The organism is Pseudomonas sp. B10 (assembly GCF_900156235.1).
GTDB classification, from domain to species: Bacteria; Pseudomonadota; Gammaproteobacteria; order Pseudomonadales; family Pseudomonadaceae; genus Aquipseudomonas; species Aquipseudomonas siliginis.
In genome coordinates this window covers 3,121,691-3,234,004 of record NZ_LT707063.1, presented here as the reverse complement: position 1 = coordinate 3,234,004, position 112,314 = coordinate 3,121,691, and the positions used below count along the sequence as shown (strand labels likewise).

Sequence of the window (112,314 nt, the reverse complement as noted above, 5' to 3'; positions counted from 1 at the left end):
GGTTTTCTTGTCCAGCTCGGCCAGTGCCTCGGGCCAGCATTCGCCGTCGAGTTTCTTTACGTCGAGCTTGGCTTTCGGCAGTTTCCAGTCGTACTCGTTACGCTCGGACAGACCGGCGACGCTTTGGCCACGGGTCTTGAGGGTCTGAATCACTTCGTCACCGTCCTTGCGCAGGCGCAGGGCGACCTTGGCTTGGGCGAGGTCGCGCTCGGGGGTGTCGAAATACTGGTTCATCAACTCACGGCGTTCCCAGCCACTTTTGTTGCGTTTCTTCAGCAGCGGGTGCTCGCGCAGGGCAGCGAGGGTTTCGCGGCTGACGCGGAGTTTGATTTCAGTTTCTTTTTGCATGGCCGGAACATCCAGAATCGGGAGCGCAGCCGGGGGAATGGGTGGCTGCCAAGGCCGTGCAGTGTACAGGAGTCAAACTTCCTACGCCCTGCGACGGTTTATTCCGCGCGCCGGATGGTTCTATAGTGGGCCTCAATCCGGGACCTGGAGTCAGTGATGCCATTGCCGTCCATGCAAGACCAGTTCGCCGCGCTGATTGCCGCGCCATCGGTCAGCTGTACCCAACCGAACCTGGACCAGTCCAACCGCGCCGTCATCGATCTGCTGGCGGGCTGGCTCGGTGACCTGGGTTTCAGCTGCGATATCCAGCAGGTCAGCCCCGGCAAATTCAATCTGCTTGCCAGTATCGGCAGCGGCCCCGGCGGCCTGGTGCTGGCCGGGCACAGCGACACCGTACCTTATGACGACGCGTTGTGGCAGACCGACCCGCTGAAGCTCACCGAAGTCGACGGTCGCTGGGTCGGGCTGGGCAGCTGCGACATGAAGGGTTTCTTCGCGCTGATCATCGAAGCCGTGCGGCCGCTGCTCGATCAGCCGTTCAAGCAACCGCTGCTGATCCTCGCCACCTGCGACGAAGAAAGCTCGATGTCCGGCGCCCGCGCGCTGGCCGAGGCCGGGCAACCGCTGGGCCGCGCGGCGGTGATCGGCGAGCCGACCGGGCTCAAGCCGATTCGCATGCACAAAGGCATCATGATGGAGCGCATCGACATCCTCGGGCAGAGCGGCCACTCGTCTGATCCGCGCCTGGGCCACAGCGCCCTTGAAGCGATGCACGATGCCATCGGCGAACTGCGCGGCCTGCGCCTGTTGTGGCAGCGTGAATTCAGCAATCCACAGTTCAGCGTGCCGCAACCGACGATGAACTTCGGCTGCATCCATGGTGGCGACAACCCCAATCGCATCTGCGGCCAGTGTTCGCTGGAGTTTGACCTGCGGCCGCTGCCGGGCATGGACCCGAGCGTGCTGCGCGCGGAAATACTGCGCAAGCTCAACCCGGTGGCCGAGCGGCATAAGGTGAAAATCGATTACAAACCGCTGTTCCCGGAAGTGCCGCCGTTCGAACAGTCCGAGGATGCCGAACTGGTGCGCATCGCCGAAAAGCTCACCGGCCATCGCGCCGAAGCAGTAGCGTTCGGCACCGAAGCGCCTTATCTTCAGCGCCTCGGCTGCGAAACCATCGTCCTCGGCCCCGGCGACATTGCCTGCGCGCATCAACCCGGCGAGTACCTTGAAATGTCACGTTTGCAGCCTACCGTGCATCTGATTCGGCAGTTGATTGAACATTACTGCCTGACGACAGACGAACGATGACGGCCCTGTGTGGGAGCGAGCCTGCTCGCGAAAGCGTTCCGTCAGTCGCCATTGATGAACCTGATCCACCGTTTTCGCGAGCAGGCTCGCTCCCACAGGGTTAAATGTCTTGCATCAACCCGGTAAATTGCCTGCACTACAACCCGTATTCATGAGGAGAGCGCGCGTGTCGCCAAGCCTGTTCCGACGATAACCATCAGCCCGCTGTGCGTTTTTCGTTTCGCCCCTTTTTTCGGCTGCTCTTTATTACAGGCCCAGGTTCATGCCCGAATACGTCAATTGGCTTCGCCACGCGTCCCCTTACATCAATGCCCACCGCGATTGCACCTTCGTCGTCATGCTGCCCGGCGACGGCGTCGAGCATCCGAATTTCGGCAATATCGTCCACGACCTGGTCTTGCTGCACAGTCTTGGCGTGCGTCTGGTGCTGGTGCACGGCTCGCGCCCGCAGATCGAAACCCGCCTCGCCGCCCGTGGCCTGACCCCGCATTACCATCACGGCATGCGCATCACCGATGCCGCGACCCTGGAGTGTGTGATCGACGCGGTCGGCCAGTTGCGCATCGCCATCGAAGCACGGCTGTCGATGGACATGGCCTCGTCGCCGATGCAGGGCTCGCGCCTGCGCGTGGCCAGCGGCAACCTGGTCACCGCGCGGCCGATCGGTGTGCTGGAAGGTGTCGACTATCACCACACCGGTGAAGTGCGTCGGGTTGACCGCAAGGGCATCAATCGCCTGCTCGATGAACGCTCGATCGTATTGCTGTCGCCGCTGGGCTATTCGCCGACCGGCGAGATCTTCAACCTTGCCTGCGAAGACGTCGCCACCCGCGCCGCGATTGATCTGGGCGCGGACAAGCTGCTGTTGTTCGGCGCCGAGCTCGGCCTGATCGACGAGAACGGCAAACTGGTGCGCGAACTGCGCCCTCAGCAAGTGCCGGCACATTTGCAGCGTCTGGGCATGAGCAACTATCAAGCGGAGTTGCTTGATGCCGCCGCCGAAGCCTGTCGAGGCGGCGTTGCGCGCAGTCATATCGTCAGTTACGCCGAAGATGGCGCGCTGCTGACGGAGCTGTTCACCCGTGACGGTGGCGGTACGCTGGTGGCGCAGGAGCAGTTCGAACTGGTGCGCGAAGCGGCGATTGAAGACGTCGGCGGTTTGCTCGACCTGATCAGTCCGCTGGAAGAGCAGGGCATTCTGGTGCGCCGCTCGCGGGAAGTGCTGGAGCGCGAGATCGAGCAGTTCAGCGTGGTCGAGCGCGAAGGCATGATCATCGCCTGTGCGGCGTTGTATCAGATTGCCGATTCCGATGCCGGCGAACTGGCGTGTCTGGCGGTGAATCCCGAGTATCGCCATGGCGGTCGCGGCGACGAATTGCTCGAGCGCATCGAAACCCGCGCGCGGGCGCAGGGTCTGAAAACCCTGTTCGTACTCACCACGCGCACCGCGCACTGGTTCCGCGAGCGCGGGTTCGAGCCAAGCAGCGTGGAACGCCTGCCAGCGGCACGGGCGTCGCTGTACAACTACCAGCGTAATTCGAAGATCTTCGAAAAGACCCTTTGATCGCTACCTGATAACCGCGGCCCGGCCAGCATTGCCGGCAGGGCCGGGTTTTTATTCAGCCGTGCGCTGATGGCGCGGTTGCAAGACGTATCTCCTCGCAAACCATCCACCAATCCAGACCCTGTCTGCCTGATGCTTATGCTCATGGCTGGGTAAAACCGTGGCTGTGGAAAAAGTTTTGCAGTAATGCGAACGATACACAAACTGTAACAATTGAATTGGATAGTGCGCGCTTGATCGCGCGGGATGAGAAGGAATCACTTCGATTTTGTGACAGTGCAGATCGGTTGACTGGGATGCCTGAGTGCTTTTAGGAATTTTTTGGGCACTGGCGCGGTGAAAGCGAAAGGCGCGCCAGGTCGGCGAAATTCCTAAAGGGTATTAGAAAAGAAGCATTCATTCTTTTCAGAGTCATGACGAAATCGTGACTTTGCATGGACGAAAAAAAACCACCTTAGACCTTGGTCGTAGACACACATAGTTACGATTGACTTGTGGGTCACGCTCTGGTGCTAATCGTGAACCTTCGGCACCACGGCATCAATCCGGGGCCAGGCATACAAAAATTAGAAATAAGAGAGGAGCTAGATAATGAACAAGTCCACCTTGGCCGTGGCTGTGGCCATAGGGGTTATGGCGCAGCAGGCAGGCGCCGCCGGTTTCATCGAAGACAGTAAGGCTACCGTCAGTTCGCGCACCATGTATTTCAACAACGATAACCGTGACGGTGGTGCGGATCAAAGAGAAACTGCCGAGGGACTGAAGTTCGATTATCTGTCGGGCTTTACACAAGGTACCGTCGGTTTTGGTTTCGATGCGCAGGCATTGGTGGGTATTCACCTTGATGGCGGCAAGGGGCATCACCCGGACTCCAACACATTCTTCCCAAGCGACAGCGACGGTTCAGCCGTTGACGAGTGGAGCCGAGTGGCAGGCAACGTCAAAGCGCGTTTCTCGAAGACAGAGGCCCACTACGGTGGTGCCTTGCAGCCAAACATGCCGATTCTCGTTGCCAACGACAGCCGTCTGTTGCCACAGACTTTCGAAGGCGGGACCATCACTTCGAAGGAAATCGACAACGTCACCTTCAACGCGGGTCAACTGGAACACGCCGCAGGTCGGGCTTCTTCCAATACCACCGGCCTGGCGGTAGCGGGTGGTACCGAGGACAGCAACCAGTTCCGCTATGCCGGTGCCGACTGGAAGGTCACCAAAGACCTGACCCTGCAGTACTACCACTCGAATCTGCAGGACTATTACAAGCAGAACTTCTTCGGTTTGGTACATGTGTTTCCAATCAGCACCAACCAATCGTTCAAGACCGACATCCGCTATTTCGACAGCAGCTCCGATGGCAAGAACGGGGACGCAGGCTACCGCTTCAATAACAACGGTGGTTATGCCAAGAACCCGGGCGAGGTCGATAACAAGACCTGGAGCGCCATGTTCACTTACACCCTGGGTGGCAATGCATTCTTGCTCGGTCATCAACGCGTCAACGATGACGGCGGCTTCGTCTACCTGAACCAAGGCAACGTGGTCGATGGCAACGGTCGCCCTGAAGGTGCCGGTGGTGCCAGTTTCTACCTGTTCACCGATTCCATGATCAACGGTTTCGTTCGGGCCGGTGAAAACACCACCTTCGGTCAGTACTCCTACGACTTCGCGGGTCTGGGTGTACCGGGCCTCAAAGCCTCGATCGCTTATCTGCATGGCGACAACATCAAGGCAACCAATGGCACCGGCAGCGATATGTCCGAGTGGGAGCGGGACATGCGCATCGATTACACCGTGCAGCAGGGTGCTCTTAAAGGTTTTGGTGTGACATTGCGCAATGGTGTTTATCGCGGCAGCGAAATCAATATTGCCGATCAGGATCAGACACGCTTGATCTTCAACTACACCTATAGCTTCCTGTAACAAGTCCTGAAAAAACCTTGCCGTTCGGCAAGGTTTTTTTTGGGCATTTTTCTATATTCCAAAATCAAAGCAATATGAATTTTTTTATTCTTTTTATGTTCTCCAGCGAAAGCCTAAAGTAGGCCAGTCCGGCGTTCAAAGACGCTGCGGTGTTTTGGCATTTTTGTCGCTCGACAACTTGAAGGGTTCAGGAATCGGTATTGAAGCCGATACCTCCAGTCTGCGTTGCTTTTATATATGCCTGGATGCTCTGAAAAAGAGCGAAGAAATTCTTTTCTGGACTATGCCGGGGTATTCTTTCGCGGCGTTGACTGGGGGGGAAACGGTCCACCGCGAGCAAGCATTGAGGATTTCGGGCAATAGATCCGAAACCGACAGTAAAAAAGCGGAAATTAGAAACGAGAGGAGCGATACATGAACAAGTCCACCTTGGCCCTGGCTGTGGCCGTAGGGGTTATGGCGCAGCAGGCAGGCGCCGCCGGTTTCATCGAAGACAGCAAGGCTACTCTGGGGCTGCGTAACTTCTATATCAACACTGATAACCGTAGCGGTACTGGGGCTAACAAGAACGAAGAGTGGGGCCAAGGTTTCGATCTGCGTTTCATCTCCGGTTACACCCAAGGCACCGTCGGCTTCGGTATTGATGCCATTGGCCTGATGGGCATTCGCCTGGATTCGGGTGGCGGTACCAACGGCAACAGCGGCACCGCTTACGGCGGCACCGTGTTCCCGAGCGAGTCCAACGGTAAAGCCGTGGACAACTTCTCTAGCCTGGGTCTGACTGCCAAAGCCAAGATCTCTCAGACTGAGCTGAAGCTGGGTACCTTGCAGCCGAAGAACCCGGTCATCGTCACCAACGATGGTCGTCTGCTGCCACAAACCTGGCAAGGTGGGCAGATTACGTCCGGCGAGATCAAGGACCTGACGTTGGTTGGTGGTCAGATCGAGCACGTCAAAGGTCGTAACTCCAGCAACAATGAACAGCTGAGCATTGGCGGTGCCAACTCTCGCGGTCCGAACTTCCGCGATAGCAACAAGTTCATTTATGCGGGTGGTGATTACAAGATCACTAAAGATCTGACTGCCCAGTACTACTACGGCAACCTCGAAGATTTCTACAAACAACACTTTCTTGGCCTGGTTCATAACTGGTCCATCGGTCCGGGCGTGCTGAAGTCTGACTTCCGTTACTTCAACAGTTCGGACGACGGCGCAAATGGCCACGACCCAGCGTACTTCAGTTCTGGCGCCTACAGCCACGCGGCAAGCGGCAAAGGTAAAGTCGACAACAACCTGTACAGCGGCCTGTTCCTGTACACCGTTGCTGGTCACACATTTGGTGGCGGTTATCAGGTCAGCAATGGCAGCAGCGACTTCCCGTGGCTGAACCAAGGCGACGGTTCGTCGAACTACACCATCACCGACATGCAGATCCAGAAGTTCAACCGTGCCGGCGAGCGCACTTGGCAAGCGCGCTACTCGTATGATTTCGCCAAGGTTGGCGTGCCTGGCCTGACTGCTGGCATGGTTTACCTGCGTGGCGACAACGTCGATACGTACAACGCCGGTCGCGTCCAGACTTCGAATGGCGCTTCCGAGTGGGAACGCGATCTGACCGTCGCCTATGTTGTTCCGGAAGGCCCGTTGAAGAACGTGGGCTTCATGTGGAAAAACGCTTCGTGGCGCACCGATATCGCCGGTCAACGTGACCAGGACGAAAACCGCCTGATCCTCAGCTACTCGATCCCACTGCTGTAATAGCGCCCGAGCAACTGAAGCAAAAAAAGCCCCGTCCGGCATCGCGCCGGACGGGGCTTTTGCGTTTCGAGTCAGGCTCACCCCCGTAAGCCTTTCTCGATTTCCCTCTTTGCTGCAACTCAAGGCCTTCTCGAACCTTGCGTTGGATGTTCGTCGCGATGCGGGTCGGTGTCCAATGAACAGATGTTTAATATTCACTAATGATCTAGATAACTAGTTATTTATTCTTTTTCACGCTGATCGATCACGAGCTACAGTTGTTGTCTCCCATCCCTCATCAGGAGCAGCATCATGAGCCTCAGACTCGGCGACATCGCCCCCGATTTCGAACAGGACTCCAGCGCCGGCAAGATTCGTTTCCACGAATGGCTGGGCGATAGCTGGGGCGTGCTGTTTTCCCATCCGGCGGATTTCACTCCGGTGTGCACCACCGAGCTGGGTTTCACCGCCAAGCTCAAGGATGAATTCAGCCAGCGTGGCGTCAAGGCCATCGCGCTGTCGGTCGACCCGGTGGACTCGCACCACAAGTGGATCGAGGACATCAACGAAACCCAGAACACCATCGTCAATTTCCCGATCCTGGCCGATGCCGATCGCAAGGTCTCCGATCTCTACGACCTGATCCACCCGAACGCCAATGACACGCTGACCGTGCGTTCGCTGTTCGTCATCGACCCGAACAAGAAGATCCGCCTGACCATCACCTACCCGGCGAGCACCGGGCGCAACTTTCACGAGATCCTGCGGGTGATCGACTCGCTGCAGCTCACCGACAACTACAAGGTCGCCACCCCGGCCAACTGGCAGGACGGTGAAGAAGTGGTGATCGTGCCGTCGCTCAAGGATGAGGACGAGATCAAGCAGCGCTTCCCGAAAGGCTATCGCGCGGTGAAACCGTACCTGCGCCTGACGCCGCAGCCGAACAAATGAGATTTGCGGTGTAGTCACCGCCGCTTTCGCGAGCAGGCTCGCTCCCACATTTGCAATGCATTCCCCTGTGGGAGCGAGCCTGCTCGCGAAGGCGTCAGCCCAGGCACTTGAGAATCCAGAATCACAACGCAGGGGAATTTCGGCCGTTTCGACGGCCTTTTTTTTCGCCTGGATTCTGCTTATCTTCATATTTCTTAAACGCATAACCAAATGAATAAATATGATTTATGGATATATAAATCAGCTGGTAAGGTCACTGCCAATGAAGCGAGATCGCAGCCTGCGAATCGCCCGTAACGCTTAAAGGAATCTGCAATGCTGGTCGTCTCACTCGGTGGCAGCCCCAGCCTGCGCTCCCGTTCCGGGGTGCTGCTGGAGCGCTCGCAACGCTGGTTGCAACAGCAAGGGGTGGAAGTGGTGAGTTATCAGGTGCGGGACTTCCCGGCCGAGGATCTGCTCCACGCGCGCTTCGACAGTCCGAAGGTCCTCGACCTGCTGCAACAGATCGCAAACTCCGATGGCCTGCTGATCGCCACGCCGGTGTACAAGGCCTCGTTTTCCGGAGCGCTGAAGACCCTGTTGGATCTGCTGCCGGAGCGTGCCTTGAATCACAAGGTTGTCTTGCCGATGGCTACCGGCGGCAGCATCGCCCACATGCTGGTGGTCGATTACGCCCTCAAGCCCGTGCTGTCGGCACTCAAAGCGCAGGAAATGCTTCAGGGCATTTTCGCCGAGGACAGCCAGATCGCTTACGGCGAAGGCAGTGCCGCCGCGCAACTGGCGCCGGCCCTGGAGCAACGGTTACACGAGGCCCTGGACCAGTTCATCGGCGCCATGGCGCGCCGGCCGAAACCGCTGGAGCCAGGCCTGCTGAACGAACGTTTGTTGAGTGCTCGCTGGAGCATTTAAGCCTCATCGAAATTTGAAGTACTGGCCTTACTCGCCCGCCAACGGGCAAGCAGGTGCAGCCACAACCCAACAGCAAAAAGGAGAGCGCTATGCGCACTGTATTTTTGCGTCGTGGTCTGGTCGCTCTGTTTGCTGCGGCTGTCACCTTCGGCGCCATCACCCAAGCTCAAGCCGAGACATTGCGGATCGGTTATCAGAAGTACGGCACGCTGGTGCTGCTCAAAGCCAAAGGCACGCTGGAAAAACGCCTCGCCGCGCAAGGCGTCGACGTGCAATGGACCGAGTTTCCCGGCGGCCCGCAGCTGCTCGAAGGCCTCAACGTTGGCTCGATCGATTTCGGCGTGACCGGCGAAACCCCGCCGGTTTTCGCTCAAGCTGCTGGCGCGGATCTGCTCTACGTTGCCTACGAACCGCCAGCACCGAACAGCGAAGCGATCCTCGTGCCGAAGGACTCGCCGATCAAATCGGTGGCCGATCTCAAGGGCAAGAAAGTCGCCCTGAACAAAGGCTCCAACGTCCACTACCTGCTGGTGCGTGCACTGGAAGACGCCGGCCTCAAGTACAGGGATATTCAGACCGTGTTCCTGCCACCGGCCGATGCCCGCGCTGCGTTCGAGCGTGGCAGTGTCGACGCCTGGGTCATCTGGGATCCGTACCAAGCCGCTGCCGAGAAACAACTGCAAGCGCACACCCTGCGTGACGGCAAAGGCATCGTCGACAACCACCAGTTCTACCTCGCGACCAAACCTTACGCGCAGAAAAATCCCGAGGTGATCAAGACCCTCGTCGAAGAGGTGCGCGCGGTGGGTGAATGGTCGAAAGCCAATCCCGAAGACGTGACGCAACAGGTCGCGCCACTGCTTGGCTTGCCGGCGGACATCACCCTGACCTCGGTGAAACGCCAAGGCTACGGCGCGCTGTTCCTGACCCCGGAAGTGGTCGCCGCGCAACAGAAAATCGCCGACACGTTCTTCCAGCTCAAGCTGATTCCCAAGCCGTTGAGCATCAAGGATGTGATCTGGACCCCGCCGGCCGCTGTGGCCCAAAGCTCCCAAGCCCAGTAATTCGAATCCACAAGGAGACCACTCCATGAGCCTCAACATCTTCTGGTTCCTGCCGACCCACGGCGACGGCCATTACCTTGGCACCGCCGAAGGCGCCCGCGCGGTTGATCACGGCTACCTGCAACAGGTCGCGCAAGCGGCGGATCGTCTGGGTTTTGGCGGGGTGCTGATTCCGACCGGGCGCTCCTGCGAAGACTCGTGGCTGGTCGCGGCCTCACTGATTCCAGTGACCCAGCGTTTGAAATTCCTCGTCGCCCTGCGCCCCGGGATCATTTCCCCGACGGTCGCGGCGCGCCAGGCAGCGACGCTGGATCGTTTGTCCGGCGGGCGTGCGCTGTTCAATCTGGTCACCGGTGGCGATCCGGAAGAACTGGCCGGCGACGGTCTGTTCCTCAACCATGAGGAACGCTATCAAGCCTCGGTGGAATTCACCCGCATCTGGCGCCGTGTGCTGGAAGGCGAAACCGTCGATTACGACGGCGAGCACATCAGCGTGAAGGGCGCGAAGCTGCTGTATCCGCCGATCCAGCAACCGCGTCCGCCGCTATATTTCGGTGGCTCCTCCGAAGCGGCGCAGGATCTGGCGGCCGAGCAAGTCGAGATGGTCCTGACCTGGGGCGAGCCGCCGGCAGCGGTGGCCGAGAAGATCGCACAAGTGCGTGCCAAAGCTGCCAAGCTCGGCCGCACCGTACGCTTTGGCATTCGCCTGCATGTGATCGTCCGTGAAACCAACGCCGAAGCCTGGCAGGCAGCGGACCGGCTGATCTCGCATCTGGACGACGACACCATCCAGCGTGCCCAGGCTTCGCTGGCGCGCTTCGATTCGGTCGGCCAGCAGCGCATGGCCGCGCTGCACGGCGGCAGCCGCGACAACCTTGAAGTCAGCCCGAACCTCTGGGCCGGCGTCGGTCTGGTGCGCGGCGGTGCCGGTACCGCGCTGGTCGGCGATGGCGCGACCGTGGCCGCGCGGGTCAAGGAATATGCCGATCTTGGCATCGACACTTTCATCTTCTCCGGTTATCCACACCTTGAAGAGTCGTATCGGGTGGCGGAGCTGCTGTTCCCGCACCTCGACGTTGAACGCCCGGAACTGCCGAAGAGCGCCGGTTATGTCAGTCCGTTCGGCGAAATGGTCGCCAACGACATCCTGCCCAAAGCCGCGTCGCAGAGCTGAGGCGCGGCCATGAACAAATTTATCCACAGCCTCGCGCCCTGGGCGTTGCCGGTGTTGCTGCTGGCGGTGTGGCAGTTGTCGGTGTCGGCCGGTTGGTTGTCGACGCGGATTCTGCCGGCACCGGTGGCAGTGATCGAAGCCGGCGTCAGTCTGGTGCGCAGCGGCGAGATCTGGACGCACCTGGCGATCAGCGGCTGGCGCGCGGCACTCGGTTTTACCATCGGCGGCAGCATTGGTCTGGTGCTGGGTTTCATCACCGGCCTGTCGAAGTGGGGCGAGCGCCTGCTCGACAGCTCGGTGCAGATGATCCGAAACGTGCCGCATCTGGCGCTGATTCCGCTGGTGATCCTGTGGTTCGGCATCGACGAGTCAGCGAAGATTTTCCTTGTGGCGCTGGGCACCTTGTTTCCGATTTACCTGAACACTTATCACGGCATCCGCAACGTCGACCCGGCGCTGGTGGAGATGGCGCGCAGTTATGGCTTGAGCGGCTTCAGCCTGTTCTGGCAGGTGATTCTGCCGGGTGCGTTGCCGTCGATTCTGGTCGGCGTGCGCTTCGCCCTGGGCTTTATGTGGCTGACGCTGATCGTCGCTGAAACCATCTCGGCCAGCTCCGGCATCGGCTATCTGGCGATGAACGCTCGAGAGTTCTTGCAGACCGACGTGGTGGTGCTGGCGATCCTGCTTTACGCGGTGCTCGGCAAACTCGCCGACCTCGCCGCCCGTGGACTTGAACGTGTGTGGCTGCGCTGGCACCCGGCCTATCAGGTTGCCAAGGGAGGTGCGGCATGACCGCTCAACAACCTCCACGCCTGTTGCGCGGGATTCCGCTGGCGGTGCGCAACCTGCAGAAAACCTTCGGCGCGCGCCAGGTGCTGCGCGACATCGATCTGCACATTCCGGCGGGGCAGTTTGTCGCCGTGGTCGGGCGCAGCGGTTGTGGCAAGAGCACATTCTTGCGCTTGCTCGCCGGCCTCGATCAACCGACTGGCGGCGAGCTTCTCGCCGGCTCTGCACCGCTCAGCCAGGCGCGCGACGACACGCGATTGATGTTCCAGGAAGCGCGGCTGCTGCCGTGGAAAAGGATCATCGACAACGTCGGTCTCGGCCTCAAGGGCAACTGGCGCCAGCAAGCGCTGGATGCACTGGAAGCAGTGGGTCTGGCTGATCGCGCCAATGAGTGGCCGGCAGCATTGTCCGGTGGCCAGAAGCAGCGCGTCGCGCTGGCCCGGGCGCTGATTCACCAGCCGCGTCTGCTGCTGCTCGACGAACCGCTCGGCGCACTGGATGCCCTGACCCGCATCGAGATGCAGCAGCTGATCGAACGGCTCTGGCAGCAACACGGCTTTACCGTGCTGCTGGTTACCCATGACGTTAGTGAAGCGGTGACGATTGCCGATCGGGTGATCCTGATTGAGGACGGCGAAGTCGGCCTCGACCTGCACGTCGAACTGCCTCGCCCCAGGGTGCGTGGCTCGCATCGCCTCGCCGCGCTGGAAACCGAAGTGCTCAACCGTGTTCTGTCCCTGCCCGGCGAACCGCCGGCGCCGGAACCCGTTTCACCCCTGCCTACGCAACTGCGTTGGGCGCAATGAAGCAGCTGCAAGCTTCAAGCTACAAGCCGCAAGAACAAGCCTGGTGCTTTTACTTGCAGCTTATAGCTTGCCGCTTGCAGCTCATTTCGATCCTAGGAGAAATGCCATGACTATCAAAGCCATCAACGTGCGCAACCAGTTCAAAGGCTCGATCAAGGAAATCGTCCTCGGCGACGTGCTGTCGGAAATCGACGTGCAGACAGCTTCGGGCATCGTCACTTCGGTGATCACCACCCGTTCTGTGAAAGAGTTGGAGCTGGTGGTCGGCAGTGAGGTGATCGCCTTTGTGAAATCCACCGAGGTGTCGATCGCCAAGTTGTAAGCCGGTGAACAACAAACAACCCCGGAGGGTGTGAGCCCTTCGGGGTTTTTTGTGCCTGTCGATCGTTCCCATGCTCCGCGTGGGAATGCCTCTAGGGACGCTCCGCGTCCAGTGACGCGGAGCGTCACGGGCTGCATTCCCACGCAGAGCGTGGGAACGATCATGTCTCAGCGCTTGGGTAAATATGGCGGAAGGTACAACCCGATATAGGCATCAAACACGCGCATCCCTTCTTCGGCCATGCGTGGGGTGATCTGCCCGTGCTGCTGCACCGAACGTGCATAAACCCGGTCGCCCAGTTCCATCGCCAGGGCAAACACATCGACATCGTCGGGCAGCCTCGGCAACTCGAAATGCTGGTCGAACAGCTTGTGCATCAGGTCGCCCAGTTCCAGATCGTGCTGGCGGTCAGCCTGGGTGACTTCGGTCAGGCCGTGTTGCGCCAGAATCAATTGCCGCGCGGCTGCGTCTTCGTCGTAGATCTCCAGCATGCGCTGTTCGACCAGTCGCGACAGATCACGCCAGTCGCGCAAAGCATCGTGATCGATCGGCGCTTGCAGGCAGGCGCGGAAGGCTGCGTGGACATCGGCGGTCAGCGCTTCGAGCAGTGCCGGGACGCTGGCGAAGAAGTGATACACGGAGGAGGGCGGAATCTGCGCGCGCTCGGCGACGCTGTAGATCGACAGACTGGCCACGCCCTCGGCCGCCAGCAGGGTGCGCGCGGCATCGAGGATCGAATCGATCCGCGCCTGACTGCGGGCACGGGGTTTGCGGACGGTGGCGGGACGCGTCATGGAAGTCTCCTGCGGGGCAGCGGGCATTGTACGAGGCGGTTCAGGTGTTGTCTGCCAGTACCCTGTGGCGAAGGGATTTAGCGAAACGTCGCACCGCCCCGTTCGGCTGCGCAGCAGTCGTAAACCCTGAGAGCCGGGTATTCCTGACACACCGAGTGGGATGGATTTGGGGCTGCTTCGCAACCCAGCGGGGATAAATCCCCTCGCCACAGGTTTTGTGTTCGGCCATAAAAAAACGCCGCTGGCTGAATCAGCCAACGGCGTTTTTTTGAAGCTGCAACCGCTTAAACGGTATGCAGATACCAGTTGTACTCAAGGTCGGAGATGGAGTGTTCGAACTCCTCCAGCTCGCTTTCCTTGCAGGCGACGAAGATATCGATGTACTTCGGATCGATGTACTTGGCCATCACCTCGCTGTCGTCCAGCTCGCGCAGGGCATCGCGCAAGTTGTTCGGCAGGCTCTGCTCGTTTTGTTCGTAGCTGTTGCCTTCGACAGGCGCGCCCGGTTCGATCTTGTTGACCAGACCGTGGTGCACGCCGGCCAGTACCGAAGCCATCAGCAGGTACGGGTTGGCGTCGGCGCCGGCCACGCGGTGCTCGATACGTACGGCATCGGCAGAACCGGTCGGTACGCGGATCGCCACGGTGCGGTTGTCCAGGCCCCAGCACGGCGAGTTCGGTACGTAGAACTGCGCGCCGAAGCGACGGTAGGAGTTGACGTTCGGGCAGAGGAAAGCCATCTGCGCCGGCAGGGTCTCGAGCACACCGCCGATCGCGTGACGCAGCGCGGCGTTCTGCTCGGGATCCTCGCTGGCAAAAATGTTTTTGCCGGCTTTGTCCAGAATCGAAATGTGTACGTGCAGACCATTGCCCGCCTGGCCCGGATACGGCTTGGCCATGAAGGTGGTGTCCATTTCATGGTCGTAGGCGATGTTCTTGATCAGACGCTTGAGCAGGACGGCGTAGTCGCAGGCCTTGATCGGGTCGGCGACGTGGTGCAGGTTCACTTCGAACTGCGCCGGGGCACTTTCCTTGACGATCGCATCGGCCGGGATGCCTTGCTCTTTGGCACCTTCCAGAATGTCCTGGAGGCAGTCGACGTATTCGTCGAGGTCGTCGATCAGGTAGACCTGCGTCGAGTGCGGGCGTTTGCCGGAGATCGGCGAGCGTGGCGGCTGCGGACGGCCGTTCACGTTTTCCTGGTCGATCAGGTAGAACTCGAGTTCGAAGGCGGCGCAGATGGTCAGGCCGAGCTCGTCGAACTTGGTCACCACCTGGCGCAGCACTTCACGGGGATCGGCGAAAAACGGATCGCCTTCGAGTTCGTGCATCGTCATCAACAGCTGCGCGGTCGGGCGCTTCTGCCATGGCTCGTTGCACAGGGTATCGGGGATCGGATAGCAGATGCGATCGGCGTCGCCGATGTCCAGGCCCAGACCGGTGCTTTCCACCGTGGAGCCATTGATATCCAGAGCAAATAGAGAGGCCGGCAGGTTGATGCCTTTCTCGTAAACCTTGTGGAGGCTGGTGCGTTCGATGCGCTTGCCGCGCACCACACCATTCATATCCGCAATCAGAAGGTCAACGTACAGAACCTCAGGATGTTCCTTAAGGAACGCGTTCGCTTCGTTAAGCTGAACGGCACGCGGGGGTACCGACATGATGCAACACCTTTGTTGTTAAAAATATCAATCATTGATCTTTTCTGGTTTCAGTCAACCCGAACGGCCTGCCGAAGTCAAGCGAGGCCTTTTTTGCCCCGAAAAAGCGCTTGGAGGGCATTTATGGGGCACTTTGGGGCGTTTTTTCAAACCTTGAACGTTGCTCAGCTGCGGGCTTGAGCAGGCCGTGTTGTATTTTTTACGGGGGTGTTGTGTAAAAAAATGAACAAGGCTAAGCTCCGGTCAAACCCATAACAGCAATAATACCGGGGTGCTTCATGTCTCGCCTGCCGTTAATCGGCATCACCGACTGCTCGCAACAGTCCGGTCTGCATGCTCATCACATCAGTGGCGATCAATCCGTCCGTAGCGCAGCCAGCAAGGCGCGCAGCCTGTCGACGAGACTCTCGTCAACATCCGGCAAAACGGCAGCGTCCGATATTCTGGACGTCGGGCACAGCATCCGCTTTATGGCGTCTCCTTTCACTATAGAACTCTTTCCCTCTCAAAGCCCGTGCCGCACTCAGCGTCATGCTTGTGATTCTGCACGTTCGCAAAGTGCACGGGAAATGCAACGCCAGCGTCAAGGGCAGGTAAGCTCCTCTTTCATTGTCTATGCGCGGTGCCAGGCGTAAGCCGGCACTGCGCGAGCAAGCCCCCTTTAACGCGACGCCGCAAGCGTCAAAATTGCCTGACATCGCGTCAGGAGACTCAGCCCAGAGGCATTTATGAGTAACAACCTCGACCAGCTCACCGATTGGTTGAAAGACCGCAAGATCACAGAAGTCGAATGCATGATCGGCGACTTGACCGGCATTACCCGGGGCAAGATTTCGCCGACCAACAAGTTCATCGCCGAGAAAGGCATGCGTCTGCCGGAGAGCGTGCTGCTGCAGACCGTGACCGGCGACTACGTCGAAGACGACATCTATTACGAACTGCTCGACCCGGCCGACATCGACATGATCTGCCGCCCCGACCAGAACGCCGTGTACCTGGTGCCGTGGGCGATCGAGCCGACCGCGCAGGTGATCCACGACACCTACGACAAGCAAGGCAACCCGATCGAGCTGTCGCCGCGCAACGTCCTCAAGAAAGTCTTGAAGCTGTATGCCGACAAGGGCTGGCAGCCAATCGTGGCGCCGGAAATGGAGTTCTACCTGACCAAGCGCAGCGACGACCCCGACTATCCGTTGCAGCCGCCGATCGGCCGCTCGGGCCGTCCGGAAATCGGCCGGCAGTCGTTCTCCATTGAAGCGGCCAACGAATTCGACCCGCTGTTCGAAGACGTCTACGACTGGTGCGAATTGCAGGAGCTGGACCTCGATACGCTGATCCACGAAGACGGCACGGCGCAGATGGAAATCAACTTCCGTCACGGTGACGCCCTGTCGCTGGCCGATCAGATTCTGGTGTTCAAGCGCACCATGCGCGAAGCCGCGCTCAAGCACGACGTAGCGGCGACCTTCATGGCCAAGCCGATGACCGGCGAGCCGGGCAGCGCCATGCACCTGCACCAGAGCATCATCGACATTCAGACCGGCAAGAACGTCTTCTCCAATGAAGACGGGACGATGAGCCAACTGTTCCTGCACCACATCGGTGGTCTGCAAAAACTGATTCCCGAGCTGTTGCCGCTGTTCGCGCCGAACGTCAACTCGTTCCGCCGCTTCCTCCCGGACACTTCGGCACCGGTAAACGTGGAGTGGGGCGAAGAGAACCGTACCGTCGGCCTGCGCGTACCGGATGCCGGCCCGCAGAACCGCCGCGTGGAAAACCGCCTGCCGGGCGCCGACGCCAACCCGTACCTGGCGATCGCCGCGAGCCTGCTCTGCGGCTACATCGGCATGGTCGAGGGCCTGAACCCGAGCGCGCCAGTGGTCGGCCGTGGTTACGAGCGCCGCAACCTGCGCCTGCCGCTGACCATCGAGGACGCGCTGGAGCGCATGGAAAACAGCGCGACCATCGAGAAGTATCTCGGCAAGACCTTCATCACCGGCTACGTCGCGGTCAAGCGCGCCGAGCATGAAAACTTCAAGCGCGTGATCAGTTCCTGGGAGCGTGAGTACCTGCTCTTCGCCGTCTGATACGCCGGGCGCGGCGGCCAGCCGTCGCGCCTTCACCGATAACAAGGAGAATTGGCATGACCAGCAACAACCCGCAAACCCGCGAGTGGCAAGCGCTGAGCAGCGATCACCACCTGGCCCCGTTCAGTGATTTCAAGCAACTGAAAGAGAAGGGCCCGCGGATCATCACCAACGCCAAGGGCGTTTATCTGTGGGACAGCGAAGGCAACAAGATCCTCGACGGCATGGCCGGCCTCTGGTGCGTAGCGATCGGTTACGGTCGCGATGAGCTGGCCGATGCCGCCGCGAAACAGATGCGCGAACTGCCTTACTACAACCTGTTCTTCCAGACCGCACACCCGCCGGCGCTGGAACTGGCCAAGGCGATTGCCGACGTGGCGCCGGAAGGCATGAACCACGTGTTCTTCACCGGTTCCGGCTCCGAAGGCAACGACACCATGCTGCGCATGGTCCGTCATTACTGGGCGATCAAAGGCCAGCCGAACAAGAAAGTCATCATCAGCCGCAAGAACGGTTATCACGGTTCTACCGTGGCCGGCGCGAGCCTCGGCGGCATGACCTATATGCACGAGCAGGGCGACCTGCCGATTCCGGGCATCGTCCACATCGCGCAGCCGTACTGGTTCGCCGAAGGCGGTGACATGTCGCCGGAAGAGTTCGGCATCTGGGCGGCCAACCAGCTCGAAGAAAAGATTCTCGAAGTTGGCGTCGACAACGTCGGTGCCTTTATTGCCGAGCCGATCCAAGGTGCCGGCGGCGTGATCATTCCGCCCGACACCTACTGGCCGCGCATCAAGGAAATCCTCGCCAAGTACGACATCCTCTTCGTCGCCGATGAAGTGATCTGCGGTTTCGGCCGTACCGGTGAGTGGTTCGGTAGCGATTTCTACGACCTCAAACCCGACATGATGACCATCGCCAAGGGCCTGACCTCCGGCTACATCCCGATGGGCGGGTTGATCGTGCGTGACTCGGTGGTGGCCGTGCTCAACGAAGGCGGCGATTTCAACCACGGCTTCACTTACTCCGGGCACCCGGTGGCAGCCGCGGTGGGCTTGGAAAACATCCGCATCCTGCGCGATGAAAAAATTATCGAGAACGCCCACAACGAAACGGCACCGTATTTGCAGAAACGTCTGCGCGAGCTGAACGATCACCCGTTGGTGGGTGAAGTTCGCGGCGTCGGTCTGCTGGGGGCGATCGAGCTGGTGCAGGACAAGGCCACGCGCAAGCGTTACGAAGGCAAGGGTGTGGGCATGATCTGCCGGCAGTTCTGCTTCGACAACGGCCTGATCATGCGCGCGGTGGGCGACACCATGATCATCGCGCCGCCGCTGGTGATCAGCAAAGCCGAGATCGATGAGCTGGTTACAAAAGCACGCAAGTGTCTGGACCTGACCCTCGGTGCGCTACAGGCCTAGGTGCTAGGCTTTGGGCGGGGGAGCTGCGGCGCACTCGTTCAAAGCTGTCAGAAAGGCTGGTCTTTTGTTGAAAGACCGCCTCGGATCTTGCCAGACTAGCCGCGGTTCCAGTTGTCCGGGTTCGGCCGCTGAACAAAGTGGTTCAAAAAAGAAAAATTTGGAGCATGACGCATGAAGGCATTAGGTAAAAAGCTAGCTGGCAAGACTCTGCTCGCGCTGTCCATGGCGGGCATGATGGCAGGTGCGGTGCACGCGGACGACAAGGTGCTGCACGTCTACAACTGGTCCGACTATATCGCGCCGGACACCGTGGCCAACTTCGAAAAAGCCACCGGGATCAAAGTCGTCTACGACGTCTTCGACAGTAACGAAACCCTGGAAGCCAAGCTGCTGGCCGGCAAGTCCGGTTACGACATCGTGGTGCCTTCCAACAATTTCCTCGCCAAGCAAATCAAGGCCGGCGTTTACCAGGAGCTGGACAAGTCCAAGCTGCCGAACTGGAAAAACCTCGACGAAGACCTGCTCAAGGCCGTTGGCGATGCCAGCGACCAGGGCAACAAACACGCCTTCCCATACATGTGGGGCTCGATCGGCATCGGCTACAACCCGGCCAAGGTCAAGGCTGCGCTGGGCATCGACAAGATTGATTCGTGGGACGTGGTGTTCAAGCCGGAAAATATCGAGAAACTCAAAAGCTGCGGCGTGAGCTTCCTCGATGCCCCGACCGAAATGATTCCGGCGGCATTGCACTATCTGGGCAAGCCGACCAACAGCAAGGACAAGGCTGATCTGAAAGCCGCCGAAGACCTGTTCCTGAAGATCCGTCCTTCGGTCGCCTACTTCCACTCTTCCAAGTACATCTCCGACCTGGCCAACGGCAACATCTGCGTCGCCGTCGGTTACTCGGGTGACCTCGAGCAATCCAAGACCCGCGCTCAGGAAGCCGGTGACAAGGTCAAACTGGCCTACACCATTCCAAAAGAAGGCGCCGGTACTTTCTACGACATGGTCGCCATTCCCAAGGATGCCGAAAACGTCGAAGCCGCCTACAAGTTCATGAACTACCTGATGGAGCCGCAAGTGATGGCCGGCATTACCAACGCCGTGCGTTTCCCGAACGGCAACAAGGCGGCGACGCCTATGGTGGACAAGGACATCACCAGCGACCCGAGCATCTATCCTTCGGCTGAAGTGAAGAAGCAACTCTATGCGATCAGCGATCTGGACGCCGCCACACTGCGTCTGATCACCCGCAGCTGGACCAAGATCAAATCGGGCAAATAAGCCGGTTTGTCGCCACAACCACTGGCCGTCGTCGTCGCGACGGCGGCCAGCGGCTAATTAAATGACAGAAAGTTTTGCTGGATCGGTTTTTCGAGGGTAAGTTGCGCGCCGGTTTTGTTGTCGGGCAGCCATGGCTGTCATGCAGCGCGGGGCAACTTGGGCCCAATCAATTTAGAGGACCTCCACTTGCCTGTATTTTCTTCTTTGCGCAAAGCCCTGCTGGCCGCTGCCGGCCTGACAATCGCTGTCGGAGCCCAGGCCGCCGGTACGGTGCATATTTATAACTGGTCCGATTACATCGGCGAATCGACCCTGGCCGACTTCGAGAAAGAGACCGGGATCAAACCGGTCTACGACGTTTTCGACTCCAACGAAACCCTGGAAGGCAAGCTGCTCGCCGGGCGCACCGGTTATGACGTGGTCGTGCCGTCGAACCACTTCCTTGGCAAGCAGATCAAGGCAGGCGCGTTCCAGAAGCTCGACAAGGCGCAGCTGCCGAATTATTCCAACCTCGACCCGGTGCTGCTCAAGCGCCTGGAACAGAACGACCCCGGCAACCTCTACGCCGTACCGTATCTGTGGGGCACCAACGGCATCGGCTACAACGTCGACAAGGTCAAGGCCGTGCTCGGTATCGACAAGATCGATTCCTGGGCCGTGCTGTTCGAGCCGGAAAACATCAAGAAGCTGCACAGCTGCGGTGTCGCGTTCCTCGATTCGGCTGACGAAATGATGCCGACCATGCTCAATTACCTGGGCCTGAACGCCAACAGCACCAACACCAAGGACTACGAAAAGGCCACCGCCAAGCTGCTCGCGGTGCGTCCTTACGTGACCTATTTCCATTCCTCGAAGTACATCGGCGATCTGGCTAACGGCGACATCTGCGTGGCCATCGGTTTCTCCGGCGACATCTTCCAGGCGAAGAACCGTGCCGAGGAAGCCAAAAAGGGCGTCAACATCGCCTATTCGATCCCGAAAGAGGGCGGTGCGCTGTGGTTCGACATGCTGGCGATCCCCAAGGATTCGTCCAACGTCAAAGAGGCCCACGCCTTCATCAATTATTTGCTGAAACCTGAGGTGATCGCCCAGGTCAGTGATTACGTCGGTTACGCCAACCCCAACCCGGGTTCGGACAAGCTGATGGAGCAATCCATTCGCACCGATGAAGCGGTTTACCCACCGCAAGCAGTCCTCGACAAGACCTACGTGTCGACCGAGTTGCCAGCCAATATTCAGCGTTTGATGACCCGTAGCTGGACCAAGGTCAAGTCGGGCAAATAACGCACAAACTATCCAGGGTTCGTCTTGCGGGGCGAACTGCTGCTTCTGTTGGGAGTTTCGTAAATGGCAGTTGCCTCCGGCGCCTACAAGAAAGCCCTCGAGGGCGACCAGACACCGAAACAGGTGCTGGTCAAAATCGACCGGGTCACGAAGAAGTTCGACGAGACGATTGCCGTGGACGACGTGTCCCTGGAAATCAAGAAGGGCGAAATTTTTGCTCTGCTCGGCGGTTCGGGATCGGGCAAATCCACCTTGCTACGGATGCTTGCAGGCTTCGAACGGCCCACGGAAGGGCGGATTTTCCTCGACGGCGTCGACATCACCGACATGCCGCCGTACGACCGTCCGATCAACATGATGTTCCAGTCTTACGCTTTGTTCCCGCACATGACCGTGGCGCAGAACATCGCCTTCGGCCTGCAGCAGGACAAGATTCCCAAGGCTGAAATCGACGCCCGCGTGGCCGAGATGCTCAAGCTGGTGCAGATGAGCCAGTACGCCAAGCGCAAGCCGCATCAACTGTCCGGCGGCCAGCGTCAACGCGTGGCCCTGGCCCGTTCGCTGGCCAAGCGGCCGAAGCTGTTGCTGCTCGACGAGCCGATGGGCGCTCTGGACAAAAAGCTGCGCTCGCAGATGCAGCTGGAACTGGTGGAAATCATCGAGCGCGTTGGCGTGACCTGCGTCATGGTCACCCACGACCAGGAAGAAGCCATGACCATGGCCGAGCGCATCGCGATCATGCACCTCGGTTGGATCGCGCAGATCGGCAGCCCGATCGACATCTACGAAACCCCGACCAGCCGTCTGGTCTGCGAATTCATCGGCAACGTCAACATCTTCGAAGGCGAAGTGATCGACGATGCCGAAGGCCACGCGACCATCACCTGCAAGGACCTCGACCGGCAGATCTACGTCGGCCACGGCATCAGCACCTCGGTGCAGGACAAGTCGGTCACCTACGCGATTCGCCCGGAAAAACTGCTGGTCACCGCCGACATGCCGACCTGCGAGTACAACTGGTCGAGCGGCAAGGTCCACGACATCGCTTATCTGGGCGGACACTCGGTGTTCTACGTCGAATTGCCGAGCGGCAAACTGGTGCAGTCGTTCGTCGCCAACGCCGAACGTCGCGGCGCGCGTCCGACCTGGGGCGATCAGGTCTACGTGTGGTGGGAAGACGATAGCGGCGTGGTACTTCGCTCATGAACATGCGCAAATTCAAACGCCGTATAAACCGAATCATCCCCAATGGCCGGCAGCTGGTCATCGGGGTGCCGTTCATCTGGCTGTTCCTGTTCTTCATGCTGCCGTTCTTCATCGTTCTGAAGATCAGCTTCGCCGAAGCCGACGTGGCGATCCCGCCGTACACCGAGATCTACACCTACGCCGAGCAGAAGCTGCAGCTGCTGTTGAACCTGGGCAACTACGCGTTGCTGGCCGGCGACGAGTTGTACATCGCGGCGTACCTCGGTTCGCTGAAAATGGCCTTTATCAGCACCGTGCTCTGCCTGCTGATCGGTTACCCGATGGCCTATGCCATCGCCACTGCCCGGAAAGAGCTGCAAACGGTGCTGGTACTGCTGATCATGATGCCGACCTGGACGGCGATCCTGATCCGCGTCTACGCGTGGATGGGCATCCTCAGCAACAACGGCCTGCTCAACGGGTTCCTGATGAGCATGGGTCTGATCGACGAGCCGCTGCAGATCCTCAACACCAACCTGGCGGTGTACATCGGGATTGTCTATTCGTACCTGCCGTTCATGATCCTGCCGCTGTACGCCAACCTGGTCAAACACGATCAGAGTCTGCTGGAAGCCGCGTCCGATCTGGGTTCGAGCACGTTCAACAGCTTCTGGAAGATCACCATTCCATTGTCCAAGAACGGCATCATCGCCGGCTGCATGCTGGTATTCATTCCTGTGGTCGGCGAGTTCGTGATCCCGGAACTGCTCGGCGGCCCGGAAACCCTGATGATCGGTAAGGTGTTGTGGCAAGAGTTCTTCAACAACCGCGACTGGCCGGTGGCATCCGCGCTGGCGGTGGTGATGCTGGCGATCCTGATTGTGCCGATCATCCTGTTCAACCGCAGTCAGGCCAAGGAAATGGAGGGTAAAGAATGAAACGCTTCCGTTTCTCCAGCCTGATGCTGGTATTGGGTCTGATCTTCATCTATCTGCCGATGCTGATCCTGGTGATTTACTCGTTCAACGCCTCGAAACTGGTGACGGTGTGGGGCGGCTGGTCGGTGAAGTGGTACGTCGGCCTGCTCGACAACTCGCAATTGATGGGCTCGGTGTTGCGCTCGCTGGAAATCGCCTGCTACACCGCCGTGGCGGCGGTGGCACTGGGTACCCTGGCAGCGTTCGTGCTGACCCGTATCACCCGCTTCAAGGGCCGTACGCTGTTCGGTGGCCTGGTGACTGCGCCGTTGGTGATGCCGGAAGTGATCACCGGTCTGTCGCTGTTGCTGCTGTTCGTGGCCATGGCCCAAATGATCGGCTGGCCGCAGGAGCGCGGCATCGTCACCATCTGGATCGCCCACACCACGTTCTGCGCGGCGTATGTGGCGGTGGTGGTGTCGGCGCGCTTGCGTGAGCTGGACCTGTCGATCGAAGAGGCGGCGATGGACCTGGGCGCGCGGCCGTGGAAGGTGTTCTTCCTGATCACCATCCCGATGATCGCGCCGTCGCTGGCGGCGGGCGGCATGATGTCGTTCGCGCTGTCGCTGGATGACCTGGTGCTGGCGAGCTTCGTCTCCGGCCCGGGTTCGACGACCCTGCCGATGGAAGTGTTCTCGGCCGTGCGCCTGGGTGTGAAACCGGAAATCAACGCCGTGGCCAGCCTGATTCTGCTGGCGGTGTCGCTGGTGACCTTCCTCGTCTGGTTCTTCAGCCGCCGCGCCGAAGAAGCCCGCAAGAAAGCCATCCAGCAAGCCATCGAAGAAAGCGCTGCCGATTCGTGGAAACAACCGGACGCACGCCGCGCGCCAGCACCGCAATCGGCTTAAGCAATATCAGGTTGGCCTCAACCCTGAGGCCAACCCGGTTGTAAATGTGGGAGCGAGCCTGCTCGCGAAGACGGCGTGTCAGTCGACTCGGATGTCGGCTGACACAGGGCTTTCGCGAGCAAGCTCGCTCCCACATTTGGAATGCAATCTCCTGTGGGAGCGAGCCTGCTCGCGAAGGGGGCCTGTCAATCCAGCCGGGATTTATGGCGCAACCCGCGCAGGCAGCAGCTTCAACGTACTGCGCGTATTCGCCAGCACCTCTTCCTCGCTGAAATGCGCCTGCACATATATCCCCTCCACATACGCCTCGGCCTGATCGTCATAGTGTTTGTCCAGCGGCACGCCGCTCTGGCCGACCGGGTTGATCGTCAAGCCATGCACCGGATCGGCGAAATCCACCAGACGCCGCGTCGACGGTCCATAGGTCACCGGCCATGGCGCCGGGCCGATCTTCGCCGAGAGGTTGTTCGGCACTTCGTGGCTGCCCGGCGCTGCGAACGGGCCGACGTTGAACAGGCGATCCAGCGGCTTCTGCTGCCCCAGCGGATGGCCGTGGGTCAGGGTGTGCGCCGCGCCCCACTGCCAGCCCGCCACGTTGTCGCCGAGGGTCAGTTTCAGATGCGCCATGCTTGCCGCCCACGCCGTGCGCACGACATCGGCGCGGGTTTCTTTGGCTGGCGTGCTGCGATTGTCCCACCACGGTGAGTCCGCATTGGCCGCCAGGCGTGGCAGTGCCGAATCGATTACCCGCGTCGACAGCAGTGTCTCGAAGAAGTCATTGCCCAACTCATCGCGCATCGCCGCGTCGGCAAGGTCGTAGAGGAATTGGTTGAACAGCGTCGCGCTGATCGAATTCAGCGGATAGTCGCCCGGCCACTGCGCCAGTTGCTCGACCAGTTTCAGTTGCGCCGGATCACTGACCACCTCACGCAACACCGGCAACAAAGGCGCCAACAGACGCGGGCCGTAACCGGTCGCCGTGCCCAGTTGCAGCTGCTGGTTGGCCTCGTTGCTCCACTTCACCCGGTTGTCGCTGAGCTGACGGTCAAGCTGCTGACCGCGATCGGCAAGGTTGTAATAACCGGGAATCTCCATGCCGGTCGGCGACACGGGCTGGAAGTTGGCCGAGACGATATAGCCGCGCGCCGGGTTCTCTTCCTGCGGGTTGGCGCTGAACGGGTAGTAGCCGTCCTTGTCCGCCTCGGGCGTGCTGCCGTCGAGGATGAAGCCCGGTTGCACCCCGGCCGGACGTTTGGGCAGCAAGGCCGAGGCCCACCAGGCGATATCGCCTTTGGCGTTGGCGTACACCAGATTCAGGCCCGGCGCCTGCACCTTGGCCGCTGCCGCGCGGGCCTTGGCCAACGTGTCGGCGCGGTTGAGCTGGTAGAAGCCGTCGAGGATCGGGTTAGGTGTTTCGAGGAACGCCCACCACATCGCGATCGGGGTCTTGCCGGCAGCGCTGCCGAGGGCATCGTTGACGATGGGGCCGTGCGGGGACTGGCGCAAGGTGAGGGTCACCGGCGCCTGCCCCTTCACATTGATCTGTTGTTCGCTGACGAGCATCTCGGTCCACTGGCCGCGATACCAGACTTGATTGGGGTTGTCCGGGTTGACCTTCTCGGCGATCAGGTCGAGATCGTCGTTCTGGAACATGGTCAGGCTCCAGCCGAAATCGAGGTTGTGTCCCAGAAACGCGAACGGCACCAGCGCCTGATGATGGCCGTACAGCTCGAAACCCGGCGCCGACAGCTGCGCCTCATACCATACCGACGGCACCGAGAAACGGATATGCGGATCGCCGGCCAGCAACGGCTTGCCACTCTGGCTGCGGCTGCCGGCAATCACCCAGGCGTTGCTGCCCTCAAACTGCGGCAGGCCGTTGTCGAGCAGCGCCTGTTCGCTGAGGCGGGCGAGGGCGGTGAGGTCCTGCCAGTCGCCGGCGGCGAGGGCCGGTGCGTGCCGGGTGTGATCGGTGGCCAGAACGCCTTTGGCCTGCCAGTCGAGATCGAACACATTGAGGTAATCGGCGCCGAGCTGATCGCGCACGTAGGTCAGCAGCGGCTCGGTGCGAAATGCGGCGGCAAAGCTATAGGCCATATAACCGGCGACGCTGATGCTGTCTTCGGCAGTGAATGGCCGCTTGGGGATGCCTAGCACGTCGAACTCGATCGGCGCGGCGTGGCTGTCCTGATATTGGTTGATGCCGTCCAGATAGGCTTGCAGGCCCTTCCACGCCGGCGACTGCTTGTCGAGGCTGGCGACGTAACTGGCCGCACGCTCGCGAATGCGCAGGCTGCGAAACAGTTTGTCGGTGTCGAGCAGTTTCGGCCCGAGCACTTCGGCCAGCTCGCCCCGGGCGAGGCGGCGCATGGCTTCCATCTGGAACAGGCGGTCCTGCGCGTGCACATAACCGAGGGCGCGATAGAGGTCGGTTTCGTTCTCGGCGCGGATATGCGGCACACCGCGCTCGTCATAGCGCACGGTCACCGAGCCCTGCAGGTTGCGCAGCTCGACCTGGCCCTGGCGCGTCGGCTGCTTGCTGTAGATATACCCGCCGGCGGCGCCGAGCAGGACAACGATGAGCAAGGCAACGACGATCAACGCACGCTTCATGGTGACTCCTTGTGCAGGCGGGAAGGCCGCCCGTCGGGCTGCAAACATTTAGCACAGAGCATCTGTGCGGTGCAGCGCTGTCCTTGAAAAGTCCGGAATGCCTTACTTCGCGTCCGCCGGCCATGGGCAATAACAACCCACCGCCAAGGTGTGGGTAGCATTGACCGGGCGATCTTCCGTCAGGGCATGCAGGATCGGTTCGATAAAGCTGTTGCTGGAGTTGCAGGTCAAGCCTTCGCTGTACGGGCCGAAGTAGGCGAGTTTGCCGCTGCGATCCCAGATCGCCACGGCAGGGCTGGCGGGGATCTGTTCGGCGCCGGGCAGGACGATGATGGTTTTCAGGCTGGCGAGGGTGGCGGGCAACTGGCCGTGGCTGCCGGGCTTTTGCACGGCAAAGAACTCCACGCCGCGAGGGCCGAACTGTTCGACCATCTCGCTCAGGTGCTGTTGATTGCCGACGTTGCACGGGCAGGCCGGGTCCCAGAAGTGTACGAGGCGAATATTGCCCGGCCCGGCGATGTTGTCCGGCAGGCGCAGCGGGTCGCCGGAAAATACCGCCGTATGTTCGCTGAACGCGCGCAGGTAGCGGCCCTGAAACCAGTCATATGCCGCCCACAGCACCCCGGCGCAGATCAGCGCGAGCAGGCTGGCGAACAGTGCGGTGCGGTAGGGCGAACGCATGGTTTTCGATCCTCGAAAGGCCGGCTAGCTTGCCATGTCTGCCTCTACAGATGAATATCGCAGGCCGATAAAGTCCGTTTACCGCTTTGGAATGTCCGCATGCCTGATACTTTCGACCCCGATCATTTACGCGCGAGCCTCAAGCCATTGGCCGAGTGGCAGCCGTTATCGGATGAGGCGAAGGCTTATCAGCGCTTCTACAAGACCGACTTCGCCGAGCGCGATGTCTGGCGCGGCATGGGTCGTTTCGAGGTCGATGGCTACGAGCTGGTCAGCCATTGCTGGTGGCCGGAGAAGGTCAAGGCGACGTTGTTTCTGCTGCACGGTTACTACGATCACATCGGCCTGTACCGGCATGTGATCGAGTGGGCGCTGGATCAGGATTTTGCCGTGATTGCCTGTGACTTGCCGGGACACGGATTGTCGAGCGGGCCACGAGCGAGCATTCGTGATTTCGCTGAATACCAGGACGTGTTGCAGGCGCTGTTCGCTGAAGCGAACTCGATCGCGCTTCCGCAGCCTTGGCATTTGTGCGGGCAGAGCACCGGTGGCGCGATTGTCGTCGATCACCTGCTCAACCATGGCGAGAACAGTCCAGCGCAAGGGCAGGTGATTCTGCTGGCGCCGTTGGTGAGACCAAGGGCGTGGGGCTGGTCGCAGCTGAGTTATTACCTGCTGCGGCCGTTTGTACGCGGTGTGGTGCGACGCTTTAGCGAGAATTCCAACGATCCGGATTTTCTGCCGTTTCTGCAGGCCGATCCGTTACAGCCAAGGCGCCTGCCAACGAAATGGGTGGGCGCGCTGTCGCGCTGGATCATCCGCGTCGAGCACGCGAAAAAAAGTCCGCGACGGCCGCTGATCATTCAGGGGCAGGCGGACATGACTGTCGACTGGCAGCACAATCTGCAGGTGTTGAAATGGAAGTTCGACCGGCCGCAGATTCTGCTGTTGGCCGAGGCACGGCATCACCTGGCCAATGAAACGGCGGAGATGCGTGAGGAATATTTCGAGTTCTTGAGCAAGCGGATCAGGGGGCGGAATCTCTAGCGCTAGTGAGAGCCCTATCGCTGGCAAGCCAGCTCCCACAGGGTTTTGCATTGATCAAAATCTCTGGTACACCCCAGAAAATTGTGGGAGCTGGCTTGCCTGCGATGGCGGTCTGTCAGGCGATGAAGATCACTGCCCGACCGCCAACCCCGCCCGAATCGCCGCCAGTGCCGCTTGGTAGTAAGCCTTGCCCTCGGTCGACTCGGCAAATGTCGCAAACTCTTCCAGCTCTTCATCCGACAAGTCGCGATAGACATAGAGCAGCGTGTTGTTCAGATCGGCGCCGATCTGATCCATCAGCCGCTGGCGCTGACCGTTCAACATGCCCTGTGCCTGTCCGCCGCCGAGCAATCCCGGGATCATCGAACTCAAGCTGTCCGCCGCTACGCCGGCAATCGCCAGACTGACCTCGGCGCCAGCCTCACGGGCCGGCAGGGTCTGGGCGAGATGGCCGATGATCAGCAAGCGACTGTCGCTGGCCTGCATCTTCGGCAGGCCCTGGGCATTTTTTGCCAGTTGATCGCGACGGGTTGCGAGCAATTCGGCGGCGACGATTTTCTTGCCCAGTGGTGACTGGAAGAAGGTCAGCGCCGGTTTCGGGTCGGCGAGTTTCTGCCGCAGTTGCGCTTCGGCACGCTGATCCATGGCCTGCGCGGCGAAGCGCTGATTGCTGTTGTTGACCAGCGCCTGAAATACCGCAGGCGGCAGGCTGTTCTGATAGCGCTGCTGGGCGGCGCTCAGGGCATCGTTGAAATGCGCGCGTTGTTCTGGCCAGCCGGCGACCTTGTACAACTGATCGTGGCCGTCCGCCCAGGCGGGCAATACGCAGAACATCAACAGTGAAAAAAGCAAACGGCGCATAGGGACTCCTGTCAGCAGCGGACTATTGTCCGTGCGGTGCCGGTACTTGTCGAGAATTCGTAGCAAGGCGCTGCGTGGCTCTGTCGGATTTGTTGCCGTCGGCATACTATGCGCGCCATGCCGATATCCTCTGAACACCCGCTGCTGTTACGCATTGTCGACGACCTGGCCGAACACGGCTGGTCGCAGCAGAACATCTTCCTGCCCGCCGATCTGACCCGGGCGCTGGCGGCCGAGTGCCGTAAACGTGAAGCCGAGGGTGAGCTGGCGCCGGCGGCGGTCGGTCGCGGGCCGTTTTCGGAGATTCGCGAGGGTATTCGCGGCGATCACATCCAGTGGATCGACCCGGGTCAGGCCGACGCCACTGACCGCTACCTGAGCCTGATGGACAGTCTGCGCGAGGCGCTCAATCGTGGCTTGTTTCTGGGGCTTGAAGATTTCGAATGCCATTTCGCCCTGTACCCGCCCGGCGCGTTTTACCTCAAGCATCTCGACCGCTTTCGCGATGATGACCGGCGCATGGTCTCGGCCGTCATCTACCTCAACGAGGCCTGGTTGCCGGAGGACGGTGGCCAGTTGCGCATGTACCTGGGCGAGGAACGTGTGCACGACGTGCAGCCGACCGGCGGCTGCCTGGTGGTGTTTCTCTCCGGCGAAGTGCCCCACGAAGTGTTGCCGGCCCATCGCGAGCGCCTGTCGCTGACTGGCTGGTTCCGTCGCCGTGGCAACGAGCCGTTCTGAACATGGAAAAGATCCTGGTCAGTCGCTGCCTGCTGGGCCATCGCGTGCGCTATGACGGTGGCGCGAGCGGGCCGTTTGATCTGCTTGAGCAGTGGATCGAAGAAGGGCGGGTAGTGCCGTTGTGTCCGGAGGTGGCCGGTGGATTGCCGACGCCGAGGGCGGCGGCGGAGATTCCCGGCGGGCAGGGCGGTGAGGTGCTGGATGGCACTGCTGCTGTGATCACTACCGATGGCGAGGATGTCAGTGCGCAATTTCTCGAGGGCGCGCGGCAAGCGCTGGAGCTGGTGCAAAAGCACGGCATTCGGGTGGCGGTGCTCAAGGCCAACAGTCCGTCTTGCGGGAATCTGTTGACGTATGACGGCACGTTCAGTGGGGTCAAGGTCAATGGCGAAGGGGTGACGGCGGCGTTGCTCAAGCGTCATGGGGTTCGGGTTTTCAGTGAGCTTGAGCTGCCGCAAGCCGCGCAGGCCCTGGCAGCACTTATCTAAGAGACCGCCGCAATCTTATGTAGGAGTGAGCCTGCTCGCGATAGCGGTGGGTCAGTGAATGATTATCCGACTGACGAACCGCTATCGCGAGCAGGCTCACTCCTACAGGTTTTATGTTCACTTGGTTTCGGTGAACCACTTCTTCGACAGCGCCGCTAGGCGTCCGTCGTCTTTGATCCGCTGCAGCGCGCTCTTGAGGCTGGCCTGAAATGCCGGATTACCCTTCTGAAACGGGATCGCCAGCTCGACCGGCGCCGCCGCTTTCGGCTTCGCTTCGGTCAACGCCTGCACCAGCACCATCGGCCGCGGCGTCTCGTCTTTCTTCGCCAGCAATTGCCCGTCGACCTGGCCGTACGGCTCGCTGAAGTCGAAACGATCCTTGAGTTCGGGTGTCAGTGCTATGTGGTTGAGCGCGACGTCGTACTTGCCGCTTTCAACGCCCTGGAGCAGGTCGCCCTCGTCGGTGACGATGAAGTCGGCGCGTACATCCAGCTCGTTGGCGATCAGTTGCCCAAGCTCGACCTCGAACCCCGTGAGGGTGTCGCCCTCCTTGTAATTGAAGGGCGGTGTATTAGCCTCAAGGGCTATGCGCAGCTCGCCGCGGTCGTTGACGTCATCAATCAGTTCGGCGTGAGCCAGCGGGCTCAGAAGGGGTAGCAGGCAGATCAGGCCAGGCAGCAAGCGCATGGTCACTCCTTTGAAATCATTATCGCGACGCTCTGATTCAGGCTCGCTTTGCTATGGTTGTCGAGTGCCTTCGACAACGAATGGTCATGAAGTTGTCATGACCGTGCGGATTTTACGGAAAAACTGGAGAAGAAAATGAAAAGCTTTTTGTCACGTGCAGCGTTGGCCGGTGTGCTGATGGGTGTTTCGGTGCTGGCCAGTGCGGCGACACCGGCGCCGAAGGATGCTGAAGTGTTCATCGTTTCTCCCGAGGACGGCGCTACCGTCTCGCAGGAATTCAAGGTCAAGTTCGGCGTCAAGAACATCGCGCTGGCCCCGGCGGGTGACACCACCAAGAACACCGGCCACCATCACCTGCTGATCGACGTCGACGACCTGCCGGCCGAAGGCGCGCCGATCCCGACTGACGCGCACCACATGCATTTCGGCAAGGCGCAGACCGAAGCCACGATCAAACTGGCCCCGGGCAAACACACCTTGCAACTGATCCTCGGCGACAGCGGCCACATGCCGTTCGACCCATCGATCGTTTCGGAAAAAATCACGGTCAACGTGAAATAAAAAAAGGGAGCCTTTCGGGGCTCCCTTTTTATTCAGCTTCAAGTGGCTAGCTGCAAGCGGCAAGTAAAGGCAAAGCGCTTTCACTTACCGCTTGTAACTTGCAGCTTGTAGCTGCTTTTAGAAAAGCACGCGGCTACGGATAGTACCGTTGACGTGTTGCAGCTTCTCTTGCGCCAGCTCCGAGTATTCGGCGTCGACGTCGATCACCACGTAACCGACCTTCTCGTTGGTCTGCAGGAACTGACCGGAGATGTTGATGCCGTTTTCGGCGAAAACCTTGTTGATCTCGCTCATCACACCCGGGATGTTCTCGTGGATGTGCAGCAGGCGGTGCTTGCCAGGGTGAGCCGGCAGCGCCACTTCCGGGAAGTTGACCGACGACACCGAAGTACCGTTGTCGCTGTACTTGACCAGTTTCTCTGCCACTTCCAGACCGATGTTGGCTTGCGCTTCGGCGGTCGAGCCACCGATGTGCGGGGTCAGGATCACGTTGTCGAGGCCACGCAGCGGGCTTTCGAACTCTTCGTCGTTGGAGCGGGGCTCCACCGGGAACACGTCGATGGCCGCGCCGATCAGGTGCTTGTCCTTGATCGCGTCCGCCAGGGCGTCGAGCTCGACCACGGTGCCGCGCGCGGCGTTGATCAGGATGCCGCCCTTCTTGATGGCGCGGATTTCCTTCTCGCCGATCATCCACTGGGTCGCCGCAGTTTCCGGGACGTGCAGGGTGACGATGTCGGACATGCCCAGCAGCTCGTGCAGGTTGTTGACCTGCGTAGCGTTGCCCAGTGGCAGCTTGGTCACGGTGTCATAGAAGAACACTTGCATGCCCAGACCTTCAGCCAGCACCGACAACTGCGTGCCGATCGAGCCGTAGCCGACGATGCCCAGTTTCTTGCCACGGATCTCGAACGAGTTGGCAGCGGACTTGATCCAGCCGCCACGGTGGCAGGAGGCATTTTTCTCAGGGATGCCGCGCAGCAGCAGGATCGCTTCGGCCAGTACCAGTTCCGCTACGGAACGGGTGTTGGAGTACGGCGCGTTGAACACGGCGATACCGCGCTCGCGGGCCGCGCTGAGGTCAACCTGGTTGGTGCCGATGCAGAAACAGCCGACCGCGACCAGTTTCTTCGCGTGATCGAAGATCTCTTCGGTCAGTTGCGTGCGCGAGCGAATGCCGATGAAGTGAGCGTCAGCAATCTTTTCCTTGAGCTGGGCTTCCGGCAAGGAACCAGTCAGGTATTCGATGCTGGTGTAGCCCGCCGCCTTGAGGACGTCGACAGCCGATTGGTGGACGCCTTCGAGAAGAAGGAACTTGATCTTGCTCTTATCGAGAGAAGTCTTGCTCATCTGCGTAAACCTGTATCCCGGAGAAAAATGGCAGGGAGGGAGCAGCCTGGAGCTGACCCGCACGGCAACAAAGCCGTCACCGCGGATCTGGCCTTGGGCACTGTCCGGCGGGGTCGGTATGCTAGCATAGCCACCCCGCTAAACACTCATTCCTGCGACGTGAAGCGTTCTCAGGATGACCATGAATTGTTCGAGAGTTCTGTCGATGACCAATCCTGCGCTGATTGATGAACTGAAGACCCTGGTTGAGCCTGGCAAAGTCCTTACCGACGCCGACTCCCTGAACACCTACGGCAAGGATTGGACCAAGCACTTCGCCCCGGCACCGAGCGCCATCGTGTTTCCCAAGACCATCGAACAAGTGCAGGCCGTGGTGCGTTGGGCCAACACTCACAAGGTTGCGCTGGTGCCGTCCGGCGGGCGCACCGGGTTGTCCGCCGCTGCGGTGGCGGCCAATGGTGAAGTGGTGGTTTCGTTCGATTACATGAACCAGATTCTCGACGTCAACCTCACCGATCGCACCGCCGTGTGCCAGCCGGGTGTGGTCACTGAGCATCTGCAGAACGTCGCCGAAGAAAACGGCCTGTACTATCCGGTCGACTTCGCCTCGGCGGGTTCCAGCCAGATTGGCGGCAACATCGGCACCAATGCCGGCGGGATCAAAGTGATTCGCTACGGCATGACCCGCAACTGGGTGGCCGGCATGAAGGTCGTCACCGGCAAGGGCGATGTGCTCGAACTGAACAAGGACCTGATCAAGAACGCCACCGGTTACGACCTGCGTCAGCTGTTCATCGGCGCCGAAGGCACCCTCGGTTTCGTCGTCGAAGCGACCATGCGCCTTGATCGCGCGCCGAAAAACCTCACGGCGATGGTCCTCGGCACCGCCGATTTCGATTCGATCATGCCGGTGCTTCACGCCTTCCAGGGCAAACTCGACCTGACTGCGTTCGAATTCTTCTCCGACAAGGCCCTGGCCAAGGTCATGGGCCGTGGTGACGTGCCGGCGCCGTTCGAGACCGAGTGCCCGTTCTACGCCCTGCTGGAATTCGAAGCGACCACCGAAGAAGTGGCCAACAGCGCGCTGGAAACCTTCGAACACTGCGTTGAACAGGGCTGGGTGCTCGACGGCGTGATGAGCCAGAGCGAAACCCAGCTGCACAATCTGTGGAAGCTGCGCGAGTACATCTCCGAAACCATTTCCCACTGGACTCCGTACAAGAACGACATCTCGGTGACCGTCTCGAAAGTGCCGGCGTTCCTGCGCGAAATCGACGCGATCGTTGGCGAACACTACCCGGATTTCGAAATCGTCTGGTTCGGCCACATCGGCGACGGCAATCTGCACCTGAACATCCTCAAGCCGGAAAATCTGAGCAAGGACGAGTTCTTTGCCAAGTGCGCCACCGTCAACAAGTGGGTGTTCGAAACCGTCGAGAAATACAACGGCTCGATCTCGGCCGAGCACGGCGTGGGCATGACCAAGCGTGATTACCTGACCTACAGCCGCTCGCCGGCCGAGATCGAGTACATGAAAGCGGTCAAGGCAGTGTTCGACCCGAACGGCATCATGAACCCGGGCAAGATTTTCCCGGTTTGATCGGTAATCTCTGTTGAATCAATAAAGGCAGGAGTCGGTAAATGAGCTATCAGCACCAGTACGTCGACGGCACGCGCATTCACTTCCCGATCGGGAAAGTCGTGTGCATTGGCCGCAATTACGCCGAACACGCCAAGGAACTGGATAACCCGGTGCCGACCGAGCCGCTGCTGTTCATCAAGCCGGGCAGTTGCGTGGTGCCGCTGGAAGGCGGGTTCAGCATTCCGACCGAGCGCGGTTCGGTGCACTACGAAGCGGAAATCGCCGTGTTGATCGGCAAGCCGCTGTCGACCAAACCGAGCCGTGAAGAAGTGCTGGATGCGATCTCCGGTTTCGCCCCGGCGCTGGACCTGACCCTGCGCGACAAGCAAGCCGAGCTGAAAGCCAAGGGCCTGCCGTGGGAAATCGCCAAGTCGTTCGACGGCGCGGCGGTGATCGCGCCGTTCGTGGTCGGCAGCACCTTCGCTGACCTGACCGACATCGGCATCCGCCTGACCATCAACGGCGAAGTGCGCCAGGACGGCAACAGCAGCGCGATGCTCAACCCAATCGTGCCGATGATCCAGCACATGGCCGGCTGCTTCTCGCTGCAGGCCGGCGACGTGATCCTCACCGGCACGCCAGTGGGCGTCGGCCCGCTGAATGTCGGCGATGAAATCGTCCTCGAACTGCCGGGGGCGAGCAGCTTCAGCAGCAGCGTGCGCTAACCGCAGAACCCCTTGCAGGGGGTGAGCTTTGTGGTGAGGGGATTTATCCCCGTTGGACTGCGCAGCAGGCCCAAGATTTTTGGGCCCGCTTCGCGCGCCAACGGGGATAAATCCCCTCGCCACAAGGGCCATTCCATATCTGTAATGTGTTGCTGCTGGCAAAATGCACACGCCAATCCCGCCATTTCCCGTTTTTTTCACATCCTCTCTGGATAATTCCCGCGATTCTGGCGTCTCAGCCGGCCTCTTTGTGCTATTACCCTTGGCCTGAATTAACGGAACGCATCCCTCGATGGCATCTCGAACTCAGCAGAAATCCCCCTCCCGTTCGCGCTTCGTCCTGCGCTGGTATGTCTGGCTGTTGCTGGTCATCGCGGCAGCCTATGGGCTGGCGTTCGCCATGCATTGGGATGATCGCGGCGTGCTGTGGGTGCTGGAGCGCTTCGAGAGCAAGGCCGAGCAGAAGGAGAGTGTCTGGCTGCCGGATTATCAGGTGGTGATCGATGCCAAGCCGCTGCCGGGGATGGAAAAGGACGAAGCTTCGGATCTGGCTTATAACCCGCAGACCAAGACCCTGTTCGCGGTGATGGGCAAAAATCCGTTTCTGGCTGAGCTGACGTTGCAAGGCGACGTGCTGCGCAAGATGCCGCTGGTGGGCTGGAGCAATCCGGAAGGCCTGACGGTCATGGAAAACGGCCTGATGGCAATTGTTGATGAACGTCAACACACGCTGTCGATCGTCAAGGTCGAAGCCGGTACCCGTGAGCTGAACATTGCCGACTTCCCGAAATACGACCTTGGGCCGTCAAAAGATCAGAACAAGGCTTTTGAAGCCATCACCTGGGATCCGCGCAATCATCAGCTTGTGCTGGGTGAAGAGCGCCCGCCGGCGTTGTTCACTTGGAAAAGCGACGGTAGCCAGGCCCTGATCGGCGACAAGCAGAAACTGGCCAGTGACGAGCTCGATATTCGCAACCTGTCGGCGCTGGCCGTCGATCCGCGCACTGGCCATCTGCTGGTGTTGTCCGCTGATTCGCACCTTTTGCTGGAACTGGACGAGAAGGGCGAGCAAGTCAGCTTCATGACCCTGCTTGGCAATTTCAACGGCTTGAAAGACACCATTCCCCGTGCTGAAGGCCTTACCATGGACGAAGAAGGCACGCTGTACATGGTCAGCGAACCCAACCTGTTTTATCGCTTCGAGAAGCACAGGTAATTTCCCCTACGACAAACGCGGAATCGTGCGGTTGTCGTGGCAGGCAAGTGGCCATTAAGCTTCAATTCAGACGGGCGTGATATTTCATCGGCCTGTCATGAATCCGAGCCTGCCTGAATGCGTCGACTTGCCCGTCCCCAACCGCTGGTTATCCTTTTTTTGATGATTGCCCTGGTCGCGTTGCTCGCGATCGGTCAATACCTGCGCCTGTTCGAGCGCGCCTGGTTCAACTTGCACACGCTGTGGCAACCGTTGAGCAGCGAGGCGATCGGCCTGGATCAATATCGTGTGACCATGGAAGCAAGGCCGATCGAGGGGCTCGACGATGACGTTTCGGCGCTGACCTACGATCCGGTGCGCAAAAGTCTGTTCACCGTGACCAACAAGAATTCCGAACTGGTCGAATTGTCGCTGGAAGGCAAGATTCTGCGGCGCATCGCTCTGGTCGGGTTCGGCGATCCGGAAGCGGTCGAGTACATCAGCGCCGACACTTACGTGATCACCGACGAGCGCCAGCAACGCCTGATCAAGATCCACCTTGAAGCCGACACCGCTTTCCTCGATGCCGAAGATGCCGAGCAGATGACCTTGGGCGTGCACATGGCCAGCAACAAGGGTTTCGAAGGGCTTGCTTATGATTCTGTGGGCAAGCGGCTGTTCGTGGCGAAAGAACGCGACCCGATGCTGATCTACGAAGTCCACGGTTTTCCGCATTTCAAACCGGACAAGACCTACGCGGTGCACGTGATCAACAACCCCAAGCGCGATGCCGGGATGTTCGTGCGTGATCTGTCGAGTCTGCAATACGACGAGCGCAGCGGGCACTTGCTGGCGCTGTCGGACGAGTCGCGGTTGATTATCGAGCTGGATGTCGACGGGCGCCCGTTGAGCACCATGTCGATCAGCGGCGGGCGCCAGGGTTTGCAGAAAACCGTGCCGCAGGCGGAGGGAATTGCAATGGATGATGACGGCACGTTGTACTTGGTGAGCGAGCCGAATCTGTTTTACGTCTTCAAGAAGCCCACACAAAACTGACCAACACCACAAAACACTGTGGGAGCGAGCCTGCTCGCGAAGGCGGTTGATCAGTCTCTGAATATGTTGACTGACCCGACGCTTTCGCGAGCAGGCTCGCTCCCACAGGTTTATTTATCAGCCCATGGCAAGTGGGCAGTCTGTTACTCAGCCTTCAGCGTCTTCACGCCTTCACTGGTGCCCAGCAACAACAGATCCGCCGGGCGCGCGGCGAACAGGCCGTTGGTGACCACGCCGACGATGGCATTGATCTGCGCTTCCAGCTCCACCGGGTTGGTGATCTGCAGGTTGAACACGTCGAGGATGATGTTGCCGTTGTCGGTCAGCACGCCTTCGCGGTAGACCGGGTCGCCACCGAGTTTGACCAGTTGGCGGGCAACGTGGCTGCGGGCCATCGGGATGACTTCCACCGGCAGCGGGAACTCGCCGAGTACCGGCACCAGTTTGCTGGCGTCGGCGATGCAGATGAAGGTCTTGGCCACAGCGGCGACAATCTTCTCGCGGGTCAGGGCTGCGCCGCCGCCCTTGATCAGGTTCAGGTGCGCATCGCTTTCATCGGCGCCGTCGACGTAGAACTCCAGATCGCTGACGGTGTTCAGTTCATACACCGGAATCCCATGGCCCTTGAGGCGCGCGGCGGTGGCTTCGGAGCTGGCGACCGCGCCATCGAACGCGCCCTTGTGCTGGGCCAGGGCATCGATGAAGCAATTGGCGGTGGAGCCGGTGCCGACGCCGACGATGCTCTTGTCGTCGAGTTTCGGCAGGATGAAGTCGACGGCGGCCTGGGCCACGGCCTGTTTGAGTTGATCCTGGGTCATGCGGGCTCCGGAAGCGGGCAAGGGTTGGGCAGAAAGGCCGGCATTATAGGCCTCGCGGTGGTAGAGGGGGAAACAAGCTGTGGTGAGGGGATTTATCCCCGTTCGGCGACGCAGTCGTCGTAAGACCTTGGAACGCGGTGTAACTGAAAAAATGCTGGGGAGCGCTTCGCACTCCAACGGGGATAAATCCCCTCGCCACGACAGTGCTCACTCAAGAATGGGTTTCCAGACCTTAAAACCACCTGTTTAGTGTGGTCGCCTCGGCAAAAGGCGGGTTAGACTCGCTGGTCCCGCCCAATCGCCAGTGATGCTTTCCGATGCTCGAACAGTACGTCAAAAAGATCCTCACCTCGCGCGTTTATGACGTTGCCGTAGAAACCCCGCTGCAGAACGCCCGCCAGCTCTCCGAGCGGCTGGGCAATGACATTTGGCTCAAGCGCGAAGACTTGCAGCCAGTGTTCTCGTTCAAGATTCGCGGTGCCTACAACAAGCTGACGCAACTGAGCGATGAAGAGCGCGCCCGTGGCGTGGTCACCGCGTCGGCGGGCAATCATGCGCAGGGCCTGGCCTTGGCGGCGAAAGTACTGGGCGTGAAAGCCACCATCGTCATGCCCAAGACCACCCCCGAGATCAAAGTCGAAGGCGTGCGCTCGCGCGGCGGCAAAGTGGTGCTGCACGGTGACTCGTTCCCGGAAGCGCTGGCCTATTCGCTGAAACTGGTCGATGAAAAAGGCTACGTCTACATCCACCCGTACGATGATCCGCACACCATTGCCGGGCAGGGCACCGTGGCCATGGAAATCCTGCGTCAGCACCCGCAGCCGCTGGACGCGATCTTCGTCCCGGTCGGCGGTGGCGGGCTGATCGCCGGTATCGCGGCTTACGTTAAGTACCTGCGTCCGGACATCAAGGTGATTGGCGTCGAACCGGACGATTCCAACTGTCTGCAAGCAGCGATGGCTGCCGGTGAGCGCGTGGTTCTGCCGACCGTGGGCATCTTCGCCGACGGCGTGGCGGTGGCGCAGATCGGCCAGTACACCTTCGAGATCTGCAAGGATTACGTCGACGAAGTGATTACTGTCAGCACCGACGAGATCTGCGCCGCGATCAAGGATATCTACGACGATACCCGCTCAATCACCGAGCCTGCCGGCGCATTGGGCGTGGCCGGGATCAAGAAGTACGTCGAGCAGCGTGGCGTCAGCGGCCAGACTTTCGTCGCCATCGACTCCGGCGCCAACGTCAACTTCGACCGCCTGCGCCACGTCGCCGAGCGCGCCGAACTTGGCGAAGGTCGCGAAGCGATCATCGCCGTGACCATTCCCGAGAAGGCCGGCAGCTTCAAAGCGTTCTGCGAAGCCATCGGCAAGCGCCAGATCACTGAATTCAATTACCGCTACAACACCGGCAGCGAAGCGCACATCTTTGTTGGCGTGCAGACTCACCCGGACAATGATCCGCGCAGCGCCTTGCTGGCGAGCCTGACCGAGCAGGGTTTTCCGGTTATCGACCTGACCGACAACGAACTGGCCAAGCTGCACATTCGCCACATGGTCGGTGGCCGCGCCGCGCAGGTGGTCGATGAAGTGGTGCTGCGTTTCGAATTCCCGGAGCGTCCGGGCGCGTTGTTCAACTTCCTCAACAAGCTCGGCGGGCGCTGGAATATCTCGATGTTCCACTACCGCAACCACGGCGCAGCGGACGGGCGTGTGGTCGCCGGCCTGCAAGTGCCCCATGACGAACGTCATCTGGTGCCGGCGGCACTGGCGGAAATCGGCTACCCGTATTGGGATGAAAGCGACAACCCGGCCTATCAGCTGTTTCTTGGCTGAACGGCTACGCTGATGGGCATGGATCTACGGAAGAGAACGACATGGAAACCCTGACCACCCTGAAAGTCCTCCACGTTGCGGCGACCGTGGTCATCCTCGCGAGCGGGCTGGGGCTCGCCGCCCTGACCTGGCGTAATCGCAGCGAAGGGCCGGCCAGTACGATGCGCCGTCCCTGGCTGTTTATCTGGTGCCTGATGCTGATTGGCATGCTCAGCATGCCTTTCACCGGCTGGTGGCTGGTGCATCTGGTTGGCTGGCCACTGGGGCAATTGTGGATTCTGGGATCCAGCGTGATCTACGCCGTGGCCACATTCAGTGCGGTCTGGCTGCTGGTCCGGCTGGATCGGCTGTGGACAAGCGGGGTGGGCAATCGCAAGTTCAATCTGGCCCTGGCGATTGTCAGCGGCGTCGGATTTGTCGCCATAGCGGCGTTGATGGGGGCGAAGCCGGTTTAAGGCTTGAGGCCGAGTTGACCCCCATCGCTGGCAAGCCAGCTCCCACAGGGGTATTCAGTGAACACAGATTAAGTGGACACTGAGAACCCTGTGGGAGCTGGCTTGCCAGCGATAGCAATCTCAGTCGCGCAACGAAATCACCGGCCAGCCACGCTTCTCGGCCTCGGCCCGCAGATTCGGATCCGGATCCACCGCCACCGGATTCGCCACCTGCTCCAGCAGCGCCAGATCATTCATCGAATCGCTATAGAAATAGCTGTCCTCAAGCGAATAGCCGGTCTCTTCCAGCCACCGATTCAGGCGCGTGACCTTGCCTTCACGGAAACACGGAATGTCGGTGCTGCGCCCGCTGTAGCGGCCGTCGATCATTTCGCATTCGGTGGCAATCAGGGTTTCCACGCCCAGACGCACAGCGATCGGCGCGGTGACGAAACGGTTGGTGGCGGTGATGATCACCAGTTTGTCGCCGGCATCGCGGTGCTTTTTCAGCAACTCCAGTGCCTTGGGCAGCACGATCGGCTCGATGCAGTCGCGCATGTAATCGCTGTGCCAGGCATCGAGTACGGCCATTTCCGTGCGGCCGAGAATTTCCAGGCAGAAGTTCAGGTAGGCGGCGTTGTCCAGCTTGCCGGCCAGGTAATCCTGATAGAACTCGTCGTTGCGCGCCTTGTAGGCGATCGGGTCGAGGAAGCCGCGCTCGCACAGATAATCGCCCCAGGCGTGATCGCTGTCGCCGCCCAGAAGGGTGTTGTCCAAATCGAATAAAGCCAGGCGCATTGCAGTTACCCGCTGAAAAGTCAGTAAAAAGGCGACAAGAATACGGTCTTTTCACAAGAGTGCACATAAGGTAGGAACCTTCGTTGCCGCCTGATCAAGCTTTGTGGAACAATGCGGCGACATGCGTTTGCGAGGTTGTTGCCGTGATCGACCCCGATGGTTTCCGCCCCAATGTCGGGATCATTCTGACGAATGACGCCGGCCAGGTGCTATGGGCTCGCCGTATCAATCAGGACGCCTGGCAGTTTCCGCAAGGGGGGATCAACCCCGAGGAGACGCCGGAAGACGCCTTGTACCGCGAGCTGAACGAAGAAGTTGGCCTGGAACGTGAAGATGTTGAAATACTGGCCTGTACCCGGGGCTGGTTGCGCTATCGTTTGCCGCAACGCCTGGTGCGTACCCACAGCCAACCGCTGTGCATCGGCCAGAAACAGAAATGGTTTCTCCTGCGCCTGATCTCCAACGAGCAGCGGGTGCGGATGGATCTGACCGGTAAACCGGAGTTCGATGGCTGGCGCTGGGTCAGCTATTGGTATCCGTTGGGCCAGGTGGTGACATTCAAGCGCGAGGTGTATCGACGCGCTCTCAAAGAGCTTGCCCCGCGCCTTTTAGCGCGCGACTGACGACGGAGTTCGACCCCGAGCCATGCTCAATACGCTGCGCAAGATCGTCCAGGAAGTTAACTCCGCCAAGGATCTCAAGGCGGCGTTGGGGATTATTGTGTTGCGCGTCAAAGAGGCCATGGGCAGCCAGGTCTGCTCGGTCTACCTGCTTGATCCGGAAACCAATCGCTTCGTCCTGATGGCCACCGAGGGCTTGAACAAGCGCTCGATCGGCAAGGTCAGCATGGCCCCCAACGAGGGTCTGGTCGGTCTGGTCGGCACGCGTGAAGAACCCCTGAACCTGGAAAACGCTTCGGTTCACCCGCGTTATCGCTACTTCGCCGAAACCGGTGAAGAGCGTTACGCCTCGTTCCTCGGTGCACCGATCATTCACCACCGCCGCGTCGTCGGCGTGTTGGTCATCCAGCAGAAAGAACGCCGTCAGTTCGACGAAGGTGAAGAAGCCTTCCTCGTGACCATGAGCGCGCAGCTTGCCGGCGTGATCGCCCACGCCGAGGCCACCGGTTCGATCCGTGGTCTGGGCCGGCAGGGCAAGGGCATTCAGGAAGCCAAGTTCGTCGGCGTACCGGGTTCGCCGGGTGCCGCCGTCGGTACCGCCGTGGTCATGCTGCCGCCGGCGGACCTGGACGTGGTGCCGGACAAGACCATCACCGACATCAACGCTGAGCTGGCGCTGTTCAAGACCGCCATCGAAGGCGTGCGCGCCGACATGCGCGCCTTGTCCGCCAAACTTGCGACCCAGCTGCGCCCGGAAGAGCGCGCGCTGTTCGACGTCTACCTGATGATGCTCGACGATGCCTCGCTGGGCAGCGAAATCACCACGGTGATCAAAACGGGGCAGTGGGCTCAGGGCGCGCTGCGTCAGGTGGTCACTGAGCACGTCAACCGTTTCGAACTGATGGACGACGCCTACCTGCGCGAACGCGCCTCGGACGTCAAAGACCTTGGCCGCCGTCTGCTCGCCTATCTGCAGGAAGAGCGCCAGCAGAATCTGGTCTACCCGGAAAAAACCATTCTGGTCAGCGAAGAGCTGACGCCGGCGATGCTCGGCGAGGTGCCGGAAGGCACGCTGGTCGGTCTGGTTTCGGTACTCGGTTCAGGTAACTCCCACGTTGCGATTCTGGCCCGGGCCATGGGCATTCCGACGGTGATGGGCCTGGTCGATCTGCCGTACGCCAAGGTCGACGGCATCGAAATGATCGTCGACGGCACCCGTGGCGAGGTCTACACCAACCCCAGCGAAGTGCTGCGCAAGCAGTTCGCCGAAGTCGTCGAAGAAGAGAAACAATTGGCGCTGGGCCTCGACACCCTGCGCGACCTGCCGTGCGTGACCCTCGATGGCCATCGCATGCCACTGTGGGTCAATACCGGCCTGCTCGCCGATGTGGCGCGGGCGCAGAAGCGTGGCGCCGAAGGGGTTGGTCTGTACCGCACCGAAGTGCCGTTCATGATCAACCAGCGCTTCCCGAGCGAGAAGGAACAGCTGGCGATCTACCGCGAACAGCTCGCCGCGTTCCACCCGCAACCGGTGACCATGCGCAGCCTCGACATCGGTGGTGACAAGTCGCTGTCGTACTTCCCGATCAAGGAAGACAACCCGTTCCTCGGCTGGCGCGGTATCCGCGTCACCCTCGACCACCCGGAAATCTTCCTCGTGCAGACCCGCGCGATGCTCAAGGCCAGCGAAGGCCTGAACAACCTGCGGATTCTGCTGCCGATGATCTCCGGCACTCACGAACTCGAAGAAGCCCTGCACCTGATCCACCGGGCATGGGGCGAAGTGCGCGACGAAGGCACCGACGTGCCGATGCCGCCGATCGGCGTGATGATCGAGATCCCGGCAGCGGTGTACCAGACCAAGGAACTGGCGCGGATGGTCGACTTCCTCTCCGTCGGCTCCAACGACCTGACCCAGTACCTGCTGGCGGTCGACCGCAACAACCCGCGCGTCGCCGACCTTTACGACTATTTGCACCCTGCGGTGCTGCAAGCCCTGCAAACCGTGGTCACTGACGCCCACGCCGAAGGCAAACCGGTGAGTATCTGCGGCGAGATGGCCGGTGATCCGGCGGCGGCGGTGCTGTTGATGGCGATGGGTTTCGACAGCTTGTCGATGAACGCCACCAACCTGCCGAAGGTGAAGTGGATGTTGCGCCAGGTGAACCTGAGCAAGGCCCAGGAGATGCTGGCGGAATTGATGAAGATCGATAACCCGCAGGTTATCCACAGCTCGCTGCAACTGGCGCTGAAGAATCTCGGGTTGGCGAAGATGAATTCGCCGGTGGTGACCAAGGCTCTCTAAAAGGCTGATGCCCTCTTCGTCGGAACGCCGCCCGGAGCAGGCTCGCTCCCACAGGGATTCGTATCGATCACGAAACCCATGTGGGAGCGAGCCTGCTCGCGAAGGCGCCAGTTCAGGCACCGCTAAACCACAATCTCCACCTCGCCCAAATGCCCACCGTACGGCCCAAAGCTGCGCTCTACCATCCGCCGCGTACCGTCCGCTCGCACGATCAACGCTGTACTCGCTCGGGTCCCATAGCTCTGGCTGGCAATAAACACACTCGACAACAACGACTCCGTCGCCATGCCCACCCCGGTATCGGGCAACTCGGCCTCGGGTGCGGTCTGCGCATCGCTGAGCAAGGTCAACAAGCGCTCCGGCTGCGGATCATCCAGCACCGCGCTCAACGCAGCCTTGGCCTTGAGCAGTTTCGGCCAGGGCGTATCCAGCCCCGCGTTGGATAAACCATAAACCCCGGGCTGCAACATCACCGGCTCTGACGCCCGCGCATTGAAGTGCCACAACTCATGGGCATTGCCCAGCAGCAGATTGAACCCGGCGTATTCGGCGGCACGACCCACCACATCGCTCAAATAATCGTCAATCGACAGATCACCCGCAAGAAAGCGCGCCACCAGCTCGCCCCGGGATTTGGTTGCCGATGGCTGCTGTGGATCGCGGATATTGGTCAGCGCGGCGAAGCGTCCGTTGGCGCCGATCCCCAGCCACGTGCCGCCAGCTTCAAGATCACGCCCGGCATGCACATGCGGCGCCTCGGGCCACGGCGCCAATGGCAGGCTGGGGCGGGCGTAGAATTCGTCGCGGTTGGCCGCGACGATCAGCGGCTGGGCATGGCCCGGGCGCCAAGCGAAAACGATCAGGCACATAAGGTGGTCCTTGTGTGTTTTTTGCCCACTCTACGCATCCGGCGTCCGTGCATCCATCGCCAGTGGAGCAGAACGCTGCGCATCCGTTAACATGCCGCTCCTGTTTTGCCGACGAGTGCTGGAGACGGTCATGGAATTTCTGCTCTACCTGGCGCTCGGCGCCTGTGCGGGCGTGCTCGCCGGGCTGTTTGGCGTTGGCGGCGGGATCATCATCGTCCCGGTGCTGGTGTTCAGCTTCACTTTGCAGGGCTTCGATCAGTCGATTCTTACGCACTTGGCGGTGGGCACGTCGCTGGCGACGATCATTTTCACCTCGGTCAACGCCGTGCGTGAGCATCACCGCCGGGGCGCGGTGCGCTGGGCGATTTTTCGCTGGATGACCGTGGGTATCCTGCTCGGTGCCGGTTTCGGGGCGCTGACCGCAGAAGCGATCTCCGGGCCGAACCTGCAAAAGATCATCGGCGTATTTGCCCTGGTGATCGCCGTGCAACTGGCGCTGGATGTCAAACCCAAGGCCAGCCGAACGGTGCCGGGCAAACTCGGTCTGACTGCCGCCGGTACGGTGATTGGCTGGGCCTCGGCGATTTTCGGCATCGGTGGCGGCTCGCTGACCGTGCCGTTTCTGACCTGGCGCAGCGTGCCGATGCAGCAGGCGGTGGCGACCTCGTCGGCCTGTGGCCTGCCGATCGCTCTGGCCAGTGCAGCAAGTTTCATGATTCTGGGGTGGCACGATCCGTTGTTGCCGGCCCATAGTCTCGGTTTTGTGTATTTGCCGGCATTGTTGGGCATCGCCCTGACCAGCATGGTCTTCGCTCGGCTCGGCGCGCGTCTGGCGCACAGATTGTCGCCGCGCTTGCTGAAAAGGCTGTTCGCCGCTTTGCTGTTCTGCGTGGGTTTGAGCTTTCTGCTCTGACCGCGTGGCAATCCTGGCTTAATCCTGAGGTGGCAGCGTCGCCCGGGAATTTCGCTTTCAACTCTAACAAGGAGTCGCAATGCTGCCTTACCCGCAGATCGACCCGGTGGCCCTGGCCATCGGTCCGCTGAAAATCCACTGGTACGGTCTGATGTACCTGATCGGCATCGGCGGCGCGTGGCTGTTGGCGTCGCGCCGGCTCAACCGCTTCGACCCGACCTGGACCAAGGAGAAACTCTCCGATCTGGTGTTCTGGCTATCGATGGGCGTGATCGTCGGCGGCCGTCTGGGTTATGTGCTGTTCTATGATCTGAGCGCGTACCTGGCCAACCCGACGCTGATTTTCGAAGTGTGGAAGGGCGGCATGTCGTTCCACGGTGGTTTCATCGGCGTGATGCTCGCGGCCTTGTGGTTCGGCAAGCGCAATGGCAAGTCGTTCTTCCAGTTGATGGACTTCGTCGCGCCGATGGTGCCGATCGGCCTGGGCGCCGGGCGCATCGGCAACTTCATCAACGCCGAGCTGTGGGGCAAGGCCACCGACGTGCCGTGGGCCATGGTGTTTCCGCCGTTCAGCGATCCGGCGCAACTGCCGCGTCACCCGTCGCAGCTGTATCAGTTCGCCCTCGAAGGCGTGGCGCTGTTCCTGATCCTGTGGATCTTCTCGCGCAAACCGCGCCCGACCATGGCGGTCTCGGGCATGTTCGCGCTGTTCTACGGCATCTTCCGGTTCATCGTCGAATTCGTCCGCGTCCCGGATGCTCAGCTCGGCTACTTGGCGTGGAACTGGCTGACCATGGGTCAGGTACTCTGCGTGCCGATGATCGTCGGCGGGCTGTTGCTGATCTGGCTGGCCTATCGTCGCGCCCCGGCAGCGCCGCTCGCGCCGACGGCTTAAACTACGAACCCCGGCGCGCGACGCCGGGGCTCCAAGGACACAGGTAACTCATGAAGCAATATCTCGAACTGGTCTCGCACGTCATTCAGAACGGCACCAAGCAGGCCAACCGCACCGGTATCAACACCATCAGTTTTCCGGGAGCGATGCTGCGTTTCGATCTGCAGGAAGGCTTCCCGGCGATCACCACGCGCAAAATGGCCTTCAAATCGGCCATCGGCGAGATGTGCGGGTTTCTGCGTGGCGTGAACAACGCCGCTGAATTCCGCGCGCTGGGCTGCAAGGTCTGGGACCAGAACGCCAACGAAAACGCGCAGTGGCTGGCCAACCCGTTCCGCCAGGGCGACGACGACCTCGGCGAAATCTACGGCGTGCAATGGCGCAAGTGGCCGGCGTACAAGCAGATCCCGCTGAGCAACACTGCTGCCATCGAACAGACCCTGAGCAACGGCTACAAGCAGATCGCCCAGGGCGAAGAGGACGGCCAGGCCTACGTCGTGCTGTACAAGGCGATCGACCAGGTACGCCAGTGCGTCGACACGATCATCAAGGATCCGGGCAGCCGGCGCATTCTGTTCCACGGCTGGAACGTCGCCCAGCTCGATGAAATGGCCCTGCCGCCATGCCACCTGCTGTACCAGTTCCACCCGAATGTCGAGACCAAAGAGATTTCTCTGACCCTCTACATCCGTTCCAACGATCTGGGCCTGGGCACGCCGTTCAACCTCACCGAGGGCGCCGCACTGCTGAGCCTGATCGGTCGCCTGACCGGCTATACGCCGCGCTGGTTCACCTATTTCATCGGCGACGCGCACGTCTACGAGAACCACCTGGACATGCTCAACGAACAGCTCAAGCGCGAGCCGTTTGCCATGCCGAAACTGAAAATCTCCGACCGCGTGCCGGAGTTTGCCAAGACCGGTGTGTATCAGCCGGAATGGCTGGAGCTGGTCGAGCCGAGCGATTTCTCGCTGGAAGGCTATGAGCACCATCCGCCGATGACCGCGCCGATGGCGGTCTAAACCACACCGCAGTATCCCTTTGGGAGCGAGCCTGCTCGCGAAGAGGGCGTGTCAGTCACAGATGTGTCGACTGATACACCGCTTTCGCGAGCAGGCTCGCTCCCACATTTGTTTTTGCGGTGTGCTTAGTGGCCGTGGCTACGGCCGACGTGGGAATGCTCAACTTCGGTTGCAACAACCCCGCCACTCACTTCCAGCCGTTGCAAGATCCCGCATTGATCCGCCTCCGGCCCTTCGCCACAGCGTTGGCGCAGGTCGAGCAGTTGTGTCTGCAACGCCAACAACCCATCAATTCGCGCCTTCACGTGCTGAATATGTTCGTCGATCAGCGCATTGACGCTCTCGCACTGATCCTGCGGGCTGTCGCGCAGGGCGAGGAGGCTGCGGATTTCTTCGAGGGTCATGTCGAGGGTGCGGCAGTTGCGGATGAAGGTCAGGCGCTCGGCGTGGGCCTGGGTGTAGACGCGGTAGTTGCCATCGCTGCGCGCCGGTTCCGGCAGGAGGTTTTCGCGCTCGTAGTAGCGGATGGTTTCCACCGCACAGTCGGTGAGTTTCGCCAGTTCGCCGATCTTCATGACGGCCATCTCCAAAAGGGTGCTTGACCCTATAGTGGCTACAGGGTCTTTACTTGGCAACAGGCACCTTCATGGACGCGACCAATGAGTGATTCCCTGCACACCCACAAGCCCGGCGACGGCCACGATCACAGTCATAAATTGCAGCCGGTGCATAAACATTCGCACGGCGGCGATTCCTGCTGCGCTTCGAAAGCTGCGCCGGCCCCGGTTCATTCGCACGAAGATTCCTGCTGCTCGTCGAAAGCCGCAACGCCTGCCCTGGTGCAACTGAGCGAAAAAACCAGCGCCGACGCGCGCCTGAGCAGCTTCCGCATCGAGGCAATGGACTGCCCGACCGAGCAGACGCTGATCCAGAACAAGCTCGGAAAACTGGCCGGCGTGCAGCAGCTGGAATTCAATCTGATCAATCGCGTGCTTGGCGTGACCCATAATCTGCCGGGCACCGAGCCGATCACCGAGGCGATCAAATCCCTCGGCATGCACGCCGAGCCGCTGGAGGCGGGTGTCGATGCTCCGGCCCCGGCTGCGGTGAAAAAACACTGGTGGCCACTGACGCTGTCCGGCCTGACCGCGCTGGGCGCCGAAGTCATTCATTTCACCAGCGCTGCCCCCGACTGGGTGGTGGCGATTGTTGCGCTGGTGTCGATCCTCAGCGGCGGCCTCGGCACTTATAAAAAGGGCTGGATTGCCCTGAAGAACCGCAATCTCAACATCAACGCGCTGATGAGCATTGCGGTGACGGGCGCGATCCTCATCGGCCAGTGGCCGGAAGCGGCGATGGTGATGTTCCTCTTCACCGTCGCCGAGCTGATCGAAGCACGCTCGCTGGATCGCGCGCGCAACGCGATCAGTGGCTTGATGCAAATGACTCCCGAGCGAGCCACGGTCTTGCAGGCCGACGGCAACTGGCGCGAACAAGAGGTAAAAAGCGTCGAACTCGGCGCCCGCGTGCGGGTGAAACCCGGCGAGCGCATCGCGCTGGACGGCGCGGTGGTCAGCGGCAGCTCGACCATCGACCAGGCACCGATCACCGGCGAAAGCCTGCCGGTGGAAAAAACCGTCGGTGACAAAGTCTTCGCTGGCACCATCAATCAGGCCGGATCGCTGGAATATACGGTGACCGCTGCGGCGAACAATTCGACCTTGGCGCGGATCATTCACGCCGTCGAACAGGCCCAGGGCGCGCGGGCGCCGACGCAGCGTTTCGTTGATCAATTCTCGAAAATCTACACCCCGGCGGTGTTCGTCTTCGCCTTGGCCGTGGCGATCATCCCGCCGTTGTTCATGGGCGCGGCGTGGTTCGACTGGATCTACCGCGCGCTGGTGTTGCTGGTGGTTGCCTGCCCGTGCGCATTGGTGATTTCCACCCCGGTGACCATCGTCAGCGGCCTCGCGGCGGCGGCGCGCAAGGGCATTCTGGTCAAGGGCGGCGTGTATCTGGAGGGCGGCTTCAAGCTTGATTATCTGGCGCTGGACAAGACTGGCACGATCACTCACGGCAAGCCGGTGCAGACCGATTACCTGTCCCTCGACCCGACCGCCGACGCCACGGCTCCGGCAATTGCTGCTGCGCTGGCCGGTCGCTCCGATCACCCGGTGTCGCTAGCGATTGCCAACGCCGCTGTGGATAAAAACTTCGCTGCGCCGACTGTGGTTAACTTCGCCGCGTTGGGCGGGCGGGGCGTCAAAGGCGATATCAACGGCCAGACTTATCACTTGGGCAACCATCGTCTGGTTGAAGAATTGGGCCTTTGCTCGCCGCAACTGGAAGAGAAGCTGTTCGCGCTGGAAAAACAGGGCAAATCCGTGGTGCTGTTGCTCGACAACTCAGGCCCGCTGGCGCTGTTCGCCGTGGCCGACACGGTCAAGGAAACCAGCCGCGAAGCGATTCGTCAGCTGCATGAACTCGGGGTGAAAACCCTGATGCTGACCGGCGACAACGTCCACACCGCGCAAGCGATTGCCGACCAGGTCGGCATCGACGAGGCGCGCGGCGATTTGCTGCCGACCGACAAGCTGCAAGCCATTGAAGATCTGTACAAGCAGGGCCACCGGGTCGGCATGGTCGGCGATGGCATCAATGACGCCCCGGCATTGGCCCGCGCCGAGATCGGGTTCGCCATGGCCGCCGCCGGCACCGACACCGCGATCGAAACCGCCGATGTCGCCCTGATGGACGACGATCTGCGCAAGATCCCCGCGTTCATCAGCCTGTCGCGCAACACCGCGAGCATCCTGAAACAGAACATCGCACTGGCGCTGGTGATCAAGGCGATCTTTCTTGCGGTAACCTTTGCCGGGCTTGCCACCATGTGGATGGCGGTGTTTGCCGATATGGGCGTGAGCCTGCTGGTGGTGTTCAACGGTTTGCGCCTGCTGCGCAAGTAAACGTGAGGGATGGTTGTGCTGAGTGCCGAGCTGAAAGCGTTTTACATGGTCGCCCGCCTGGGCAGCATCACGCTGGCGGCGAAAAAACTCGGCCTCAGCCAACCGACCGTGACCACGCAGATCCGCAATCTGGAGAGTCAGTATTCGGTGGAACTGTTCTACCGTGGCGGGCGCCGTTTAAGCGTCAGTGACGAAGGCGCGCGGTTGTTGCCGATGGTCAAGACCCTATTGCAGCAAGAGGCCGACATCGAATTCTTTCTGCGCAATAGCGGGCAAGTGCAGGGCACGCTGCGCATTGCCGCGACGGCGCCGTATTACATCCTCGATCTGGTGAAGACCTTCCGCGAGCGTTTGCCGCAGGTGGAAGTGTCGGTGGAGATCGGCAATTCGCAGCAAGTGCTCGAAGCGCTGGAGGATTACCGCGTGGATGTCGCGGCATCGTCGCAGTTGCTCGATGATGCGCGGTTGATTCGCCGGGTACTCGGCACCGATCCGCTGGTGCTGGCGGTGCATCGCAATCATCCGTTGGCGGCGCAGGAACATGTGACGCTGAACGCACTGGCCGGGCATACGTTGTTGATGCGCGAGCCGGGTTCGACCACGCGGCGCTTGACCGAAGAGTTGCTGGCCAGCGCCGGGGTCAGTTTCGGGCCGTTGCTGGAGATCGGCAGCCGTGAGTCGATTCGTGAAGCCGTGCTGCGCAATATCGGTATCAGCATCATTGCGCGGCAGGAAGTGCCGCATGATCCGCAGTTGCGCGTGCTGACCATCGAGAATGCGCCGCAGATTCCGGAGTATCTGTATTGCCTGAAGGAAAGAAAGGGTGCGCGGTTGCCGGCGGCGTTTCTCGGCTTGGCACAAGAGATGTCTCCGGCCTGATTTCTTGTTTGCCTTCGCTGGCCTCATCGCTGGCAAGCCAGCTCCCACAGGTATTTCTGGTGTTCACAAAATCTGTATTCATTGGAGATCACTGTGGGAGCTGGCTTGCCAGCGATGAGGCCAGACCAAACAACTCATGATCCGAGCCATCTGAACCAAAATCCCCAAATACCACTATCAGCCGTTTTTGCCTCGTTGCCACATGACGGACGCATTACAACTCTAGGATTGGCCTCATCCGTTTGATGAGGCCTGTCCATGAATCCTGCCATCGCAACTGCCCTGACCAACCCCGGCGCGCCGATGAAAGTGCGCGGCGTGCACAAGCGTTTCGGTGCGTTCACTGCGCTGGATAACGTCTCCCTCGACGTCGCCGCCGGTGAACTGGTGTGCCTGCTCGGCCCGTCGGGCTGTGGCAAGACCACATTGCTGCGCTGCATTGCCGGGCTGGAACAGCAGGACAGTGGCGAGCTGTATCTGGGCGATCGCGATGTCTCGCATCTTGCCCCGCAAGCGCGGGATTACGGGATTCTGTTCCAGTCCTACGCGCTGTTCCCGAATCTGACGGTCGAGGCGAACATTGCCTACGGCCTCGCCGGCAGCGGTCGCGATGAAGTGCGCCGGCGTGTCGGCCAGATGCTGGAACTGGTCGGCCTCACTGGCAGTGAGAAAAAGTACCCAGGCCAATTGTCCGGCGGTCAGCAACAGCGAGTAGCGCTCGCTCGCGCATTGGCGCCGGCGCCGTCGCTGTTATTACTCGATGAACCGATGTCGGCCCTCGACGCGCGGGTGCGCGAGCATCTGTGCACCGAGCTGCGTCAGCTGCAACGCAACCTCGGCATCACCACGCTGATGGTCACGCACAATCAGGACGAAGCGATGTTGATGGCCGATCGCATCGCCGTGATGAACAACGGCCGTGTCGAGCAGTACGCCACGCCGCAGGAAATCTACAACCGTCCGGCCACGCCGTTCGTGGCCGAGTTTGTCGGCCAGGGCAACTGGCTGCCGTTCCAGCGCAGCAGCGACAGTCACGCCCAGGTCGGCGGGATGAATCTGCGCCTGGCCGAGGGCAGCGTACACGGCGCTTCGGGTCGACTGTTCTGCCGCCCGGAGGCGATCAACGTCAACCCGCTGGTGCACGAAGAGAACCTGTTCCCGGCCAGGGTTCGCGAAGTCACTTTCCTCGGCAACCGCTGCCGGATGAGCTTCGAACTTGATCAATTGCCGGGCCACGCACTGCTCGCCGAAATCGCTCCAGAAGCCATGCCGCGCCTCGGCGCCCAGCAGATCATGGTCGCCTTGCCGCCGCGCAGTTTGCAGGTGTTCGCCTGATGAACAGCAACCTCGCGCTGCCGCTACCGCACAAGCAGGTGCGACAGTCCTCGAAAGTCGAGATCGGCGATCGCCTGTTCGTGCTCGGCGGCAAAGTCCTCCTGCTGGTGTTGCTCGGCCTCGCGGTGCTGCTGCCGTTGCTGGCGATCTTCTGGCGCGGCTTCAGCAACGACGCCGGGCAGGGCGGTGGCTGGCTCGCGGCGAAGGAGTTGGTGACCAGCGCCAATTTCCATTGGCTGCTCGGCAACAGCCTGAAAGTGTCCCTCAGCGTTGCGGCCATTGTCGTACCGCTGGCCTACCTGTTTGCCTACGCGCTGCAACGCACGCTGATTCCGGGCAAAGGCATCTGGCGCGGAATCTCGCTGCTGCCACTGATGGCGCCGTCGATGCTGCCGGGGATTGCTCTGGTCTATCTGTTCGGCAACCAGGGCATGCTGCGTGGGCTGCTGTCGGACAATATCTATGGGTTCTGGGGCATTGTGCTGGGCGAGGTGATCTACACCTTCCCCCATGCGCTGATGATTTTGCTCTCGGCATTGTCGCTGGCCGATGCGCGGCTTTTCGATGCCGCATCGAGCATGGGCGCCAGTCCGGCCAAGGCGTTTCGCAGCATCACCTGGCCGGCGACCCGCCAGGCGGTATTCGCTGCGTTCTGTCTGGTGTTCACCCTGACCATTACCGATTTTGGTGTGCCGGTGGTGGTCGGTGGCGACTATCAAGTGCTGGCGCTGGAAGCCTACAAAGCCGTGGTCGGCCAGCAGCAATTCGGTCGCGGCGCGTTGATCGGCATGGTGCTGTTGCTGCCGGCGCTGTTCAGCTTTGGTGTCGATGCCTGGCTGCGTCGGCGTCACGGCGACTCCATGAGCGGGCGCGCGCAGGTGTTCAAACCGCTGCCGTCCAGGCTGCGCGACGGCTGCTATCTGGCGATCGTTTTGCTGATCAGTGCGGCGTTGATCCTGGTGTTCGGCATGGCGGTGTTTTCGTCGCTGGTGAAGTTCTGGCCGTACAACCTGTCGCTGTCGCTCAACCACTATCAGTTCAACGAGACCGCCGGCGGTGGCTGGCTCGCCTACGGCAACAGTCTGAAGATGGCGCTGGGCACCGCGCTGATCGGCAGCGTGCTGATTTTCACTGGCGCCTATCTGATGGAGAAAACCCGCACCCAGCGTGGGCTCAACCTGGCTTTGCGCATGCTCAGCTTCGTGCCGATGGCGGTGCCGGGGCTGGTGCTGGGCCTGGGCTACGTCTTCTTCTTCAACCTCCGCGGCAATCCGCTGCACGTGCTGTACGGGACGATGACGCTGCTGATCGTCTGCACCATTGCGCACTATCTGACCACCGCACAAATGACCGCGACCACCGCGCTGCGCCAGCTCGACGCCGAGTTCGAAGCTGCGGCGCTGTCGCTGAAGGCGCCGCTGTACCGGCATTACCTGCGCGTCACCGTGCCGATCTGCCTGCCGGCGCTGCTGGACATCGTGCGCTACCTGTTCGTCTCGGCGATGACCACGGTTTCCGCTGCGATCTTCCTTTACAGCCCCGACACCATCCTCGCGGCGGTGGCGGTGCTGAACATGGATGACGCCGGCAACGTCGGCGGTGCGGCGGCAATGTCGACCCTGATTCTGTTCACCTCGGCCGGCGTGTCGCTGCTGCTGGCGTGGGCTTCGCGCGGCCTGTTGCGCCGTTCCCAGGCCTGGCGGCAAACCGCGCCCGGTCACTGATTGCAAACCCGATCAACTCATCTACAGGAAAACGCTCATGTTCAAGCCTATGGCCCTGGCCGCTGCTGTGCTCGCGACTTTCAGCCTGAATGCCTTCGCGGCAAAAACCGAGTTGATGGTGTACACCGCCCTCGAAGCCGAACAACTGAAGTCCTACAAGGAGGCCTTTGAAAAGGCCAACCCGGACGTCGAGATAAAATGGGTGCGCGATTCCACCGGGATCATCACCGCCAAACTGCTCGCCGAAAAGGCTCGTCCGCAGGCCGACGCGGTATGGGGCCTCGCCGCGTCGAGCCTGGCGATTCTCGACCAGCAAGGCATGCTGCAAAGCTATGCACCGAAGGATCTCGGCAAGATCGGCGCGAACTACCGCGACGCCGCCAACCCGCCAGCCTGGGTCGGCATGGACGTCTGGGCCGCGACCATTTGCTTCAATACCGTCGAGGCCGAGAAGCAAGGTCTGACCAAGCCCGTGAGCTGGCAGGACCTGACCAAGCCTGAGTACAAGGGCAAGATCGTCATGCCCAATCCGGCGTCGTCCGGCACCGGTTTCCTCGACGTCAGCGCCTGGCTGCAGACCTTCGGCGAGAAGCAGGGCTGGGCGTATATGGACGGCCTGCACCAGAACATCGGCCAGTACGTTCACTCCGGTTCCAAGCCGTGCAAACTGGCGGCGGCGGGGGAGTTTCCGATCGGGATTTCCTTTGAATATCCAGCCGTACAGCTGAAACGCCAGGGCGCGCCACTGGACATCATCCTGCCGAAGGAAGGTCTGGGCTGGGAGATCGAAGCGACGGCGGTGATCAAAGGCACGCCGCATGAAGAGGCAGCGAAGAAACTGGCGGACTTCTCTGCCAGCGCCGAGGCGATGGATCTGTACAAGGAGAACTTCGCTGTTCTTGCGCAGCCGGGGATTGCCAAGCCGCAGACCGAATTGCCAGCCGATTATGAGCAGCGGCTGATCAAGAACGACTTTGCCTGGGCCTCGAAGAATCGCGACGAGATCCTGGCTGAATGGCGCAAGCGGTATGACGGCAAGTCCGAGAAAGTTGTCGCCAAGTAACCGGTGCCGATCGTTCCCACGCTCCGCGTGGGAATGAATCCCGTGACGCTCTGCGTCACAAAGGACGCGGAGCGTCCCTGGCTGCGTTCCTTTGCTCCGCGTGGGAACGATCATTGAGGTGGCTTCATGACACAACACCAAGACCTGCTCATCGTCGGCGCCGGCATCCTCGGTCTGTCCCACGCCTATGCCGCTGCCAAACGCGGCCTGAAAGTCGCGGTATTCGAACGCACCGCCACGCCCCTCGGCGCTTCGGTGCGCAACTTCGGCCAGGCGCTGGTGACCGGTCAGCCGCCCGGCATCATGCTCGAACTGGCCAAGGCCAGTCGCGAGATCTGGGGCGACTGGGCGCAACTTGCCGGCCTGCAGATCAAACGCAACGGCTCATACCTGTTCGCCCGTAACGAGGCCGAAGAACACCTGCTCGAAGTCTTCTGCGCCGGCCGCGCCATCGAGCACGGCTACAACGTCGAGCTGCTGCGCGGCGCGGCGTTGCGTGATCTCTACGGCGGCCAGTTCAGCCATCACCGTGCTGTGTTGCACGGTATCGATGATCAGCAGTTGTATTCGCGCGAAGCGATTCCGGCGCTGATCGATTATTTGCGCCGCGACCTGGGCGTCGAGTTTCACTTTTCCACACTGGTGCGCGGTGTCGAGCCGGGGCATCTGCACAGCACCGCCGGCAGTTTTACCGGCAAGCAGATCATCGTCTGCTCCGGCCACGATTATCAGACCCTGCTGGCCGAGCCGATTGCCGCGCTCAATCCGCAGATCTGTCGTTTGCAAATGCTGCGGGCCAGACCAAGCATCGAGTTGAACCTGCAACACGCCGTGCTCACCGGCCTGAGCTGCGTACACTACGGCGCCTTCGCCGATCTGCCGGAAGCCGCAGCGGTGCAGGCGCAGATTCTCCGTGAACAACCGCACCTGCACGCCAACGGCATTCACTTGCTGATCAGCCCGACGCCGTACGGTGAGTTGATCATCGGCGATTCGCATCATTACGGCAGCGATGCGTCACCGTTCAACGCCGAGCAGGTCGACAACTGGATGCTCGAACTCGCCGAGCAGACGCTGGGATGCCAGGTGCAAGTGGTCGAACGCTGGCAGGGTGTCTATGGTGCTCGGGGACCGGGGCCGTTTTCTTTCCTGCGTCCGGCACCGGGCCTGAGCGTGGCGCTGATGCACACCGGCGTCGGCATGAGCGTCGGCCCGGCGCTGGCCGAACGCAACATCGCGCAGTTACTGGAGGAGGCATGAATCACGAACAGGTGATCGCCCGGGTGTTCGGCCTGTATGAACGCTTCGGCGCCAGCGATTACATCGGCGAACCGGTGTCGCAGCTCGAGCACATGTCCCAGGCCGCAGAATTGGCCATGGCTGAAGGCTGTGACGATGAAGTGGTGCTGGCGGCGTTCTTTCATGACATCGGCCATTTGTGTGCCGAGGGCGCGGAAAACATGGGCGGTTATGGCGTGGTCAGCCATGAACGGCTCGGGGCCGATTATCTGCGTGAGGCAGGTTTCAGTGAACGGCTGGCGCGACTGGTGGAATATCACGTTCAGGCTAAACGCTATCTGACCTTGCGCGAGCCGGGCTATTACGCGCGGTTGAGTGAGGCGAGTCGCAGGACGCTGGAATATCAGGGCGGGGTAATGAGCGCGGCTGAGGCGGATGCGTTCGAGGCTGATCCGTTGTGTGCGCTGAGTTTGCGCATGCGGCGCTGGGATGAGTTGGCGAAGGAGGTTGCAGTGCCGCTGGTGGATCTGGCTGGATTGAAAGCGAAAGCGGCGCGACTGCTGGCGGCGTAACCCATGTCACCGAGTCGCGCCATTCGCGAGCAGGCTCGCTCCCACAGGGATCCGCATTCCAATGTGGGAGCGAGCCTGCTCGCGAATGGCTCAGGCGCTACAAGTTTTCAGCCAACGCCTCCACCTGCTCCTGCCTTTCCGCCTGATTCAACTTCGCCTGCGGATTGAGCGACGACCACTGCGGATGCGCGCGCGCTTTGTTCAGCGCTTCCGGCAACTTGCCTTCGCGCCAGGTTTTATCCACAGGCGTGGCCACCTGAATGCTGTCCATCGCCGCATGCCCACGCTGATCCAGCGCCAGCAACAACTGGCGCTGGCGCAGCGCCAGAAGGCGCAGCACGGCGTCATCCACCGTCAATTCCCGCTGGCCTTTGATCTTGCCGAGCAAGCGGCTGCCGTAACTGCGCGCCGTTTGCAGTGCGCCACCGGCAATCGCGCCGGCCAGTGCTGCCGCGCCGAGGGTAATCCCGCCGACCAGCAAATCCACGCCAGCCCCGGCCGCTGCACCGGCAGCAATGCCGCCGCCGACGCGCACGCCGAGTTGCTTCAGGGTTTCCGGGTTGAACAGGTCATCGCCCCAGCGCCCGTCGAGCAACGGCAAGTCACTGGCCGCCGCGTCCTGCGGGCGAAACGCGTAGAGCTTGAGCAGCGCCTCAACGCACTTCTGCTCGCGCTGGCGCACGGCTTTGCGCAGTTCGCTGATCGCCTGCTGTTCCTGCTCGGCTTCGCTGACCACACTGCGTCGGCACGCGGCGCAATCGATCAGCAATTCGGCAATCAGGCGTGCGGCGCTTTGCTGACGGGCGAGGCGCTGCGCCTGCTGGTCGGCGATCAACCGCTCCAGTTGCGGCCGGGCGTTTTCCAATAGCAGGGCGAGGCTCTCGTACAAGCGCCGCTCGCCATCCTCGGGCGGTGCGACGCTGTCGAAGCGCACCAGCGCATGCAGCCCGAGCCGCGCCAGCGCTTCACGCCAATCGGGTTCGCGATGGTTGGCGCTGCTGACGAAATTCAGCACCGGCAGCAGCGGCTTGCCGCAACTGGCGAGCACTTCCAGCTCGTCGCGATACTTGGCCAGCACCGGTTCGCGGGCGTCGATCACATACAGACCGGCATCGGAGGCCAGCAGTTGTCGCAGTACCTTGGCTTCCTGTTCGAAACGCTGGCGCGCCTCGCTGCCGTCGAGAAACCGTGCCAGCCGTGCCGGGCCGTCGAGGCGTTCGCCGGGGCGCTCCAGGCGTTCGAGAAAATCCAACAGGGCGATCGCATCTTCCAGCCCCGGCGTGTCGTACAGATCGAGCAACGGCTCGCCATCCACCGACAACCGCGCGCCTTCAACATGCCGGGTGGTACTCGGCCGATGCGAGACTTCGCCGAAGCCGACATCGCGGGTCAGCGTGCGCAGCAGCGAGGTCTTGCCGACATTGGTGTGGCCGACCACCGCGAGTTTCAGCGGGGCCTTGCGTGCATCAGTCATGTCCGCTCTCCAGCCAGTTCATCGGCGCGCAATCGGCGAACGGCAACTCCAACTGTTGCAGCGCCGCGTGCCAGTCACCCAGACGTTGCCCGTCCAGCGCTTCGCCGGGTGGCGCTTGCAGCAGCCAGATGCGGGTGGCGCCGGCATTGCGCGCGAGTTCGGCGATCAGCGCGAGGCTGCCGCGATCCGGCGAACGTCGCGGATCACAGGCGATAGCCAGCCGAGCCGGCGGGAAGCGACTGAGTTGTTCGAGCAGTTTGTGCCGCGATTCGCGACTGTCGAGGATGCCCGCGTTGCTGACGTTTTTCGGCAGCGCGGGTGGCCATGGGCGCTGTTCGTCCAACTCGATCGCCACCAGCAGCGCGCCTTCACTGGCCAGTTCGCCGACGTTGCTTTCGACGCGATGCAGTTGCGCCGGCTCCGGGTCGTTGACACCAAGGCGCTCGCTGGTCGGCATCAGCCTTTCGCGCAGTTGCGCGTAGCCGGGCAGGTTCAGATCCAGGCGCAGCGTGGCTTTGCCGCTGTTCCAGCGCCACAGGCAGAACAGCGCGAGCAGCAGGCGCGGCAGCACGCCGTAGACCACCAGCACACCGACCAGCCACGTCGCCCAGGCTTGTCGTGCGCTTTCAATATCCAGTGCGCCGGCGCCGCTGGCGCGGATCATTTCCTCGGTCGGCACGTTGAAGCCAAGCAGCGCCGGCAGATAGCCGAGAGCCTGGGTGACGTGGATGAAAGTATCGGCGCTGAGGATCGTGGTTTCCCAGACAAAGCCGTAGCGCCGCGTGGCCATCAGCGTCAGCAGCAGAATCAACGCGCTGAGCATCGCCAGCAGCCACAGGCCATTGACCAACGCGCCGAGCGCCCAGCGGTTGAGTTTCTTGCGTTGCAGCAGCAACAGCAGGGCGGGCGCGAGCTGCGCGGCTTTGGCGTCGCGAGCGAATTTTTCGCTGAGCCACAGCCACAAGCGCCCGAGGGTGGCGCCGTGTTCGCCAGCGAAAATCAAGCCCAGCGCCCAACTCAGCAGCAAAATCAGATTGATCCCGAGCAGGCTGCCCAGGGCCCAGAACACATTCACCGGCGTCTGCCCAAGTGCGGCGAAAGCCAGACCGGCGCCGCTGAGCACGGCGAAAATCATCAACAGCACCAGCGCCAGACGCGCGCCTTGCAGCCAGTGCTTGAGGGCGGCGGTGAGCCCGTCACGCTCGGCCAGCCATAGCGCCCGGCGCGCAATGCGGCTCGGCAGATCGCCGCCAGCGGCGCGGGCCAGACGATTGGCTTCCAGGTCATCCAGCGGCCCCGCATGTTCTTCGCGCAGGCGGATGGTTTCGGTGAGCCAGAGGTTTTGCAGTGGAGTCAGTTCAGTCACGCGGCGTCCCGTCGCTAAATCGAGCGCTGAGCATAACCGCTGTGGCGCTTATCGGGGTAAGCGCGGCTCTGGTATCCTCGCCGGCATGACTAAATCACTGCCCCTCAGCCTGATCGCAGCCCTCGGTGAAAACCGCGTGATCGGCGTCGACAACAGCATGCCCTGGCACCTGCCGGGGGACTTCAAATACTTCAAGGCGACCACGCTCGGCAAGCCGATCATCATGGGCCGAAAGACCTGGGATTCGCTCGGCCGGCCGTTGCCGGGGCGCTTGAACATCGTGGTCAGCCGTCAGCCTGATCTGCAGCTCGAAGGCGCCGAAGTGTATCCGTCGCTGCAAGCCGCGGTGGCCCGCGCCGAGGAATGGGCGAAAGCCCAAGGCGTTGATGAGCTGATGCTGATTGGCGGCGCGCAGTTGTATGCGCAGGGACTGGCGCATGCCGATCGGCTGTACCTGACCCGCGTGGCGCTGAGCCCGCAAGGGGATGCGTGGTTTCCGGAGTTTGATCTGAGCGAATGGAAGCTGGTGTCGGATGTACCGAATCCGGCAGAGGGCGATAAACCTGCATATAGCTTTGAGGTTTGGGAGAAAGCCTAACAGCTTCGCGAGCAGGCTCGCTCCCACAGGGGAACGCATTTCAGTGTGGGAGCGAGCCTGCTCGCGAAGAGGCCCGCTCAGTCGCTGAGAAGCTTAAGCCTGGGCCAACTCTGCGTGCTCATCGGCATCCAGCAGCGCTTTATCCGTCTGCTGCATGACCTGACTGGTAATTGCCCCTGCGGTAATCGAGCCACTCACGTTCAACGCGGTGCGACCCATATCGATCAGCGGCTCGACCGAAATCAGCAGTGCCACCAGTGACACCGGCAAGCCCATCGCCGGCAGCACGATCAGGGCGGCGAACGTCGCGCCGCCACCGACTCCGGCCACGCCGGCCGAACTCAACGTGACAATCGCCACCAGCGTCGCGATCCACAGCGGATCCAGCGGGTTGATGCCGACCGTTGGTGCCACCATCACTGCCAACATTGCCGGATAGAGACCGGCGCAACCGTTCTGGCCAATCGTCGCGCCGAACGAGGCAGCGAAACTGGCGACCGACGAAGGAATGCCCAGACGACGGGTCTGCGCTTCGATGCTCAACGGAATGGTCGCTGCGCTGGAGCGACTGGTGAAAGCAAACGTCAGCACCGGCCAGATCTTGCGGAAGAAGCGCAGCGGGTTGATCCCGGCGGCCGACACCAGCACGCCGTGCACGACGAACATCAGGCCCAGGCCGATATAGGACACTACGACGAAACTGCCGAGCTTGATGATGTCCTGCAGGTTGGAACCGGCGACCACTTTGGTCATCAGCGCCAGCACGCCGTACGGGGTCAGCTTCATCACCAGACGCACCAGACGCATCACCCAGGCTTGCAGGGTGTCGATGGCGTTGATCACTTTCTGACCTTTTTCCACGTCATCCTTGAGCAGTTGCAGCGCGGCAACCCCGAGGAACGCGGCGAAGATCACCACACTGATGATCGAGGTCGGCTTGGCCCGGGCCAGGTCGGCGAACGGGTTCTGCGGAATGAACGACAGCAGCAGTTGCGGCACATTCAGGTCGGCGACCTTGCCGGCGTAGTCGTTCTGAATGGTTTGCAGGCGCGCCATTTCCTGAGTGCCGGCGACCAGACCTTCAGCGGTAAGGCCGAACAGGTTGGTCAGGCCGATGCCGATCAGCGCCGCGATGGCAGTGGTGAACAGCAGCGTGCCGATGGTCAGGAAACTGATCTTGCCCAGCGACGAGGCATTGTGCAGGCGGGCCACGGCGCTGAGGATCGAAGCGAACACCAGCGGGATCACGATCATTTGCAGCAACTGCACGTAACCGTTGCCGACCAGATCGAACCAGCCGATCGAGGCTTTCAGCACCGGATTGCCGGCACCGTAAATCGTGTGCAGCGCGACGCCGAACGCCACGCCGAGGACCAGTGCAAGCAGGACTTTTTTCGCCAGGCTCCAGGTAGAGTGGCGGGTCTGCGCCAGACCGAAGAGCAGGGCGAGGAACACCAGCAGGTTGAGAATCAGCGGTAGATTCATGAGAACTCCAGTAAAGACTGTGCCAACAGCCATCCGGGGCTGCTGCGAACCGGAAAGCCTAACAGCTTGATTTGCAATGATTTAATACCGAAATGGCAGGGCGTCCGTCGTTTTTGGAATAAGCGCGTGTCGCTGTCGGCAATGCAACTGACGCGCAGGGGACGTCAGCGGTCGCTGACAGGCGAGGGTTGTCACACTGATTTGTTAGCGTCGAACTCTTTGCATCGGGGAGTAGCGCTATGAGAATTGTACGCACGTTGTTGGCTGTGGCACTGGCGGCTGGCCTTGCCGGCCAGGCATTGGCCACGGACCTCAAGCATTGGCCGGCGGATCAGGCCAAGGCGCTGGACGCGATGATTGCCGCCAACGCCAACACGGGTAATTACGCGGTGTTCGACATGGACAACACCAGTTACCGCTACGACCTCGAAGAATCCTTGCTGCCGTTCATGGAAAACAAAGGCCTTATTACCCGCGACAAGCTCGACCCCTCGCTGAAACTGATGCCCTTCAAGGACACCGCCGGGCACAAGGAAAGCCTGTTCAGTTATTACTACCGGCTCTGCGAAGTCGACGACATGGTCTGCTACCCGTGGGTGGCGCAGGTGTTCTCCGGCTTCACCCTCAAGGAACTCAAGGGCTACGTTGACGAACTGATGGCTTCGGGCAAACCGGTGCCGGCGACGTATTACGAAGGCGATGTGGTGAAGAAGCTCGACGTCAATCCGCCGAAGATCTTCACTGGCCAGCAGGAGCTGTATAACAAGCTGATGGAGAACGGCATCGAGGTCTACGTGATGACCGCCGCCTCCGAGGAACTGGTGCGTATGGTCGCGGCGGATCCCAAGTACGGTTACAACGTCAAACCACAGAACGTCATTGGCGTTTCACTGCTGCTCAAGGATCAGAAGACCGGCGAGCTGACCACTGCGCGCAAACAGATCACTGCTGGCAAATATGACGAGAAGGCCAACCTCGGCCTGGAGCTGACGCCGTACCTGTGGACCCCGGCAACCTGGATGGCCGGCAAGCACGCGGCGATCCTGACCTACATCGATGAATGGAAAAAACCGGTACTGGTCGGCGGCGATACCCCGACGAGCGACGGTTACATGCTGTTCCATGATGTCGACGTGGCCAAGGGCGGCATTCACTTGTGGATCAACCGCAAGGACAAGTACATGACGCAAATCAACGGCATGATGGCCAAGCACGCGGCGGCGCAGGCCAAGGAAGGCTTGCCGGTGACGGCGGACAAGAACTGGGTGATCGTCAAGCCTGAGGAAATCCAGTAAGCCACCCCGATTCAAGGTGGGAGCGAGCCTGCTCGCGAAAGCGTAGTGTCAGCCACCCTCTTGGATCGTTCCCACGCTCTGCGTGGGAATGCAGCCCGTGACGCTCCGCGTCACTGGACGCGGAGCGTCCCTTGAGACATTCCCACGCAGAGCGTGGGAACGATCAGCCCCGCACTTGGCGGGGCATTTTTGCATCGGCGATTTGACGGTTACAGCCCGTCGAGCATCGCTTTGTTACGCACAGCGCCCTTGTCGGCACTGGTCGCCAGCAGGGCGTAGGCCTTGAGCGCGGTGGTCACTTTGCGTGGACGCACCTCGACCGGTTTCCAGCCTTTCTTGTCCTGCTCGGCACGGCGTGCCGCCAGTTCTTCGTCGCTGACCAACAGGTTGATCGAGCGGTTCGGAATGTCGATCAGCACCTTGTCGCCATCCTGCACCAGACCAATCGCGCCGCCGGCCGCAGCCTCTGGCGAAGCGTGACCAATCGACAGGCCGGAAGTACCGCCGGAGAAACGCCCGTCGGTGAGCAGCGCACAGGCTTTGCCCAGACCTTTGGATTTCAGGTAGGACGTCGGGTAGAGCATTTCCTGCATGCCCGGGCCGCCTTTCGGGCCTTCGTAGCGAATGATGACGATGTCGCCTTCCTTCACTTCGTCCGCGAGGATGCCGCGCACGGCGCTGTCCTGACTTTCGAAGATTTTCGCGTTGCCTTCGAAGACGTGGATCGACTCATCGACTCCGGCGGTTTTCACCACGCAACCGTCCTGCGCGATGTTGCCGTACAGCACGGCGAGGCCGCCTTCTTTCGAATAGGCGTGCTCGAAGCTGCGGATGCAGCCGTTTTCACGATCGTCGTCGAGGGTTTCCCAACGGGTCGACTGGCTGAACGCAGTCTGGGTCGGAATGCCCGCCGGACCTGCCTTGAAGAAGTGATGCACGGCTTCGTCGCTGGTCTGGGTGATGTCCCACTTGGCGATGGCTTCTTCCATGCTGCGGCTGTGCACGGTCGGCAAGTCGGTGTGCAGCAGGCCGCCACGGGCCAGCGAACCGAGGATGCTGAAAATGCCGCCGGCGCGGTGCACGTCTTCCATGTGGTACTTCTGGATGTTCGGCGCGACTTTGCACAGCTGCGGCACGCTGCGCGAGAGGCGGTCGATGTCGCGCAGGTCGAAATCGATCTCGGCTTCCTGGGCGGCTGCGAGCAAGTGCAGGATGGTGTTGGTCGAACCGCCCATGGCGATGTCGAGCATCATCGCGTTCTCGAACGCCTTGAAGTTGGCGATGTTGCGCGGCAGCACGGAGTCATCGTTCTCGCCGTAGTAACGCTTGCACAGCTCGACGATGGTGCGACCGGCCTGGAGGAACAGCTGTTCGCGGTCGCTGTGGGTGGCCAGAGTGGAACCGTTGCCCGGCAAGGCCAGACCCAGTGCTTCGGTCAGGCAGTTCATCGAGTTGGCGGTGAACATGCCGGAGCACGAACCGCAGGTCGGGCAGGCGCTGCGCTCGTACTCGGCGACTTTCTCGTCAGAAGCGCTGGAGTCGGCGGCGATCACCATGGCGTCGACGAGGTCGAGGCCGTGGGAGGCGAGTTTGGTCTTGCCCGCTTCCATCGGGCCGCCGGAAACGAAGATCACCGGGATGTTCAGGCGCAGTGCAGCCATCAGCATGCCCGGGGTGATCTTGTCGCAGTTGGAAATGCACACGATGGCGTCGGCGCAGTGGGCATTGACCATGTACTCGACGGAGTCGGCGATGATCTCGCGGCTCGGCAGCGAATACAGCATGCCGTCGTGGCCCATGGCGATGCCGTCATCGACAGCAATGGTGTTGAATTCCTTGGCCACGCCACCGGCGCGTTCGATTTCGCGGGCGACCAGTTGACCCAGGTCCTTCAGGTGCACATGCCCCGGGACGAACTGGGTGAACGAGTTGGCGATGGCGATGATCGGCTTCTTGAAGTCGTCATCTTTCATGCCGGTAGCGCGCCACAGTGCGCGGGCGCCGGCCATGTTGCGGCCGTGGGTGGATGTTTTCGAGCGGTAATCTGGCATGGAGCACTCCGGGCGGCTAATCACGTACTAAAGGGGAGTGAGCTTCTGTTGACCTCTGAAACACCCGAAAAATGGCCGTGTGTCCGGAAGCTGCCGATGACGTTGCGGGATCGCCGCTGGTCTCAGCCTGAGCTCATAAACCCGCCGGGGATGAATGGCGATGAATGAGGCGATTCTACACCGCTGGCGTCGCGAGGGAATGGCGCAAAGCGTTGTTCCCCCGCTGAAGAGGCACGCGGGATGACGACTGGCAGGATCAGTGGTCGCCTCCCGGCATCACCGGATTGCTGCGCAGGTTGCTGACGCGACGGCCAATCACGCTGTTGAGCAACAGGGATATGCCGCTCAACAGGACGAAACCGTAGCCCAGCGTCGCTTGCAGGTTGGCCGGGCCGAGGCTGATCAAGGCGCTGACCAGCCCGCCACAGATAAAGATGATGGTGCTGCCGGCAGACGCCGATGCGCCGGCATTTTCGGCAAACAGGCTCATGGCGCGGGAGGTAGCCGGTGGCCGGGAAATGGTCGTGCCCACCGTGCAGATGAGCATTGGAATCAACACAGTCGCAGCTGACAAATCATGGTTGGCCGCCAGATAGAGCATTACCAGTCCCGAGAGCAGGATCAGACTCAGCCCGGTAAAAATCTGCTGTTGCGCATTGATATGCCGGTTCAGCACGCTGGCGAGCACGCCGCCGAAGACATAGGCGGCGCCGTAAATCAGCAGGATCAAGGCGAAATCGTAAGGTGCCATCTGCAGCTGCTCCATGAAGATCAGCGGGGAAATGACGATGAAGGAAAAGTGGCAAGCGAAAGCGAATGCGGAAATCAGCCAACAGCCGAAAAATTCGAAATTGCCCAGGACGCGCCGATAGGACTGGATGAAGCCCAGACGATTGGCGTCATGAGGAGGACGGCTGTTATCGAGCAATCGCCAGGTCTTGATCAGAACTGCTGCGGCCAGGGCGATGAAGACCCAGAAGCTGCCGCGCCAGCCGAGCGTGGCTTGCAGAAACGTGCCCGCCAATGGTGATACCGAAATGAAGATGCCCGTTGCGGTGACCATCAGGATCCGCAGGCGATCACGCTCGTTGCCTTCGAACAGATCCTGCACCAGTGCCTGGGACAGCACAAAGCAACCGCATCCCAGCGCCTGCATCACCCGGAAAATCAGGAACAGCGTGTAGTCATTGCTCAGCACGCAGCCCAGTGCGCCGAGCAGCGACACGCTCATGCCGGCCAGCAGCAGACCTTTGCGCCCGATCACATCGGACAACGGACCGATCAATAATTGGGCAAATGCGATGCCCACGGCAAACAGACTGATCGACAGCGCGATGTCGTTTGACGATCGGCCAAAGTGTGCTGCCAATGCCGGAAAGGAAGGCAGCAGCACATCCAGCGGAAACACGCCAAGCAGGATCATCGCCAACAACAGGCTGACGGCACCGCGTTGTTGCCGGCGGGTAGCTACACGGCTGTGTTTATCCATCGATCAATCCTGCTTTGGCGAAAAGTGTCTGGTTGTGGGGCAATGCAAAGAAACCCGCCTTGTGCAAGGCCTCCACCGTAGGTTTGCAACCAACGCGTGCACGGGCGCGGTTGGCCTGCACCGTTGCCGTGCCGCCGACAATCTCCATCACGTCGATCTCGGCAATACCGGCCGAACGCAGGCTTTGTTGCAGCCAGCTTTCATCTGCTTCGAAGAAGATGGAAATGATCTCCACGAGGGTCTTGCTGGCGAACAGGCGTTGACGACTGTTCATCGCAATCCAGAAGTAATGGAAGGCTTCGGCGAAATAGCGGCTGTGCCGGGCTTCGTCGGCAAGGTGATCGCGCAACATGTCACTCACACTGGACACCAGCGTGTCGCGGCAGACCTCCAGCAATTCGCGGGCAATGATGGTTTCCGAGACAAATCCCAGCAGGAACCAGGCCAGAGCGCGGTTTTTCTCCGGCGTGCGCGCGATCAAAGCGTTCATACGGCTGATCCGCTTCGGAATGACCGGTCGCCGGGTGATGCCGTAGAGCGCAGCGATCTGCTCGGCAATCTGGTTGGAAAACAGCGCGTGGTAGCCCTCGTCGGTATACAGCTGCAGTGCCGCATGTTTCATCGGTAGCGGTATATAAATGGGCAGTTCGCGGTGCACGATGACTTCCACCGCGCGGTTGACGATGCGGTGTTCGAGCAGGGTGGTGTAGTCGAGGAAATACACCAGATGATTGGCGGTAAGGCGGTGCAGGGTTTCGCGACCTTTGGCCTGGATGGCCGGATGCGCCAGATAGGGCACAAAGGCCGGGGGTAACCAGTAGCGGGTTTGCAATTGCTGCTCGACATCGCCCGGTAACCGATAGTCATGGACACTGCTGCGTACCGATGCACGGTTCTCCCAGCCTGGAAGCGTGAATTTCAGCGACCATGACACCGGGGCTTCGCTCTCGTCCATCGCCGTGGGAATCATGACTGTGCTCCGCTGAGCAGATCACGCATTTCCTGGCACATGACGTGACCATCGCTTTCGCCGCAACCGACAAAGAACAACGGTTGCTCGGCGCTGCCCGCGATGCCGAGCAGGGTTTCAACCTGTGCGTCGGCAAATGCGCCGGTCAGCCAGGTGTTCAAGCCCAGCGTCGTCGCTACCAGTTGAAAGGTTTGCGAGAGATGACCGGCTTCGATGAAGGCCATGCGATAGGCACGCGAGTGCTCGTACTTCCACCAGAGACGATCAAACCTTGCAGTGATGAACACGCCCAGTGGCAGGTTGTTGATGAAATGCTGGCCGCCGAGCAATTGACCCAGCTCCGGATCCGGCAGCGCATTGATCCGGCTCAGGGCGTGTTCGGCAGGGTGATAGGCGTAGATGCCGGGTTCCAGTCCGCTGACATTTTGCGCCAGGACAAATCCCTCACAGGCGTTCAGTCCGCCGCCGGACGGGCAGCTTCGGCGTGCCTCGAGACCCGGTGCGACCGGATCGTCGTGGGCATTGTCGCGTGGGGGAAGATAGCCGAGGGTCAAATACAGCAGCGTGCCAACCTCATCCAGTGTCACCGCTGCACCGGTGTAGGAACGACAGGTTTTGCGCCTCATCAGGGCCTGAGTCAGGCTGTCATCATCAATGGCGCCCGGTACGGGCAGGGTAATCAGGGGCTGCACTGATCGCCGCGCCCGGGGGTCTGCAGGTTCTGGCTTCGCCAGCACTTCGCTGCAGTGCGCCAGATATTGCCTGGACCACTCGTGGATATTCCGAGGCGTATGTGCGCTAGGTATGTTTTGTGTGCCGATGTGATAGATCTTCGACAATTCATCCCAGCCCCAATTCGGACTGTCTATTTTTGAAGTTATTAAAATGCCGGCGTCCAGAAGTTGTCTGTCTATTATGTTGTTCGGGTCAAATATATCAGGGTTGTGTATAAGGCTGGCGAGGCGATGGGAGTATTCAAGATCAAGTTCGTGTTGAGTATGGTTCTTGTAGTTCCAGACAACTTGTCCGGGCGGGCGCGGCAATATAAAAAGAAAAGGATTGATATACATGGGCTCAGGTCACTCGGGAAAAAGTCTGATGGACGCCAGAGTGCCGGCACTCTCCGGCGTCCAGGCTTACTTAGCGGCCGGTGGCTGCAACCAGAAAGGCCAGGTTGGCGAGTTTGTCTGTTTCGAGATAAATGGTTTTCATGATGTGAACTCCTTGTTCGTTGGTAGTTGAGTCGCTTCGTTGCGACAACTTCATATTAGTTTGTAATCGAATATTGGCAAGCGGATATTAAGTAGGAATATTCCAGTAATTTTGTCGGAGTGATCTTTTGCAGGAGGCTTACTGTGTAGGTTTAATTTCCATGATTGACAGGCATGACGAAACTTCCTGCAAGGCAGCGAGAAAGAAGTTGTAGGAAGAGGGCAGGACACTCATGTCGAGTGTAAAAAAACGGGGGGAGGGCGCGCAAAAAAAACGGGGAGCTCAGTGGCTCCCCGGTGTTCAAGCGCAATCAGCTGTTGGGCAGCAGACGGCAGGTGATGCTTTTGATGTAACGGGTTTCAGCGATGGCCGGATGCACCGGATGATCCGGACCCTGACCGCCACGCTCGAGCATCTGGATGTTGCGGTCCAGGTGACGGGCGCTGGTCAGCAGGATGTTCTGCAGATCATCTTCCGGCAGGTGCATGGAGCACGAAGCACTGACCAGAATGCCATCCTTGGTCAGCAGGCGCATGGCTTGTTCGTTCAGACGACGGTAGGCGCCTTCGCCATTCTTCATGTCTTTCTTGCGTTTGATGAACGCTGGCGGATCGGCAACGATCACGTCGAAGCGTTCTTCGCTGGCTTTCAGTTCCTTCAGCGCCTCAAAGACATCGCCTTCGATGCAGGTCATCTTGTCAGCGAAACCGTTCAGCGCAGCGTTGCGCTCGACACCGTCAAGGGCGAATGCGGAGGCGTCGACGCAGAACACTTCGCTGGCGCCGAACGCAGCGGCCTGCACGCCCCAGCCACCGATATAGCTATAGAGGTCGAGCACGCGTTTGCCTTTGGCGTAGGGTGCCAGGCGCGCGCGGTTCATGCGGTGATCGTAGAACCAGCCGGTTTTCTGCCCTTGAATGACGGGTGCCTCGAACTTCACGCCGTTTTCTTCCAGCGCTACCCACTCCGGTACCAGACCGAATACGGCTTCGACGTAGCGGTTGAGACCTTCGGCGTCGCGGGCGGCGGAGTCATTCTTGAACAAAATGCCGCTTGGCTTGAGCACTTGAGTCAGCGCGGCGATCACGTCGTCCTTGTGCGCTTCCATGGTCGCCGAGGCGATCTGCACCACAAGAATGTCGCCGAAACGATCGACCACCAGACCCGGCAGCAGGTCGGAGTCGCCGTAGACCAGGCGATAGAACGGCTTGTCGAACAGACGCTCACGCAACGACAGCGCGACGTTCAGACGGTGCACCAGCAACGACTTGTCGAGTGCCAGTTTGATGTCGCGCGACAGCAGGCGCGCGCAGATCAGGTTGTTCGGGCTCATGGCGACGATGCCCAACGGCTTGCCGCCAGCGGCTTCGAGCACCGCCTGATCGCCGGCCTTGAAGCCGTGCAGAGGCGTGGCGGCCACGTCGATTTCGTTGCTGTAGACCCACAAGTGGCCGTTGCGCAGGCGACGGTCGGCGTTGGCTTTGAGGCGCAGGCTAGGCAGGGACATGACGTCGCTCCGGAAAAAAGAGCGGGAGTATAGCGTGTTGACGCGTGCTCCGGTCTGGCCTGCGATGAAAAGCGGATGGCCCCTTCGCGAGCAGGCTCGCTCCCACACTTGGAATGCATTCACCTGTGGGAGCGAGCCTGCTCGCGAAAGCGATTTCAGCTCTTATGCAGCCAGTGCGTCAATCAGGGCCTGACTGAACGCCGGCACATCATCCGGTTGGCGGCTGCTGATCAGGTTGCCGTCCTTGACCACTTCCTGGTCGACCCAGTTGACCCCGGCATTGACCAGATCGTCCTTGACCGTTTTGTAGCTGGTCATGGTCTTGCCATTGACCAGTCCTGCCGAGATCAGCAACCAGCTGCCGTGGCAGATCACGGCAATCGGCTTGCCCGCCGAAGCGGCAGTCTTGACCAGATGCTGAGCATCCTGATCGATACGGATGGTGTCGGAATTCTGCACACCGCCCGGCAGCAGCACGGCATCGTATTGATCGACGCTCACAGCCTGGAAAGTGTTGGTGACGGGGAAGTCGTCGGCCGGTTTGTCATGGTTCCAGCCTTTCACCGTGCCAGCCTCGGCGGAAAGGATATCGACCTGCACGCCGGCCTGCTCCAGGGCATCCTTGGGGCCTGTCATTTCGACCTGTTCGAAACCATCGGTAACCAAAATAGCGACGCGTTTGCCATTGAGGGAATTTGCCATCGGTAAGCTCCTGAGTCTGTGGAGATTTTGCCTTCGCAGCGGACCGTTGAGGTCCGATGCGCCCTACAGATTCCGAAGCCTGGGCACAGATGAAAGTTCCGACGATGTGCCCATCGGTGTGTCGCCCTGCCGTTTCAGCGGTTAGAATCGCCGCCTGCCCCGGAGTGTGTACTTATGTCCCAAGAACTGACCACCGAACAGATTCAACAATCGCTGCAAGGCATCAGTGTGCCGGCGCAACCGCAGATCATGGTGGATCTGCAAATGGAGCAGTACATGCCCGACCCGGACCTGGAGGTGATCGCCAAGCTGATCTCCCAGGATCCCGGCCTGTCCGGCGCGCTGCTGAAAATCGTCAACTCGCCGTATTACGGCCTGAGCAACAAGATCACCTCGATCCAGCGTGCGGTGAACCTGTTGGGCAGCCGCTCGATCATCAACCTGATCAACGCGCAGTCGATCAAGGGCGAGATGAACGACGACACCATCGTCACCCTCAATCGTTTCTGGGACACCGCGCAGGATGTGGCGATGACCTGCCTGACCCTGGCCAAGCGCATCGGCACCCAGGCCGGTGACGAAGCCTATGCGTTGGGCCTGTTCCACGATTGCGGCGTGCCATTGATGCTGCAGCGTTTCCCCAATTACATGACCGTGCTGGAAGAGGCCTACGCCAGCGCCAGCCCGGAATGCCGCGTGGTCGATACGGAAAACCGTGTGTTCAACACCAACCACGCCGTGGTCGGTTACTACACGGCCAAGTCCTGGCGCCTGCCGGAGCATGTCAGCGCCGCCATCGCCAACCACCACAACGCGCTGGCGATTTTCAGCGACGAATCGTCGAAGAACAGCCAGCTGAAAAACTTGCTGGCGATTCTGAAAATGGCCGAGCACATCTGCGCCTCTTATCGCGTGCTGGGCAACCAGAGCGAAGATTTCGAGTGGAACGCGGTCGGCCCGCTGGTGCTCGATTACGTCGGTCTGTCGGACTACGACTTCGAAACACTCAAACAAACGATTCGCGACCTCGGCGCGCATTGATCCGAGGACAACATGCCTGAACTGCCGGAAGTCGAAACCACCCGTCGCGGGATCGCCCCGCACCTGGAAGGCCAGCGGGTCAGCCGGGTCATCGTCCGCGACCGGCGCCTGCGCTGGCCGATCCCCGAAGACCTCGATGTGCGTCTGTCCGGGCAGCGCATCGTGCTGGTCGAGCGGCGCGCCAAGTACCTGTTGATCAACGCCGAGATCGGCACGCTGATCAGCCATTTGGGCATGTCCGGCAATCTGCGTCTGGTCGAGGCCGGGTTGCCGGCGTTGAAGCACGAGCACGTCGATATCGAACTGGAATCGGGTCTGGCCCTGCGCTACACCGACCCGCGACGGTTCGGTGCGATGCTGTGGAGCAACGACCCGCTCAATCACGAATTGCTGATTCGCCTCGGGCCGGAGCCGCTGACCGATCTGTTCGATGGCGAGCGCCTGTTCCAGCTGTCACGCGGGCGCTCAATGGCGGTCAAGCCGTTCATCATGGATAACGCGGTGGTGGTCGGGGTGGGCAATATCTACGCGACCGAAGCGCTGTTCGCCGCCGGCATCGACCCGCGCCGCGAAGCCGGGGGCATTTCCCGCGGGCGTTACTTGAAACTGGCGATCGAGATCAAACGCATCCTTGCCGCCGCCATTGAGCGTGGCGGCACGACATTGCGCGATTTCATTGGCGGTGACGGTCAGCCGGGATACTTTCAGCAGGAACTGTTTGTCTACGGCCGGGGAGGGCAGCACTGCAAGGTCTGCGGCACCGGCCTGCGCGAAGTGAAGCTCGGCCAGCGCGCCAGCGTGTTTTGCCCGCGCTGCCAGACCTGAAAAATCCTTGGGTCTATAGTGAGAAGTCTCACTGCTCAGCCCGAAGGATCGTGCCATGAAAGTCCTGCAAGTCTTCTTCGTCACGCTGCTGTTGTGTTCCAGCCTGGCCGTTCAGGCCTCGGAAACCGGCAGCGGTGATCCGCGTTACACCATCCAGAATCCCCCGGCCTACGCCATGCTTGGCGACCTGCTGATTGCCCGACCTTTGCTGGTGGTGGCCACGGTGATCGGTGCGGGAGCGTTTGTGGTGTCGTTGCCGTTTACCGCGCTCGGCGGCGGGGTCGGCGATGCCGGTCAGGCGCTGGTGGTAGACCCGGCGAAAGCGGCGTTTGTGCGGTGTCTGGGGTGTACGGGGGAGGGGTTCGAGCAGCGCGAGTGAGCTGATCGGGTTTCAGGGGTGTGGCTGATGGCCCATTCGCGAGCAGGCTCGCTCCCACAGGAGAATGCATTGCAAATGTGGGAGCGAGCCTGCTCGCGAAGAGGGCCGGACTGGCACTGAAAAGATCAGGCCTTGCCGGTAATCTTGCGGTACTTCTCCATCAACTGTTCTTCAGTCTCCGGATGGGCTTCGTCCAGTGGAATGCAATCCACCGGGCAGACCTGCTGGCACTGCGGCTCGTCGTAGTGGCCGACGCACTGGGTGCACAGGTTCGGGTCGATCACGTAGATCTCTTCGCCTTGGGAAATGGCGGCGTTCGGGCACTCGGGTTCGCAGACGTCGCAGTTGATGCAATCGTCGGTGATGATCAGGGACATGCTAACTCCAGCCGGGGCGGCAGGCCCGGGCGCTATAAATCAATGCGCGCAATTGTGCCGCATTGGCGCTTGCAGTGCACGCGGGGGCGATCAAGGGCACTCTTTGGCTGCGATCCAAAAACGAAAGGATCGCAGCCTGCGGCAGTTCCTACTTCTTGAAGCGCAGGGTCAGCGCGTCGGCCACGGCCGGGTGGACGAACTTGCTGATATCGCCGCCCAGCGCGGCAATCTCCCGCACCAGCGTCGAGGAAATGAACGAATAACGCTCCGACGGTGTGAGAAACAGGCTCTCCACATCCGGCGCCAGTTGGCGGTTCATGTTGGCCAGCTGGAATTCGTATTCGAAGTCCGACACCGCGCGCAGACCACGCAGGAACACATTGGCGTTCTGCTCTTTGGCGAAATGCGCGAGCAGCGTCGAGAAACCGACCACTTCCACGTTAGGCAGGTGTTTGGTGACCTCGCGAGCCAGTTCGACCCGTTGTTCCAGCGGGAACAGCGGGTTCTTTTTCGGGCTGGCGGCGACCGCAATGATCACGTGATCGAACAGGCGCGAGGCGCGTTCGACCAGATCGCCATGGCCCTTGGTAATAGGGTCGAAGGTACCTGGGTACAACACTCGGTTCATCGCGTCGTCCTGGCGGGAGTCCGTTGGGGAGTCGGATGGTATCGCAGCCTTCCCGGTCGGCCAAGTCGCCTGTTGGGTAAGAAAGCACTATAGACGATAGGAATATTCTGCTTTTTCATGGATTTTTCAGTCGGTCAGCCAAGGCTGTCGCCAGTTGCGCGGTCAGGCCATACACCGACAGCTGCGGGTTGGCGCCGATGCTGGTGGGGAACAGCGAGCCATCGTGAATCGACAGATTGCGCAGTTGATGATGGCGGCCGAGGCTGTCAGCGACCGCGCTTTTCGGATCTTCACCCATCGCACAACCACCCATCACGTGGGCACTGCCCAGTCGCGTGCGGTACAGCTCCAGGCTCAATCCATCGATCATTGAGCGCGCCTCGGCCAGTGTCTTCACATAGCGGCCGTCGGCGTGCATCGGCATCACCGATTGCGCGCCGCCGGCGAACTGGATTTCGGCCATGACGTGAAAGGCCCGGCGCAAACCGTCCCAGGCGTATTGCGAAACCTGATAGTCGAGCACCGGCGAGCCATCACCGCGCAGCTCCACCGAGCCACCGCTGCTGTCCGGGTGAAAGCCATCGCGCAGCAGCGCCAGCATCGCGTGGGTGTGCGGCAGGTCGGCCATGTGCTGGGCGTTCTCCCGGCCGAAACCACCCAGCAACGTGGCCGCCAGCGCCGGGTGCAGCGGTGGCACTTCAAGTTTGAACGCCATCGGCCCGGTGGTGCCGTCCTTCCATTGAAAATGGTCGGAGTAGATCGACTGCGGCGCGCCGTAAAACGGATTGACCACCTCGGCGAAACGCGCGGCGGACATGTTCACCGGGTGCAGAAAGGTGCGCTTGCCGATGCGCTCATGCGGATCCGGTGCGTCGGAGCGCAGCAACAGCGCCGGGCTGTTGATGCCGCCGCCGGCCAGCACGTAATGCCGCGCCTTGACGGTGATGCTGCGCCCGGTCGGCTCGACGCAGCGTTCGTCCATCGCCACGCAATGCAGGCCGGTGACCTTGTCGCCACTGATCAGCAGTTTCTCCACCCGCGCGAGATACAGCAGCTCACCGCCCTTTTCCAGCGTCGCCGGGATGGTCGTGACCATCATCGATTGCTTGGCGTTGCTCGGGCAGCCCATGCCGCAATAGCCGAGATTCCAACAACCGCGAACGTTGCGCGGGATCACGTGCCAGCTGTAGCCGAGGTGCTCGCAGCCTTTGCGGATCACGTCATTATTGGCGTTGGGTGGCACCATCCACGGCGCGACCCCGAGGCGCTGCTCCATTTTTTCGAACCACGGCGCCATTTCTGCCGGACTATGGCCTTTGACGTTGTGCTCGCTGGCCCAGTGTTCGAGGGTCGGCTCGGGTGTGCGGAAGCTCGAGGTCCAGTTGATCAGCGTCGTGCCGCCGACCGCGCGGCCCTGCAGGATCGTGATCGCGCCGTCCTTGCTCATGCGCCCGATGCCTTCCTGATAGAGGCTGCTGTAGGCCTCGTCTTCGAGCAGTTTGAAATCCGAACTGGTCTTCAGCGGGCCTTCTTCGATCAGCAGGACTTTGTAGCCGGCCGCGCTGAGGATCTCCGCCGTGGTGCCGCCGCCGGCGCCACTGCCGATGATCGCCACGTCGGCTTCGAGGGTGAGGTCGTCGCTCAGTTGCGCGCCGTTGTAGGTTTTCCAGCCTCGGGCGAGGCCTTCGCGGAAGGGATCGGGTACGGGCATCGGTCAGGTTCTCTTTATTATTCTGGATGCTGAGGTGATGCAGTTGGCCCCTTCGCGAGCAGGCTCGCTCCCACAGGGACATGCATTTCAAATGTGGGAGCGAGCCTGCTCGCGAAGACCGCCCCCCGGTTTCAGACCTTAGGCGGCCCGGGATAACCGCAATGCGCCCAGGATTCGGCGCGGGTGTACCAGGCCATCATCACCATCTGCTGCAATGAGCTATGGCCCATGCGCAGCAAGCTCAATGAACTGTTCTCCCAGCGTTCGAGGAAATGCCGCATCGCTTCAGGGCTGGCGTTTTCCCAACTGCCCCAGATGCCGGTAAGCGGGCCACGGGTCACGGCCATGCCCAGCACATCGAACAGTTGCCGAGTGAGCTTGAGCATTTCCGCCGACACGTGATCGAGGCTGTAGTCCAGCGACTTCAGCGTGCCGTCGACCGCCGCGGGCATTTCCCCGGTGGCAACGGCGCCGTCGAGCATCACCGGGATCAGCGCACGCAGGAACAGTAGATCGCCGTCGCGCAAAACGACAAAGCCGTTGGCGCTGATGCTCGACGAGCAGCCAGTGAGGCTGGCGCCAAGGCCGGCGGTGGCGAGAAACGCGCTGGCGCCGAGGCTGAATTTCAGCAGGCCACGGCGCGACAGGGCAGGTGTTTCGGTCAGGCTTGGGTGCATTGTTTTTATTACCCGGCGTCGACGAACGTTTAGCGAATGAACAGCTTCTGAATCAGTTTCTGAATCGATGTGCCGTAGGGCGGGTAGATCAGCCGGGCCGCGTTGAAGCGCTGTTTGATCAGCACGCCCTTGGCCTTGCTGAAGGTCAGGAAACCTTCGTGGCCGTGGTAATGGCCCATGCCCGAGGGGCCGATGCCACCGAAGGGCATATCGTCCTGAGCGACATGCAACAAGGTGTCGTTCAGGCATACGCCGCCGGAATGGGTCTCGTGCAGTACGCGGTGCTGTTCGCGTTTGTCGTAGCCAAAGTAGTAAAGAGCCAGAGGACGAGGCCGCTGATTGATGTAAGCGAATGCCTGCTCCAGATCGCGATAAGGCACGATCGGCAGCAACGGGCCGAAAATCTCGTCCTGCATCACGGTCATCTCATCGCTGACATTGAGCAGCACGCTGTGCGGCATGCGTCGGCCCTGGCCTTGTTCGAACAGCGGGATCAGCAGCGCGCCCTTGCTGGTCGCGTCGCTGACGTAACCGTTCAGCCGGGCCAGTTGGCGTTCGTTGATGATCGCGGTGTAGTCGGCGTTGTCGGCCAGCGTTGGGTAGAAGCCTTTCACAGCCTGACGGTAGGCCTCGACGAAGGCGCCGACGCGGTCTTCCGGCACCAGCACATAGTCGGGCGCGACGCAGGTCTGCCCGGCATTGAGAGTTTTGCCAAAAGCGATGCGTTCGGCGGCGTCCTTGAGCGGTACGTCTGTGGAGACAATGGCTGGGGACTTGCCGCCCAGTTCCAGCGTCACTGGCGTCAGGTTTTCCGCTGCAGCGCGCATGACGTGTTTGCCGACGCTGGTGGAACCGGTGAACAGCAGGTGATCGAACGGCAACCGCGAGAACGCTACACCGACATCCGCTTCGCCCAGCACTACACAAACCAGGTCTTCGGGAAAGATCCGCGCGAGCAGCTCTTTGAGCAGCAGCCCGGTGGCCGGGGTCGATTCGCTGAGCTTGAGCATCACCCGATTGCCCGCTGCCAGGGCGCCGACCATCGGCCCTACGGCCAGATACAGCGGGTAGTTCCACGGCACGATCACACCGACCACGCCCAGCGGCTGGTAAACCACCTTTGCCGAAGCAGGCTGGAACGCCACGCCGACCTTGCGCCGCGACGGCTTCATCCATTTTTTCAGGTGACGGCTGGCGTAGTGAATGCCGTGCAGGCTCGGCATCAGTTCGGCGAGCAGGGTTTCGTCGGCGCTGCGGTGACTGAAATCGGCGCTGATCGCATCGATCAATGCCTGCCGCTCAGCGCTGAGCAGATCGCGCAAAGCCTTGAGCCATTGCTGACGTTGCGCGGCCGGTGGCATCGGGTTGGCGGCGTACGCGGCCCGTTGTGCCTGGAACTGCCGATCGAGGGTTTCAAGAGGCTGTTGCAGCGTTTGCAGGTAGGCAATGTCGGCAGTCATCGCGGGCTCCGGATTTTATTGTAGTGAGCACTTTTTAGAGTCTATGCTCTAGAAAGTCAAACGACTTCCGTGCACGGCAAGGTTTTATCCATTTCCGGTTAGGTCGTAAGATGCGCCGTCAACGCACTCTGAATTAAAGCTCAAGCCATGGCCCCACGAATAAAAACCAGCGAGCGCATCGTTCAGAACAGCCTGGAGCTGTTCAATCAGCAGGGCGAGCGCAGCGTCAGCACCAACCACATCGCCGCGCACATGGAGATTTCTCCGGGCAACCTGTACTACCACTTCCCCAACAAGCAGGCGATCATCGCCGTGTTGTTCAGTGAGTACGAAGCCTTGGTGGACAGCTTTTTGCGTCCGCCTCAGGGTCGCCCGGCGACCGTCGAAGACAAGCGTTTCTATCTCAAGGAACTGCTCTCGGCCATGTGGCGCTACCGTTTTCTGCATCGCGACCTCGAGCATCTGCTCGACAGCGATGCGGAACTGGCCGCGCGTTATCGGCGCTTCTCCCAGCGCTGCGTGATCCAGGGCGCGGCGATCTACGAAGGCTTCGTCGCCGCCGGCATTCTGAAAATGGATCGCGTGCAAATCGAATCGCTGACCCTCAATGCGTGGATCATCCTGACCTCGTGGGTGCGTTTTCTGTGCACCACGCGGGAAAACTCCAACCACCTCAGCGAACAGGCCGTGAAGCGTGGCGTGTACCAGGTGCTGGTGCTGGAAGCAGGGTTTGTTACCGATCAGGCGCGGGATGAAGTCAACGCACTGTTCGACGAGTTCTATGTGCCGCTGGCGCAGGCCCTTGAAGACGTGAAATAAACCGTTCAGCCGAATTCCACAGGAGCCCGTTATGTCGATTGCGCAGTTGATCAGCCCACAAGCTTTGGACGCTCGCAAAGAGCAGCCGGGGCTGGTGATTCTCGATTGTCGTTTTGCCCTCGAAGATCCGGATTACGGCCAGCGCAGCTACGCCGAAGGGCATATTGCCGGGGCGAGTTTCGCCGATCTGGAACGGGATCTGAGCGGTAAAGTCGAGAAGGGCGTTACCGGGCGTCATCCGTTGCCCGAGCCGGCGGTGTTGATCGAACGCCTGCAAGCCTGGGGCATCAGCAACGACAGCGATGTGGTTTTGTACGACGACGGCCCGGGTGCATACGCGGCGCGGGCGTGGTGGTTGCTGGCTTGGCTGGGCAAGCGCGACGGCGTATTCATTCTCGATGGCGGGCTCAAAGCCTGGCACGCCGCCGGCCTGCCGCTGAGCCTGGATCCGCCGAGCGTGACGCCGAGCAGCTTCAGTGGTCAGCCGGACATGAGCCTGTTGCTCAGCGCCGAGCAACTGCAACAACGCCTCGGCCAGCCAACCCTGACCCTGCTCGACGCCCGCGCCTTGCCGCGCTTCAAGGGCGAAGTGGAACCGATCGATCCGGTCGCCGGGCATATTCCCGGCGCGCAGTGCGCGGCGTTCACCGACAACCTCGGCAGTGATGGACGGTTTTTGCCGGCCGAGCAGCTCAAGCAGCGCTTTGCCGCGAAACTGGGCGATCGCTCACCGTCGGAACTGGTCGCCTACTGCGGGTCCGGGGTGACGGCGTGTCACAACCTGTTTGCACTGTGCCTGGCTGGCTACCCGCTGGGGGCGCTGTATGCCGGATCGTGGAGCGAGTGGATCAACGAACCGTCGCGCGGCATTGCCACGGGCGAATAAACACAGCGATCTCTCTGTAGGAGTGAGCCTGCTCGCGATGGCGGTATGTCTGTGAGTTAAATGCCACCTGACCCACCGCATTCGCGAGCAGGCTCGCTCCCACATTGAATCAGGTTGTGCCATGCATTTTCATGCCGACACAAATCCCTGTGGGAGCGAGCCTGCTCGCGAAGGCGTCCTGTCAGGCATTGAATTTCCAGACTGACCCACCGCCATCGCGAGCAGGCTCACTCCTGCAAGGGCCCTGCGGCGCTCAATGACCGAGTGCGGCCAGCCATTGCGGGACACGCCGCTCCAGGTAATACCCGGGCCGGCGAAACGAGCCGTCGACGAAGCCGACATGACCGCCACGCGCCTGCAATTCGAACCGGGTGCAGGCTGACAACTCATCGGCTTGCGGCAGGCTGTGGGGAAATACAAACGGATCGTCCGCCGCCTGAATGATCAGCGTCGGCGTGCGGATCTCGCCGAGGTAGTAGCGGCTCGAGGCGCGGCGGTAGTAATCCTCGGCGTCATTGAAACCGTGCAATGGCGCGGTAACCCGGCCGTCGAAATCCCAAAACGTACGCATGTTTTCCAGCGAGCCGAGCGCGGCCAGTTTCGCCAGGCCGTCTTCGCGCCCGTCATGCTGGAACTGGCGCTGCTTGTTTTTGATGTAGGCGACCATTTCGCGCATGAAATGCGCCTGATAAACCCGCGAAAACCCCTGGCCGATACGATCGGCACATTGATCGAGCCTGAACGGTACCGACACCGCCACCGCGCCGAGCACACCGCTGTCGCTGCCGGTTTCACCGAGATGCTTGAGCAGCACATTACCGCCCAGCGAATAACCGACCGCGTACAACGGCGCCAACGGTCGTTTCGCGCGCAGGTGCTGGATGGCTTCGGCAAGGTCTTCGCTGGCGCCGGAGTGGTAGCTGCGCGGCAACAGATTCGGCTCGCCGGAACAACCGCGCCAGTTCAGCGCGACGCTGGCCCAGCCCTGATCGGCCAAGGCCTTTTGGATGCCCGCCACATAGGGCGAATTGGAAGAACCGGTCAAACCGTGCAGCACCAGTACCAACGGCGCCTCGGCGCTGTGCGGGCCGTGCCAGTCGAGGTCGAGGAAGTCGCCGTCCTCGAGCCACAGGCGTTCGCGTTCGCGCTCGATGTGCACGGTCTTGCGCCACAGCGGACCCCACAGGGTTTGCAGATGCGGATTGCCGAGGCCGAAGGCCGGAACGAAACGCGAGACGGGAAGCGGGGACGGTGAATGCACGGCAAATCTCGACAGGTCTTGCGTAAAGCGACCGGCGCACAGGGCGGGCTGTCGCTTCTCAACGAAAGCGCCTAACTTGCCACAAAGCCCGGGTCGGCGCGACACATGTCCTCTTCAGCCTGACCGATCGGCGCAACCTCCGCTCCAGGCAGTGGCTGTTGCTCGACACTGGGGCCGACCGTAACCGACACCCAGCGATCAACAGACAAGTGACGGTTCATAGCGAGTTTGATGTCGTCCACCGTCAGCTTCTGCACTTGTTGCATTGTGTAATCCAGATCGAGCGGCAAGTCGTAGCGGTTGATCTCCACGAGTCTGGCCAGAATGTGCCGGTTGCTGGCGCTGGTGAGCACATTTCTGTTGGCCAGCCTGCGCTTGAGGTGCTCGAGTTCCGGGGCGGTCGGCCCTTGCCGAAGAAAATCATTGAGCATCGAGCGCACCAAAGCGACGGTGCTGTCGCTCATGGAGCTACCGGTCTGCAAGGTGACGGTCAGCAACCCGGCGCCACCAGCCCAATTGACGCTCGCGCCATACACGTCATAAACCTGTCCGCGCTTGTGCCGCAGTTCATTCATCAACCGACTGTTGCTGCCTCCGGCGAGAATCTGACTGGCGGCGTACAAGGCGGCGTGATCGGCATGTCGTCGCGGCACGCTGATTTGGGCAAAGGCAATGTGGGTCTGCAGTTGATTCAGTTCCAGGTGACTGGACTGGACGTTTCCGGGTGTTGCCATTGCTGAAGACACCAGCGCGTCAGGAGGCTTGGGCAGGGCATTGCTGATCTGCAGGCTGATCGCTTGTGCCAGGTCCAGAGTGAGGTCGCCGACCAGGGTGATTTGCGCATGTCGGGCAGCGTAATAGCGGCGATGGAAGTCCTCCACGGCGGCCCGGGTCACGGCATTGAGGCCCCATTGCGTGCCATAGACCGGAAGGCTGTACGGGCTGTCCGGCGCAAGCAGTGCCTTGATGCTCTGCGAGGCCAGACCCGCGGCATCGCCTTGCTCTGCGATGAGCGCGGCGCGCAGTTCGTTTTTCACTGGCGGCAGGCGCTGGGCGCTGAGCGATGGCTCGCTGAATATTCGCGTCAACAGATCCATCGCCGGTAGGCGCTTGGCCGGATCGCTGAGGCTGCGCAGGGAGAACACGGCGCGGTCGTGATCGATGTCCATTTCCCATTGCGCGCCGAGCCCGTCGAAGGTTTCGACGATGGCGGACAAATCCTTGCCGGGGATACCTTCATTGAGCATGGAAAAGGTCGTGGCAGCCAGGCCCGGCAGGCTACCGTCGCGGGCGCTGCCTGCGGCGAAGCTGACGTGAATATCGAACATCGGCAGATCGCTCGTGCGCACGAACAGCACCTTGGTGCCGGTCAGGGTTTTCCAGCCCCTGATCTGCAATGCGCGCGGCTTGATTTCCAGCGCCTGGACTTCGCTGAGCGATTGCAGGCGCGATGTCCGCGCTTGTTCAGGCTGACCATCAGCGCAAGCCGCCGCAGCCGACAGCCACATCAGGACCAACCCCGTGCGCCTTGAGAACCTGCTCATCGGACGTCCACCTTGCGCACGTGGGCAACGCTGAGACGCTCGGGGGTCAGCCACGTGGCGGCCACTTCGCGGATCTGTTGCGGCGTCACTTTCGCCAATGCAGCGGCATCTTCATCGAGTATTCGCCAAGGCAAGCCGATGGCCTGGAACCTGGCCAGCTGACGCGCCTGTTCCTGAATCGAATCGCGGGCATACACCTGCTGCGCAATCAGTTGCGTGCGTGCCCGCTCGAGCTCTTCCGGCGACGGTGGTGTGGTGCGCAACGTTTCGATCTGCTCCCACACCCGCGCTTGCGCACCTTCAAGATCGGTCAGCGGCGGATCGGCCAGCTCGGCAGTCAACAGCAGCAGGCTGTCGCCGCGCGTCCGTTCGTCGTAGTGAGTGTCGACACGATTGAGAACGCGGTCGGTGAAAATCAGTTTCTTTTGCAGGCGCGCGCCATGTGCGCCGCCGAGTATCGCGTTGATCAGGCGCAGGGCGTGCACGGTGTGCAGGTCTTTGGCCGTGGCCAGTCCGGGCAGATTGAAAGCCATCAGCAACCGCTCTGCTGGGACATTGCGCTGCAAGGTCAGTTTGCGCTCGCCCGGCACTTTCAGCTCCACGGGCCGTAACAGGCGCGGCACGGGACGATGTGCGAGTGCGCCAAAATAGCGCTCGGCCAGCGGCTGCACGTGTGCGAGCGTGACATCGCCGACGATCACCAGTACGGCGTTGCCCGGCGCATAACGGCTTTGATACCAATGGCGAAGTTCCTTGGCGTCCACGTGCTGCAGGTCGTGCATCCAGCCGATGACTGGCGTGCGATAGCTGTTGGCGACATGCGCCTGGCTGGTGAAGTGTTCCAGCACAGCGGCGTCGACATCGTCGTCAATGCGCAGCTGGCGCTCTTCGCGGATGACTGCCAGTTCGGTTTCCAGGTCGTCGACGTGCAAATCGGCAGTCGTCATCAGGTCGGCCATCAGCTCGAAAACCACGCCCAGATAGCGCGGCGACAAGGTCTGGTAGTAGCCAGTGACGTCCTCGGCGGTGAAGGCATTTTCTTCGGCACCCAGGGATTCCAAAAGACGCGAAGCCTCACCGGCGCAGGTCTTGCGGCTGCCTTTGTAGAGCATGTGTTCAAGAACGTGCGATAGCCCGGCTTGCCCCGGCGCCTCGTCTGCCGAGCCGACCTTGAACCACAAATGCGAAGTGACCAGCGGCGCACGGTGATCCTCGCGCACCAGTACCTGCAAACCGTTTTCCAGGGTGAATTGATGAGTCGGCGGGGGCGTGGCGGCCAGCGTCATGAACGGCGCGAGGCCAAGAAAAAGCAGCATCCGGCTGCAGAGCGTATCCATACGCGAAATCCTCAGTGGTTAACGCAGATTGCGGCAACCACTGTGGCGGACTGCGAGGCACTGGGTGCGGTAACTATCTACCGCACGCTAAAGCGCAGTGCGGATGGTTCAGGCGCTGCGCTGCCACAACGCGTAATACACACGACCGGATTTCTGTTCGCGGTGCAGGCGCCAGTTGCCCGGCAGGCCCAGCGTCGATGGCGCTGTTTCGCTTTCCGTGTAGATCCATGAATCGGCCGCGAGCCATTGGCGCTCTTCCAGCAAAGTACAAACCGCTGGCAACAGGTTCTGGTTGAACGGCGGGTCGAGGAACACCAGATCGAACGGCGTCGCGGCCTGGGTTTCCAGGTAGCGCAGCGCGTCGGCGGTTTGTACTTGGCCGTTGCTGCAACGCAAGGTGCCGAGGTGTTCCTTCAGACTGGAAACCGCAACGTTGCTGGCGTCCAGCGCCTGGGCCGTGGCCGCGCCTCGGGACAGCGCTTCGAGAAACAGCGCGCCGCTGCCGGCGAACGGGTCGAGCACTTTCGCCCCTTCGACATAGGGCGCGAGCCAGTTGAACAGGGTTTCACGCACGCGATCCGGGGTCGGGCGCAGGCCCGGTGCGTCGGGAAAGCTCAGCTTGCGGCTGCGCCACTGGCCGCCAATGATGCGCAGCTGGTTCACGCCGTTGTGCACGTTTTGCACAGGTTTTTTCGGTGCTCGAGTTGCCATTAATGCTCCGGAACCCCGAGCGGTTGCTCGGCAGGTTTATCAGATGGGGCCGGTAACGGCTTTTGCGGCACGGTCGGGCCAGCGGTGACGATGACCATTTTCTCCGTGCTCAGGTGTTTGTTCAGCGCATCGCGGACTTGCTCCACAGTCAGGCTCTGCGACTGCCGCATGAAATCGTCGAGATAGCTCAGTGGCAGATTATAGAAGCCCATCGCGCCCAATTGGCCAACGATGTCGGCGTTGCTCGCGGTGGACAGCGGGAAGCTGCCGGCCAGTTCGCGCTTGGCATCGTCGAGTTCTTTCTGTGTCGGCCCGGTTTTCAGGTAGTCGGCGAGCACGTCCTGCACCAGTTTCAGGGTGCCTTCGCTCATCTCGGCGCGGGTCTGCAGGTTAATCATGAACGGCCCACGGGCCTGCATCGGGCTGAACGCCGAATACACGCCGTAGGTCAGGCCGCGCTTCTCGCGCACTTCGCTCATCAGGCGCGTACCGAAACCACCGCCGCCGAGGATCTGGTTGCCCAGCGACAGCGCGGCGTAATCCGGATCGTCGCGATCGATGCCCAGTTGCGCGAGCATCAGGTTGGTCTGTTTCGACGGAAACTCGATGTGGTTGACACTGGCCTTCGGTTCCTGAGGTGCGGCGATTTTCGCCAGTGCCGGGCCTTTCGGCAGGGCCGAGGAGACCTGATTAGCGATCGCCTCGGCTTCGGCTCGCGACAAATCACCAACCAGCGCAATCACCGCATTGCCGGCGGCGTAGGCCTTGGCATGAAACTCGCGCAATTGCGCGACGGTGATCTTCGGCACGCTCTGCGCATTGCCATCGCTGGAATGCGCGTACGGGTGATCGCCATACAGACGCTTCATCAGCTCCAGGCTGGCGAGTTTGCCGGGGTTCTGTTTCTGGTATTCGAAACCGGCGAGCAGTTGGTTCTTGATGCGCGCGAAGGAATCGGCGGGGAAGGTCGGTTTGCCGACCACGTCGGCGAACAGCTTCAACGCCGGTTCACGCTGCTCGGGTGCGCTCAGGCTGCGCAACGAGGCCAGCGCCATGTCCTTGAACGCACCGTTGCCGAAGTCGGCCCCAAGGCCTTCAAAACCCTGGGCGATAGCGCCGACGTCTTTGCCGGCGATGCCTTCGTTGAGCATGGCGTTGGTCAGCACCGCGAGGCCGGGCGCGTTGCCGTCCTGGCTGCTGCCAGCGGCGAAGATCAGGCGCATGTCGAACATCGGCAGCTCATGCGCTTCGACGAACAGCACTTTGGCGCCTTCAGCGGTGTTCCAGGTCTGCACATCGAGCTTGCGGCTGGCCGGGGCCTTGCCGTCGAGTTCCGCCAGCGATTGCAGTTTCTGGCTGGACTTGGCGTTATCCAGTGCTTCGCTGGCCTTGCTGTCAGCGCTTGGCGACAAATAAACCGCTGCGGAGCCGATCACCGCGACAGCAATCAGGCCAAGCAGCATCAGGCGTGGGGTTTTGCGCTCACTCATGAGTCGTCTCCAAAGGCAGGACGTGGGCGACGCTGAGACGTTCGCGGGTGAAATACTTTTTCGCGGCGTTCTGGATGTCTTGCGGGGTCACGCTTTCCAGATCGGCCAGTTCGGTGTCCATCAGCTTCCATGACAGACCGACCGTTTCCAGTTGACCGATCGCGGTGGCCTGGCTGGTGATCGAGTCACGCTCGTAGACCAGGCCGGCGATGACTTGAGCGCGGACGCGTTCCAGCTCTTCGGCAGACGGCGCGGTGGTTTTCAGTTGCTCAAGCAGTTTCCACAAGCCGGCTTCGGCCTGGGCGATGCTCTTTTTCTTCTGCGTGTTCGGCGTCGCCGACAGGGTGAACAGGCTGTCGCCACGGGTGTAGGCGTCATAGTCCGACGAGCCGCCGGAGACCAGCTCTTCGCCACGCTCCAGTTGGGTCGGGATGCGCCCGCTGTAGCCGCCGTCGAGCAGCGCGGAGATCAGGCGCAGGGCGTTGACCGAGCGTTTGTCTTCAGCGGTAGCAATGCTCGGCACGTTGAAGCCAAGCATCAGGCTCGGCAGTTGGGTCTGCACGCGCAGGGTGATCTGGCGTTCGCCGGGCTCGGCCAGTTCCAGCGGTTTTTTCGCCGGTGGCACGTCGCGTTTGGCGACCGGGCCGAAATAGCGCTGGGCGAGGGTTTTCACTTCGTCCGGAGTGACGTCACCGACCACCACCAGCGTGGCGTTGTTCGGCGCGTACCAGGATTGGTACCAGTGACGCAGTTCCTCGACTTTAATGCGGTCCAGGTCAGCCATCCAGCCGATGGTCGGCGTGTGGTAACCGCTGGCCGGGTAGGCCATGGCCTTGTAGCGCTCGTAAGCCTTGGACATCGGCTTGTCATCGGTGCGCAGGCGGCGCTCTTCCTTGATGACTTCGATTTCCTTGGCGAACTCGTCGGCCGGCAGGCGCAGGTTGGCCATGCGGTCGGCTTCAAGCTCGAAGGCCACGCCGAGGCGATCGCGGGCCAGCACCTGGTAATAAGCCGTGAAGTCGTCGCTGGTGAACGCGTTCTCTTCGGCGCCGAGGTCGCGCAGGATCAGCGAAGCTTCGCCGGGGCCGACTTTTTCGCTGCCCTTGAACATCATGTGCTCAAGCGCGTGGGACAGACCGGTCTGCCCCGGGGTTTCGTAGCTGGAACCGACCTTGTACCAGATCTGCGAAACGACCACCGGCGCACGATGGTCTTCGCGCACGACGACCTTGAGGCCGTTGTCGAGGGTGAATTCATGGGTCGGTTGCGGGTCGGCCGCCAGGGCCGAAAGGGGCAGGCAGACTGCGCTGAGCAGCAGGCCAGCAGCGCGGCGGGCAAGAGCATTCATTCGTTTTTCAACCTGTTGGGCTGCCCGCTTGGTCTTAGCGTCGGCGGGCGAGAGGTAGGGCGTGTCATTGATCATTACCAGTACCGCGCCGGCGCCTGATAGTGTGCAGGGCAAGGCGCGAGGAGTGTGGTTTGGTTGTTCCAAATAAACTCCGAGCAACGCAGCCCTGCACACTATCAGGCCCGGCCCTCCGGGTGGCGCCTGAAAACGGGCCATACTGCGTTGCAGTCCTTGGCAAGGAAAGCACATTCCCTGCGGCCTGCGCCTTGTCTGGCCCGTTTTCAGGCGGCCACGCGGTACTGGTAATGATCAATGACACGCCCTAGGATACTGATCCGTTTTACTGGCGGCCACGCCTATCAGGCTTCAGGGTTTGATAAGGCTGTATAGGTTTGCGGCGGAAAGCTGTGTTTTTCCCACTAAACTCCGCGTTTTCGCCGATCTTTGCCGGTTTAGATCAACGTTAATACGATCCTTGAGGTGCCTTCGGTGCCTCGACAAAATGTTGCGCGTGAACAAGCTGGGTGAAACACAGTCTGTTCTGCATCGAATATTTATTTGCCGGGGCGCCCTGTTGGCGCGTCGCTACCGTGAGATAGCCGTCCTCCATGTTTGGTTCCAACGACGACAAGAAGAGCCCAGCTGCGGCTGGCGAGAAGAAAAGCCTGTTCGGATGGCTGCGGAAGAAACCGCAGGAACCCGTCGTCGAACAGCCGCCCGCGATTCCTGAGCCGGCCCCCGCGCCAGCACCTGTAATAGAAGAAGAGCCGGCACCGATTGTGCTGCCGATCGCCGAGCCGGTGCTGCAACCGGAGGCTGAAGCCGAGCCCGAAACGCCGGCCGCTGCCGAGTTGCCGCTGACGCCCGCCGCCGAGCCGTGGCTGACCTTGCCGGTGGCAGAAGAACCGGTCGCGCTGGTTGAAGAAGCGGCGCCACATGTGACGCCAGTGATTCCTGCGCCGGTTGTCGAGGTGGCTGCGCAGCCTGTGCCTGAGCCGGTTGTCGAGCCAGCGCCGGTCATTTCTGAGCCCGCCGCCCCGGTTGCTCCGCCGTCCGAGCCTGAGCCCGCATCGATTGCCGCTGCGCCAGTTGTCGCTCCGGTCGTACCGGTCGAAGCACCTGTAGAAACGCCCGTCGAAACCCCGCGCACTGAGGAAACCAAAGCCGGTTTCTTCGCCCGTCTCAAGCAAGGTCTGTCGAAGACCAGTGCCAGCATCGGCGAGGGCATGGCCAGCCTGTTCCTCGGGCGCAAGACCATCGACGATGACCTGCTCGACGACCTCGAAACCCGTCTGCTGACCGCCGACGTCGGCGTTGAAGCCACCACGCAGATCATCCAGCGCCTGACCCAGAAGGTCGCACGCAAGGAACTGGCAGACGCCGACGCCCTGTACAAATCTCTGCAGGCCGAATTGGCAGCGATGCTCAAACCGGTTGAACAGCCACTGAAAATCGCCTCGCAGAACAAGCCTTTCGTGATTCTGGTGGTTGGCGTCAACGGCGCCGGCAAAACCACCACCATCGGCAAGCTGGCGAAGAAGCTGCAATTGGAGGGTAAGAAGGTCATGCTGGCGGCCGGCGACACCTTCCGTGCAGCGGCCGTGGAGCAATTGCAGGTCTGGGGCGAGCGCAACAAGATTCCGGTGATTGCCCAGCACACCGGCGCTGATTCCGCTTCGGTGATCTTCGACGCCGTGCAAGCGGCCAAGGCCCGTGGCATCGACGTGCTGATCGCTGACACCGCCGGTCGCCTGCACACCAAAGACAACCTGATGGAAGAGCTGAAAAAGGTTCGCCGGGTGATCGGCAAGCTCGACGCCGACGCGCCGCATGAAGTGCTGTTGGTGCTCGACGCCGGCACTGGCCAGAACGCGATCAACCAGGCCAAGCAATTCAACCAGACCGTCGAACTGACCGGTCTGGCGCTGACCAAGCTCGACGGCACCGCCAAGGGCGGGGTGATTTTCGCCCTGGCCAAGCAGTTCGGCCTGCCGATCCGTTACATCGGCGTCGGTGAAGGCATCGACGATTTGCGCACCTTTGAAGCCGAACCCTTTGTCCAGGCACTGTTTGCCGAGCGGGAGCGTTCATGATTCGTTTCGAACAGGTCGGTAAACGCTACCCGAACGGTCACGTCGGCTTGCATGAGCTGAGCTTTCGAGTCCGTCGTGGCGAGTTCTTGTTTGTCACCGGCCACTCCGGTGCCGGTAAATCCACGCTGTTGCGCCTGTTGCTGGCAATGGAACGGCCGACCAGTGGCAAGCTGCTGCTCGCCGGGCAAGACCTGAGCACCATCAGCAACGCGCAGATTCCGTTCCTGCGCCGACAGATCGGCGTGGTGTTCCAGAATCACCAGTTGCTGTTCGATCGTACGGTGTTCAACAACGTCGCCTTGCCGCTGCAGATCCTCGGCCTGTCCAAGGTCGAGATCGCCAAGCGCGTCGATTCGGCGCTGGAGCGCGTGGCACTGTCGGACAAATCCGATCTGTACCCGGGCGACCTGTCCACCGGTCAGCAACAGCGCGTCGGCATTGCCCGCGCCATCGTCCATCGCCCGGCCTTGCTGCTGGCGGACGAACCGACCGGTAACCTCGACCCGCGTCTGGCGGCGGAGATCATGGGCGTGTTCGAAGACATCAACCGTCTGGGCACCAGCGTGCTGATCGCCAGTCACGACCTGGCACTGATCGCGCGCATGCGTCATCGCATGTTGACCCTGCAACGCGGCCGCCTGATCGGCGACGGGGAGGCCGGGGTATGAGTGCGACACGCAGTCCGAAGGTTTCCGAGCGCGTGGCCCCGAAGGCCGCCGATCCGCAACCGCAGAAAAAGAAAAAGCACGACGATGACGACGGCCCGGACTTCGCCACGCTGTTTCGCGCCTGGATCGAAAGCCATCGCGCCAGCCTGCTCGACAGTCTGCGCCGTCTCGGCAAACAGCCGATCGGCAGCTTCTTCACCTGCATGGTGATGGCCGTGGCGTTGAGTCTGCCGATGGGGCTGTCGCTGTTGCTCAATAACGTCGAACGTCTCGGCGGTTCCTGGCAGCGCGCGGCGCAGATTTCACTGTACTTGCAACTCGACGCCAGCCCGGAACAAGGCGAAGCGCTGCGTGAGCAGATCAAAGGCATGCCGGGCGTCGCTGATGCCGAATATGTCGGCCGCGATCAGGCGCTGGAAGAATTCCAGCAGCAGTCCGGCCTGGGTGAAGCCCTGCGTGAGCTGCCTGACAACCCTTTGCCGGGTGTGGTGCTGGTGACACCGAACGAAGTCGACAAGCCGACACTCGAAGCATTAAGACAAAAACTTTCCGAGCTGCCGAAGGTACAACAGGCGCAACTTGATCTAGTCTGGGTCGAGCGTCTGGCCGCCATCCTCAAGCTTGGCGACCGCTTTGTCTTCGGTCTGACGGTGCTTTTGGTGTCTGCATTACTTTTGGTGATAGGCAATACCATTCGTCTTCATATTGAAAACCGCCGCACCGAGATAGAAGTGATTAAACTCGTCGGCGGCACTGACAGTTATGTGCGCCGCCCTTTCCTTTATATGGGCGCGTTGTATGGCTTCGGTGCAGGGCTGTTGTCCTGGGGCGTATTGGCGTTCGGCCTGAACTGGCTTAACGATGCGGTGGTCGGACTGGCCGGCTTGTACGGCAGTGATTTCGCCTTGGCCGGTGTGCCAGTGGCCGACGGTCTGTCGCTCTTGCTTGGCGCGGTGCTGTTGGGTTATATCGGTGCATGGATTGCAGTCGCACGTCATCTCAGGGAGCTGGCGCCGAAGTAGAATCTTTTTTGCGCGTGATTGACCTTGCGGTTTTTATGGGAACTTGTACCTGAGTTCCCGGTCAATTTTTCGCAGTGCCGAGAGGCACGAGTATGTGAGTGGGAGGTTTTTTCGTATGACCAATTCTTTGCAACCTGCGTATGCGCTGGTTCCGGGTGCGAACCTGGAAGCCTATGTGCACACCGTCAACAGCATTCCATTGCTGACGCCGGAGCAGGAGCGTGAACTGGCCGAGAGTCTCTACTATGAGCAGGATTTGGGGGCGGCTCGGCAGATGGTGCTCGCCCACCTGCGTTTTGTCGTACACATTGCCCGTAGCTATTCCGGCTACGGTCTGGCTCAGGCTGACCTGATCCAGGAAGGCAACGTCGGCCTGATGAAGGCCGTCAAGCGCTTCAACCCGGAAATGGGCGTGCGTCTGGTGTCGTTCGCCGTGCACTGGATCAAGGCGGAAATTCACGAGTTCATCCTGCGCAACTGGCGCATTGTGAAAGTCGCGACCACCAAGGCCCAGCGCAAGCTGTTCTTCAACCTGCGCAGCCAGAAGAAGCGTCTGGCGTGGCTGAACAACGAGGAAGTCCACCGTGTGGCGGAAAGCCTCGGCGTCGAACCACGTGAAGTGCGCGAGATGGAAAGCCGCCTGACCGGCCATGACATGGCCTTCGACCCGGCTGCCGAAGCCGACGACGACAGTGCTTTCCAGTCTCCGGCCAACTACCTGGAAGACCACCGGTACGACCCGGCGCGTCAACTGGAAGATGCCGACTGGAGCGACAACTCCAACACCAACCTGCACGAAGCACTGGAAGTGCTGGACGAGCGCAGCCGTGACATCCTCTACCAGCGCTGGCTGGCGGAAGAGAAAGCCACGCTGCACGATCTGGCGCAGAAGTACAACGTGTCGGCCGAGCGAATCCGTCAGCTCGAAAAGAGCGCGATGAACAAGCTCAAGTTGTCGATCGCCGCGTAACCGGTAGATCAGCAATAAAAAACGCCCCGATCAGCGATGATCGGGGCTTTTTCATTTCTGTTTCAACACAAATTCCTGTGTGAGCGAGCCTGCTCGCGAAAGCGGTTTATCAGTGCCATCAATGCACGCTGACACACCGCTTTCGCGAGCAGGCTCGCTCCCACATTGGAATTTCGGTGTTATTCAGTCCAAGGCGCCCGCCGCGAATCATTCAGCCCGAGCAAATAACTGTCGCCGCCCAACTGACTCATCTGCTGCCGAATCCACCCGGCCCGGCGCGATACATAACCGGTCGGATGACTCGCACTCCACACCCGTGGGTTGGGCAGTACGGCGGCCAGATAACTCGCCTGCTGGCGCGACAATGACTTCGCGCTCACGCCAAAGTGGTGGCGGGCCGCCGCTTCAGCGCCAAACACGCCGTCATCCCACTCGACGCTGTTCAGGTACACCTCAAGAATCCGCTGCTTGGGCCAGAACACCTCGATCAGCGCGGTAAACCACGCTTCCAGGCCTTTGCGCAGATAGCTGCGGCCCGACCAGAGAAAGAGGTTTTTCGACACCTGCTGGCTCAAGGTGCTGGCGCCGCGAATCGAACCGCCCAGTTCGTTGTGGGCCAGAGCGGCCTGAATCGCGCGCAGATCGAAGCCCCAGTGCTCGGGGAATTTCTGGTCCTCGCCAGCAATTACCGCCACCTTCAGGTCATCGGAGATTTCGTCCCACGGTTTCCAGGTGCGCTGCAAGTCAATCGGCTCGCCGTCGACCCAGGATTCGACCTTGCGCTCGACCATCAGCGCCGTGCCCGGCGGTGGCACGAAGCGAAACACCAGCACCAGCAAGACACTGCCACCGGCGAACCAGAGCAGGGCCTTCGTGAGACGACGGAAAATTGAACGCAGCATAGAGATGGCTTGGCCGAACCCGTGGAGCGGGCCATTATACAGACCCTGCCGATCGCGTCTGACTGGAGTTCCCCATGCTGCGTGGCTTTTTGATGCTGGCCGCTTTTTTCGGATTCACCGGTGTTGCGCTGGGTGCGTTCGCCGCCCACGGCCTGAAAAACCGTCTGACGCCGGAATACCTGACGATTTTCCACACTGGCGTCACCTACCAATTGGTGCACACTCTCGCGCTGTTCGGCGTTGCGCTGCTGGCCACGCAGATTCAGGGGCGCCTGATCACTTGGGCCGGCGTGTCCTTCACCGTCGGCATTGTGTTGTTCTCCGGCAGCCTGTATCTGCTGACCATGACCGGCATCAGCAAGCTCGGCATCATCACCCCGTTTGGTGGCCTCGCGTTTCTCATCGGTTGGGTTTGCCTCGGCCTCGCTGCCTGGCGCTTGCAGCTAACCGCTTGACGCTTGGTACTGACCTTTAGGTCATGATCGGGCTAGAATGCCAGCCCCTAAAAATGATGGCGGCGTTGTGCATGCGCATTCAGTTGAACGGCGAGTCCTTTGAATTGCCCGACGGTGAAACCGTTGCGGGCCTGATCACCCGTCTGGATCTGGCCGGACGTCGGGTGGCGGTCGAGCTCAATCTGGACATCGTCCCGCGCAGCCAGCATGCCGACACCACGTTGAACGACGGCGACAACGTCGAAGTGGTCCACGCCATCGGCGGCGGCTGATTGTCCCGGCCCGCAAGGGCACAGAATTCTGCAAGACCCTCACCCCTAAAGAGGATTCCCCATGAGCATCGTTCGTAGCGACAAGCCTTTTGTGCTGGCCGGTCGTACTTACCAGTCGCGTTTGCTGGTCGGTACCGGCAAGTACTGTGACATGGAAGAAACCCGCCAGGCCATCGAAGCCTCGGGTGCCGAGATCGTCACCTTCGCCGTACGCCGCACCAACCTGGGCCAGATCGAAGGCGAGCCGAACCTGCTTGAAGTGCTGTCGCCGGATCGCTACACCTTCCTGCCGAACACTGCCGGTTGCTACGACGCCATCGAAGCCGTGCGCACCTGCCGCCTGGCGCGTGAGCTGCTCGACGGCCACAATCTGGTGAAGCTGGAAGTGCTGGCCGACCAGAAGACCCTGTTCCCCAACGTGATCGAAACCCTCAAGGCCGCCGAAACCTTGGTCAAGGAAGGCTTCGACGTGATGGTCTACACCAGCGATGATCCGATCATTGCTCGCCAGCTGGCGGAAATCGGCTGCATCGCGGTGATGCCGCTGGCCGGTCTGATCGGCTCCGGTCTGGGTATCTGCAATCCGTACAACCTGCAGATCATCCTCGAAGAAGCCAGGATCCCGGTGCTGGTGGATGCTGGCGTCGGTACCGCTTCCGACGCGACCATCGCCATGGAACTGGGTTGCGACGCTGTACTGATGAACTCGGCCATCGCCCACGCCCAGCAACCGGTGATGATGGCGCAAGCCATGCAGCACGCCATCGTCGCCGGTCGCCTGGCGTACCTCGCCGGCCGCATGCCGAAAAAACTCTATGCCAGCGCCTCTTCGCCGCTGGATGGTCTGATCAAGTAAGAGCCATTGATGACTGAATCGAACGACACGCCTGTCCAGCCGGACGAAGGCGACGAGCGCCAACACCGCCGCATCAAGAGCTTCGTGATGCGCGCCGGGCGCATGACCGAAGGCCAGCAACGCGGCCTGGACCAGGGCGCGCCGCTGTACGTGCTGCCGCTGGCCGATGCGCCGGTCGATTACGACCAGGTGTTCGGCCGCTCGGCGCCGCGCTCGCTGGAAATCGGTTTCGGCATGGGCCACTCGCTGCTGGAAATGGCCGCTGCTGCTCCAGAGCAGGATTTCATCGGTGTTGAAGTACACCGTCCGGGTGTCGGCGCGCTGCTCAATGGCGTGCTGACCCAAGGGCTGACCAACCTGCGGGTCTACGATTGCGACGCGATCGAAGTGCTCAACCGCTGCATCGCCGACAACAGCCTCGATCGCCTGATGCTGTTTTTCCCGGATCCGTGGCACAAGAGCCGCCACCACAAGCGACGCATCGTCCAGGCCTCGTTCGCCGAACTGGTGCGCAGCAAGTTGAAGGTTGGCGGCATTCTGCACATGGCCACCGACTGGGAACCGTACGCCGAGTACATGCTGGAAGTGATGAACGTCGCCCCCGGCTACCGCAACCTTGCCGAAGACGGCAAATGCGTCCCACGCCCGGCCGAACGCCCGATCACCAAGTTCGAACGCCGCGGCGAACGCCTTGGCCATGGCGTGTGGGATCTGAAGTTCGAAAAACTTTCTTAAGCATCACGCAACACCCCGGTAGGAGCTGCGGCACGCTGCGATCTTTTGATCTTGATTTTGAGGATCAAAGATTGCAGCGTGCCGCAGCTCCTACAGTTGTTTCTGGGGTTCGCTCAAGTTTGGCCATGATCCGCCGATAGCTCGAGGCCCCATTTGTAAAGGAAGACAAATCTTGAAAGCCATTTTTGCCTGCACCGTAGTTCTGGCTCTGCTGTTTTGCGCAGCGTGCGAACGGGTAGTCAGCCCCGAGGAATACTTCGCGAGTGCGCAGAGAACGGCGGCAAAGATCGAGCGCGACGCTAATGACCGGATCAAGCGTGAGGCCGCCGGGGAAAGCGTGCAATACACCCCTGAACAGTTGCGCGTTGCCGAGGGTGATCTCGAGGCTCTTGTGGATAACCTCAAGCATGCGTCGGACGGCGGGCACACGCTGGCCACCTATTTTCTGGCCAGCCTGCAGGACAACCCGATGTTTTCCGAGCAGACGCGCTTACAGACCTGTGGTCTTTATCAGCAGGCCATGGATGATGGATTGTTAGCGGCTGCGGTGGGCTATTACCATTTGTGCGACAAGGCGTATGAACGATTTGATGCGCAAAATCCTGATCATTTGAAATTCTTGCACTCTCTCGAGCAGTTGCTGCTCAAGCCTGATACGCATGCTGACGACTATCCGTTGCAGGCCAAACGTTCGCTGTGTTTTGAAGAAAACGGGGCGCCTGCCGGCAGGGTCGGGCCGATGGCCGCCATGCGAGCCCGCGCAGCTGGCCTGGTATTGTCCGAAGACCAGTTCCGGGCTGAGGCCTACTACATACTCGCGTTGACTCGTGTGAATGGCAGCGATCTGCGCGACAGCGGGAATATCGAACACTTCGATAAAGCGATAGCGCTGGGCTGCAAAGATTCCGTTGGCCTTAAGGCGATCCTTCAGGCGCAGAGCCGCTTATCGAAGAATCATTGAACCATGGCCCGATAGTGGGAGCGAGCCTGCTCGCGAAGAGGTGTGTCAGTCGGCGTGGATGTTGAGTGTCAAACAGCTATCGCGAGCAGGCTCACTCCTACAGTAGTTGTGAGTATCTCGGATTTATAGTTTTGTCATGAAGCGCGCAGGTACGTGGTCTGTCAGCCACACGCCGTTTTCGGCCTGATAGAACTTGAAGCCTCCTTCCTGCATCTGCTGCGCCGCGACTGCGAGGACCACTACGCTGCCGTAGCGTTGACCTACGGAAGTGGCAGTGACGATCTCTTCCGAAAGATGCACATGATGGCGTGATCCAGGGATTAGACCTTGTTCATTGATCGAATCGAGAAAACGCGTCGCTGTGCCGTGATACAGCTTTTGCGGTGGGTGTTTCTCGTCGAACTGCAACTCGACAGTCTTCGTCGAATGGCCCTGAACAGCGCGGATGCACAAGCCGTCAGTGGAAATCGCAAAACGCTTTTTGTCGCTACTTGCCACCACTGTTTCAATCAAATCGCGATCAAGATTGCGACCGTCACGCGCAGCACCATGAATCAGTGCGTCGATATTTGCCCAGCCATCCGAATCCAGCGTAAGACCAATCGCCTGAGGCTCGTGACGCAACACGAAGCTAAGAAATTTGCTCGTCTCATCCAGTAGTTTTTTACTCATGAACTTCCCTTTCATTGCGATCAACTGTGGGAGCGAGCCTGCTCGCGAAAGCGGTCTGACAATCAACGATGATGTTGGATGTCATGACGCCTTCGCGAGCAGGCTCGCTCCCACATTTTGTTTTGGGGTGTTTGCGGGGTCAGCGGCGATCAGCAACCACGCCGATCAGTACCAGTACCACCAACAGCACCGGCGCCAGGCTGTAGTTGTTGAACTGGCTCAGGCCTTTGATCACCCATGGCGTGGCATAGATCAGCGCGGCGCCGCTGCCGATCAGACAGAGCAGGGCCATCAGGGGCACGCGCAGGGCGCCGGCGATGCTGCCCAGGCGTTGCTCGACCCAGCCTTTGAAGTCAGCGCCGAACAGCACCAGCAGGCAACCGACCAGCGCCAGGGCGATTTCCGAGAGATTGCTGCGGCTCCAGCGGGAGACGGTGGCCAGCAGGTCGAGTATCAAATCCATGCGTTTTCCCTTTGAGCTGAAGTCAGTTCAGAAATTGTTGCAGCAAGTCGTTGAGGAACAGCTGGCCGCGTTCGGTCGCCGCCAGGCGTGACGGTTCGACCTGCAACAGGCCGCTTTGTTCGGCTTCGCGCCGGCCTTCGGCGAGGGTGTCCAGCGACAGGCCGGTGCGTTCCGGATACAGGCGCGATTCGACCCCGGCAGTCAGGCGCAGGGCGTTCATCAGGAACTCGAACGGCATCTCGTCATTGCTCAGTGATTTCTCGCCGGCCTGAAAGCTTTTCGCCGGGTTCAGATAATCCTTCGGCAGGCGGGTTTTCCATGTGCGCACGATGCGCCCGTCCGGGTGGCTCAACTTGCCATGGGCGCCGGCGCCGATGCCGATGAAGTCGCCGAAGCTCCAGTAATTAAGGTTATGCCGCGCCGGTCGACCGGCCTGGGCATACGCCGACACTTCGTATTGCGCGTAACCGTGCTCGGCCAGCAGCGCCTGCCCAGCTTCCTGAATATCCCACAGGGTGTCGTCTTCGGGCAGCACTGGCGGCTGGTTCCAGAACACCGTATTGGGCTCCAGCGTCAGCTGATACCAGGAAATGTGCGTCGGCTTCAGCGCGATGGCCTGGCGCAGATCGCTCAAGGCATCGTCCAGCGACTGATCGGGCAAACCGTGCATCAAGTCCAAGTTGAAGTTATCGAACCCGGCCTGCCGCGCCATGCCTGCCGCACGCACGGCTTCGTCACCGTTGTGGATGCGGCCAAGGGCCTCAAGCTTCTCCTGCTGAAAGCTCTGGATACCGATTGATAGCCGATTGATCCCCAGCTTGCGATAGGCGACGAACTTCTCCTGCTCGAAGGTGCCCGGGTTGGCTTCCAGGGTGATTTCGATGTCGGCGGCGAACGGGATGCGCTGTTCGACGCCCTTCAGCAAACGCCCGAGGGCTTCGGCGCTGAACAGGCTCGGCGTCCCGCCACCGAAGAAAATCGAAGTCAGCTCACGGCCATACACCGCATGCAGATCCTGATCGAGATCGGCCAGCAGCGCGTCGACGTATTCCTGCTCCGGCAGCACCGGACTGGCGGTGTGCGAGTTGAAATCGCAATACGGGCATTTGCGTACACACCACGGAATGTGGATGTACAGCGCCAGGGGCGGCAGGGTTGGCAGCGGTGCCCGAGGCGAGGACGCGGCGCCGCCGATGATCAGCGACGACGCGCAAGAATCAGTGGTCATTTCAAGCCCAGACGCTGGCGCAGCAGATCCATTGCACGGGCGCGGTGGCTGATCTGGTTCTTGTCGGCCGGGCTCAGCTCGGCGCTGGAGCAGTCACGTTCCGGCACCCAGAACAGCGGGTCGTAACCGAAACCGTGTTCGCCGCTGGCAGCGGTAAGAATGCGCCCGTGCCACAGGCCTTCGCAGAGAATCGGCAGCGGATCATCGGCGTGGCGCACCAGTGCCAATACGCAGACGAACTGCGCGCCGCGCTCGACTTGCGGCACGTCCTTCAGCGCATCGAGCAGTTTGGCGTTGTTTGCCGCATCGCCCTGGCCGTCGGCATAACGCGCCGAATAGATGCCCGGCGCACCGCCAAGGAAATCCACTGCCAGCCCGGAGTCGTCGGCCAGTGCCGGCAGCCCGGAAATGCGCGCGGCATTGCGGGCCTTGAGGATCGCGTTCTCGACAAACGACAGGCCGGTTTCTTCCGGCTCGACCTTGCTCCACTCGCCAATCGAGCGCAGTTGCACCGAGTCGCCGAGCATGGCCTGGAGTTCTTTGAGTTTGCCGGCGTTATGGCTGGCCAGTACGAGCTGCTTGATGTTCATCATTCGCCGGGAAAGAGTTCTTGGTTGAAATTGATGGTGTTGATCTTGTCGCCGTTTTGCACCTTGATTTCAAAGGTGCGGGTTTCCTGCTGCGGCACCGGGTACTGGGCGATGTAGTAGATCGCGCCCTGTTCGGTGACCTGGCGGAATTTCAGCGCCACGCTGTTGCTGGTCAGATCCTTGATCGTGCCGGTGACGCTGGCGATCACCGGTTTGCCGTCCTTGACCACCGAGACGTTGATCACGCCCTGGTTCTTGCTGCGGATCAGCTCGGCAGCCTTGGCGATGTCCGGTTGCAGGAACGTCGAGTTGAACGTGTTGTAGTGCACCGTGATGTCGCCGAAGGTTTCCTTGCGTTCACCTTTGATGACGTCCGCCGCCATGGCGCTGGCGCTCAGGCAGGCGGTGAGTAACAGCAACGCTAGACGACTCATGTTCGTGCTCCTTCAAATGCCCAGGCTCAGACCGCGACTCGGTGGTCCGCCAACTGCGGACTGCTGACGCGGTAGATACCGATTTCACCTAACAGATTAGGCCATAGCTTACTGGCCCACCCGTGGCGGTGCTGTTGATCCACGGCAAGCCGATCAATGACCTTGGCGTCACGTTCGCGGCACAGCTCTTCGAAGTCCTCGAAGGTGCAGAAGTGAATGTTCGGCGTGTTGTACCAGGTGTAGGGCAGGAATTCCGAGACCGGCATGCGGCCCTTGCTCGCCAGATACCAGCGGCAGCGCCAGTGGCCGAAATTGGGGAAGGTGATGATGCACTGCCGGCCGACCCGGAGCATTTCGTCGAGGATCTTGTCCGGGTAATGCACCGCTTGCAGGGCCTGGGTCATGACGACGATGTCGAAACTGTTGCTGGCGAAGTTGCCCAGGCCCTTGTCCAGATCCTGCTCGATGACATTAATGCCCTTGGCCACGCACTCGGCAATATTGTCGGCGTCGTTTTCCAGGCCATAACCGGTGACGTTCTTGTTGTCGCGCAGCCAGGTCAGCAACTCGCCGTCACCGCAACCGAGGTCGAGGACGCGGCTGCCGGCGGGGATCCATTCCTGGATGATTTCCAGATCAGCTCTCATGGCTTTCTCACAACGAAATGCGGTTCATGTAATTGCCGAACGCCTGCAAGTAACGCGGGATCGGAATCAAGAAGGCGTCGTGGCCCTGCGGTGCGTCAATTTCCAGATAACTGACGTCCTTGCGCGCGGCCATCAGCGCATCCACCAGTTCCCGCGAACGCGCAGGAGAAAAGCGCCAGTCGGTGGTGAACGACATCACGCAGAACTTGGCCGTGGCGTTTTCGAAGGTTTTCGCCAGATCATCGTCGAAGTTCGCCGCCGGATCGAAGTAATCCAGTGCTTTGGTCATCAACAGATAAGTGTTGGCATCGAAGCGCCCGGAGAATTCTTCGCCCTGATAACGCAGGTAGCTTTCGACCTGGAACTCGACACTGTGGAAGTCGTAATTGAGCTTTTCGCTCTTCAGGCCACGGCCGAATTTCTCACCCATGGAGTCGTCGGACAGATAGGTAATGTGGCCGACCATGCGCGCCAGCATCAGCCCGCGCTTGGGGATCACGCCGGCTTCCTGGAACGAGCCGCCGTGGAATTCCGGATCGGTGAGGATCGCCTGACGCGCGACTTCGTTGAAGGCGATGTTCTGCGCCGACAATTTAGGCGCCGAGGCGATCGCCAGGCAGTGCCGCACGCGATCCGGGTAGGTGATGGTCCATTGCAGGGCCTGCATGCCGCCGAGGCTGCCGCCGATCACCGCTGCCCACTGGCCGATGCCGAGCAGGTCAGCCAGACGCGCCTGGCTGTGCACCCAGTCTTCCACGGTGAGCACCGGGAAATCGGCGCCGAACGGCTTGCCGGTTTCCGGGTTGATACTGCTCGGGCCGGTGGAACCGTTGCAGCCGCCGAGGTTGTTCAAGCTGACGACGAAGAATTTGTTGGTGTCGATCGGCTTGCCGGGGCCGATGCAGCTGTCCCACCAACCGGGCTTGCGGTCGTCGACGCTGTGATAACCAGCGGCGTGATGATGACCGGACAGCGCGTGGCAGATCAGCACAGCGTTGCTCGCCTGGGCGTTCAGCGTGCCGTAGGTTTCATAAATCAGGTCATAAGCGGCCAGCGAACGGCCACAGGCCAGCGTCAGCGGTTCGCTGAAATGCGCGGTTTGCGGCGTTACCAGACCAACAGAATCGGCGGGAAAGGCAGTTGGCATCGACCCTGCTCTCGTTGAAATGAGGCGTAAGTCTAAAGACCGGGGGGGTTAGCGGCAAGCAACGATCAGGTCCGGCGTTTTCGCTTCGGACCGAGGTGCAGCCATTCGCGAGCAGGCTCGCTCCCACAGTTGAAATGCATTCCAATGTGGGAGCGAGCCTGCTCGCGAAAAAGGCGACTCGGTCAGTCAGACCGAACGCACTGACTTACATCAGCAAACGCAGAATCTCCGGCATCATCGTCATCGCCGCCAGATTGTTGATCACCAGCATGTCGATCAATTTCAGCGCAAGGAAAGCGAAGATCGGCGACAGATCCAGGCCACCGAGGTTCGGCAGGAAGCGGCGGAACGGTGCCAGCGCCGGTTCACAGATCTGGTTGACCAGCTCAGCGCCCGGATTGTGGCTGCCCGGTGCGACCCACGACAGGATCACGCTGATGATCAGGGCGAAGAAGAAGATCTTCAGGAACAGTGCAGTGACGCCGATCAGCGACCAGATCACCAGTTGCAGCGGGTTGCCAGTGGTGCCGTAGGTCAGCAGCAGGGTCAGCGCCATCAGCAGCAGTTGCACCAGAATCGCCAGCACCAGCGACGACATGTCGAGGCCGAACAGGCTCGGGATGATCCGGCGCAAAGGCTTGAGCAGCGGCTGAGTGGCCTTGACCACGAACTGGCACAGCGGGTTGTAGAAGTTCGCCCGCACCAGTTGCAGGACGAAGCGCAGCAGCACGATCAGCAGGTACAGGCTGCCGAGGGTTTGCAGCACGTAAACCGCTGCGGTGTTCAATCCGATCATGTAAGGCTCCTTTATTTGCCCAGTTGTTCGGCCATTTCGGCCGAGCGGTGCGCGGCGGCGCCGAGTGCGGTTTCAACCAGCGCTTCGAAGCCGCCAGCCTGGAATGATTTGATCGCAGCTTCCGTGGTGCCATTCGGCGAGGTCACGCGGCGACGCAGTTCGGCGGCATCGACATCGCTGGACACCGCCATGTGCGCGGCGCCCAAGGCGGTCTGCACGGTCAGTTGCTCAGCGATCTCTTTTGGCAGGCCAAGTTTGACGCCGGCGGCGGTCATCGCTTCGATCAGCAGGAAGAAGTACGCCGGGCCGGAGCCGGACACTGCGGTGACCGCGTCCAGTTGCTGTTCTTCTTCCAGCCACAGGGCGATGCCGACGGCGGACAGCAGCTCTTCGGCTTGCTGGCGCTGCTCGGTGCTCACTTCGCTGGTCGCGTACAGGCCGCTGACACCCTGACGCAGCAGCGCCGGAGTGTTCGGCATGCAGCGCACGATTGGCTGTTCGCCGAGCCACGCGGTCATGCTCGCGCAGGTAATGCCGGCGGCGATCGACACCACCAGTTGGTTGGGCTTCAGGCTTGGGCGAATCGCCTCGCACACGGCTTTCATCGCCTGTGGCTTGACCGCCAGGACGATGACATCGACGCCGTCGATGGCCTGGGCGTTGTCAGCGAAGGTTTCGATGCCGTGTTCGGCGCTGACCTTGGCACGGGTGTCTTCGCCCGGATCGCTGGCGCGGATCTGCGCCGCTTCCAGACCTTTGGCGCGCAAGCCGCCAATCAGACTGGCCGCCATGTTGCCCGCACCGATAAACGCAATACGTGTGTTGCTCATGTGTGGTCCTTATCTGGAAACGTTCAAGACTGGGAATAATCTCTGGCGCCAAACAGCGCGGTACCGATCCGCACCCAGGTAGCGCCTTGGGCGATGGCCGACTCGAGATCGTGGCTCATGCCCATGGACAGTGTGTCGAGCGGCAGAGCGAGGCTCGCCTGCAATGTCTGCACGGCGGCGAAGGCAGCGTCCTGTTCAGCGCGCTCTTCGGTCGGCTCGGGAATCGCCATCAGTCCGCGCAATTTCAGCCGGGGCAGGGCGCTGATGGCCTCGGCCAGCGCCGGCAGATCGGCCGGGGTGCAACCGGATTTGCTCGCTTCGCCACTGACATTGACCTGAATGCAGATGTTCAGGGGCGGCAGTTCGGCCGGGCGTTGTTCGGACAGGCGTTGGGCAATTTTCAGACGATCCACGGAGTGCACCCAGTCGAAATGCTCGGCAATCGCGCGAGTCTTGTTCGATTGAATGGGGCCGATGAAGTGCCAGATCAAGGGCAGGTCGGCCAGCTCCAGCTGTTTGCCCAAGGCTTCCTGCAAGTAGTTCTCGCCGAAGTCGCGCAGGCCGGCGGCATAGGCTTCACGCAGGGCCTGGGCGGGTTTGGTCTTGCTCACGGCGAGCAAATGGATGCTGTTTTCGTCGCGGTGCGCAGCTTTCGCTGCTGCCTGGATGCGCGAACTAACCTGAAGGATGTTGTCTGCTATCGTGGACATCAAGAGGCGCCGGCGGTCTGTAGGTTCGCGGCATTCTACTGGAATTGAGGGACGCTATGGATATCACTGAACTGCTGGCCTTCAGCGCCAAACAGGGCGCTTCCGACCTGCACCTGTCGGCCGGCCTGCCGCCGATGATCCGTGTAGATGGTGACGTGCGACGGATCAATCTGCCGGCGCTGGATCACAAGCAAGTGCACGATCTGATCTACGACATCATGAACGACACCCAGCGCATCGAATTCGAGAAAAATCTGGAAACGGATTTTTCCTTCGATGTACCCGGCGTGGCGCGCTTTCGGGTCAACGCCTTTAACCAGAACCGTGGCGCCGGCGCGGTGTTCCGCACCATCCCGTCGAAAGTGCTGAGCATGGAAGACCTCGCCATGGGCGATGTTTTCCGCAAGATCACTGATGCGCCGCGCGGTTTGGTGCTGGTCACCGGGCCGACCGGCTCCGGCAAATCGACCACGCTGGCGGCGATGATCGATTACCTCAACACCCATCGCCATCACCACATTCTCACCATCGAAGACCCCATCGAGTTCGTCCATGAATCGCGCAAATGCCTGATCAATCAGCGCGAAGTTCATCGCGATACCCGCAGCTTCGCCACCGCACTGCGCTCGGCCTTGCGTGAAGACCCGGACGTGATCCTGGTCGGCGAAATGCGTGATCTGGAAACCATTCGCTTGGCGCTGACCGCCGCCGAGACCGGGCATCTGGTGTTCGGCACCCTGCATACGACCTCGGCGGCGAAGACCATCGACCGCGTGGTCGACGTGTTCCCCGGCGACGAGAAGTCGATGGTGCGTTCGATGCTGTCAGAGTCGTTGCTGGCGGTGGTGTCGCAGACGTTGATCAAGAAGATCGGCGGCGGGCGGGTGGCGGCGCATGAAATCATGCTCGGGACATCGGCGATCCGTAACCTCATTCGCGAGGACAAGGTGGCGCAGATGTATTCAGCGATTCAGACCGGTGGGTCGTTGGGGATGCAGACACTCGATATGTGCCTGAAGGATCTGGTGACCAAGGGCTTGATCAGCCGCGAGCATGCGCGGGAGAAGGCGCGCACCCCGGATAACTTCTGAGGGTCGGTGGTGCGGCTGCCGGCCCCTTCGCGAGCAGGCTCGCTCCCACATCAAACCGCATTCCTTCAGCTGGAATGCATTCTTCTGTGGGAGCGAGCCTGCTCGCGAAAAGGCCGGTACTGCTGAAGCTGATTCAGGAGATCAAACAGCTCAGCGCTGGACTACGCGCAGTTGCTGTTGTTCTTTCGGCAACACGCGCTTGGCCACAACGTAATGCTTTTCCCAGTACGGCTTGTTCAGCGTGTCGATGCTCACCGCTTTGCCACGGCGCGGGGCGTGGATGAAGCGGTCGTTGCCCAGGTAGATGGCAACGTGGTTGACCCGACGGCTCTTGATGTTGAAGAAAATCAGATCGCCCGGCTTCAGATCCTTGCGCTCGACTTTCTCGCCGTGACCGCTGGCCATGGCGTTGGAGGTGCGTGGCAGGTCGAACGTAGCGTCGTTGAACGCGTATTTCACCAGGCCGCTGCAATCGAAGCCTTTACTTGGGCTGCTGCCGCCCCAACGATAAGGTGTACCGAGGACGTTTACCGCACGGCTCAGCACATTGCTGCTTTCCTTGCTCGCCATCGGTGGCACCAGCTTGCTGCGGCTCTTGCTGCTCAGCGTGGTGGTCTTGCTCTTGCTGCTTTTGCTCGAAGGAGCCGAAGCATGGGATTTTGGGGTGAAGCCGTTGACGTTAGGAAGACGTTGCTCACGATTGGTGGCGTGGGCGGCCAGTGGCATTAATAGGCAAATAGTCAGCCATGTCTTGAAAAATGGTCGCATTAGGCGTGGCTCATAAGTGATAGCGCGCAACTTTATAACAGCTTTTTTTGCCGTTCCGAGGCCGTTCATCGATTCATTCCGCCGGCTACGGAACCAAAAACGCTCAAAAAGTACGCAATTGTCCGACAGAAGTCAGGTTCTACAAGGGTTTCGCGCTAGCAACGGTAACATTTGCCATACGTCGGCCACCTGTAAAAAAGTCACAAAGAAATGAAGAATATTTATCTATCGAGTGCAATGAGGTCTTAATGAACAGCTATCAGCTCCCCCGCGTGAAAGAAAAAGACACTCACAGCAAAGTCATCGGCTACCTGCTGTGGATTTTCGGATTCACTGGCGCGCACCGCTTTTATTACGGCAAACCGGTGACCGGGACGATCTGGTTCTTCACCTTCGGTTTGCTGGGGATTGGCTGGCTGATCGACCTGTTTCTGATCCCGGCGATGGATCGCGAAGCGGATCTGCGCTTTGCTGCCGGGCCGATCGAGTACAACGTCGCGTGGATTCTGCTGACCTTCCTCGGTGTGTTCGGCGTACACCGGATGTATCAGGGCAAATGGATCAGCGGCCTGCTGTATCTGCTGACCGGCGGGTTGTTCTTTATTGGCGTGCTGTATGACTTCTGGACGCTGAACGATCAGGTGTCGGTGCGCAACGCGCAGAATCGCGGCGCCTTCCAGTAAGTAGTGGCGAGGGTATTTATCCCCGTTGGGCCGCGAAGCGGTCCTGAATCCGAGAACGCGGTGGATTTTCTCCACCGCGTGCAATGGCTTCGCGACTGCTACGCAGCCGAACGGGGATAAATCCCCTCGCCACGATCTCCCTCAGCAGCAGGTCATGCCTGGTGGGTAATCCGCCCATCCACCAGCGTATAGCGCACCACGCCCGGCAGACTGTGCCCGATGAACGGGCAGTTTTCGCCCTTCGACAGCCAGTGTTCACCGGCCACCGTCGAAGACTTCGGATCGAACAGCACGATATCCGCCGCACCGCCCACCGCCAGTTTGCCTGCCGGCAGACGCAGCGCTTCGGCCGGGCCTGCGCTGAGACGCGCCAGCAGCGTCGGCAAGTCGAGCAAACCATCCTCGACCAGCGTCATCGCCAGCGGCAGCAGCAACTCAACACTGCTGATGCCAGGCTCGGTGGCGCCGAACGGTGCCAGTTTGGCGTCGCGCTCGTGGGGCTGGTGATGGCTGGAGATCGCCGAAACCACCCCGGATTTCACTGCCTCACGCAGGCCATCGCGGTCGGCGCGGGTGCGCAGAGGCGGTTGCACGTGATAAAGGCTGTTGAAGTCGATCAGCGCTTCGTCAGTCAGGATCAGCTGATACAACGCAACATCCGCCGTTACCTTCAAGCCACGGGCCTGCGCCTGGGCAATCAGCGCCACACCGCGCGCACTGGTCAGTTGGCTGAAATGCGCACGCACGCCGGTCTGCTCGACCAGCAGCAGATCGCGAGCGAGCGCCACGGTTTCGGCGGTTTCCGGGATGCCCGGCAGGCCAAGGAAACTGGCGACCGCGCCTTCGTGGGCCAGACCGCCCTCGGCCAGATCGTGATCCTGCGAGTTGAAGATCACCGTCAGGTCGAAAGTCGCCGCGTATTCCAGCGCCCGGCACAGGGTGCGGCTGTTGCGGAAGCTCTCCAGACCGTTGCCGAACGCCACGCAACCGGCGTCGCGCAGCGCGACCAGTTCGGCCAGTTGTTCGCCGTCGAGGCCTTTGCTCAGCGCGCCAATCGGGAACACCTTGGTGTTGCCGGCCTCGCGGGCGCGGTCGAGGATCAGTTCGGCCACGGCGGATGTGTCGAGCACCGGCTTGGTCTTCGGCGGGCAGCACAGGCTGGTCACGCCACCGGCAGCGGCGGCGCGGGTTTCGCTGACGATCGAGCCTTTGCGGCTGTAGCCCGGCTCGCGCAGGGCGACGTTGAGGTCGACCAGGCCAGGCGCGGCCACCAGGCCTTGGGCATCGATGGTTTCTACTGCGCTGAAACCGGCCGGTGCGGCGCCGAGGGCGACGATCTTGCAGGCTTCAACGTGGATGTCGGTGATTTGATCCAGGCCGCTGCTGGGATCGATGACGCGTGCGCCGAGAATGCTGAGCTTCACTGGGCGTTCTCCTGCTCGAATTGACGTTGCGCAGTCTGCCCGCTCATGGCCATGGACAGCACGGCCATACGAATCGCGATGCCGTAGGTCACTTGATTGAGGATCACCGAGTGCGGGCCGTCGGCCACCGCCGATTCGATCTCTACGCCACGGTTGATCGGCCCCGGGTGCATGACGATGCAATCGGGTTTGGCCCCGGCCAGACGTGCGGTGGTCAGGCCGAACAGGCGATAGAACTCGCCTTCGCTTGGCAGCAGGCCGCCGGTCATGCGTTCACGTTGCAGGCGCAGCATGATCACCACGTCGACGTCTTTCAGGCCTTCAGCCATGTCGGTGTAGACCTTGACGCCATACTGCTCGATGCCGATCGGCAGCAGGGTTTTCGGCGCGATCACACGGATATCCGGGCAGCCGAGGGTTTTCAGCGCGAGCATGTTCGAGCGCGCCACCCGCGAATGCAGGATGTCGCCGACGATGGCGACCGAGAGGTTTTCGAAACCGCCCTTGTGCCGACGGATGGTGAGCATGTCGAGCATGCCCTGGGTGGGGTGCGCATGCCGGCCGTCGCCGCCGTTGATGATCGCCACTTGCGGGCAGACATGCTCGGCGATGAAGTGCGCCGCGCCCGAGTCGCCGTGGCGCACGACGAACATGTCGGCGGCCATCGCTTCAAGGTTGCGCAGGGTATCGAGCAACGTTTCGCCCTTGCTCGCCGACGATGTCGACACGTTCAGGGTGATCACGTCTGCCGACAACCGTTGGGCCGCCAGTTCAAACGTGGTGCGGGTGCGCGTGGAGTTCTCGAAGAACACGTTGCACACGGTCTTGCCGCGCAGCAACGGGACCTTCTTCACCGCCCGGGCGCCGACTTCAAGGAACGAGTCGGCAGTGTCGAGGATTTCCGTCAGCAACTCGCGGCGCAGGCCGTCGAGCGAGAGGAAGTGGCGCAGTTGGCCCTGATCATTGAGCTGCAGCGGGCGCTTGGTATCTAGAGGCGTCATCGCGAGGGGGACTCTCAATAGGGCGGATTAAAGGGTGACGTCTTGCAGTTCGAGCGTCAGCGGCTCGGGGCCGGACAACTTGACCCGCTGGTTGCCGGCCAGGGTCAGGGTGGCGCCGACCACGTTCGGGCGGATCGGCAACTCGCCGGCGTCCAGGTCCAGCAGGCAGACCAGGGTGACGCTGGCCGGGCGGCCGTAATCGAACAGTTCATTCATGGCGGCGCGGATGGTCCGACCGCTCATCAGCACGTCGTCGATCAGCACCAGATGCTGGCCTTCGATCTCGAAGGGCAGGGCGGACGGGCGCACTTGCGGGTGCAGGCCGTTCTGGCTGAAGTCGTCGCGGTAGAAGGACACATCCAGCGTGCCCAGTGGCGCATCGCTGGCCAGTTCCTTGAGCAGCGCCTGCGCGACCCAGATGCCGCCGGTGCGGATACCGATGTAACGCGGTTCGCTGATGTCACGCTGGGCAAGGTGCGCCTTGAGGCGGGTCGCCATCTGGCTGATCAGATCGGCGGGATTGGGCAGGCTCATGGTTGCTCCTTCGTGATTCCGTGCTGCGTCCTGCCGGACGAAGCTCGGTTTATAACCAAAAGAAAAGCGCCGAAGCGCTTGTCAGGACTCAAACAATGCAGTGTTTTCATCGAGCCAGCCCTGCAGCAGCAGGGCGGCGGCGATGGCGTCCACCGGGTTGTCGCGATAACTGCCTTTCTGCCCGCCACGCACCAGTCGCTCGCCCTTGGCTTCGAAAGTGGTCAGGCGTTCGTCGTGGGTATAGAAGGGCAGGTTGTAGCGGCCGTTGAGGCGGCGGGCGAATTTCTCCGCGCGTACGCACATCTCGCTGGGCGTGCCGTCCATGTTCAGCGGCAGGCCGACCACCACGGCGTCGGGTTTCCATTCTTTTATCAGCGCTTCGACCTGATCCCAGTTCGGCACGCCGTTCTGCGCTTTCAGGGTGCACAGCTCGCGGGCCTGGCCGGTGATGACCTGGCCGACCGCGACGCCGATCTGTTTGGTGCCGTAGTCGAAGCCGAGAATCAGGCGTAGGGCCATCAGGCGTGACCCGCCTGGCTGGTGAGCAGATTGAGATCGATGCCCAAGTGCCGCGCCGCCGCTTCCAGGCGCAATTCGCTGCGGGTGTTGAAGAGGATGTCGGCGTTGAACGGGCAGGTCAGCCAGGCGTTGTCGGCCAGTTCGGCTTCCAGTTGCCCGGCTTCCCAACCGGCGTAACCGAGGGTAATCAGGCTCTGCGCGGGGCCGACGCCGTCAGCGATGGCGAACAGCACGTCCTGCGAAGTCGACAGGGCCAGGTCGCCGTCCAGCTGCGCGGTGGCCTGAAAGGTCTGGCCCGCCGGGTGCAGGACGAAACCGCGATCGGTCTGCACCGGCCCGCCGATGAAGATCGGCACATCCTGGCAACGCGCCGGCGGCTCGATGTCCGGGCGCAGCTGTTCGAGGATGTCGGCCAGGTTCAAGTCTTGCGGCCTGTTGACCACCAGCCCCATCGCGCCATTGGCCGTGTGCTCGACGATGTAGGTCAAGGTGTGGGCAAAGTTCGGGTCGGCCATGTGTGGCATGGCGATCAGGAAGTGATGCTTGAGGTAGCTGGGGCTGACGTTTTTCATGAGCGCTAGTGTGGCGTTCGAGGGGCGAACTGACAAGCTGGAGATGCTGACAACACAATTCCAATGTGGGAGCGAGCCTGCTCGCTCCCACAGGGTTTGCAGGGTCTTTAATTGCTTGAGAGCTTGTCGCCCCGGGCAAATTTCCAGGTGCGGATGATTTCCAGGCGGTCGATATCCGACAGATCGCCGGTAAACGGTGCAAACGGCGCGGCCAGGCGGACGATGCGCTGCGCCGCCTGATCGAGCAGCGGCTGGCCGGAGGATTCGAGCACCAGCACTTCATACAGCGAGCCGTCGCGGTTGATCGAGACCATCAGGCGCAAA

At 60.9% G+C, this 112,314-nt stretch carries 108 protein-coding genes (2 of these 108 only partly in view); 58 read left to right on the top strand and 50 right to left on the bottom strand.

Features of this window, described 5'->3' with window-relative positions:
• A protein-coding gene (locus BXA01_RS14695) for a CYTH domain-containing protein (RefSeq protein WP_024014729.1) crosses the window boundary here: on the bottom strand, positions 1–348 show its 5' portion. 1,023 nt of this gene lie to the left of the window's left edge; the window shows 348 of its 1,371 coding nt (coding positions 1–348); its start codon is at positions 346–348; its stop codon lies beyond the left edge, outside the window.
• Between the two features lie 156 nt (positions 349–504).
• On the opposite strand from BXA01_RS14695, the gene argE reads away from it, so the two are divergent.
• From argE to BXA01_RS14640, 11 genes are all read left to right on the top strand, one after another.
• Positions 505–1,659, top strand: a complete 1,155-nt coding sequence (argE, locus tag BXA01_RS14690; protein ID WP_076564492.1) for an acetylornithine deacetylase — start codon at positions 505–507, stop codon at positions 1,657–1,659.
• Positions 1,660–1,921: 262 nt separating this feature from the next.
• Complete coding sequence (argA, locus tag BXA01_RS14685) at positions 1,922–3,223, top strand: amino-acid N-acetyltransferase (RefSeq protein ID WP_016772647.1); 1,302 nt, start codon at positions 1,922–1,924, stop codon at positions 3,221–3,223.
• 591 nt (positions 3,224–3,814) lie between these two features.
• On the top strand, positions 3,815–5,143 hold the full coding sequence (locus BXA01_RS14680) for an OprD family porin (protein ID WP_076564491.1): 1,329 nt from the start codon (positions 3,815–3,817) through the stop codon (positions 5,141–5,143).
• Positions 5,144–5,557: 414 nt separating this feature from the next.
• Positions 5,558–6,901, top strand: coding sequence for an OprD family porin (locus tag BXA01_RS14675; protein WP_076564490.1), 1,344 nt, complete (start codon positions 5,558–5,560; stop codon positions 6,899–6,901).
• Between the two features lie 291 nt (positions 6,902–7,192).
• The gene (locus tag BXA01_RS14670) at positions 7,193–7,831 is read left to right on the top strand and encodes a peroxiredoxin (protein WP_024014725.1); all 639 of its coding nucleotides are present in this window, start codon (positions 7,193–7,195) and stop codon (positions 7,829–7,831) included.
• Between the two features lie 315 nt (positions 7,832–8,146).
• Positions 8,147–8,740 (top strand): NADPH-dependent FMN reductase, encoded by a 594-nt coding sequence (gene ssuE, locus BXA01_RS14665; protein WP_076564489.1) that lies wholly within the window; start codon positions 8,147–8,149, stop codon positions 8,738–8,740.
• 89 nt (positions 8,741–8,829) lie between these two features.
• On the top strand, positions 8,830–9,804 hold the full coding sequence (locus BXA01_RS14660) for a sulfonate ABC transporter substrate-binding protein (RefSeq protein ID WP_076564488.1): 975 nt from the start codon (positions 8,830–8,832) through the stop codon (positions 9,802–9,804).
• A gap of 25 nt (positions 9,805–9,829) precedes the next feature.
• Positions 9,830–10,978 (top strand): FMNH2-dependent alkanesulfonate monooxygenase, encoded by a 1,149-nt coding sequence (ssuD, locus tag BXA01_RS14655; RefSeq protein ID WP_076564487.1) that lies wholly within the window; start codon positions 9,830–9,832, stop codon positions 10,976–10,978.
• Between the two features lie 9 nt (positions 10,979–10,987).
• Complete coding sequence (ssuC, locus tag BXA01_RS14650) at positions 10,988–11,770, top strand: aliphatic sulfonate ABC transporter permease SsuC (RefSeq protein ID WP_027610511.1); 783 nt, start codon at positions 10,988–10,990, stop codon at positions 11,768–11,770.
• Positions 11,767–12,573, top strand: a complete 807-nt coding sequence (ssuB, locus tag BXA01_RS14645; RefSeq protein WP_076564486.1) for an aliphatic sulfonates ABC transporter ATP-binding protein — start codon at positions 11,767–11,769, stop codon at positions 12,571–12,573. The genes ssuC and ssuB overlap by 4 nt, the downstream gene beginning before the upstream one ends.
• A 106-nt stretch (positions 12,574–12,679) precedes the next feature.
• Complete coding sequence (locus BXA01_RS14640; RefSeq protein WP_003229256.1) at positions 12,680–12,895, top strand: TOBE domain-containing protein; 216 nt, start codon at positions 12,680–12,682, stop codon at positions 12,893–12,895.
• A gap of 167 nt (positions 12,896–13,062) precedes the next feature.
• On the opposite strand, the gene BXA01_RS14635 is transcribed toward BXA01_RS14640, so the two are convergent.
• Both BXA01_RS14635 and BXA01_RS14630 read right to left on the bottom strand, forming a co-directional pair.
• Entirely contained in the window at positions 13,063–13,689 is a 627-nt protein-coding gene (locus BXA01_RS14635) for a TetR/AcrR family transcriptional regulator (protein WP_024014722.1), read from the bottom strand.
• A 284-nt stretch (positions 13,690–13,973) separates the two neighbouring features.
• Positions 13,974–15,350, bottom strand: a complete 1,377-nt coding sequence (locus BXA01_RS14630; RefSeq protein ID WP_016772657.1) for a glutamine synthetase family protein — start codon at positions 15,348–15,350, stop codon at positions 13,974–13,976.
• Positions 15,351–16,078: 728 nt separating this feature from the next.
• Here BXA01_RS14630 and BXA01_RS14625 point away from each other — a divergent pair.
• The 7 genes from BXA01_RS14625 to BXA01_RS14595 all read left to right on the top strand — a co-directional run bounded on the left by BXA01_RS14625 (position 16,079) and on the right by BXA01_RS14595 (position 24,436).
• The gene (locus BXA01_RS14625) at positions 16,079–17,437 is read left to right on the top strand and encodes a glutamine synthetase family protein (RefSeq protein WP_016772658.1); all 1,359 of its coding nucleotides are present in this window, start codon (positions 16,079–16,081) and stop codon (positions 17,435–17,437) included.
• A 56-nt stretch (positions 17,438–17,493) separates the two neighbouring features.
• Complete coding sequence (locus BXA01_RS14620) at positions 17,494–18,858, top strand: aspartate aminotransferase family protein (RefSeq protein WP_076564485.1); 1,365 nt, start codon at positions 17,494–17,496, stop codon at positions 18,856–18,858.
• A gap of 171 nt (positions 18,859–19,029) precedes the next feature.
• A complete protein-coding gene (locus BXA01_RS14615) occupies positions 19,030–20,142 on the top strand; it encodes a polyamine ABC transporter substrate-binding protein (RefSeq protein ID WP_016772660.1) in 1,113 nt (370 codons plus the stop codon).
• Positions 20,143–20,328: 186 nt separating this feature from the next.
• Complete coding sequence (locus BXA01_RS14610; RefSeq protein WP_038860901.1) at positions 20,329–21,426, top strand: polyamine ABC transporter substrate-binding protein; 1,098 nt, start codon at positions 20,329–20,331, stop codon at positions 21,424–21,426.
• Positions 21,427–21,489: 63 nt separating this feature from the next.
• Positions 21,490–22,632, top strand: a complete 1,143-nt coding sequence (locus tag BXA01_RS14605; RefSeq protein ID WP_016772662.1) for an ABC transporter ATP-binding protein — start codon at positions 21,490–21,492, stop codon at positions 22,630–22,632.
• 35 nt (positions 22,633–22,667) lie between these two features.
• Positions 22,668–23,549: an ABC transporter permease subunit gene (locus tag BXA01_RS14600; RefSeq protein ID WP_172834039.1), complete on the top strand. Its 882-nt coding sequence runs from the start codon at positions 22,668–22,670 to the stop codon at positions 23,547–23,549.
• On the top strand, positions 23,546–24,436 hold the full coding sequence (locus BXA01_RS14595; RefSeq protein WP_076564483.1) for an ABC transporter permease subunit: 891 nt from the start codon (positions 23,546–23,548) through the stop codon (positions 24,434–24,436). The genes BXA01_RS14600 and BXA01_RS14595 overlap by 4 nt, the downstream gene beginning before the upstream one ends.
• Positions 24,437–24,637: 201 nt before the next feature.
• Here the strand turns inward: BXA01_RS14595 and BXA01_RS14590 are convergent, their stop codons facing one another.
• Both BXA01_RS14590 and BXA01_RS14585 read right to left on the bottom strand, forming a co-directional pair.
• On the bottom strand, positions 24,638–27,049 hold the full coding sequence (locus BXA01_RS14590) for a penicillin acylase family protein (RefSeq protein WP_076564482.1): 2,412 nt from the start codon (positions 27,047–27,049) through the stop codon (positions 24,638–24,640).
• Between the two features lie 102 nt (positions 27,050–27,151).
• Entirely contained in the window at positions 27,152–27,730 is a 579-nt protein-coding gene (locus tag BXA01_RS14585; protein WP_076564481.1) for a DUF6436 domain-containing protein, read from the bottom strand.
• A 99-nt stretch (positions 27,731–27,829) separates the two neighbouring features.
• On the opposite strand from BXA01_RS14585, the gene BXA01_RS14580 reads away from it, so the two are divergent.
• On the top strand, positions 27,830–28,777 hold the full coding sequence (locus BXA01_RS14580) for an alpha/beta hydrolase (protein ID WP_076564480.1): 948 nt from the start codon (positions 27,830–27,832) through the stop codon (positions 28,775–28,777).
• A 129-nt stretch (positions 28,778–28,906) separates the two neighbouring features.
• On the opposite strand, the gene BXA01_RS14575 is transcribed toward BXA01_RS14580, so the two are convergent.
• Complete coding sequence (locus BXA01_RS14575; protein ID WP_076564479.1) at positions 28,907–29,638, bottom strand: DUF2059 domain-containing protein; 732 nt, start codon at positions 29,636–29,638, stop codon at positions 28,907–28,909.
• Between the two features lie 108 nt (positions 29,639–29,746).
• Between BXA01_RS14575 and BXA01_RS14570 the strand changes: the two genes are divergently transcribed.
• Together BXA01_RS14570 and BXA01_RS14565 are read left to right on the top strand one after the other, a co-directional pair.
• Positions 29,747–30,379 (top strand): 2OG-Fe(II) oxygenase, encoded by a 633-nt coding sequence (locus BXA01_RS14570; protein WP_076564478.1) that lies wholly within the window; start codon positions 29,747–29,749, stop codon positions 30,377–30,379.
• A 2-nt stretch (positions 30,380–30,381) separates the two neighbouring features.
• Positions 30,382–30,867, top strand: coding sequence for a DUF523 domain-containing protein (locus tag BXA01_RS14565; protein WP_076564477.1), 486 nt, complete (start codon positions 30,382–30,384; stop codon positions 30,865–30,867).
• Positions 30,868–30,984: 117 nt separating this feature from the next.
• Here the strand turns inward: BXA01_RS14565 and BXA01_RS14560 are convergent, their stop codons facing one another.
• Positions 30,985–31,554 carry a transporter substrate-binding domain-containing protein gene (locus tag BXA01_RS14560; protein ID WP_076564476.1) on the bottom strand — a complete coding sequence of 190 codons (570 nt, stop codon included), beginning with the start codon at positions 31,552–31,554 and terminating at the stop codon, positions 30,985–30,987.
• A 135-nt stretch (positions 31,555–31,689) separates the two neighbouring features.
• On the opposite strand from BXA01_RS14560, the gene BXA01_RS14555 reads away from it, so the two are divergent.
• On the top strand, positions 31,690–32,115 hold the full coding sequence (locus tag BXA01_RS14555; RefSeq protein ID WP_024014708.1) for a DUF4399 domain-containing protein: 426 nt from the start codon (positions 31,690–31,692) through the stop codon (positions 32,113–32,115).
• Between the two features lie 117 nt (positions 32,116–32,232).
• Here BXA01_RS14555 and serA read toward each other — a convergent pair whose 3' ends face one another.
• On the bottom strand, positions 32,233–33,462 hold the full coding sequence (serA, locus tag BXA01_RS14550) for a phosphoglycerate dehydrogenase (RefSeq protein WP_024014707.1): 1,230 nt from the start codon (positions 33,460–33,462) through the stop codon (positions 32,233–32,235).
• 205 nt (positions 33,463–33,667) lie between these two features.
• Between serA and BXA01_RS14540 the strand changes: the two genes are divergently transcribed.
• The 4 genes from BXA01_RS14540 (at position 33,668) to BXA01_RS14525 (ending at position 38,020) form a co-directional block, all read left to right on the top strand.
• Positions 33,668–35,062, top strand: coding sequence for an FAD-binding oxidoreductase (locus tag BXA01_RS14540; protein ID WP_041476861.1), 1,395 nt, complete (start codon positions 33,668–33,670; stop codon positions 35,060–35,062).
• A gap of 41 nt (positions 35,063–35,103) precedes the next feature.
• The gene (locus BXA01_RS14535) at positions 35,104–35,769 is read left to right on the top strand and encodes a fumarylacetoacetate hydrolase family protein (protein WP_024014705.1); all 666 of its coding nucleotides are present in this window, start codon (positions 35,104–35,106) and stop codon (positions 35,767–35,769) included.
• 292 nt (positions 35,770–36,061) lie between these two features.
• On the top strand, positions 36,062–36,985 hold the full coding sequence (locus BXA01_RS14530) for an SdiA-regulated domain-containing protein (protein WP_076564474.1): 924 nt from the start codon (positions 36,062–36,064) through the stop codon (positions 36,983–36,985).
• 117 nt (positions 36,986–37,102) lie between these two features.
• Complete coding sequence (locus BXA01_RS14525) at positions 37,103–38,020, top strand: SdiA-regulated domain-containing protein (protein ID WP_076564473.1); 918 nt, start codon at positions 37,103–37,105, stop codon at positions 38,018–38,020.
• Between the two features lie 143 nt (positions 38,021–38,163).
• Here BXA01_RS14525 and rpiA read toward each other — a convergent pair whose 3' ends face one another.
• Positions 38,164–38,838 carry a ribose-5-phosphate isomerase RpiA gene (gene rpiA, locus BXA01_RS14520; protein WP_007913886.1) on the bottom strand — a complete coding sequence of 225 codons (675 nt, stop codon included), beginning with the start codon at positions 38,836–38,838 and terminating at the stop codon, positions 38,164–38,166.
• 317 nt (positions 38,839–39,155) lie between these two features.
• Here rpiA and ilvA point away from each other — a divergent pair, with 317 nt between their 5' ends.
• Together ilvA and BXA01_RS14510 are read left to right on the top strand one after the other, a co-directional pair.
• Positions 39,156–40,670 (top strand): threonine ammonia-lyase, biosynthetic, encoded by a 1,515-nt coding sequence (ilvA, locus tag BXA01_RS14515; protein WP_071172186.1) that lies wholly within the window; start codon positions 39,156–39,158, stop codon positions 40,668–40,670.
• Between the two features lie 41 nt (positions 40,671–40,711).
• Positions 40,712–41,125 carry a DUF2269 family protein gene (locus tag BXA01_RS14510; RefSeq protein ID WP_076564472.1) on the top strand — a complete coding sequence of 138 codons (414 nt, stop codon included), beginning with the start codon at positions 40,712–40,714 and terminating at the stop codon, positions 41,123–41,125.
• Between the two features lie 120 nt (positions 41,126–41,245).
• Here the strand turns inward: BXA01_RS14510 and BXA01_RS14505 are convergent, their stop codons facing one another.
• Positions 41,246–41,902 carry an HAD family hydrolase gene (locus BXA01_RS14505; protein WP_076564471.1) on the bottom strand — a complete coding sequence of 219 codons (657 nt, stop codon included), beginning with the start codon at positions 41,900–41,902 and terminating at the stop codon, positions 41,246–41,248.
• A 143-nt stretch (positions 41,903–42,045) separates the two neighbouring features.
• Between BXA01_RS14505 and BXA01_RS14500 the strand changes: the two genes are divergently transcribed.
• Positions 42,046–42,525, top strand: a complete 480-nt coding sequence (locus BXA01_RS14500; RefSeq protein ID WP_003229203.1) for an RNA pyrophosphohydrolase — start codon at positions 42,046–42,048, stop codon at positions 42,523–42,525.
• Positions 42,526–42,547: 22 nt separating this feature from the next.
• Complete coding sequence (ptsP, locus tag BXA01_RS14495) at positions 42,548–44,827, top strand: phosphoenolpyruvate--protein phosphotransferase (RefSeq protein ID WP_024014698.1); 2,280 nt, start codon at positions 42,548–42,550, stop codon at positions 44,825–44,827.
• Positions 44,828–44,949: 122 nt separating this feature from the next.
• Here the strand turns inward: ptsP and BXA01_RS14490 are convergent, their stop codons facing one another.
• The gene (locus BXA01_RS14490; protein WP_076564470.1) at positions 44,950–45,696 is read right to left on the bottom strand and encodes an NRDE family protein; all 747 of its coding nucleotides are present in this window, start codon (positions 45,694–45,696) and stop codon (positions 44,950–44,952) included.
• 130 nt (positions 45,697–45,826) lie between these two features.
• Here BXA01_RS14490 and BXA01_RS14485 point away from each other — a divergent pair, with 130 nt between their 5' ends.
• From BXA01_RS14485 to BXA01_RS14475, 3 genes are all read left to right on the top strand, one after another.
• Positions 45,827–46,609 (top strand): sulfite exporter TauE/SafE family protein, encoded by a 783-nt coding sequence (locus BXA01_RS14485; protein ID WP_016772682.1) that lies wholly within the window; start codon positions 45,827–45,829, stop codon positions 46,607–46,609.
• A 79-nt stretch (positions 46,610–46,688) separates the two neighbouring features.
• Positions 46,689–47,504, top strand: coding sequence for a prolipoprotein diacylglyceryl transferase (lgt, locus tag BXA01_RS14480; RefSeq protein ID WP_016772683.1), 816 nt, complete (start codon positions 46,689–46,691; stop codon positions 47,502–47,504).
• Between the two features lie 50 nt (positions 47,505–47,554).
• Positions 47,555–48,526 carry a thymidylate synthase gene (locus BXA01_RS14475; RefSeq protein ID WP_076564469.1) on the top strand — a complete coding sequence of 324 codons (972 nt, stop codon included), beginning with the start codon at positions 47,555–47,557 and terminating at the stop codon, positions 48,524–48,526.
• Between the two features lie 125 nt (positions 48,527–48,651).
• On the opposite strand, the gene cadR is transcribed toward BXA01_RS14475, so the two are convergent.
• Positions 48,652–49,101 (bottom strand): Cd(II)/Pb(II)-responsive transcriptional regulator, encoded by a 450-nt coding sequence (gene cadR, locus BXA01_RS14470; RefSeq protein WP_016772685.1) that lies wholly within the window; start codon positions 49,099–49,101, stop codon positions 48,652–48,654.
• A gap of 84 nt (positions 49,102–49,185) precedes the next feature.
• Here cadR and BXA01_RS14465 point away from each other — a divergent pair, with 84 nt between their 5' ends.
• The 7 genes from BXA01_RS14465 (at position 49,186) to BXA01_RS14435 (ending at position 58,304) form a co-directional block, all read left to right on the top strand.
• Entirely contained in the window at positions 49,186–51,492 is a 2,307-nt protein-coding gene (locus tag BXA01_RS14465) for a heavy metal translocating P-type ATPase (RefSeq protein ID WP_076564468.1), read from the top strand.
• 15 nt (positions 51,493–51,507) lie between these two features.
• Entirely contained in the window at positions 51,508–52,371 is an 864-nt protein-coding gene (locus tag BXA01_RS14460) for a LysR family transcriptional regulator (protein WP_038861192.1), read from the top strand.
• A gap of 258 nt (positions 52,372–52,629) precedes the next feature.
• Positions 52,630–53,706, top strand: a complete 1,077-nt coding sequence (locus tag BXA01_RS14455; protein WP_076564467.1) for a putative 2-aminoethylphosphonate ABC transporter ATP-binding protein — start codon at positions 52,630–52,632, stop codon at positions 53,704–53,706.
• Positions 53,706–55,430 carry a putative 2-aminoethylphosphonate ABC transporter permease subunit gene (locus tag BXA01_RS14450; RefSeq protein ID WP_076564466.1) on the top strand — a complete coding sequence of 575 codons (1,725 nt, stop codon included), beginning with the start codon at positions 53,706–53,708 and terminating at the stop codon, positions 55,428–55,430. Before BXA01_RS14455 ends, BXA01_RS14450 begins: the two co-directional genes overlap by 1 nt.
• A gap of 37 nt (positions 55,431–55,467) precedes the next feature.
• Positions 55,468–56,493: a putative 2-aminoethylphosphonate ABC transporter substrate-binding protein gene (locus BXA01_RS14445; protein ID WP_076564465.1), complete on the top strand. Its 1,026-nt coding sequence runs from the start codon at positions 55,468–55,470 to the stop codon at positions 56,491–56,493.
• Positions 56,494–56,619: 126 nt separating this feature from the next.
• A complete protein-coding gene (locus BXA01_RS14440; protein ID WP_076564464.1) occupies positions 56,620–57,753 on the top strand; it encodes a TIGR03364 family FAD-dependent oxidoreductase in 1,134 nt (377 codons plus the stop codon).
• A complete protein-coding gene (locus BXA01_RS14435; protein ID WP_076564463.1) occupies positions 57,750–58,304 on the top strand; it encodes a phosphonate degradation HD-domain oxygenase in 555 nt (184 codons plus the stop codon). Before BXA01_RS14440 ends, BXA01_RS14435 begins: the two co-directional genes overlap by 4 nt.
• A gap of 97 nt (positions 58,305–58,401) precedes the next feature.
• On the opposite strand, the gene BXA01_RS14430 is transcribed toward BXA01_RS14435, so the two are convergent.
• Together BXA01_RS14430 and BXA01_RS14425 are read right to left on the bottom strand one after the other, a co-directional pair.
• Positions 58,402–59,778 (bottom strand): GTPase/DUF3482 domain-containing protein, encoded by a 1,377-nt coding sequence (locus tag BXA01_RS14430; protein WP_076564462.1) that lies wholly within the window; start codon positions 59,776–59,778, stop codon positions 58,402–58,404.
• Positions 59,771–61,144 carry a DUF2868 domain-containing protein gene (locus BXA01_RS14425; RefSeq protein WP_076564461.1) on the bottom strand — a complete coding sequence of 458 codons (1,374 nt, stop codon included), beginning with the start codon at positions 61,142–61,144 and terminating at the stop codon, positions 59,771–59,773. The genes BXA01_RS14430 and BXA01_RS14425 overlap by 8 nt, the downstream gene beginning before the upstream one ends.
• 85 nt (positions 61,145–61,229) lie before the next feature.
• Here BXA01_RS14425 and BXA01_RS14420 point away from each other — a divergent pair, with 85 nt between their 5' ends.
• Positions 61,230–61,742: a dihydrofolate reductase gene (locus BXA01_RS14420; protein ID WP_076564460.1), complete on the top strand. Its 513-nt coding sequence runs from the start codon at positions 61,230–61,232 to the stop codon at positions 61,740–61,742.
• Between the two features lie 93 nt (positions 61,743–61,835).
• Here the strand turns inward: BXA01_RS14420 and BXA01_RS14415 are convergent, their stop codons facing one another.
• Complete coding sequence (locus tag BXA01_RS14415; RefSeq protein ID WP_076564459.1) at positions 61,836–63,227, bottom strand: L-cystine transporter; 1,392 nt, start codon at positions 63,225–63,227, stop codon at positions 61,836–61,838.
• A gap of 239 nt (positions 63,228–63,466) precedes the next feature.
• Here BXA01_RS14415 and BXA01_RS14410 point away from each other — a divergent pair, with 239 nt between their 5' ends.
• Positions 63,467–64,522, top strand: a complete 1,056-nt coding sequence (locus BXA01_RS14410) for a phosphorylcholine phosphatase (protein ID WP_076564458.1) — start codon at positions 63,467–63,469, stop codon at positions 64,520–64,522.
• A gap of 209 nt (positions 64,523–64,731) precedes the next feature.
• Here the strand turns inward: BXA01_RS14410 and ilvD are convergent, their stop codons facing one another.
• From ilvD to BXA01_RS14380, 6 genes are all read right to left on the bottom strand, one after another.
• Complete coding sequence (ilvD, locus tag BXA01_RS14405) at positions 64,732–66,573, bottom strand: dihydroxy-acid dehydratase (RefSeq protein WP_024014684.1); 1,842 nt, start codon at positions 66,571–66,573, stop codon at positions 64,732–64,734.
• A 256-nt stretch (positions 66,574–66,829) separates the two neighbouring features.
• Positions 66,830–68,062 carry an MFS transporter gene (locus BXA01_RS14400; protein ID WP_076564457.1) on the bottom strand — a complete coding sequence of 411 codons (1,233 nt, stop codon included), beginning with the start codon at positions 68,060–68,062 and terminating at the stop codon, positions 66,830–66,832.
• Positions 68,055–69,032: a diiron oxygenase gene (locus BXA01_RS14395; RefSeq protein WP_076564456.1), complete on the bottom strand. Its 978-nt coding sequence runs from the start codon at positions 69,030–69,032 to the stop codon at positions 68,055–68,057. Before BXA01_RS14395 ends, BXA01_RS14400 begins: the two co-directional genes overlap by 8 nt.
• Positions 69,029–70,102: a SagB family peptide dehydrogenase gene (locus tag BXA01_RS14390; RefSeq protein WP_076564455.1), complete on the bottom strand. Its 1,074-nt coding sequence runs from the start codon at positions 70,100–70,102 to the stop codon at positions 69,029–69,031. The genes BXA01_RS14395 and BXA01_RS14390 overlap by 4 nt, the downstream gene beginning before the upstream one ends.
• A gap of 452 nt (positions 70,103–70,554) precedes the next feature.
• The gene (locus BXA01_RS14385; protein WP_076564454.1) at positions 70,555–71,751 is read right to left on the bottom strand and encodes a class I SAM-dependent rRNA methyltransferase; all 1,197 of its coding nucleotides are present in this window, start codon (positions 71,749–71,751) and stop codon (positions 70,555–70,557) included.
• Positions 71,752–71,913: 162 nt separating this feature from the next.
• Entirely contained in the window at positions 71,914–72,453 is a 540-nt protein-coding gene (locus BXA01_RS14380) for a type 1 glutamine amidotransferase domain-containing protein (protein WP_076564453.1), read from the bottom strand.
• Between the two features lie 228 nt (positions 72,454–72,681).
• Between BXA01_RS14380 and BXA01_RS14375 the strand changes: the two genes are divergently transcribed.
• From BXA01_RS14375 to BXA01_RS14365, 3 genes are read left to right on the top strand one after another with little or no spacing between them, the layout of a single operon-like run.
• On the top strand, positions 72,682–73,494 hold the full coding sequence (locus BXA01_RS14375; protein WP_161984078.1) for an HDOD domain-containing protein: 813 nt from the start codon (positions 72,682–72,684) through the stop codon (positions 73,492–73,494).
• A gap of 12 nt (positions 73,495–73,506) precedes the next feature.
• A complete protein-coding gene (gene mutM / locus BXA01_RS14370) occupies positions 73,507–74,319 on the top strand; it encodes a bifunctional DNA-formamidopyrimidine glycosylase/DNA-(apurinic or apyrimidinic site) lyase (protein WP_016772703.1) in 813 nt (270 codons plus the stop codon).
• Positions 74,320–74,374: 55 nt separating this feature from the next.
• On the top strand, positions 74,375–74,698 hold the full coding sequence (locus BXA01_RS14365) for a multidrug transporter (protein ID WP_076564452.1): 324 nt from the start codon (positions 74,375–74,377) through the stop codon (positions 74,696–74,698).
• A gap of 125 nt (positions 74,699–74,823) precedes the next feature.
• Here BXA01_RS14365 and BXA01_RS14360 read toward each other — a convergent pair whose 3' ends face one another.
• The 5 genes from BXA01_RS14360 to BXA01_RS14340 form a co-directional block, all read right to left on the bottom strand.
• A complete protein-coding gene (locus BXA01_RS14360; RefSeq protein ID WP_003195146.1) occupies positions 74,824–75,075 on the bottom strand; it encodes a YfhL family 4Fe-4S dicluster ferredoxin in 252 nt (83 codons plus the stop codon).
• Between the two features lie 148 nt (positions 75,076–75,223).
• Entirely contained in the window at positions 75,224–75,703 is a 480-nt protein-coding gene (coaD, locus tag BXA01_RS14355) for a pantetheine-phosphate adenylyltransferase (RefSeq protein ID WP_003229157.1), read from the bottom strand.
• Positions 75,704–75,818: 115 nt separating this feature from the next.
• Positions 75,819–77,414: a GMC family oxidoreductase gene (locus tag BXA01_RS14350; protein ID WP_076564451.1), complete on the bottom strand. Its 1,596-nt coding sequence runs from the start codon at positions 77,412–77,414 to the stop codon at positions 75,819–75,821.
• Positions 77,415–77,545: 131 nt separating this feature from the next.
• Positions 77,546–78,091, bottom strand: a complete 546-nt coding sequence (locus tag BXA01_RS14345) for a twin-arginine translocation pathway signal protein (RefSeq protein ID WP_076564450.1) — start codon at positions 78,089–78,091, stop codon at positions 77,546–77,548.
• Between the two features lie 29 nt (positions 78,092–78,120).
• The gene (locus BXA01_RS14340) at positions 78,121–79,551 is read right to left on the bottom strand and encodes a coniferyl aldehyde dehydrogenase (RefSeq protein ID WP_076564449.1); all 1,431 of its coding nucleotides are present in this window, start codon (positions 79,549–79,551) and stop codon (positions 78,121–78,123) included.
• 147 nt (positions 79,552–79,698) lie between these two features.
• On the opposite strand from BXA01_RS14340, the gene BXA01_RS14335 reads away from it, so the two are divergent.
• Both BXA01_RS14335 and BXA01_RS14330 read left to right on the top strand, forming a co-directional pair.
• Positions 79,699–80,370 (top strand): TetR/AcrR family transcriptional regulator, encoded by a 672-nt coding sequence (locus tag BXA01_RS14335; RefSeq protein WP_016772708.1) that lies wholly within the window; start codon positions 79,699–79,701, stop codon positions 80,368–80,370.
• Between the two features lie 31 nt (positions 80,371–80,401).
• Positions 80,402–81,256, top strand: coding sequence for a sulfurtransferase (locus BXA01_RS14330; protein ID WP_076564448.1), 855 nt, complete (start codon positions 80,402–80,404; stop codon positions 81,254–81,256).
• Positions 81,257–81,509: 253 nt separating this feature from the next.
• Here the strand turns inward: BXA01_RS14330 and BXA01_RS14325 are convergent, their stop codons facing one another.
• The 6 genes from BXA01_RS14325 to BXA01_RS14300 all read right to left on the bottom strand — a co-directional run bounded on the left by BXA01_RS14325 (position 81,510) and on the right by BXA01_RS14300 (position 88,947).
• The gene (locus BXA01_RS14325) at positions 81,510–82,517 is read right to left on the bottom strand and encodes a hydrolase (protein WP_076564447.1); all 1,008 of its coding nucleotides are present in this window, start codon (positions 82,515–82,517) and stop codon (positions 81,510–81,512) included.
• Between the two features lie 71 nt (positions 82,518–82,588).
• Positions 82,589–84,061, bottom strand: a complete 1,473-nt coding sequence (locus tag BXA01_RS14320) for a M16 family metallopeptidase (RefSeq protein ID WP_076564446.1) — start codon at positions 84,059–84,061, stop codon at positions 82,589–82,591.
• On the bottom strand, positions 84,058–85,398 hold the full coding sequence (locus BXA01_RS14315) for a M16 family metallopeptidase (protein ID WP_076564445.1): 1,341 nt from the start codon (positions 85,396–85,398) through the stop codon (positions 84,058–84,060). Before BXA01_RS14315 ends, BXA01_RS14320 begins: the two co-directional genes overlap by 4 nt.
• 108 nt (positions 85,399–85,506) lie before the next feature.
• Positions 85,507–86,109, bottom strand: a complete 603-nt coding sequence (rsmD, locus tag BXA01_RS14310) for a 16S rRNA (guanine(966)-N(2))-methyltransferase RsmD (protein WP_041476826.1) — start codon at positions 86,107–86,109, stop codon at positions 85,507–85,509.
• Positions 86,109–87,599, bottom strand: coding sequence for a M16 family metallopeptidase (locus tag BXA01_RS14305; protein ID WP_076564444.1), 1,491 nt, complete (start codon positions 87,597–87,599; stop codon positions 86,109–86,111). The genes rsmD and BXA01_RS14305 overlap by 1 nt, the downstream gene beginning before the upstream one ends.
• Positions 87,592–88,947, bottom strand: coding sequence for a M16 family metallopeptidase (locus tag BXA01_RS14300; RefSeq protein ID WP_076564443.1), 1,356 nt, complete (start codon positions 88,945–88,947; stop codon positions 87,592–87,594). Before BXA01_RS14300 ends, BXA01_RS14305 begins: the two co-directional genes overlap by 8 nt.
• 608 nt (positions 88,948–89,555) lie before the next feature.
• Between BXA01_RS14300 and ftsY the strand changes: the two genes are divergently transcribed.
• From ftsY to rpoH, 4 genes are all read left to right on the top strand, one after another.
• Positions 89,556–91,040, top strand: a complete 1,485-nt coding sequence (gene ftsY / locus BXA01_RS14290) for a signal recognition particle-docking protein FtsY (protein ID WP_076564442.1) — start codon at positions 89,556–89,558, stop codon at positions 91,038–91,040.
• Positions 91,037–91,708, top strand: coding sequence for a cell division ATP-binding protein FtsE (ftsE, locus tag BXA01_RS14285; RefSeq protein ID WP_016772715.1), 672 nt, complete (start codon positions 91,037–91,039; stop codon positions 91,706–91,708). The genes ftsY and ftsE overlap by 4 nt, the downstream gene beginning before the upstream one ends.
• Positions 91,705–92,730, top strand: coding sequence for a permease-like cell division protein FtsX (gene ftsX / locus BXA01_RS14280; protein ID WP_016772716.1), 1,026 nt, complete (start codon positions 91,705–91,707; stop codon positions 92,728–92,730). Before ftsE ends, ftsX begins: the two co-directional genes overlap by 4 nt.
• Before the next feature lie 115 nt (positions 92,731–92,845).
• Entirely contained in the window at positions 92,846–93,700 is an 855-nt protein-coding gene (gene rpoH, locus BXA01_RS14275) for an RNA polymerase sigma factor RpoH (RefSeq protein WP_016772717.1), read from the top strand.
• Positions 93,701–93,879: 179 nt separating this feature from the next.
• Here rpoH and mtgA read toward each other — a convergent pair whose 3' ends face one another.
• A complete protein-coding gene (gene mtgA, locus BXA01_RS14270; RefSeq protein WP_076564441.1) occupies positions 93,880–94,602 on the bottom strand; it encodes a monofunctional biosynthetic peptidoglycan transglycosylase in 723 nt (240 codons plus the stop codon).
• 74 nt (positions 94,603–94,676) lie between these two features.
• On the opposite strand from mtgA, the gene BXA01_RS14265 reads away from it, so the two are divergent.
• The 5 genes from BXA01_RS14265 to BXA01_RS14245 all read left to right on the top strand — a co-directional run bounded on the left by BXA01_RS14265 (position 94,677) and on the right by BXA01_RS14245 (position 97,881).
• The gene (locus BXA01_RS14265; RefSeq protein WP_076564440.1) at positions 94,677–95,057 is read left to right on the top strand and encodes a DUF423 domain-containing protein; all 381 of its coding nucleotides are present in this window, start codon (positions 94,677–94,679) and stop codon (positions 95,055–95,057) included.
• Positions 95,058–95,128: 71 nt separating this feature from the next.
• Positions 95,129–95,329 (top strand): sulfur carrier protein ThiS, encoded by a 201-nt coding sequence (gene thiS, locus BXA01_RS14260; RefSeq protein ID WP_038861193.1) that lies wholly within the window; start codon positions 95,129–95,131, stop codon positions 95,327–95,329.
• 61 nt (positions 95,330–95,390) lie between these two features.
• Positions 95,391–96,185, top strand: a complete 795-nt coding sequence (locus tag BXA01_RS14255; RefSeq protein ID WP_076564439.1) for a thiazole synthase — start codon at positions 95,391–95,393, stop codon at positions 96,183–96,185.
• Between the two features lie 9 nt (positions 96,186–96,194).
• Positions 96,195–96,920 (top strand): tRNA (guanosine(46)-N7)-methyltransferase TrmB, encoded by a 726-nt coding sequence (gene trmB, locus BXA01_RS14250; RefSeq protein WP_016772721.1) that lies wholly within the window; start codon positions 96,195–96,197, stop codon positions 96,918–96,920.
• A gap of 172 nt (positions 96,921–97,092) precedes the next feature.
• Entirely contained in the window at positions 97,093–97,881 is a 789-nt protein-coding gene (locus tag BXA01_RS14245; RefSeq protein WP_076564438.1) for a hypothetical protein, read from the top strand.
• A gap of 123 nt (positions 97,882–98,004) precedes the next feature.
• Here the strand turns inward: BXA01_RS14245 and BXA01_RS14240 are convergent, their stop codons facing one another.
• From BXA01_RS14240 to BXA01_RS14195, 10 genes are all read right to left on the bottom strand, one after another.
• Positions 98,005–98,553: an RNA 2'-phosphotransferase gene (locus BXA01_RS14240; RefSeq protein WP_076564437.1), complete on the bottom strand. Its 549-nt coding sequence runs from the start codon at positions 98,551–98,553 to the stop codon at positions 98,005–98,007.
• A gap of 139 nt (positions 98,554–98,692) precedes the next feature.
• Positions 98,693–99,016, bottom strand: coding sequence for a DUF3392 domain-containing protein (locus BXA01_RS14235; protein ID WP_008083808.1), 324 nt, complete (start codon positions 99,014–99,016; stop codon positions 98,693–98,695).
• 22 nt (positions 99,017–99,038) lie between these two features.
• A complete protein-coding gene (hemW, locus tag BXA01_RS14230) occupies positions 99,039–100,244 on the bottom strand; it encodes a radical SAM family heme chaperone HemW (protein ID WP_076564436.1) in 1,206 nt (401 codons plus the stop codon).
• Positions 100,241–100,837: an RdgB/HAM1 family non-canonical purine NTP pyrophosphatase gene (gene rdgB, locus BXA01_RS14225; protein WP_076564435.1), complete on the bottom strand. Its 597-nt coding sequence runs from the start codon at positions 100,835–100,837 to the stop codon at positions 100,241–100,243. The genes hemW and rdgB overlap by 4 nt, the downstream gene beginning before the upstream one ends.
• Entirely contained in the window at positions 100,834–101,268 is a 435-nt protein-coding gene (locus tag BXA01_RS14220; RefSeq protein WP_016772726.1) for a DUF4426 domain-containing protein, read from the bottom strand. Before BXA01_RS14220 ends, rdgB begins: the two co-directional genes overlap by 4 nt.
• Before the next feature lie 26 nt (positions 101,269–101,294).
• Positions 101,295–101,915, bottom strand: coding sequence for a methionine biosynthesis protein MetW (gene metW / locus BXA01_RS14215; RefSeq protein WP_024014659.1), 621 nt, complete (start codon positions 101,913–101,915; stop codon positions 101,295–101,297).
• A gap of 7 nt (positions 101,916–101,922) precedes the next feature.
• Positions 101,923–103,062, bottom strand: coding sequence for a homoserine O-succinyltransferase MetX (metX, locus tag BXA01_RS14210; protein ID WP_024014658.1), 1,140 nt, complete (start codon positions 103,060–103,062; stop codon positions 101,923–101,925).
• Between the two features lie 205 nt (positions 103,063–103,267).
• The gene (locus BXA01_RS14205; RefSeq protein WP_016772729.1) at positions 103,268–103,858 is read right to left on the bottom strand and encodes a YggT family protein; all 591 of its coding nucleotides are present in this window, start codon (positions 103,856–103,858) and stop codon (positions 103,268–103,270) included.
• A gap of 11 nt (positions 103,859–103,869) precedes the next feature.
• Entirely contained in the window at positions 103,870–104,688 is an 819-nt protein-coding gene (gene proC / locus BXA01_RS14200; RefSeq protein ID WP_076564434.1) for a pyrroline-5-carboxylate reductase, read from the bottom strand.
• Positions 104,689–104,711: 23 nt separating this feature from the next.
• Positions 104,712–105,398, bottom strand: a complete 687-nt coding sequence (locus BXA01_RS14195) for a YggS family pyridoxal phosphate-dependent enzyme (RefSeq protein WP_071172225.1) — start codon at positions 105,396–105,398, stop codon at positions 104,712–104,714.
• Positions 105,399–105,454: 56 nt separating this feature from the next.
• On the opposite strand from BXA01_RS14195, the gene BXA01_RS14190 reads away from it, so the two are divergent.
• Positions 105,455–106,489, top strand: a complete 1,035-nt coding sequence (locus BXA01_RS14190; protein ID WP_016772732.1) for a type IV pilus twitching motility protein PilT — start codon at positions 105,455–105,457, stop codon at positions 106,487–106,489.
• 150 nt (positions 106,490–106,639) lie between these two features.
• Here BXA01_RS14190 and BXA01_RS14185 read toward each other — a convergent pair whose 3' ends face one another.
• Positions 106,640–107,257, bottom strand: coding sequence for a C40 family peptidase (locus BXA01_RS14185; protein WP_024014657.1), 618 nt, complete (start codon positions 107,255–107,257; stop codon positions 106,640–106,642).
• A gap of 248 nt (positions 107,258–107,505) precedes the next feature.
• Between BXA01_RS14185 and BXA01_RS14180 the strand changes: the two genes are divergently transcribed.
• On the top strand, positions 107,506–107,940 hold the full coding sequence (locus tag BXA01_RS14180; protein ID WP_016772734.1) for an NINE protein: 435 nt from the start codon (positions 107,506–107,508) through the stop codon (positions 107,938–107,940).
• Between the two features lie 152 nt (positions 107,941–108,092).
• Here the strand turns inward: BXA01_RS14180 and BXA01_RS14175 are convergent, their stop codons facing one another.
• The 6 genes from BXA01_RS14175 to BXA01_RS14150 all read right to left on the bottom strand — a co-directional run.
• On the bottom strand, positions 108,093–109,364 hold the full coding sequence (locus BXA01_RS14175; RefSeq protein WP_071172226.1) for a dihydroorotase: 1,272 nt from the start codon (positions 109,362–109,364) through the stop codon (positions 108,093–108,095).
• A complete protein-coding gene (locus BXA01_RS14170) occupies positions 109,361–110,365 on the bottom strand; it encodes an aspartate carbamoyltransferase catalytic subunit (RefSeq protein WP_016772736.1) in 1,005 nt (334 codons plus the stop codon). The genes BXA01_RS14175 and BXA01_RS14170 overlap by 4 nt, the downstream gene beginning before the upstream one ends.
• A gap of 27 nt (positions 110,366–110,392) precedes the next feature.
• A complete protein-coding gene (gene pyrR, locus BXA01_RS14165) occupies positions 110,393–110,899 on the bottom strand; it encodes a bifunctional pyr operon transcriptional regulator/uracil phosphoribosyltransferase PyrR (protein WP_024014655.1) in 507 nt (168 codons plus the stop codon).
• Positions 110,900–110,980: 81 nt separating this feature from the next.
• Positions 110,981–111,418, bottom strand: coding sequence for a Holliday junction resolvase RuvX (gene ruvX / locus BXA01_RS14160; RefSeq protein ID WP_016772738.1), 438 nt, complete (start codon positions 111,416–111,418; stop codon positions 110,981–110,983).
• Positions 111,418–111,990, bottom strand: coding sequence for a YqgE/AlgH family protein (locus tag BXA01_RS14155; RefSeq protein WP_016772739.1), 573 nt, complete (start codon positions 111,988–111,990; stop codon positions 111,418–111,420). Before BXA01_RS14155 ends, ruvX begins: the two co-directional genes overlap by 1 nt.
• A 107-nt stretch (positions 111,991–112,097) precedes the next feature.
• Positions 112,098–112,314, bottom strand: partial view of an energy transducer TonB gene (locus BXA01_RS14150; protein ID WP_039757551.1) — the 3' portion only. 683 nt of this gene lie beyond the right edge of the window; only the last 217 of its 900 coding nucleotides appear in the window; its start codon lies beyond the right edge, outside the window; its stop codon occupies positions 112,098–112,100.

Excerpts from the sequence above, each read along its gene's own strand:
- BXA01_RS14335 (WP_016772708.1), top strand. The coding sequence starts at position 79,699 with ATGGCCCCACGAATAAAAACCAGCGAGCGCATCGTTCAGAACAGCCTG.
- BXA01_RS14675 (WP_076564490.1), top strand. The coding sequence starts at position 5,558 with ATGAACAAGTCCACCTTGGCCCTGGCTGTGGCCGTAGGGGTTATGGCG.
- ilvD (WP_024014684.1), bottom strand. The coding sequence starts at position 66,573 with ATGCCAGATTACCGCTCGAAAACATCCACCCACGGCCGCAACATGGCC.
- BXA01_RS14485 (WP_016772682.1), top strand. The coding sequence starts at position 45,827 with ATGGAATTTCTGCTCTACCTGGCGCTCGGCGCCTGTGCGGGCGTGCTC.
- BXA01_RS14410 (WP_076564458.1), top strand. The coding sequence starts at position 63,467 with ATGAGAATTGTACGCACGTTGTTGGCTGTGGCACTGGCGGCTGGCCTT.
- BXA01_RS14525 (WP_076564473.1), top strand. The coding sequence starts at position 37,103 with ATGCGTCGACTTGCCCGTCCCCAACCGCTGGTTATCCTTTTTTTGATG.
- BXA01_RS14365 (WP_076564452.1), top strand. The coding sequence starts at position 74,375 with ATGAAAGTCCTGCAAGTCTTCTTCGTCACGCTGCTGTTGTGTTCCAGC.
- pyrR (WP_024014655.1), bottom strand. The coding sequence starts at position 110,899 with ATGAGCCTGCCCAATCCCGCCGATCTGATCAGCCAGATGGCGACCCGC.
- BXA01_RS14320 (WP_076564446.1), bottom strand. The coding sequence starts at position 84,061 with ATGAGCAGGTTCTCAAGGCGCACGGGGTTGGTCCTGATGTGGCTGTCG.
- BXA01_RS14440 (WP_076564464.1), top strand. The coding sequence starts at position 56,620 with ATGACACAACACCAAGACCTGCTCATCGTCGGCGCCGGCATCCTCGGT.
- BXA01_RS14395 (WP_076564456.1), bottom strand. The coding sequence starts at position 69,032 with ATGATTCCCACGGCGATGGACGAGAGCGAAGCCCCGGTGTCATGGTCG.
- mutM (WP_016772703.1), top strand. The coding sequence starts at position 73,507 with ATGCCTGAACTGCCGGAAGTCGAAACCACCCGTCGCGGGATCGCCCCG.
- BXA01_RS14640 (WP_003229256.1), top strand. The coding sequence starts at position 12,680 with ATGACTATCAAAGCCATCAACGTGCGCAACCAGTTCAAAGGCTCGATC.
- ilvA (WP_071172186.1), top strand. The coding sequence starts at position 39,156 with ATGCTCGAACAGTACGTCAAAAAGATCCTCACCTCGCGCGTTTATGAC.
- BXA01_RS14465 (WP_076564468.1), top strand. The coding sequence starts at position 49,186 with ATGAGTGATTCCCTGCACACCCACAAGCCCGGCGACGGCCACGATCAC.
- rpoH (WP_016772717.1), top strand. The coding sequence starts at position 92,846 with ATGACCAATTCTTTGCAACCTGCGTATGCGCTGGTTCCGGGTGCGAAC.
- BXA01_RS14305 (WP_076564444.1), bottom strand. The coding sequence starts at position 87,599 with ATGAGTGAGCGCAAAACCCCACGCCTGATGCTGCTTGGCCTGATTGCT.
- BXA01_RS14235 (WP_008083808.1), bottom strand. The coding sequence starts at position 99,016 with ATGGATTTGATACTCGACCTGCTGGCCACCGTCTCCCGCTGGAGCCGC.
- rpiA (WP_007913886.1), bottom strand. The coding sequence starts at position 38,838 with ATGACCCAGGATCAACTCAAACAGGCCGTGGCCCAGGCCGCCGTCGAC.
- BXA01_RS14530 (WP_076564474.1), top strand. The coding sequence starts at position 36,062 with ATGGCATCTCGAACTCAGCAGAAATCCCCCTCCCGTTCGCGCTTCGTC.
- BXA01_RS14265 (WP_076564440.1), top strand. The coding sequence starts at position 94,677 with ATGCTGCGTGGCTTTTTGATGCTGGCCGCTTTTTTCGGATTCACCGGT.
- BXA01_RS14330 (WP_076564448.1), top strand. The coding sequence starts at position 80,402 with ATGTCGATTGCGCAGTTGATCAGCCCACAAGCTTTGGACGCTCGCAAA.
- trmB (WP_016772721.1), top strand. The coding sequence starts at position 96,195 with ATGACTGAATCGAACGACACGCCTGTCCAGCCGGACGAAGGCGACGAG.
- BXA01_RS14435 (WP_076564463.1), top strand. The coding sequence starts at position 57,750 with ATGAATCACGAACAGGTGATCGCCCGGGTGTTCGGCCTGTATGAACGC.
- BXA01_RS14680 (WP_076564491.1), top strand. The coding sequence starts at position 3,815 with ATGAACAAGTCCACCTTGGCCGTGGCTGTGGCCATAGGGGTTATGGCG.
- BXA01_RS14505 (WP_076564471.1), bottom strand. The coding sequence starts at position 41,902 with ATGCGCCTGGCTTTATTCGATTTGGACAACACCCTTCTGGGCGGCGAC.
- BXA01_RS14350 (WP_076564451.1), bottom strand. The coding sequence starts at position 77,414 with ATGCCCGTACCCGATCCCTTCCGCGAAGGCCTCGCCCGAGGCTGGAAA.
- BXA01_RS14340 (WP_076564449.1), bottom strand. The coding sequence starts at position 79,551 with ATGACTGCCGACATTGCCTACCTGCAAACGCTGCAACAGCCTCTTGAA.
- rdgB (WP_076564435.1), bottom strand. The coding sequence starts at position 100,837 with ATGATGAACATCAAGCAGCTCGTACTGGCCAGCCATAACGCCGGCAAA.
- BXA01_RS14220 (WP_016772726.1), bottom strand. The coding sequence starts at position 101,268 with ATGAGTCGTCTAGCGTTGCTGTTACTCACCGCCTGCCTGAGCGCCAGC.
- BXA01_RS14455 (WP_076564467.1), top strand. The coding sequence starts at position 52,630 with ATGAATCCTGCCATCGCAACTGCCCTGACCAACCCCGGCGCGCCGATG.
- BXA01_RS14450 (WP_076564466.1), top strand. The coding sequence starts at position 53,706 with ATGAACAGCAACCTCGCGCTGCCGCTACCGCACAAGCAGGTGCGACAG.
- serA (WP_024014707.1), bottom strand. The coding sequence starts at position 33,462 with ATGAGCAAGACTTCTCTCGATAAGAGCAAGATCAAGTTCCTTCTTCTC.
- BXA01_RS14590 (WP_076564482.1), bottom strand. The coding sequence starts at position 27,049 with ATGAAGCGTGCGTTGATCGTCGTTGCCTTGCTCATCGTTGTCCTGCTC.
- rsmD (WP_041476826.1), bottom strand. The coding sequence starts at position 86,109 with ATGGCAACTCGAGCACCGAAAAAACCTGTGCAAAACGTGCACAACGGC.
- BXA01_RS14510 (WP_076564472.1), top strand. The coding sequence starts at position 40,712 with ATGGAAACCCTGACCACCCTGAAAGTCCTCCACGTTGCGGCGACCGTG.
- BXA01_RS14190 (WP_016772732.1), top strand. The coding sequence starts at position 105,455 with ATGGATATCACTGAACTGCTGGCCTTCAGCGCCAAACAGGGCGCTTCC.
- BXA01_RS14475 (WP_076564469.1), top strand. The coding sequence starts at position 47,555 with ATGAAGCAATATCTCGAACTGGTCTCGCACGTCATTCAGAACGGCACC.
- argE (WP_076564492.1), top strand. The coding sequence starts at position 505 with ATGCCATTGCCGTCCATGCAAGACCAGTTCGCCGCGCTGATTGCCGCG.
- BXA01_RS14660 (WP_076564488.1), top strand. The coding sequence starts at position 8,830 with ATGCGCACTGTATTTTTGCGTCGTGGTCTGGTCGCTCTGTTTGCTGCG.
- hemW (WP_076564436.1), bottom strand. The coding sequence starts at position 100,244 with ATGACCACTGATTCTTGCGCGTCGTCGCTGATCATCGGCGGCGCCGCG.
- cadR (WP_016772685.1), bottom strand. The coding sequence starts at position 49,101 with ATGAAGATCGGCGAACTGGCGAAACTCACCGACTGTGCGGTGGAAACC.
- BXA01_RS14670 (WP_024014725.1), top strand. The coding sequence starts at position 7,193 with ATGAGCCTCAGACTCGGCGACATCGCCCCCGATTTCGAACAGGACTCC.
- BXA01_RS14180 (WP_016772734.1), top strand. The coding sequence starts at position 107,506 with ATGAACAGCTATCAGCTCCCCCGCGTGAAAGAAAAAGACACTCACAGC.
- BXA01_RS14605 (WP_016772662.1), top strand. The coding sequence starts at position 21,490 with ATGGCAGTTGCCTCCGGCGCCTACAAGAAAGCCCTCGAGGGCGACCAG.
- thiS (WP_038861193.1), top strand. The coding sequence starts at position 95,129 with ATGCGCATTCAGTTGAACGGCGAGTCCTTTGAATTGCCCGACGGTGAA.
- ssuB (WP_076564486.1), top strand. The coding sequence starts at position 11,767 with ATGACCGCTCAACAACCTCCACGCCTGTTGCGCGGGATTCCGCTGGCG.
- BXA01_RS14540 (WP_041476861.1), top strand. The coding sequence starts at position 33,668 with ATGACCAATCCTGCGCTGATTGATGAACTGAAGACCCTGGTTGAGCCT.
- BXA01_RS14565 (WP_076564477.1), top strand. The coding sequence starts at position 30,382 with ATGGAAAAGATCCTGGTCAGTCGCTGCCTGCTGGGCCATCGCGTGCGC.
- BXA01_RS14415 (WP_076564459.1), bottom strand. The coding sequence starts at position 63,227 with ATGAATCTACCGCTGATTCTCAACCTGCTGGTGTTCCTCGCCCTGCTC.
- lgt (WP_016772683.1), top strand. The coding sequence starts at position 46,689 with ATGCTGCCTTACCCGCAGATCGACCCGGTGGCCCTGGCCATCGGTCCG.
- BXA01_RS14315 (WP_076564445.1), bottom strand. The coding sequence starts at position 85,398 with ATGGATACGCTCTGCAGCCGGATGCTGCTTTTTCTTGGCCTCGCGCCG.
- BXA01_RS14555 (WP_024014708.1), top strand. The coding sequence starts at position 31,690 with ATGAAAAGCTTTTTGTCACGTGCAGCGTTGGCCGGTGTGCTGATGGGT.
- BXA01_RS14585 (WP_076564481.1), bottom strand. The coding sequence starts at position 27,730 with ATGCGTTCGCCCTACCGCACCGCACTGTTCGCCAGCCTGCTCGCGCTG.
- BXA01_RS14535 (WP_024014705.1), top strand. The coding sequence starts at position 35,104 with ATGAGCTATCAGCACCAGTACGTCGACGGCACGCGCATTCACTTCCCG.
- BXA01_RS14255 (WP_076564439.1), top strand. The coding sequence starts at position 95,391 with ATGAGCATCGTTCGTAGCGACAAGCCTTTTGTGCTGGCCGGTCGTACT.
- BXA01_RS14560 (WP_076564476.1), bottom strand. The coding sequence starts at position 31,554 with ATGCGCTTGCTGCCTGGCCTGATCTGCCTGCTACCCCTTCTGAGCCCG.
- BXA01_RS14170 (WP_016772736.1), bottom strand. The coding sequence starts at position 110,365 with ATGACGCCTCTAGATACCAAGCGCCCGCTGCAGCTCAATGATCAGGGC.
- argA (WP_016772647.1), top strand. The coding sequence starts at position 1,922 with ATGCCCGAATACGTCAATTGGCTTCGCCACGCGTCCCCTTACATCAAT.
- BXA01_RS14400 (WP_076564457.1), bottom strand. The coding sequence starts at position 68,062 with ATGGATAAACACAGCCGTGTAGCTACCCGCCGGCAACAACGCGGTGCC.
- BXA01_RS14155 (WP_016772739.1), bottom strand. The coding sequence starts at position 111,990 with ATGAAAAACGTCAGCCCCAGCTACCTCAAGCATCACTTCCTGATCGCC.
- BXA01_RS14430 (WP_076564462.1), bottom strand. The coding sequence starts at position 59,778 with ATGACTGATGCACGCAAGGCCCCGCTGAAACTCGCGGTGGTCGGCCAC.
- BXA01_RS14575 (WP_076564479.1), bottom strand. The coding sequence starts at position 29,638 with ATGCGCCGTTTGCTTTTTTCACTGTTGATGTTCTGCGTATTGCCCGCC.
- BXA01_RS14595 (WP_076564483.1), top strand. The coding sequence starts at position 23,546 with ATGAAACGCTTCCGTTTCTCCAGCCTGATGCTGGTATTGGGTCTGATC.
- coaD (WP_003229157.1), bottom strand. The coding sequence starts at position 75,703 with ATGAACCGAGTGTTGTACCCAGGTACCTTCGACCCTATTACCAAGGGC.
- ssuC (WP_027610511.1), top strand. The coding sequence starts at position 10,988 with ATGAACAAATTTATCCACAGCCTCGCGCCCTGGGCGTTGCCGGTGTTG.
- ftsE (WP_016772715.1), top strand. The coding sequence starts at position 91,037 with ATGATTCGTTTCGAACAGGTCGGTAAACGCTACCCGAACGGTCACGTC.
- BXA01_RS14390 (WP_076564455.1), bottom strand. The coding sequence starts at position 70,102 with ATGTATATCAATCCTTTTCTTTTTATATTGCCGCGCCCGCCCGGACAA.
- metW (WP_024014659.1), bottom strand. The coding sequence starts at position 101,915 with ATGAGAGCTGATCTGGAAATCATCCAGGAATGGATCCCCGCCGGCAGC.
- BXA01_RS14385 (WP_076564454.1), bottom strand. The coding sequence starts at position 71,751 with ATGTCCCTGCCTAGCCTGCGCCTCAAAGCCAACGCCGACCGTCGCCTG.
- BXA01_RS14185 (WP_024014657.1), bottom strand. The coding sequence starts at position 107,257 with ATGCGACCATTTTTCAAGACATGGCTGACTATTTGCCTATTAATGCCA.
- BXA01_RS14580 (WP_076564480.1), top strand. The coding sequence starts at position 27,830 with ATGCCTGATACTTTCGACCCCGATCATTTACGCGCGAGCCTCAAGCCA.
- BXA01_RS14630 (WP_016772657.1), bottom strand. The coding sequence starts at position 15,350 with ATGTCGGTACCCCCGCGTGCCGTTCAGCTTAACGAAGCGAACGCGTTC.
- proC (WP_076564434.1), bottom strand. The coding sequence starts at position 104,688 with ATGAGCAACACACGTATTGCGTTTATCGGTGCGGGCAACATGGCGGCC.
- ptsP (WP_024014698.1), top strand. The coding sequence starts at position 42,548 with ATGCTCAATACGCTGCGCAAGATCGTCCAGGAAGTTAACTCCGCCAAG.
- BXA01_RS14445 (WP_076564465.1), top strand. The coding sequence starts at position 55,468 with ATGTTCAAGCCTATGGCCCTGGCCGCTGCTGTGCTCGCGACTTTCAGC.
- BXA01_RS14380 (WP_076564453.1), bottom strand. The coding sequence starts at position 72,453 with ATGGCAAATTCCCTCAATGGCAAACGCGTCGCTATTTTGGTTACCGAT.
- BXA01_RS14360 (WP_003195146.1), bottom strand. The coding sequence starts at position 75,075 with ATGTCCCTGATCATCACCGACGATTGCATCAACTGCGACGTCTGCGAA.
- ssuE (WP_076564489.1), top strand. The coding sequence starts at position 8,147 with ATGCTGGTCGTCTCACTCGGTGGCAGCCCCAGCCTGCGCTCCCGTTCC.
- BXA01_RS14300 (WP_076564443.1), bottom strand. The coding sequence starts at position 88,947 with ATGAATGCTCTTGCCCGCCGCGCTGCTGGCCTGCTGCTCAGCGCAGTC.
- mtgA (WP_076564441.1), bottom strand. The coding sequence starts at position 94,602 with ATGCTGCGTTCAATTTTCCGTCGTCTCACGAAGGCCCTGCTCTGGTTC.
- ruvX (WP_016772738.1), bottom strand. The coding sequence starts at position 111,418 with ATGGCCCTACGCCTGATTCTCGGCTTCGACTACGGCACCAAACAGATC.
- BXA01_RS14615 (WP_016772660.1), top strand. The coding sequence starts at position 19,030 with ATGAAGGCATTAGGTAAAAAGCTAGCTGGCAAGACTCTGCTCGCGCTG.
- ftsY (WP_076564442.1), top strand. The coding sequence starts at position 89,556 with ATGTTTGGTTCCAACGACGACAAGAAGAGCCCAGCTGCGGCTGGCGAG.
- metX (WP_024014658.1), bottom strand. The coding sequence starts at position 103,062 with ATGCCAACTGCCTTTCCCGCCGATTCTGTTGGTCTGGTAACGCCGCAA.
- BXA01_RS14635 (WP_024014722.1), bottom strand. The coding sequence starts at position 13,689 with ATGACGCGTCCCGCCACCGTCCGCAAACCCCGTGCCCGCAGTCAGGCG.
- BXA01_RS14490 (WP_076564470.1), bottom strand. The coding sequence starts at position 45,696 with ATGTGCCTGATCGTTTTCGCTTGGCGCCCGGGCCATGCCCAGCCGCTG.
- BXA01_RS14570 (WP_076564478.1), top strand. The coding sequence starts at position 29,747 with ATGCGCGCCATGCCGATATCCTCTGAACACCCGCTGCTGTTACGCATT.
- BXA01_RS14420 (WP_076564460.1), top strand. The coding sequence starts at position 61,230 with ATGACTAAATCACTGCCCCTCAGCCTGATCGCAGCCCTCGGTGAAAAC.
- BXA01_RS14620 (WP_076564485.1), top strand. The coding sequence starts at position 17,494 with ATGACCAGCAACAACCCGCAAACCCGCGAGTGGCAAGCGCTGAGCAGC.
- BXA01_RS14195 (WP_071172225.1), bottom strand. The coding sequence starts at position 105,398 with ATGTCCACGATAGCAGACAACATCCTTCAGGTTAGTTCGCGCATCCAG.
- BXA01_RS14205 (WP_016772729.1), bottom strand. The coding sequence starts at position 103,858 with ATGATCGGATTGAACACCGCAGCGGTTTACGTGCTGCAAACCCTCGGC.
- ssuD (WP_076564487.1), top strand. The coding sequence starts at position 9,830 with ATGAGCCTCAACATCTTCTGGTTCCTGCCGACCCACGGCGACGGCCAT.
- BXA01_RS14240 (WP_076564437.1), bottom strand. The coding sequence starts at position 98,553 with ATGAGTAAAAAACTACTGGATGAGACGAGCAAATTTCTTAGCTTCGTG.
- BXA01_RS14345 (WP_076564450.1), bottom strand. The coding sequence starts at position 78,091 with ATGCACCCAAGCCTGACCGAAACACCTGCCCTGTCGCGCCGTGGCCTG.
- BXA01_RS14625 (WP_016772658.1), top strand. The coding sequence starts at position 16,079 with ATGAGTAACAACCTCGACCAGCTCACCGATTGGTTGAAAGACCGCAAG.
- ftsX (WP_016772716.1), top strand. The coding sequence starts at position 91,705 with ATGAGTGCGACACGCAGTCCGAAGGTTTCCGAGCGCGTGGCCCCGAAG.